Source organism: Streptomyces sp. 1-11 (genome assembly GCF_007176755.1).
Classification (GTDB): domain Bacteria; phylum Actinomycetota; class Actinomycetes; order Streptomycetales; family Streptomycetaceae; genus Streptomyces.
Genome location: NZ_BJTV01000013.1, coordinates 55,969 through 170,855, shown reverse-complemented (window position 1 = coordinate 170,855; position 114,887 = coordinate 55,969). Strand labels below are relative to the sequence as shown.

The following is a 114,887-nucleotide window of genomic DNA, read 5'->3' as shown; positions in this document are numbered from 1 at the left end:
CCGCTGGTACGGGCCATGGCCTCCCGTACCAAGGCGAAGGTGGTCCTTTTCGGAGAGTCGGCCGAAGCGGACGTACGCGCCGAGAACGTGCGACTCACGGACAGCGGACAGCCCTCCTTCAGGCTTCACACACCCTCCGGTGCAAGCGATGTGACCATGCGCCTGTACGGTGAGCACCACGTGTCGAACGCGCTCGCCGCGGCCGCCGTCGCCCATGAGCTGGGCATGTCCGCAGCTGAGATCGCCACCGCGCTCTCCGAGGCGGGCTCCCTCTCCCGCTGGCGCATGGAGGTCACCGAGCGCCCGGACGGCGTGACCATCGTCAACGATGCCTACAACGCCAACCCCGAGTCCATGCGGGCCGCCCTCAGGGCGCTCGCGGCCATGGGCAAGGGGCGCCGTACGTGGGCGGTGCTCGGCAAGATGGCCGAGCTGGGGGACGAGGCGCTCGCCGAGCACGACGCCGTCGGACGGCTCGCCGTCCGGCTCAACGTCAGCAAGCTCGTCGCGGTCGGGGGGATCGAAGCCTCCTGGCTGCAACTGGGCGCATATAACGAGGGTTCGTGGGGTGAGGAGTCGGTGCACGTGTCCGACGCACAGGCGGCGGTCGACCTGTTGCGCAGCGAGTTGCGCCCGGGGGATGTCGTGCTCGTGAAGGCGTCCCGTTCGGTGGGGCTCGAGGGTGTCGCCCAGGCGCTGCTCGAGACCGGCGCCGAGGGTGAGGTTGCCGCCCGATGATGAAGCAGATCCTGTTCTCAGGAGTCATTGGCCTCTTCCTGACGCTGGTCGGCACCCCGCTGCTGATCAAGCTCCTCGCCCGCAAGGGCTACGGCCAGTACATCCGTGACGACGGCCCGCGCGAGCACGCCAGCAAGCGCGGTACGCCGACCATGGGCGGCATCGCCTTCATCCTGGCGACCATCGCCGCGTACTTCCTGAGCAAGCTCATCACCGGCTACCCCCCCACCTACTCCGGGCTGCTGGTCCTCGGCCTGATGTTCGGCATGGGCCTGGTCGGCTTCCTGGACGACTACATCAAGATCGTCAAGCGGCGGTCGCTCGGCCTGCGGGCCAAGGCCAAGATGGCCGGCCAGCTCATCGTCGGCATCTCCTTCGCGGTGCTGTCGCTGATGTTCGCGGACGCCCGCGGCAACACCCCGGCGTCCACGAAGCTGTCGTTCATCACCGACTTCGGCTGGAGCATCGGCCCGGTGCTGTTCGTCGTCTGGGCGCTGTTCATGATCCTGGCGATGTCCAACGGCGTGAACCTCACCGACGGCCTCGACGGCCTGGCCACCGGCGCCTCCGTGCTCGTCTTCGGCGCCTATACGTTCATCGGCGTCTGGCAGTTCCAGGAGTCCTGCGCCAACGCGGTCACCCTCACCAACCCGGGCGCCTGCTACGAGGTGCGCGACCCGCTGGACCTCGCCGTGGTCGCCTCCGCGCTGATGGGCGCCTGCCTGGGCTTCCTGTGGTGGAACACCTCGCCGGCCAAGATCTTCATGGGCGACACCGGTTCGCTCGCCCTCGGCGGCGTCCTCACCGGCCTGGCCATCCTCTCCCGCACGGAGCTGCTGGTGGCCATCATGGGCGGCCTGTTCGTCCTCATCACCATGTCGGTCGTCATCCAGGTCGGGTCCTTCCGGCTGACCGGTAAGCGCGTCTTCCGGATGGCGCCGCTCCAGCACCACTTCGAACTCAAGGGCTGGTCCGAGGTCCTGGTGGTGGTCCGCTTCTGGATCATCCAAGGCATCTGTGTGATCGTCGGACTGGGCCTCTTCTATGCGGGATGGGCAGCGGACAAGTGACCTCCTCGGCGCCTTCTGAATTCCAGGGCAAGCACGTCACCGTCGCCGGGCTCGGCGTCTCCGGCGTCCCGGCGGCCAGGGCGCTGCACGCGCGCGGTGCGGTCGTCACGGTCGTCAACGACGGCGACGACGCACGGGCGCGCGAGCAGGCCGCGGAGCTGGAGGCGCTCGGCGTCACCGTGCGCCTCGGCGACGGCGCCACCCTGCCGGAGGGCACCGAGCTGATCGTCACCGCGCCCGGCTGGAAGCCGGACAAGCCGCTGTTCCTCGCCGCCCGGGAGGCCGGGGTGCCGGTCTGGGGCGACGTGGAGCTGGCCTGGCGCCTCAGGGGGCCCGACGCGGCGCCCTGGCTGGCCGTGACCGGCACCAACGGCAAGACCACGACCGTGCAGATGCTCGCCTCGATCCTGACGGCCGCGGGCCTGCGCACCGCGGCCGTGGGCAACATCGGCGTCTCCCTGCTGGACGCGGTCCTCGGCGAGGAGCGGTACGACGTCCTCGCCGTGGAGCTGTCCAGCTACCAGCTCCACTGGGCGCCCTCCCTGCGCGCCCACTCCGCGGCCGTCCTCAACCTCGCCCCCGACCACCTCGACTGGCACGGCTCCATGGAGGCCTACGCGGCCGACAAGGGCCGTATCTACGAGGGCAATCGGGTCGCCTGCGTCTACAACGTGGCCGACAAGCTCACCGAGGACCTGGTGCGCGAGGCCGACGTCGAGGAGGGCTGCCGGGCCGTCGGCTTCACCCTCGGCACTCCCGGCCCCTCCCAACTCGGCGTCGTGGAAGGCATCCTGGTCGACCGCGCCTTCGTGGAGAACCGGCAGACGAGCGCGCAGGAGCTGGCCGAGGTCTCGGACGTCAACCCGCCGGCCCCGCACAACATCGCCAACGCCCTTGCCGCCGCCGCCCTGGCGCGCGCGTTCGGCGTGCCCGCCACCGCCGTCCGCGACGGGCTGCGGGCCTTCCGGCCGGACGCCCACCGCATCGCGCACGTCGCGGACATCGACGGCGTGGCGTACGTGGACGACTCCAAGGCCACCAACACCCACGCCACGGAAGCCTCGTTGGCGTCATATGAGTCGATCGTATGGATTGCGGGCGGTCTGGCGAAGGGAGCCACGTTCGACGAACTGGTCGCCAAGTCCGCGAAGCGGCTGCGCGGGGCCGTCCTGATCGGCGCCGATCGCGCCCTGATCCGCGAGGCGCTGGCGCGACACGCCCCGGAAGTACCCGTCGTCGACCTCGAACGGACCGACACTGGGGCGATGCTCCAGGCGGTGACGGAGGCGAAGCGGCTGGCCCGGCCCGGCGACACGGTGCTGCTGGCCCCGGCCTGCGCTTCCATGGACATGTTCATCAACTACAACCAGCGCGGTGACGCGTTCGCGGCTGCGGTCCGCGAACTCGGCGCCTGACCCGGCCGCCCGCCGGGCGGATCTTGGGAGGGACGCGTGGGACGGTCGACGTTCAGTGGAGGCGCCCATGCCCGTTAGCCGTACCGGCCGCCCGCCCGTGCAGCGGGCGCCCCGGCGTCCCGCGCCCGCCCGGCCGCCGCACGAGAACCCCGTGCAGCGGCTCTACTCGCGCGCGCGCAAAGCCTGGGACCGGCCGCTGACCGCGTACTACCTGATCCTCGGCGGCAGCCTGCTGATCACCGTGCTGGGTCTGGTGATGGTCTACTCCGCCTCCCAGATCACCGCGCTGCAGCTCTCGCTGCCGGGCTCGTACTTCTTCCGCAAGCAGTTCCTGGCCGCGCTCATCGGCGGCGTGCTGATGTTCGTCGCGTCCCGCATGCCGGTGAAGCTGCACCGGGCCCTGGCCTACCCGATCCTGGCCGGCGCCGTCTTCCTGATGGTCCTGGTGCAGGTGCCCGGGATAGGGATGGCGGTCAACGGCAACCAGAACTGGATCTCCCTCGGCGGCTCCTTCCAGATCCAGCCCAGCGAGTTCGGCAAGCTCGCCCTGGTGCTGTGGGGGGCGGACCTGATCGCGCGCAAACAGGAGCGCAAGCTGCTGACCCAGTGGAAGCACATGCTGGTTCCGCTGGTGCCGGCCGCCTTCATGCTGCTGGGCCTGATCATGCTCGGCGGCGACATGGGCACCGCGATCATTCTCACGGCGATCCTGTTCGGCCTGCTGTGGCTCGCCGGGGCGCCGACCCGGCTGTTCGCCGGGGTGCTCTCGGTCGCCGGCCTGATCGGTGTCGTGCTCATCAAGACCAGCCCCAACCGGATGGCCCGGCTCGCCTGCATCGGCGCCACCGAGCCCAAGTCCGGGGTGGCCGACTGCTGGCAGGCCGTGCACGGGATCTACGCCCTCGCCTCCGGCGGACTGTTCGGTTCCGGTCTCGGTGCGAGCGTGGAGAAATGGGGCCAACTGCCCGAAGCCCACACCGACTTCATCTTCGCCGTCACCGGTGAGGAACTGGGTCTTGCGGGGACACTGTCGGTGCTCGCCCTGTTCGCGGCTCTAGGCTATGCGGGTATCCGCGTGGCCGGACGCACGGAGGACCCCTTCGTGAGGTACGCCGCGGGAGGCGTGACCACCTGGATCATCGCCCAGGCGGTGATCAACATCGGTGCGGTGCTCGGCCTGCTGCCGATCGCCGGCGTCCCGCTCCCGCTGTTCTCCTACGGAGGGTCCGCCCTGCTGCCGACCATGTTCGCCATCGGGTTGCTGATCGCCTTCGCGCGCGACGACCCCGCTGCGCGGGCGGCGCTTGCGATGCGGCAACCTCGCTTTGGTAGAAAGCGGGCAGGAGGCCCCGGTGCCGAGCGGGGGCCTCGGAGATGGAACACGATGCGACGGCGTGCCTCGGCGGCGCGCACGTCCGGAGAGCGGTGAATTTCGGTGCATGTCGTACTCGCCGGCGGAGGTACCGCGGGCCACATCGAGCCCGCGCTCGCCCTCGCGGACGCCCTGCGCAGGCAGGACCCGACCGTGGGGATCACGGCCCTGGGCACGGAACGGGGCCTCGAGACCAGGCTCGTCCCGGAGCGCGGCTACGAGCTGGCGTTGATCCCCGCGGTGCCGCTGCCCCGCAAGCCCACACCCGAGCTGATCACCGTCCCGGGCCGGCTGCGCGGCACGATCAAGGCCGCCGAGCAGATCCTGGAGCGCACCAAGGCGGACGCCGTGGTCGGCTTCGGCGGCTACGTCGCTCTGCCCGGCTACCTGGCCGCCAAGCGCCTCGGCGTGCCCATCGTGATCCACGAGGCCAACGCCCGTCCCGGCCTGGCCAACAAGATCGGCTCCCGGTACGCCGCCCGGGTCGCGGTCTCCACCCCGGACAGCAAGCTGCGCGACGCCCGCTACATCGGCATCCCGCTGCGCCGCTCCATCGCCACCCTGGACCGGGCCGCCGTCCGCCCGGAGGCGCGCGCCCGCTTCGGTCTGGACCCGAACCTGCCCACCCTGCTCGTCTCCGGCGGCTCCCAGGGCGCCCGGCGCCTCAACGAGGTCGTGCAGCAGGTCGCCCCGTGGCTGCAGCAGGCCGGCATCCAGATCCTGCACGCGGTCGGCCCGAAGAACGAACTGCCGCAGGTGCAGCAGATGCCGGGAATGCCGCCGTACATCCCGGTAAGTTACCTGGACCGGATGGACCTCGCGTACGCCGCGGCCGACATGATGCTCTGCCGCGCGGGCGCGATGACCGTCGCCGAACTCTCCGCCGTCGGGCTCCCGGCCGCCTACGTCCCGCTGCCCATCGGCAACGGCGAACAGCGGCTGAACGCCCAGCCGGTGGTGAAGGCGGGCGGTGGACTCCTCGTCGACGACGCGGAACTCACCCCCGAGTGGGTGCAGCAGAGCGTCCTGCCGGTGCTCGCGGACCCGCACCGGCTGTACGAGATGTCCCGCGCGGCAAGCGAGTTCGGCCGCCGGGACGCCGACGAACTGCTCGTCGGCATGGTGTACGAGGCGATCGCCTCACGCCGATAGGACCATATGACGAAAGGGCAGTGAGGGTGGCCGGATCGACTACCGCGGAGCGCGGAGAACGCCAGCAGGAGTCGTCCGGCCCGCCGCCCGCGCGACGGTCGCGGCGACGCCGCCTCAGGGTGACCGTCGCCCTCACCGTCGCCCTGGCGCTCCTCGGGGCGGGCTCCACCTGGCTGTTGTACGGCTCCTCGTGGCTGCGGGTACGGCACGTCTCGGTCTCCGGCGCGCGGATGCTGACCCCCGCCGACGTGCGGGAGGTCGCCTCCGTGCCGGTCGGAGCGCCGCTGGTCTCGGTCGACACGGGTGCGGTCGAAGCCAGACTTCGTCAGAAATTGCCCCGAATTGACACTGTTTCAGTCACCCGTTCCTGGCCGCACGGAATCGACCTGGAAGTGACCGAGCGGACTCCGGTGCTTATTGTCCGAAAAGCCGGTAATTTTGTCGAAGTCGACCGCGAGGGTGTCCGTTTCGCCACCGTTTCGCAGGCGCCGAAAGGCGTTCCGGTACTGGAATTGACCGCGTCCGGCTCGGGCCGCGCCGCCGCGAGCTTCCGGCGCTTCGGCGCCGGCCGCCTGGTGCGCGAGGCGGTCGGCGTGGCCGGCGCCCTCCCGGCCCCCGTCGCCGGGGCGACCCGGACCGTCCAAGTCCGTTCCTACGACGACATCTCGGTCGTGTTGGGCGACGGCCGCACGGTCCGCTGGGGCAGCGGCGAGAACGGGCGCGCCAAGGCACGGGCCCTCACAGCACTCATGAAAGCAGCTCCCGGCGCCCGGCACTTCGACGTCAGTGTTCCCACCGCGCCTGCCTCATCGGGCAGTTGACGGGTATCCGTGCAGGCCAGCACCCTGGTTGGGCGCCGCTATGCCTGATCACATAGGGTGAAAAGAAAAACGGGAGGTTCGGCGTGTTCGTTGAACGCGCGCCACTTGTCGACTTAGTGTCCTGTTCAGAAGACTTCAGGGAACAGACACACTGGTAACCCTAAACTTCAGGGTTAGGGTTCGGGTCGGCGCTACGGACCGTCCCATTCGGCATCCGTCGTCCCGGTACGGGCAACCGTCCGGCGGCGACAACGTAATTCGAGGCGAGAGGCCTTCGACGTGGCAGCACCGCAGAACTACCTCGCAGTCATCAAGGTCATCGGTGTCGGCGGCGGTGGTGTCAATGCCATCAACCGGATGATCGAGGTCGGTCTCAAGGGCGTCGAGTTCATCGCCATCAACACCGACGCACAGGCGCTGTTGATGAGCGACGCCGACGTCAAGCTCGACGTGGGCCGCGAACTCACCCGCGGACTCGGCGCCGGAGCCAACCCGGCCGTCGGCCGCAAGGCCGCCGAGGACCACCGCGAGGAGATCGAGGAGGTCCTCAAGGGGGCCGACATGGTCTTCGTGACGGCCGGTGAGGGGGGCGGCACCGGTACCGGCGGCGCGCCCGTCGTGGCCAACATCGCGCGCTCGCTCGGCGCGCTCACCATCGGCGTGGTCACGCGCCCGTTCACCTTCGAGGGACGGCGCCGCGCGAACCAGGCCGAGGACGGCATCGCCGAACTGCGCGAAGAGGTCGACACCCTCATCGTGATCCCCAACGACCGGCTGCTGTCCATCTCGGACCGCCAGGTCTCGGTCCTGGACGCCTTCAAGTCGGCCGACCAGGTCCTGCTCTCCGGTGTCCAGGGCATCACCGACCTGATCACCACGCCCGGCCTGATCAACCTGGACTTCGCCGACGTCAAGTCGGTCATGTCCGAGGCCGGTTCGGCCCTGATGGGCATCGGCTCGGCCCGCGGCGACGACCGTGCGGTGGCCGCCGCCGAGATGGCGATCTCCTCGCCGCTGCTGGAGGCGTCCATCGACGGCGCCCGCGGTGTGCTGCTCTCCATCTCCGGCGGCTCCGACCTCGGCCTGTTCGAGATCAACGAGGCCGCCCAGCTGGTCAGCGAGGCCGCCCACCCCGAGGCCAACATCATCTTCGGCGCGGTCATCGACGACGCCCTCGGCGACGAGGTGCGGGTCACCGTGATCGCGGCCGGCTTCGACGGCGGCCAGCCGCCGGCCCGCCGGGACAACGTCCTCGGCTCCAGCTCCGCCTCCGCCTCCTCCGCGCCCCGCCGCGAGGAGCCGGCTCCGGCGCGCCAGCCGGAGAGCCGCCCGTCCTTCGGGTCGCTCGGCAGCGTGACGCCGAAGGAGGAGCCGGAGCCGGCGCCCGAGCCGGTCGCCGAGATCCCGGTCACCCCGGCGGTGCCGCCCGCGCCGCGCACCTACGCGGACAGCGCGGCCGAGGAGCTGGACGTTCCGGACTTCCTGAAGTGATAGGACGGCGCGAGAGCGTGAGCGGCGCGCACTTCGCCTTCACCGACCGGTGGGGCGGGGTGAGCGCCGCTCCGTATGAGGAGCTCAACCTCGGCGGCGCCGTCGGCGACGACGCCGGAGCGGTGCGGGCCAACCGCGAGCTGGCGGCGAAGTCGCTCGGGTTCGCGCCCGGGGCGGTCGTCTGGATGAACCAGGTGCACGGGGCCGACGTGGCCGTCGTCGACGCGCCCTGGGCCGCCGGGGATCCGGTGCCGGAGGTCGACGCCCTCGTCACCGCGCGCCGGGGGCTCGTGCTCGCGGTGCTCACCGCCGACTGCGTGCCGGTGCTGCTGGCGGACCCGGTCGCCGGGATCGTGGCCGCCGCCCACGCGGGCCGGCCGGGGATGGTCAAGGGGGTCGTGCCCGCCGCCGTGCGCGCCATGGTCGAACTCGGCGCCGAGGCGGAGCGGATCACCGCCCGCACCGGTCCGGCCGTCTGCGGCCGGTGCTACGAAGTGCCGGACGCGATGCGCGCCGAGGTGGCCGCGGCCGAGCCGGCGGCGTACGCCGAAACGAGCTGGGGCACTCCGGCGGTCGACGTGAGCGCCGGAGTGCACGCCCAGCTCGATCGGCTCGGGGTGCGCGACCGGGAGCAGTCCCCGGTGTGCACGCTGGAGTCGGGCGATCACTACTCGTACCGCCGTGACCGCGCCACCGGGCGGCTCGCGGGCTATGTCTGGCTGGACTGATGGGGCATGACGGACCGTAAGACCGAACTCGCCGCGAACCTGGCGAACGTGGAACAGCGCATCACCGCCGCGTGCGCCGCCGCCGGGCGCGAGCGGGAAGAGGTGACCCTGATCGTGGTCACCAAGACCTACCCGGCGAGCGATGTGCGGATCCTGTCGGAACTCGGCGTGCGGCACGTGGCAGAGAACCGCGACCAGGACGCGGCCCCGAAGGCGGCCGCCTGCGCGGATCTGCCGCTGAAGTGGCATTTCGTCGGCCAGTTGCAGACCAACAAGGTCCGTTCCGTGGTCGGTTATGCCGATTTCGTGCAGTCCATCGACCGGGCCCGGCTCGTCACCGCGCTGTCGAAGGAGGCCGGGCGGGCCGGGCGCGAGGTGGGATGCCTCATCCAGGTCGCACTGGACGCGGGCGAGAGCGGCCGGGGCGAGCGCGGTGGCGTGGCGCCGGGCGGCGTCGAGGAGTTGGCCGGCCTCGTGGCCGGGTCGCCGGGACTCCGGCTCGACGGTCTGATGACCGTCGCCCCGCTCACCGGCGAGTACGCGGGACGCGAACAGGCGGCGTTCGGGCGGCTCATGGATTTGTCGACCGACCTGCGCCGGGCCCATCCGGCTGCAACCATGGTGTCGGCAGGGATGAGTGCGGACCTCGAACAGGCCGTGGCGGCCGGAGCGACACATGTGCGCGTCGGCACTGCGGTACTCGGAGTCCGCCCCAGGCTCGGGTAACGTCGCCAAGAAGTCGGACCACAGCAGAAAATATGGTCAATGTCTGCGAAAGCGGGCACAAAGACCACGTGGATCGCGGGCACTTGGCAGTCGTCAGCCGATCCACCACAGAGCGGAGGACTCAGAGAATGGCCGGCGCGATGCGCAAGATGGCGGTCTACCTCGGCCTCGTGGAGGACGATGGGTACGACGGCCGCGGATTCGACCCCGACGACGACTTCGAGCCCGAGCTGGACCCGGAACTCGACCGGGACCACCGACGGCACGAGGTGTCACACCAGTCACACGGTGCGCATCAGTCCCAAAGGGACGAAGAGGTGCGAATCGCGCAACCGCCCGCGCCACGCGAGCCGGTGGCCCGTTCGGCTTCGCTCGCCGCGGAATCCGGGCGCCCGGCGCGTATCGCGCCCGTGGCATCCATCACACAAGAACGCCAGTCCCTGGAGAAGAACGCACCGGTGATCATGCCCAAGGTCGTGTCCGAGCGTGAGCCTTACCGGATCACCACGCTGCACCCGCGGACCTACAACGAAGCCCGTACCATCGGGGAACACTTCCGTGAGGGCACTCCGGTGATCATGAATCTGACTGAGATGGATGACACAGACGCGAAGCGACTTGTCGACTTTGCGGCCGGTTTGGTGTTTGGTCTTCACGGCAGCATCGAGCGGGTGACGCAGAAGGTGTTCCTGTTGTCTCCTGCTAACGTCGATGTCACGGCGGAGGACAAGGCCCGCATCGCAGAGGGCGGGTTCTTCAACCAGAGCTGAGACGTACCACCGGGAAAAGCACGGAACAGGGGAGAGGGAAAGCCAGGCCATGAGCGTGTTCGCGCAGGTGATCTACATCGCGCTGATGGTGTTTCTCGTCGTGCTGATCTTCCGGCTGGTCATGGACTACGTCTTCCAGTTCGCCCGCTCATGGCAACCCGGCAAGGCGATGGTGGTCGTCCTGGAGGCCACCTACACTGTCACCGATCCACCGCTGAAGCTTCTGCGGCGGTTCATCCCGCCGCTGCGTCTCGGGGGCGTGGCGCTCGACCTGTCCTTCTTCGTGCTGATGATCATTGTCTGGATCCTCATCTCCGTCGCACAGAGATTTGTGTGATGAGGATGGACGATACGGTCTTGCCGACTGCCGATGACTACGTTGAGGTGAAGAGATGCCGTTGACCCCCGAGGACGTGCGGAACAAGCAGTTCACGACCGTCCGCCTCCGAGAAGGCTATGACGAGGACGAGGTCGATGCCTTCCTCGATGAGGTCGAAGCCGAACTGACGCGTCTACTCCGCGAGAACGAGGACCTGCGCGCCAAACTGGCCGCGGCCACGCGCGCCGCGGCCCAGAACCAGCAGAACATGCGCAAGCCCCCGGAGCAGGACCAGCAGCAGGGCGGCATGCCTCAGCAGGGCGGTATGCCCCAGCAGGGTGGAATGCCCCAGCAAGGCGGCATGCCCCAGCAGGGGATGCGAGGTCCCGGCGCACCGGTGCCCGCCGGCATATCGGGCCCGCCGCAGCAGCAGATGGGTGGCCCCATGGGTGGTCCGCCCCAGCTGCCGAGCGGTGCCCCGCAGCTGCCTGCCGGCCCCAGCGGCCAGGGTGGCCCGCAGGGTCCCGGCCCGATGGGCCAGGGTCCGATGGGCCAGGGTCCGATGGGCCAGGGTCCGATGGGGCAGGGCCCGATGGGCGGTCAGCCGCCCATGCAGCAGCAGATGGGCGGTCCGATGGGCGGCCCCATGGGCGGTCCGATGGGCGGCCCCGGTCAGGGCCCCGGTGGCGACAGCGCCGCCCGAGTCCTCTCGCTGGCCCAGCAGACCGCCGACCAGGCGATCGCCGAGGCCCGTTCCGAGGCCAACAAGATCGTCGGCGAGGCCCGCAGCCGCGCCGAGGGTCTGGAGCGTGACGCCCGTGCCAAGGCCGACGCCCTGGAGCGGGACGCGCAGGAGAAGCACCGCGTCGCGATGGGCTCCCTGGAGTCCGCCCGCGCCACGCTGGAGCGCAAGGTCGAGGACCTGCGCGGCTTCGAGCGCGAGTACCGCACGCGTCTGAAGTCGTACCTCGAGTCCCAGCTGCGTCAGCTGGAGACCCAGGCCGACGACTCCCTGGCGCCGCCGCGTACTCCGGCCACCGCGTCCCTCCCGCCGTCCCCGGCGCCCTCCATGGCTCCGGCCGGCGCGAGCGCCCCGTCCTACGGCGGCAACCAGGGCATGGGCGGTCCGTCCGGACCGTCCGCCCCGTCCTACGGCGGCCAGCAGCAGATGACGCCCGCGATGACCCAGCCCATGGCTCCGGTCCGCCCGCAGGGTCCGTCCCCGATGGGCCAGGCGCCCTCGCCGATGCGCGGGTTCCTGATCGACGAGGACGACAACTGACGGGCCGCGGCCAGTAGTACGACAACGGCGTCGGCAGCGTTCAGGGGCGGGCCCCCGGACTTCGGTCCGGGGGCCCGCCCTTTTTACGCGTGTTGACGCCCCCTGAGCGCCTGCGTCCCGAACGCCCGTACTTCGTCGGAACGCCTGCCCGTCGTCCTGCCCGCCGCTCCGTCCCGTACGCCCGTGACGCCGAAGGCCCGGCCCCCGCAGCGGGGACCGGGCCTTCGGGTTCGTTCGGCGCTTACGCCTTGCGGAGCCGGAACGTGAGGGACAGGCCCTCGTCCGTGAACGGCTCGCCGTACCCGGCGTCGGCCTCGCCCTGGGCGAAGTCGGTCGCCAGGACCTCCTCGGCGATCAGGCCGGCGTGCTCCGAGAGAGCCGCTACGACCGCCGGGTCCGTGGAGGTCCAGCGCAGCGCGATGCGGTCGGCGACGTCCAGGCCGCTGTTCTTGCGGGCCTCCTGGATCAGCCGGATCGCGTCACGGGCCAGGCCCGCCTGGCGCAGCTCCTCCGTGATCTCCAGGTCCAGCGCCACCGTGGCGCCGGAGTCGGAGGCCACCGACCAGCCCTCGCGCGGGGTCTCCGTGATGATCACCTCGTCGGGGGCGAGGGTGACCGTCTCCCCGTCGACCTCCACCGAGGCCGTGCCCGCGCGCAGGGCGAGGGACAGCGCGGCCGCGTCCGCGTTCGCGATCGCCTTGGCGACGTCCTGCACCCGCTTGCCGAACCGCTTGCCCAGGGCGCGGAAGTTGGCCTTGGCCGTGGTGTCGACCAGCGAGCCGCCGACCTCGGAGAGGGAGGCCAGCGCGGAGACGTTCAGCTCCTCCGTGATCTGGGCGTGCAGCTCCCGGTCCAGGGACTCGAAGCCGGAGGCGGCGATCAGGGCCCGGGACAGCGGCTGACGGGTCTTGACGCCGGACTCCGCGCGCGTGGCGCGGCCCAGCTCCACCAGGCGGCGGACCAGGACCATCTGCCTGGACAGCTCCGGGTCGATCGCCGACAGGTCCGCCTCGGGCCAGGTCGCCAGGTGGACCGACTCGGGGGCGTTCGGGCTCACCGGCACGACCAGGTCCTGCCACACCCGCTCGGTGATGAACGGGGTGATCGGCGCCATCAGCCTGGTGACCGTCTCCAGCACCTCGTGCAGCGTGCGCAGCGCGGCCTTGTCGCCCTGCCAGAAGCGGCGGCGCGAACGGCGGACGTACCAGTTCGACAGGTCGTCGACGAACGCGGACAGCAGCTTGCCGGCCCGCTGGGTGTCGTAACCCTCGAGGGACTGCGTCACCTGGTCGGTGAGCGCGTGCAGTTCGGACAGCAGCCAGCGGTCCAGCAGCGGCCGCTCGGCCGGAGCCGGGTCGGCGGCGGACGGCGCCCAGTCGGACGTGCGGGCGTACAGGGCCTGGAAGGCGACCGTGTTCCAGTACGTCAGCAGCGTCTTGCGCACGACCTCCTGGATGGTGTTGTGGCCGACTCGGCGGGCCGCCCACGGGGAGCCGCCGGCCGCCATGAACCAGCGCACCGCGTCGGCGCCGTGCTGGTCCATCAGCGGGATCGGCTGCAGGATGTTGCCCAGGTGCTTGGACATCTTGCGGCCGTCCTCGGCGAGGATGTGGCCGAGGCAGACCACGTTCTCGTACGACGACTTGTCGAACACCAGCGTGCCGACGGCCATCAGCGTGTAGAACCAGCCGCGGGTCTGGTCGATGGCCTCGCAGATGAACTGCGCCGGGTAGCGGGCCTCGAACAGCTCCTTGTTCTTGTACGGGTAGCCCCACTGCGCGAACGGCATGGAACCCGAGTCGTACCAGGCGTCGATGACCTCGGGCACGCGCGTGGCCGTCCGGCCGCAGTCCTCGTGGCGGCAGGCGAAGGTGACCTCGTCGATGTACGGCCGGTGCGGGTCCAGGTTCGACTGGTCGGCGCCGGTCAGCTCGGACAGCTCCGCGCGCGAGCCGACGCAGGTGAGGTGGCCCTCCTCGCAGCGCCAGATGGGCAGCGGGGTGCCCCAGTAGCGGTTGCGGGACAGCGCCCAGTCGATGTTGTTGTTCAGCCAGTCGCCGTACCGGCCGTGCTTGACCGTGTCCGGGAACCAGTTCGTCTTCTCGTTCTCCTGGAGCAGACGGTCCTTGATCGCGGTGGTGCGGATGTACCAGGACGGCTGCGCGTAGTACAGCAGCGCGGTGTGGCAGCGCCAGCAGTGCGGGTAGCTGTGCTCGTAGGGCAGATGCCGGAAGAGCAGGCCGCGCTGCTGGAGGTCCTCGGTGAGCTTCTCGTCGGCCTTCTTGAAGAAGACGCCTCCGACGAGCGGGACGTCCTCCTCGAAGGTGCCGTCCGGGCGGACCGGGTTGACCACGGGCAGGCCGTAGGAGCGGCAGACCTTGAGGTCGTCCTCACCGAACGCGGGGGACTGGTGGACCAGGCCCGTACCGTCCTCGGTGGTCACGTACTCGGCGTTCACCACGTAGTGCGCCGGCTCCGGGAACTCGACGAGCTCGAAGGGGCGCCGGTACGTCCAGCGCTCCATCTCGGCGCCGGTGAAGGTCCGGCCGGTGGTCTCCCAGCCCTCGCCGAGCGCCTTGGCGACGAGCGGCTCGGCGACGACGATCTTCTCCTGGCCGTCGGTGGCGACGACGTAGGTGACCTCGGGGTGCGCGGCGACCGCGGTGTTGGACACCAGGGTCCAGGGGGTCGTCGTCCACACCAGGAGCGCGGCCTCGCCGGCCAGCGGGCCGGAGGTGAGCGGGAAGCGGACGTACACGGACGGGTCCACGACCGTCTCGTAGCCCTGCGCCAGCTCGTGGTCGGACAGGCCGGTGCCGCAGCGCGGGCACCAGGGGGCGACCCGGTGGTCCTGGACCAGCAGGCCCTTGCCGAAGATCTCCTTCAGCGACCACCAGACGGACTCGATGTACTCGGGGTCCATCGTCCGGTACGGGTCCTGGAGGTCGGCCCAGTAGCCCATGCGGGTGGTGAGCTCTTCGAAGGCGTCCGTGTGGCGGGTCACCGACTCGCGGCACTTGGCGTTGAACTCGGCGATGCCGTACGCCTCGATGTCCTGCTTGCCGGAGAAGCCGAGCTCCTTCTCGACCGCCAGCTCCACCGGGAGCCCGTGGCAGTCCCAGCCGGCCTTGCGGGCCACGTGGTAGCCGCGCATCGTGCGGAAGCGCGGGAAGACGTCCTTGAAGACGCGCGCTTCGATGTGGTGGGCGCCGGGCATGCCGTTCGCGGTGGGCGGGCCCTCGTAGAACACCCACTCGGGGCGTCCCTCGGACTGTTCCAGGCTCTTGGCGAAGATCTTCTGCTCACGCCAGAAGTCGAGCACGGCGTGCTCAAGCGCGGGCAGGTCGACCTGGGCGGGCACCTGGCGGTACGTCGGCGCTGTCATCTGCGAGCATCCTCCAACGGACTTGCTGCCTTCCGTCGGAGGGACGAGAGCTCTTTCCTGTCCACGCCGTGCGGCGCGCTCCCGCGGTACCACCCTCCTTGGCCCCCGCCGCGCCGTACGCGCCGGTGAGCCCCCTCATTGGGGTCGCGAAGCCGGTTCTACTCGCGGTGGCGGCTGCCACTGCTTTCTTCCGGCGGCTCCGGGGTGATCTTCACGTCGCGCTCGCCCCCGGGCTCACACCGTCCCCGGGTCGCTCTGCGCTGCGTACGCCGCTACTCGTCCCCATCCACGCTTCTCGCTGCGCCCAGTGTACGGCGCGGAGCCGACAGCGGCCGACCGCATTTCCCGCGCGCGTGGGCGGGCGGGGCGGGCGGGGGCCGCAGGCCGGGCGGATGACCCGAATGGCGAGGGGGCGGGCGTTCGCGCCGCGGGCGCGCTTCCCCACGCGGATTACCCGGCGGGGAGCTGGGCACAACGGTTGCAGGTCCGCTGCTCGGGGGATGCGGGCGGGCGAATCGGGCGGTGTGCCCCGTTGCCGCGGGACTCAAGTCGATTTATCGTCCCAGCACGATTCGCGTGCAAGATCACAATATGTGAAGGGGCCGCGGCCATGGTGGCGAAGAAGACCGCCGTACAGCAGCCGGCGTCCGGCCGCTCCAGCGGCGCGGCCGAGGGAGCCGCCGGCCGGAACCACACGCGCGCGGACGCCGCCCCGGCCGGCCGGGCGAAGCCGGTGAGATCCGCCCGGGCGCCGGCAGCCGGAGCGAAGGAGCACGCCGCGGCGGCGACGGCCGGCACCGGCAAGCGCGCTTCTGCGGCGACGCCCCGGACGCCCGCCGCCACGGAGCCGGCACGAGGCCCGGCGGCGGCCGGCGGCGGCCCGAAGCGGGGCGCGTCCGGTGCGAAGCGTGCGCCGGCCGGGAAGACGGTGTCCGGCAAAGCGTCGGCCGGGAAGGCCGGGGAGCGGGCGCCGGCCGGGAAAGCGGCCGAGCGGACGTCGGGCGGGACGGCGGCCGCGGCGAACGCGGTCGCCCAGGGCACGCGCGCCGCGGGCGGCGTCCCGACAGCGGCGGCGAAGGAAACGACGGCGAAGCCGGAGGCAGCCTCCGCCGAAGGCGCCGGCACGAAGCCCGCTGGTGCTGCCGCGGCCGGCCGGAAGGCCGCCGCGCACACCACGGACGCGCGGGACACAGGCCTGGACGAGACTCATGTGCGGAGCGCCGGCGCGGACAGGGCCGGTGCGAAGAGGACCGCTGGCGCTGACAGGGCCGGTGCGAAGAAGACCGCCGGCCGCAAGCCGGTCGCGGAGCGGCAGCCCGCCGGGCCGGCGGCGGCCAGGGCGGCCGCCGGGGAGCCACCCGCCAAGCGGAAGGGCCGGAGGCCGACGGCGGTCGGTGAGGCGGCCGCCGAGCAGGTGGCCGGTGGGGGCACGGCCGGGCGGGACACGACCGGTACGCAGACGCCCTCGAAGGACGAGGAGGCCGGGGCGACGGCGCCGAAGGGCACGGCTCACCAGGACGTGGCCGGCGAGCGGACCGTCCGCAAGCGCGCGGCCGGTGAGCGGCCGGCGCGGGACACGGCTCCGAACGACGCGGTCGGCGGGGAGGCGCGCGCGAAGGGCAGTGCCTCCGGGAAGACGGTTGCCAGGAAGGTGGTCGGGAAAGGATCTGCCGTCGAGAGCACGGCCGAGGAGGAAGCGGCCGGGAAGAAGGGCACGGCAGAGAGGAAGGGCACGGCCGAGGAGAAGGGCCCGGCCGGGAAGGGCACGGCCGGGAGGAAGGGAACGGCCGGGAAGGCCACGGCAGGGAAGGGAGCGGTGGCCGGTAAGGCGGGAGCCGGGAAAGCGGCCGCTAACGCGGTGGCCGCCGGAGAGGCGGGCGGGGAAGAGGCCGTCACCGAGCGGGCGGCCACCGAGGCCGACGCCCCTGAGGCGGTCGGCAAGAGCACGTCCAAGAAGGCGGGCGCGGCGCGGGCCGCGAAGCAGACGGGAGCCACGACAGTGGTTGCGAAGAAGACTCCTGGCACGGCCACGGCGAAGCAGACCGCCGTTCCCAAGGCGCGGCTCGCCGCGGCGGACCCCGGCGACCTCGCGGTACGCCCCGGCGAGGACCCCTGGACCCCGGAGGAGGTCGCCGAGGCCCGAGCCGAGCTGACGTCGGAGGTGGACCGGCTGCGCACCGAGATCAGCACGTCGGAGAACGCCCTCGTAGGCCTGATGCGCGACTCCGGCGACGGCGCCGGCGACGACCAGGCCGACACCGGCACCAAGAACATCACGCGCGAGCACGAGATGGCGCTGGCCGCCAACGCGCGCGAGATGCTGACCCAGAACGAGCACGCCCTGGAACGGCTCGACGCCGGCACCTACGGCCTGTGCGAGAACTGCGGCGATCCCATCGGCAAGGCCCGCATGCAGGCGTTCCCGAGGGCCACCCTGTGCGTGGAGTGCAAGCAGAAGCAGGAACGCCGCTCCTGAGCACCGGGACCGGCCGGGGCGTGCCGTACTCTCGTCCTCAGTCAGGCACCTAGGTTGAGGGACTCACGTGGCAGAGGCGGAGCGCATCATCGGTACGCCGGACACCCCGGACGACAGCGGCGAGCGGCCGGCGGCGGCCGAGGCACCCGCCGGATCCGGCGCGTCCGGCACGCCCGGGACCGGCGAGCGGACGGCGCCGGCGGAGCAGCGGGGCGGCCGCGGCCGCCGGATCGCCGTGCTGTTCGCGGTGGCCGTGTTCGCGTACGCCCTCGACCTGGTCAGCAAGATGCTGGTGGTGGCGAAGCTGGAGCACCACGCGCCGATCCAGGTGATCGGGGACCTGCTGGAGCTGCACGCCATCCGCAACCCCGGTGCCGCCTTCGGCTTCGGGGCCGCCTTCACGATCATCTTCACGCTGATCGCGGCCGCCGTGATCGTGGTGATCGTCCGCCTCGCCCGCAAGCTCTACAGCCTGCCCTGGGCGATCGCGCTTGGCCTGCTGCTCGGCGGTGCGCTCGGCAACCTCACCGACCGCGTCTTCCGGGCGCCCGGCGTCTTCCAGGGCGAGGTGGTGGACTTCATCGCCCCGAAGGGCTTCGCGGTGTTCAACCTGGCCGACTCCGCGATCGTGTGCGGCGGCATCCTGATCGTGCTGCTGTCGTTCCGCGGCCTGGACCCGGACGGCACCGTCCACAAGGACTGAGGCCGGCCCCGAGGCCAGGACCGAGACCCGCCCCGAGGCCCGGGACCGGCCCCGGGCGGGGCCGTCGTCCACAGGCTCGTTCGGGGTCGCGCGAGCCGTCCGGCATACTCGACGGGTGAGCACGATTCCCGAGATCCGTACCCTGCCCGTGCCCGACGGCCTGGAGGGCGAGCGCGTCGACGCCGCCATCTCCCGCATGTTCGGCTTCTCCCGTACGAAGGCGGCGGAACTCGCCGCGGCAGGCAAGGTGCAGGTCGACGGCGCGGTGGTCGGCAAGTCCGAGCGGGTGCGCGGCGGCGCCTGGCTCGAGGTCGAGATGCCGCAGGCGCCCGCTCCGGTCCAGGTGGTCGCCGAGCCGGTCGAGAGCATGGAGATCGTGCACGACGACGACGACGTGGTCGTGATCGTCAAGCCGGTCGGCGTCGCCGCGCACCCCTCGCCGGGCTGGAGCGGCCCGACCGTCATCGGCGGTCTCGCCGCCGCCGGCTACCGGATCTCCACCTCCGGCGCCGCCGAGCGCCAGGGCATCGTGCACCGGCTGGACGTGGGCACGTCCGGCCTGATGGTGGTCGCGAAGTCCGAGTACGCGTACACGTCGCTCAAGCGCCAGTTCAAGGAGCGCACGGTCGACAAGCGCTACCACACCCTCGTCCAGGGCCACCCGGACCCGACCAGCGGCACGATCGACGCCCCGGTCGGCCGCCACCCCAACCACGACTACAAGTGGGCGGTGACGGCGGACGGCAAGCCCTCCGTCACCCACTACGACCTCATCGAGGCCTTCCGCGCCGCCTCCCTGCTCGACGTGAAGCTGGAGACCGGCCGCACCCACCAGATCCGCGTCCACATGTCCGCCCACCGCCACCCCTGCGTCGGCGACCTGACCTACGGCGCCGACCCGACCCTCGCCAAGCGGCTCCGCCTGACCCGCCAGTGGCTGCACGCCGTGCGGCTCGGCTTCGAGCACCCCGGCGACGGCCAGTGGGTGGAGTTCGGCTGCGACTACCCCGAGGACCTCCAGCACGCCCTCGACCAGGTCCGCGAGGAGACGTACGCGTGAGCGCGCCGTACACCGTCCGCGTCGCCGAGGACCCCGCCGACCGCGAGGCCTGCTTCGCGGTGCGCAAGGAGGTGTTCGTCGTCGAGCAGGGCGTTGCGCAGGACATCGAGTACGACGCCTACGACGCCGTCGCCGTCCATGTCCTCGCGGTCCGCGAGGACGGCGTGCCGCTCGGCACCGGACGCCTGCTGTACGGCGACGCCGCCGCCGCGAAGACCGGCGGGGACGCCTCGGTGGGCTCCCTCGGCCGGCTCGCCGTCGCCTGTCAGGCGCGCGGGCTCGGCGTCGGCGCGGCCCTGGTGCGGGCCGTCGAGGAGGCGGCGCGCGCGCGTGGCCTGGCCGCCGTGGACCTGCACGCCCAGACCCACGCCCTGGGTTTCTACGAGCGCCTCGGGTACGAGGCGTACGGCCCGGAGTTCCCGGACGCGGGGATCGCGCACCGGGCCATGCGGCGCGTCCTGTAGACCGCCGGAACGGCCCGCGCGCACGACGCCGTGGCAGGCTGGAGGCCTGTCGTGTGATCGTCGAGTCCCGGAGCGCTGGCCGTGGATCAGTTGGCCCTGTTGTTCGTGGTGCTGCTCGGGGCTCTGGTGAGCGTTCCCGTGGGAGAGCGGTTCGGGGTGCCCGCGCCGGTGCTGATGACCTTGCTCGGCGGCGCCCTGGCGGTGGCCGACTTCGTGCCCAACGTGGAGTTCCCGCCCGAGCTGATCCTGCCCGCGCTGCTGCCGCCGCTGCTCTACGCCGCCGTACGCCGCACCTCCTGGCGGCAGTTCGCCGCGAACAAACGGCCGATCTTCCTGCTGGCCGTCGCCCTGGTGTTCGTGACGACGCTGTGCGTGGCCGCCGTCGCCCACGCCATCGTGCCCGGACTGCCCGTCGCCGCCGCCGTGGTGCTGGGCGCGCTGATCGCCCCGCCGGACCCGGTCGCTGCCACCGCCGTCGCCGGACAGCTCGGACTGCCCCGCCGGCTGGTGTCGATCCTGGAGGGCGAGGGGCTCTTCAACGACGTGACGGCCATCGTGCTCTACCACGTGGCCGTCGCGGCCGCCGTGAGCGGGGAGTTCTCCGCGGTGGACGCCGGGCTCGACCTGGTGCTGTCCGCCGTGGTCGCGGTCGCCGTCGGGCTGGCGCTGGGCTGGGGCGCGAACAAGCTGATGGGCCTGCTCGGCGACGCCACACTGCAGATCGGGCTGACCCTGCTGGTGCCCTACGCCTCCTACGTGCTCGCCGAGGAGCTGCACGGTTCCGGCGTGCTCGCGGTGCTCACCACCGCGCTCTTCCTCTCCGAGTACGCCACCGACGCCGACGACGTGATGACCCGGCTGGCCGGGCACACCTTCTGGGACATCGTCGACACGCTGGTCACCGGCGTCGCCTTCGGCCTGATCGGGCTAGAGCTGCACAACGCCATCCGTACGGCCTCCGGGCGCTGGGGCGAACTGCTCGGCTGGGCGGCGGCGATCGCGGGCGTGGTGGTAGTCGTGCGGCTGCTGTGGCTGCTGCCCGCCACCTGGCTCACCAAGCGGCTGCACGCCCGGCGGGACATCGAGGAGGAGATCCCGGTGAGCTGGCGGGAGACCGTCGTGATGTGGTGGTCCGGGATGCGCGGGGTGGCCTCGGTGGCGCTGGTGCTGGCCATCCCGCTGGAGACCGACGCGGGCACGCCGTTCCCCGACCGGGACGAGATCGTGTTCATCGCCTTCGGGGTGATCATCGTCACCCTGGTGCTGCAGGGCCTGACGCTGCCCTGGCTGGTGCGGCGGCTGCGGGTGAAGGCGGACGCTGAGCGGGAGAAGGAGTTCGAGAAGGAGCTCGCGGTGCGGGCCGCCAAGGCGGCCAAACGCAGGCTCCGGGAGATCGAGCAGGTCGAGGAGCTGCCCGAGGAACTGTCGGAGCAGATGCTGCGGCGGGCCTTCGACATCGGGATCCGGATCAGCCCGGACATGGGGGAGGAGGAACGCCGGGAGGCGCAGCACCAGCGGGCCCGGCGGCTGAAGCGGGTGCGGCGGATCCAGGGCGAGATGCTGAGCGCGGCGCGGCACGAGGTGCTGGCGGCGCGCAGCGAGCCGGGCGCGGATCCGGAGATCGTGGACCGGGTGCTGAGGCACCTCGACGTGCGCAGCCTGCGCTGACACCGGCCGCAGCGGCCCGGACCGGTGTGAGGTCGGCCCGGACCGGCGCGGGGCCGGCCTGGACCGGTATGAGGCCGGCCCGGGCCGGTGTGAGATCGGTCCGGACCGGCGCGGGGCCGGCCCGGGCCGGTGTGAGGTCAGCCCCGGCCGGTGCGCGGGAACTCGTAGGCCTTGCGCAGCGTCGCCCGGTCCGGCGACGGCACGCGGTTCGGCGCGAGGACCGCGTCCGAGGTGTTGACCCGGGGGAGCGCGTAGGGGTGCTCCGCGGAGAGCCAGGTGATCATCTGCTCGCGCACGGCGACCCGCACCGTCCAGATGTCGTCCGCGTCCTTGGCGGTCACCAGCGCGCGCACCTGGATGGTGTTCGGCGTGGTGTCGGTCACCACCAGGTTGTAGGCGCGGCCGTCCCAGGCCGGGCACTGGCGCAGGATGTCGCGGAGCTTCTCGCGCATCGCCTCGATGGGCGCGCTGTGGTCGAGGTGCCAGTAGACGATGCCCGTCATCTGCGGGGTGCCCCGCGACCAGTTCTCGAACGGGTTGGAGGTGAAGTACGACACCGGCATCGTGATCCGCCGCTCGTCCCAGGTCCGAACCGTGAGGAAGGTCAGGGTGATCTCCTCGACCGTGCCCCACTCGTCGTTGACGACCACCGTGTCGCCGATCCGCACCATGTCACCGAAGGCGATCTGCAGCCCCGCGAACATGTTGGACAGGGTCGACTGGGCGGCGACACCGGCGACGATGCCGAGGATGCCGGCGGAGGCCAGCAGCGAGGCGCCGGCCGCGCGCATCGCCGGGAAGGTCAGCAGCATCGAGGCGGCGGCCACGACGATGACGATCGCCGAGACCACCCGCATGATCAGCTCCACCTGGGTGCGCACCCGGCGCACCCGGGCCGCGTCCCGGTGAACGCGTGCGTAGCGGCTGTACGAGGTCTCGACGATCGCCGCCGCTATCCGGATCACCAGCCAGGCCGCGGAGCCGATGAGGACCAGCGTCAGCGTGCGGCCGATGCCGGCATGGTGCTGGTCCAGCAGCTTCGCCTGGTCGTAGGAGCCTCTGAGCATGGCGGCGCAGAGGACCAGCTGGTAGGGGATGCGGCCGCGCCGCAGCAGCCCCCACAGCGGGGTGTCGGAGTTGCGGGCGTCGGCCTTGCCCAGCAGCCGGTCGGTGGCCCAGCCGATGGCCAGGGTCAGCACGACGGCGCTGCCGATCACGATCAGGGGGCGGAGTACGTTCTCCATGCATGCGCTCCTAACCGGAGGTCGGCAGGCATGAACATGTGAGTTCGGCGCGGATCCGGGTAGGGCGGTCCCGGCCCCCTCCGGCGCTGCTGGCACCATGGCCTCATGAACATCATGCTCTTTCACTCCACCTACGGGCTCAGGCCGGCGGTGCGCGAGGCCGCGGACCGGCTGCGCGCGGCGGGCCACGAGGTGTGGACGCCGGACCTCTTCGAGGGACGCACGTTCGGGACGGTCGAGGAGGGCATGGAGTTCAAGGAGCGGATCGGCAAGGACGAACTGCTGAAGCGGGCCGTGCTGGCGGCCGCGCCGTACTCCGAGCGCGGTCTCGTGTACGCGGGCTTCTCGTTCGGCGCGTCCGTCGCGCAGACCCTGGCCCTCGGCGACGAGCGGGCCCGTGGCCTGCTGCTCCTGCACGGCACGTCGGACATCGCGCCGAACGCGCAGGTGGACGAGTTGCCGGTGCAGCTCCACGTGGCCGAGCCGGACCCGTTCGAGACGGACGACTGGCTGACCGCCTGGTACCTGCAGATGGGGCGGGCGGGCGCGGACGTGGAGGTCTACCGGTACGCCGGGGCCGGTCACGTCTACACCGACCCCGGTCTGCCGGACTACGACGAGGAGGCCGCCGAGGCCACCTGGCGGGTGGCGCTCGGCTTCCTCGACAGTCTGTAGCCGGGCCCGCCCGGGCGGCTACACGGGGTCGTAGGTGCGCTCGACCCTCTGCGTGCCGCTGCGGGTGCGGTACGAGCGCACCCACGCCGAGGTCGCGTTCGCGTCGGTGCGGTCGGACAGCACGTAGTAGTCCATCTGCGCACGGTCGGCGGTGATGTCCAGCACGCCGTAGCCGTGCCGGTCGGTGTCCACCCAGTGGACGTGCCGGTTGGCCGCCTTGATGACCGGCGAGGCGACCGCCGAGACGGTGCCCTCGGGCACCTTCACGATGTCGTCGAGGTTGTCGGAGGTGACCGACGTGACCACGAACTCGGTGGCCGCGGACGCCGACAGCGGGTAGGTGCCCGCGTCCACCGGCACGTCGTTGGCCCACGCCATGTGGATGTCACCGGTCAGGAAGACGGTGTTGCCGATGGCGTTCGAGCGTAGGTGGGCGAGGAGTTCGCGCCGGTCGTCGGTGTAGCCGTCCCACTGGTCGGTGTTGACGGCGATGCCCTCCTGCGGCAGGCCCAGCAGCTTGGCGAGCGGCTTGAGCAGGTCGGCGGAGAGCGAGCCGACGGCGAACGGCGAGATCATCACGGAGTTGCCGACCAGCCGCCACCTGGTGTCGGAGGCCTTCAGGCCGGCCTTGAGCCAGTCGAGCTGCGCGCGGCCGGTGAGCGTACGGTCCGGGTCGTCCACCGAACCGCTGGCCGTGGAGGCCTGCTGGGAGCGGAAGGAGCGCAGGTCCAGCAGGGAGAGGTCGGCGAGCTTGCCGAAGCGCAGCCGCCGGTAGGTGGTGCCGGCGATGGCGGGGCGTACCGGCATCCACTCGAAGTAGGCCTGCTTGGCGGCGGCCTGACGGGCCGACCAGGTGCCCTCGGCGCCCTCGGTGTGGTTCACCGCGCCGCCGGACCAGGCGTTGTCGGCGAACTCGTGGTCGTCCCAGATCGCGACGACCGGCGCCTTCAGGTGCAGGGCCTGCAGGTCGGGGTCGGTCTTGTACTTGGCGTGCCGGGTGCGGTAGTCGGCGAGGGTGAGGATCTCGTTGGCCGGCGCGTGCGGCCGCACGACGGTGCCCCGGGCCGCGTACTCGCCGGACTTGTACTCGTAGATGTAGTCGCCGAGGTGCAGCCAGGCGTCCAGGTCGTTCCGGGCCGCGAGGTGGCGGTAGGCGGCGAAGTAGCCCGCCTCCCAGTTGGCGCAGGACACCACGCCGAAGCGCAGGGAGGACACCGCCGCGTCCGCCGCCGGCGCGGTGCGGGTGCGCGCCACCGGGGAGTCCGTGCCGCCGGCCGTGAAGCGGAACCAGTAGTCGGTGGCCGGGGCCAGGCCGCGGATGTCGGCCTTGACGGTGTGGTCGCTCCCGGCCCGGGCGGTGGTCGAGCCCTTGGCGACGACGTCGGTGAACGCCTTGTCGCGGGCGACGACCCAGCCGACCTCGGTGTCCGGGCCCACTCCGGAGCCGGGTATCGCCTCGGGCACCGGCGTCACCCGGGTCCACAGCAGGACGCCGTCGGGCAGCGGGTCACCGGAGGCGACGCCGTGCAGGAAGGCGGGCGCCTGGTCGGCCGCGCGCGCGGGAAGGGCGGCGGCGAGCGGGCCGGCCAGCACAGCCGTCGCCGCCGCGGCCTTGACGACCGTACGGCGGCGGGGCGAGAAGGAGGCGAGGCCTTGGTGTGCCTCGGATGATCTGTATCGACTGGTCACGACCGATCAGGTTACTGATCGGTATGCGCGGGAGCGGGCGAACTCCGAAAGTTCGCCCGCTCTTCACGCGGTACTCGTCACCTGACGGCGCCTCAGCCCTTGAGGGCCGCGTCCAGCACCCGGTTGTAGTCGGCCACCGTCATGGGCGGGTTGCCCTGGTTGTCGGCGGTGAGCTTCTTGCCGTCCATCACGAAGCTCGGCGTGCCGGACACGCCGTCCTTGTTGTCGTCGAAGGCCTTGGACATCGCCATCGCCCAGGCGTCGTACGTGCCCTTCTTGACCGCGTCCTGGAACTTGGCGTTGTTCTTGAGCGCGGGCACGGTGTCGGCGACCTTGATGAGGTAGTCGTCGCTCTTGAACTTGTCCGTCTGCTCGTCCGGGTGGAACTTGGCCGAGTAGAGCGCGCCCTTGTACTCGAGGAACGCCTCCGGGCTGACGTTGAGCGCGGCGCCGAGCGCGCTCAGCGCGTTCTTGGAGCCCACGCCGTTGTCGTGGTCGTCGATGAACGTCGCGCCCACGAACTGGATCTTGTACTTGCCGCCGTCGATGTCCTTCTTCACCGTCGAGCCGACCGTCTGCTCGAACTGGGCGCACACCGGGCAGCGCGGGTCCTCGTAGACCTTCAGGGTCTTCTTGGCGGTGTCCTTGCCGAGGATGACCGTGGTGCCCTTGGCGCCCGTGGTGTTGGCTGGGGCGGTGACGCTGGAGGCGTCCTTCAGCCCGTCCCAGTAGCCGGGCTTGTTGGCCTGGACGACGGCGTAGCCGATGCCGCCCGCCGCGGCCAGCACGGCCACGACCGAGCCGGCCACGATGACCTGCCGCCTGGCCTTGTCGCGCTTGGCCTGGCGCTCGCGCTCCTGGCGCAGCCGCTCCCGGGCCGCCGTCTTCGCCGCCTGGCTGTTCCGCTTGCTCATAGTGATGATCTCCATATGGGACGCGCACATGTCGTACGCGGGATACGTGTGGGGGACTGGTCGTGCCCAGCGGTCGCCGCTCAGACGAGGGCGAGGGCGCGGGAGCGCGGCGGTCCACGCCGTCCCAGGGAGTGCACGAAGAGCCGGTCGCGGGCCACGGCCGGCCACGGAGCCGGGCGGTGCGGCCGGCGGACCGGCAGCGGCCGCACGGTGCCCGCCGCCGCCGCCGCGAGCAGCAGCGGGCGGAAGGTGGTGGCGGTGACCGCGCCCAGCAACTGGGCCAGGGCCCGCTCGCCCCGGCGCAGCCAGGCGGCGGCCAGCAGCCCCACGCCGAGGTGCGCGGCGAGCAGCAGCCAGGCGGCGGCCGGCCCGGCGTCCGCGAGCGGGACCCCGGGGCCGCGGCCGGGCGCGCCGGTCACCTGCGCCAGCGGCGTGCCCACGCTGCCGCCCCGGCACAGCACGTCGAGGCCGAACGCATGCAGGGGACCCGTGACCGGGCCGCCCGCCCTGCCGTAGCAGGACTGCTGGCCGGTGGTGAACACCGTGTCGGCGGTCAGCTCCAGCGGGATCAGCAGGGCCGCGATCCGGCCGAAGCCGCGCTCGCGGCCCGCCAGCGCGTACGCGGTGCCGAACACCGCGGCGGCGACCGCGGCCACGGTCGCCGCCGGCAGCGGGGCCCTGGACAGCAGAACGTGCGACGCGGTGCTGAGCGTCACGACCACTGCCGTGAACAGCGCCGCGCGTACGGCTCTGAGCTGGGTCCCGGAGATGTCCATGGTGAATGCAGAGTCTGTCACGTGCGCCGGTAAGGGACTCCTAAAGGATGCCTGTGAGTCCCGGGGTCACAGCCCCGGGATGCGGCCGTTGCGGAACAGGTCGAGGAAGATCTGGTGGTCGGCACGCGCGCGTGCGCCGTAGTCGTGCGCGAAGTCCACCAGCAGCGGCGCGAAGCCCTCCTCGTCCGCCGCGATGGCCGCGTCGATGGCCCGCTCGGTGGAGAAGGGCACCAGCGACTCGCCGGAGGTGTCGTCCGCCGCCGCGTGCATGGTGGCCGTGGCCCGGCCGAGGTCGGCGACGACCGCCGCGATCTCCTCCGGGTCGTCGATGTCGTCCCAGTCCAGGTCGACCGCGTACGGCGAGACCTCGGCGACGAGCTGCCCCGCGCCGTCCAGTTCGGTCCAGCCCAGCCACGGGTCCGCGTGCGCCTGCAGGGCGCGCTGGGAGATCACCGTGCGGTGGCCCTCGTGCTGGAAGTACTCCGCGATGGCGGCGTCCGTGATGTGCCGGGAGACGGCCGGGGTCTGGGCCTGCTTGATGTAGATCACGACATCGTTCTCCAGGGCGTCGCTGTGCCCCTCCAGCAGGATGTTGTACGACGGCAGCCCCGCCGAGCCGATGCCGATGCCCCGGCGGCCCACGACGTCCTTCACCCGGTAGGAGTCCGGGCGGGCCAGCGAGGTCTCCGGAAGCGTCTCCAGGTAGCCGTCGAAGGCGGCCAGCACCTTGTAGCGGGTGGCGGCGTCCAGCTCGACGGAGCCGCCGCCCGGTGCGAACCGGCGCTCGAAGTCCCGGATCTCCGTCATCGACTCCAGCAGCCCGAAGCGGGTGAGCGAGCGGGCGTCACGCAGCGCGTCCAGCAGCGGACCCTGCGCGGTGTCCAGCGTGAACGGCGGCACCTCGTCGCTCTTGGCGCCCGTGGCCAGGGCGTGGATGCGCTCCCGGTAGGCCTCGGCGTAGATCGTCACCAGCTCGGTGATCTGCTCGTCGCTGAGCGCCTTCGCGTACCCGACGAGCGCGACGGAGGCGGAGAAGCGCTTCACGTCCCAGGTGAACGGGCCGACGTAGGCCTCGTCGAAGTCGTTGACGTTGAAGACCAGGCGCCCGTTGGAGTCCATGTAGGTGCCGAAGTTCTCCGCGTGCAGATCGCCGTGGATCCACACCCGCGAGGTGCGGTCGTCCAGGTAGGGGCCGCCCCGCTTCTCGGCGTCGAGGTCGTGGTAGAAGAGGCACGCCGTGCCCCGGTAGAACGCGAAGGCCGAGGCCGCCATCTTCCGGAACTTCACGCGGAACGCGGCCGGGTCGGCGGCCAGGAGCCGGCCGAAGGCGGTGTCGAAGACGGCGAGGATCTCCTCGCCGCGCTGCTCGTCGTTGAGCTCGGGGACCGGCATCGCGGAGTGCCTCCTGGTGCGGGACGGGTGGTGCGTGAACGTACGTACGGGGGAACGACAGCGTCTCCGCCGTCTCCAACGGGCGACGCCGCGCGGGAGTGCCCGGTTCCCGGACGAAGGTACGTGGGGATGCCCCGCGTGTGTCAGTGCCCGGGCATAGACTTCGACGCTGACCCCCAGACTGTCCGCCAGCCCGTCGCCGAAGTTTCCGTTGGAGGCCATACCGTGTCAAAGCCGCCCTTCACGCACCTGCACGTCCACACCCAGTACTCGCTGCTGGACGGTGCCGCGCGGCTCAAGGACATGTTCAACGCCTGCAACGAGATGGGCATGACGCACATCGCCATGTCCGACCACGGCAACCTGCACGGGGCGTACGACTTCTTCCACTCCGCGAAGAAGGCCGGAATCACCCCGATCATCGGTATCGAGGCGTATGTCGCGCCCGAGTCCCGGCGCAACAAGCGCAAGATCCAGTGGGGCCAGCCGCACCAGAAGCGGGACGACGTCTCCGGTTCCGGCGGTTACACCCACAAGACGATGTGGGCCGTGAACAGCAAGGGTCTGCACAACATCTTCCGGCTCTCCTCCGACGCCTACGCCGAGGGCTGGCTGCAGAAGTGGCCCCGGATGGACAAGGAGACCATCGCCAAGTGGTCCGAGGGCATCGTCGCCTCCACCGGCTGCCCCTCCGGCGAGGTGCAGACCCGGCTGCGCCTCGGCCACTTCGACGAGGCCCTCAAGGCCGCCGCCGACTACCAGGACATCTTCGGCAAGGACCGGTACTTCCTGGAGCTGATGGACCACGGCATCGAGATCGAGCGCCGGGTCCGCGACGGCCTGCTGGAGATCGGCAAGAAGCTCGGCATCCCCCCGCTGGTCACCAACGACTCGCACTACACCTACGCCCACGAGGCGGGCGCGCACGACGCGCTGCTGTGCATCCAGACCGGCAAGAACCTCTCCGACCCGGACCGCTTCAAGTTCGACGGCACCGGCTACTACCTGAAGTCCACTGACGAGATGTACGCCATCGACTCCTCGGACGCCTGGCAGGAGGGCTGCGCCAACACGCTCCTCGTCGCCGAGATGGTCGACACCACCGGCATGTTCGAGAAGCGCGACCTCATGCCGAAGTTCGACATCCCCGAGGGCTACACCGAGGTCACCTGGTTCAAGGAGGAGGTGCGCCGCGGCATGGAGCGCCGCTTCCCCGGCGGCATCCCCGAGGACCGCCAGAAGCAGGCCGACTACGAGATGGACGTCATCATCTCGATGGGCTTCCCCGGCTACTTCCTCGTCGTCGCCGACTTCATCATGTGGGCCAAGAACAACGGCATCGCCGTCGGCCCCGGCCGCGGCTCCGCGGCCGGCTCGATCGTCGCCTACGCGATGGGCATCACCGACCTCGACCCGATCCCGCACGGCCTGATCTTCGAGCGGTTCCTCAACCCCGAGCGCATCTCCATGCCCGACGTCGACATCGACTTCGACGAGCGCAGGCGCGTCGAGGTGATCAGGTACGTGACCGAGAAGTACGGCGCCGACAAGGTCGCCATGATCGGCACCTACGGCACCATCAAGGCCAAGAACGCGATCAAGGACTCCGCGCGCGTGCTGGGCTACCCGTACGCGATGGGCGACCGCATCACCAAGGCCATGCCCGCCGACGTCCTCGGCAAGGGCATCCCGCTCTCCGGCATCACCGACCCGCAGCACCCGCGCTACTCGGAGGCCGGCGAGGTCCGCGGGATGTACGAGAACGAGCCGGACGTGAAGAAGGTCATCGACACCGCGCGCGGTGTGGAGGGCCTGGTCCGGCAGATGGGCGTGCACGCCGCCGGCGTGATCATGTCCAGCGAGACCATCACCGAGCACGTCCCGGTCTGGGTCAGGCACACCGACGGCGTGACCATCACGCAGTGGGACTACCCGAGCTGTGAGTCGCTCGGCCTGCTGAAGATGGACTTCCTGGGCCTGCGCAACCTGACGATCATGGACGACGCGGTCAAGATGGTGAAGGCCAACAAGGGCCTCGACATCGACCTGCTCTCCCTGCCGCTCGACGACCCCACGACCTTCGACCTGCTCCAGCGCGGCGACACCCTCGGTGTCTTCCAGTTCGACGGCGGCCCGATGCGCTCGCTGCTCCGGCTGATGAAGCCCGACAACTTCGAGGACATCTCCGCCGTGTCGGCCCTGTACCGGCCGGGCCCGATGGGCATGAACTCGCACACGAACTACGCCCTGCGCAAGAACAAGCAGCAGGAGATCACCCCGATCCACAAGGAGCTGGAGGAGCCCCTCGAGGAGGTCCTGGCCGTCACCTACGGCCTGATCGTCTACCAGGAGCAGGTGCAGAAGGCCGCCCAGATCATCGCGGGCTACTCGCTCGGCGAGGCCGACATCCTGCGCCGCGTCATGGGCAAGAAGAAGCCCGACGAACTGGCCAAGAACTTCACGATCTTCCAGGCCGGCGCCCGCAAGAACGGCTACAGCGACGAGGCCATCCAGGCCCTGTGGGACGTGCTGGTCCCGTTCGCCGGCTACGCCTTCAACAAGGCCCACTCGGCCGCGTACGGACTGGTCTCGTACTGGACCGCCTACCTCAAGGCGAACTACCCGGCCGAGTACATGGCCGCGCTGCTGACCTCCGTCAAGGACGACAAGGACAAGTCGGCGATCTACCTCAACGAGTGCCGCCGCATGGGCATCAAGGTGCTCCCGCCGAACGTCAACGAGTCCGAGTCGAACTTCGCCGCCCAGGGCGACGACGTGATCCTCTTCGGCCTCTCCGCCGTCCGCAACGTCGGCACCAACGTCGTCGAGTCGATCATCAAGTGCCGCAAGGCCAAGGGGAAGTACGCCTCCTTCCCCGACTACCTCGACAAGGTCGACGCCGTGGTCTGCAACAAGCGCACCACGGAGTCGCTGATCAAGGCGGGCGCCTTCGACGAGATGGGGCACACCCGCAAGGGACTCACCGCGCAGTACGAGCCGATGATCGACAACGTGGTCGCGGTCAAGCGCAAGGAGGCCGAGGGCCAGTTCGACCTCTTCGGCGGCATGGGCGACGAGACCAGCAGCGAGCCCGGCTTCGGACTCGACGTGCAGTTCGCCGAGGACGAGTGGGACAAGACCTATCTGCTCGCCCAGGAGCGGGAGATGCTCGGTCTGTACGTCTCCGACCACCCGCTCTTCGGCCTGGAGCACGTGCTCTCCGACAAGGCCGACGCGGGCATCTCCCAGCTCACCGGCGGTGAGCACGCCGACGGCGCGGTCGTCACCATCGGCGGCATCATCTCGGGCCTGCAGCGCAAGATGACCAAGCAGGGCAACGCCTGGGCGATCGCCACGGTGGAGGACCTGGCGGGCTCCATCGAGTGCATGTTCTTCCCGGCCACCTACCAGCTGGTCTCGACGCAACTGGTCGAGGACGCCGTGGTGTTCGTCAAGGGCCGCCTCGACAAGCGCGAGGACGTGCCCCGGCTCGTCGCCATGGAGCTGATGATCCCGGACCTGTCCAACGCGGGCGCCAACGCGCCGGTGGTCCTCACCATCCCGGCCACCAGGGTCACCCCGCCGATGGTCAGCCGGCTCGGCGAGATCCTCAGCCACCACAAGGGCGACAGCGAGGTGAGGATCAAGCTCCAGGGTCCGCGCAAGACCACCGTGCTGCGCCTGGACCGGCACCGGGTCAAGCCCGACCCGGCGCTCTTCGGCGATCTGAAGGTGCTGCTCGGACCGTCCTGCCTGGCCGGCTGAGCCACCGCGGCGGGCAGCCGGGCCGCGACGCCGTGAAGCCGACGAAGGGGCGCACCCACACGGGGTGCGCCCCTCCTGCGTGCCTGGGCTTCACATGCCCTTTAGTTATCGCCGAAGCGCTCCTAGTTGTGGCCGAAGCTCTTCTGCTTCTTGCGCGAGGCATCCGAAGGGCTGCCCGCGGCGCCCGCCATGGAGGACTCCGGTTCCTCCGCCGCCGGACGCTGAGCGCGTTCCGCCGGGTGCTCGGCCTGCGAAGCGCGGTTCTGCGGGCCACCCTGCTTGCGGTTCTTGTTCTTGGCCATGGTGATCTGCCTCCTGTGGGGGATCTAGGGGCCAGGGCCGGGATCAGATTCACATACGCTGACATCAACCGCATGTCGGATAATTACCGTGTGTGACAAGGGAGGTGGGCGAGCGGGCCCCGTAAACGCCACGCCGAAGATCGAGTTCGGGCCGTTAAGCCCCGCCCGTTCGGGCAGACTCGAAGGAAGTCCGAAGCAAAGCCTCCCGGGAAGAGGGTGAGTCGCGTGGACCGTTGCATCGTCCTGGTGGACGCCGGGTACCTGCTGGGCGCCGCCGCCAGCCTCCTCGCCGGTGAGCCCTCGCGGTCCCGGATCACCGTCGACCACGCGGCGCTGATCCAGGCCCTGCGGGAGAGGGCCGAGGCGGAGACCGAACGCCCGCTGCTGCGCATCTACTGGTTCGACGGCGCCCCGGACCGGGTCCCCCAGCCGGAGCACCGCAGGCTGCGCGTGATGCCCCGGGTCACCGTCCGGCTCGGCGCCCTGACCCGCAGCGACGGGCGCTGGGCGCAGAAGGGCGTGGACGCCGCCATGCACGCCGAGCTGACCGAGCTGGCCCGCAACCGCGCCTGCTCCGACATCGTCCTGGTCACCGGCGACGGCGATCTGCTGCCCGGGATGATGGCCGCCAAGGAGCACGGCGTCGCCGTCCACCTGTGGGCCGTCCAGGCCGCCGACGGCGACTACAACCAGTCCGAGGACCTGGTCGCCGAGGCCGACGAGCGGCGCGTGCTGGACCGAGCCTGGATCACCCAGGCGGTCCGCGCGAAGGAACTGACCGGCGTCTGCGCCCCGCCGCCCGCGCCGCGCCCCGAGATCGCCGCCATCCTCTCCGCGCCGCTGCCGGACTCCGCGCTCACCGCGGCCGCCGAGCGCACCGACGAGGAGGCCGCCCGCTCGCCGGCCGCCGCCGAGCACGGCGCGCAGGAGCGGTCGGCCGCCCCCAAGGGCGTGCCCACCCCCAAGGACCTGGCCGCCCTGCGCGCGCCCGGCGCGCAGGCCGTGCAGCACCCGGCGACCGCGACCCTGAGATGGTCCTCCGACAAGGGCTGGGTGGACCGGCCGGGAGCGGCCGCCGAGCCGCCCGAGATCGCCTCCATGCCGACCCTCGCCCAGCTCACCACCGCCGAGCAGCGGTGGGCGGACCGGGAGGAGGACATCACCACCGTGGGCGGCGACCCGTACGAGGTGGGGCAGGTCTTCGCCCGCCGCTGGATCTCCCGCCTCGGCGACCAGAACCATGTGCAGCGGCTGTCCACCATGTATCCGCGCATCCCGCACCGCATCGACGGCGAGCTGCTGCGCTACGCCGCCCGCTTCGGCCTGCTGGCCCACAAGGACGACCAGATCGACGAGCACGACCGTTACGCCATCCGGGCGGGCTTCTGGCGCGAGGTCGACGTCCCGGCGGCCGCCGAACAGCACGCGCCCGCCGCCGACTGAACCCCGCCGACGGCCCCAAGGGCGAGTAAAGCCGCCCGACCCCGTAGTCTCGTCCCTTGTGAGTACGCGCGCGGGACAGGCACTTCGGTACGACGAGGTCGTACGCGTGCGCGGGCTCACCAAGACCTATCCGCCCGTCAAGGGCCGGCGCGGCACGCCGGGCACCCCCGAGGTGCGGGCCACCGACGGGGTGGAACTCGAGGTGCGGCGCGGCGAGATCTTCGGGCTGCTCGGCCCCAACGGCGCCGGCAAGTCCACCCTCGTGCGCCAGCTCACCGGGCTGCTGCGGCCGGACGCCGGCAGCGTCGAGATCCTCGGCCACGACATCGTCCGGCACCCCCGGCTGGCCGCGCGGATCCTCGCCTACCTGGGACAGGAGTCGTCCGCGCTGGACGAGCTGACCGTGGCGCTCGCCGCCGAGACCACCGGGCGCCTGCGCGGCCTTGACGTACGGCAGGCGCGGGCCGAGCGGGACGCCGTGCTGGACGAGCTCGGCCTCACGCCGATCGCCGGCCGGGCGCTGAAGAAGCTCTCCGGCGGCCAGCGGCGGCTCGCCTGTTTCGCCGCCGCCCTCGTCGGCCATCGGCCGCTGCTCGTCCTCGACGAGCCGACCACCGGCATGGACCCGGTCGCCCGGCGCGCGGTGTGGGCGGCCGTGGACCGGCGGCGGGCCGAGCACGGCACGACCGTGCTGCTGGTCACCCACAACGTCATCGAGGCGGAGACCGTGCTCGACCGGGTCGCCGTCCTGGACCAGGGCCGGGTCATCGCCTGCGACACCCCGACGGGGCTGAAGGAGCAGGTCTCCGGCGAGGTGCGGGTGGAACTGGTGTGGCGTGAGCGGGCACCCCTGGAGGTGCCCGAGGTCGCCGTGCTGCGCGAGCGGGCCGCGGAGTCCGGCCGGCGCTGGACGCTCCGGCTCGCGCCCGAGGAGGCCCGCGCCGTCGTCGCCACGGTGACCGGCGGGGCCGCCTTCGCCGCCCTGGACGACTTCACGCTCGCCACGCCCAGCCTGGAGGACGTGTACCTGTCGCTGGGCGGGGCGGCCCGGCAGGGACTGGTGAAGGCGTGAGCGCGCGGGCCGCGGAATGCGTACGGGTGTGCGCGAGGGCCGTAGGGAAGAGGAGCAGCGCGTCGTGAGTGTCGTACCCGCGGAGGTTGTGCCGGGCGGCGCCCGGACCGTTCCGGAGGCGGCGCGGGGCGCGGCCGAGCTGGGTCCGCCCGCGCGGCTGTGGCCGTCGCTGGTGGCCGTCTACCGGGCGCAGCTCTCCCGGGCCCGGGTGGCCCGGATCCCGCTGCTGTTCGTGGCGACCTTCCAGTCCGTCGGCATCACCGTGATGATGCGGGGCGTCGTGGACAGCGGCGGCGAGGCGCAGTCCGTGGTGGCCGGGTCCTCGGTGCTGGTCGTCGCCTACGTCGCGCTGAACCTGCTGTCGCAGTACTTCGGGCAGCTGCGGGCCAGCGGCGGCCTCGACCACTACGCCACGCTGCCGGTGCCGCCGGCCGCGGTGGTGCTGGGCGCGGCGGGCGCGTACGCCTCCTTCACCGTGCCGGGGACGCTGGTGACCGCCGTCTTCGGCTGCGTGCTGTTCGGGCTGCCCCTGTCCAACCTGTGGATCCTGGTGGCCGTGATCCCGCTCGCCGGGGCCGCGCTCGCCGGACTCGGCGCCGCGTGCGGCCTGCTCGCGCCGCGGCCCGAACTGGCCACGCTGCTCGGCCAGCTCGGCATGTCGGCGGCCCTGCTGCTGGGCGTGCTGCCCGCCGACCGGATGCCGGAGATCATCCGTCTCGCCCGGGACCTGCTGCCCTCCACCTACGGCGTGGAGGCATACGCGCGCACCTTCGGGGCACACCCCGACTGGGCCGTGGTCCTGGCTGACCTGGGGGTGTGCGCGGGTGTCGGAGTGGTCTCGCTGGCGGTGGCGGCCTGGGCGTACCGCAGGGCCGCCGTCCGATGACGCGGCCCAGGGCGCGACCTGGCACGATGGCAGGGTGACCGCACCGCTGACGCCGCCTCCGCCGCCGCACGACGACTCCGCGCACCAGGTCCGGCAGGCCCCGCCTGCCGGGGCGCCGCTCGCGGGCATGTACGAACAGGACGGCCCTGGGATGAAGACGGAAGTGCGGGAGGCCGCGGTGGTCACCGTGGCGGTGGCGCTGGGCGGGGTGCTGCTCGGGCTGCTGTGGTGGTGGCTGGCGCCGCACGTGCCGCTGATCGCCGACCACGTCGGCAAGAGCTGGGTCGTCTACATCAAGGACACCGAGGGCGAGCAGGCGATCGGCGTGGACGGCACGTTCACGCTGCTGGGACTCGCCTTCGGGCTGTTCAGCGCGGTCGTGGTGTTCCTGTGGCGCCGGCGGGGCGGGGTGCCGCTCGTGGTGGCGCTGGGCGTCGGCGGGCTGCTGGCGTCGCTGCTGGCGTGGCGGCTCGGCGTCTGGCTGGGGCCCGAGTCCGACGTCATAGCCCACGCCAAGGCGGTGGGGAAGGGCGTGACCTTCCCGGCGCCGCTGGACCTCGGCGCGAAGGGCGCGCTGCTCGCCTGGCCGCTGGCCGCCCTGCTGGTCCACCTCGGCCTCACGGCGCTGTTCGGCCCCCGGGACCCCGAGGAGGAGCCCTACCCGGCCTGATCCGGGCCGGCCCCCGGGACCCCGAGGAGGAGCCCTACTGGCCTGATCCGGCCCGGCCGGCCCCCTCAGCCCCGCCCGATCGGCGCCAGCACCGCTTCCGTGAGGGCGGCCAGGTCCGCCGGCGCGAGTTCGACCTCCAGACCCCTGCGGCCCGCCGAGACGCAGATGGTGCCGTGGGCCGCGGCCGAGTCGTCCAGGACCGTGCGGAGCCTCTTGCGCTGCCCCAGCGGGGAGATGCCGCCCCGGACGTAGCCGGTGGTGCGCTCGGCGAGGGCCGGGTCGGCCATGGCGGCCCGCTTGCCGCCCACCGCCGCGGCCAGCGCCTTCAGGTTCAACGTGCCGGAGACCGGGACCACCGCCACCGTGAGGGCGCCGTCGACGTCGGCCACCAGGGTCTTGAAGACCCGGTCCGGGGAGACGCCCATCGCCTCCGCCGCCTCCTCGCCGTAGGAGGGGTGGGCGGGGTCGTGGTCGTAGGCGTGGACGGTGTGCGCCACGCCCGCCGCGGTCAGCGCCACGGTCGCGGGCGTGCCGCCGGTCTGCTGCTTCTTGGACTTCTTCGCCATCGGGGTGCCGCGCCTCGGTTCGGTTCGCTCAGTTCATGCTGGTCGGCGTCCGCGTCAGCTCGAACGCGGGCAGGGACGGCAGACTACGGATGATCGCCGCCTCCGAGCGAAGGAGTTTCAGCTCGTCCCGCAGGCGGGAGGCGGTGTCCGGCGCCTGCAGCAGCCGCTGCTTCGTCGGCGTGTCCAGCACCATGGCCGCGGCCACCAGGTAGGAGACCACCGAGGGGTCGTCGGGCAGCTCGGTGCCCGCCAGCGAGCGCTCACGGGCGCCCGCCAGGCGCTTCTGGTACTGGCGGAAGGAGCGCAGCACGCCCTCGGCCAGCGCCCCGGCCTCGTCGCCGGGCTCCTCGGGCAGCTCCTCCAGCTCGGCCGTCAGGAACGGGCCCGACGCCTCCACCGAGAGCAGCCGCACCCGGGTCGTCCCGGTCGCCAGCACCTCGAACGTGCCGTTGTCGCGTTCCCGGATGGTGGCGGCGTCCGCCACGCAGCCCACCCCGTGGAAGGACCTGAGGGGGTCGGGGCCGAAGCCGGCGGCCGGGCCGCGATCGGGCTGTGCCGTCGGATCCGGCATGCCGGGGGCGCTCGGTGCCACCTCGTGGCCGTCGCGGATCGCCACCGCGGCGAACCGGCGCGGTTCGTCCTCGGGGGTCTTCAGCAGTTCGCGCATCATGGCGCGATACCGCTCCTCGAAGATGTTCAGGGGCAGCACGAGCCCCGGGAACAAAACCGAGTTCAGCGGGAACAGGGGCAGACGGACGGTGGTCACGGCGACCCAGCCTAATGGTCGGCGGCGGCCGCCCGGCCACGGTGCCCGTTCCGCGCTCGTGGCGCGGCCTTCACCAGCCCGGAGAGGGCGGCCGGGGGAGCGGCCCCGAGGAGCCCCTCGCGCAGCCGCAGGAACCGGCCGAGCGGGTCGTCGGAGAACCGCTCCCAGGGGAACGACGTGGCGTACGGGCCGATCAGGTCCAGCTCGGCGCGCGCGTCCTCCCACCGGCCCAGCCGGACCAGGAGGTACAGCAGCTTGTTGCGCATCTCGGCGGGCCACGGGGCGGCGGCCGGGAAGCGGGCGGAGAGCGCCACCGCCCGGTCGGCGGCCGCGTCCAGCCGCTCGCGCGGCACCTCGGGACCGCAGTCGTCGGTCAGGTAGCCGAAGGCCGCACGGGCCGGCAGGGCCTGCACCAGCGAGCCGGCCGGGGCGTCCTGCGCGGCCAGGTCGGCGAAGTCGAAGCACTCGCGGTGCGAGCCGTGCCAGAAGGTCCCCAGGTACCGCAGGGCGGCCACGTGGCAGCCGTAGTGGTGCGGGGCCCGGCGGACCGCGGCCTCCCACAGCTCCTCGAAGTAGCGGTGGCCGGCCCGGGAACCGCGGGCGTGGTCGAGCGCGATCCGCCACGGCACCGGGTCGAGGTCGTCGGCCCGGGCGGCGGCCGTGATCAGCGGACTCACCTCGCGCAGCAGCTCGGCGCGGGCCGGCGAGGGCCAGGCGCGGTCCACCGCGAGCTGAGCCGCCACCAGAGCCGTGCCGGGGTCGCCGGGGGCGGCCGCGCGCCAGGCCTCGAACCACTCGGGGCGGGAGCGGGCGAAGGCCGCGAGCCGCCTCGCGTAGCGGTCGCGGTCCTCCCACTGGCCGGCCGCGCGCGTGGCGGCGAGCAGGGCGGAGGCGGCGCCGTACTCGCCCCGCGCGGCGGCGACCAGCGCGGGCGAGAGGCGGTCGTCGGGCGCGTCGAGGACGGCCTCGAAGCCGCCCTGGGGCAAGGCGGCGAGGTGCGAGGCCCGTCGTGTCGTCCGGGTGGGGCGGAGGAACGCCGGCAGCAGAGCCATGGTGTCGACCATTGAAAGACCCAGGTCGGGAGAGCGCCAGAGGGCCCCGCCAAGTCGGGAAAGGTTGTAGGACGCAGAGTCAAGGACGGGCAAAGGGTGACCCTTCGGCCGATGTGGTGCACCAGCCCGCGAGCCCCCCCCGGCGCGCCCTCCCCGTGCGCCTCAGCTCCGCCGCAGCAGCCGGGTCGCTCCCGCGGCCACGGTGGTCGCGAGTATCCAGCCCATGATGATCATCGCCGCGGCCAGCCACTGCCAGCCGCCGCGCAGCTGCCACTGGCCGACCTGGCCCAGGTCGATCACCGGCAGCAGCAGGTCCAGCGTGAACAGGGCGGGACTCCAGTACGGGTGCTCGCCGGAGTCCACCGGCGGATGCCCGGCGTGCGCGAAGGCGAGCGTGCCCGCCGCCCACAGCACCGCCATCCACACCGCCGCCCGGCCCGGCCGGTAGCCGTAGGCCACGGCCCAGTCCTGCACGATGCCCCAGACCTTGCCGGCCGGCGGCAGCGTCTCGCGGCGCCGGCGCTGCTTGGCGAGCAGCACCTCGCGGGCGTCCTCGTCCTCCCCGGCGGCGCGCAGCACCGCGGCCAGCCGCTCGTACGGCTCCGGGTTGTACTCGGCGGTGGCCGCCGCCACCCAGTCGAGCCGCCGGGTCAGCGGGAACGGGCCGCGCGGGACCAGGCTCTCGTAGGTGAAGCCGCCCATGTGCAGGCTGCCCGGGCCCGGCCAGCTCCCCGCGCGGTCCACCAGGTTGACGACCCGCGCGCCGGACAGCTTCACTTGCCCTCGCTGCGGCCGGTCGCCCAGGAACCGCAGCTCCGGCGTCTGCACCCGGCGCAGCGACAGGTCCTGGTCGTCGGTGAGGACGAACCGGGCCCGCTCCAGGTCCACGGCGTCCCCGAACCGGCCGTCGTCCAGCCGCACCCCGCCCTGGCACTCGAAGCGCTGGATACGCGTCCCGCGCGCCGGGGTGGTCCCGCTCAGCAGCGGACTGCCCACGCCCGCCGGGGTCAGGTACAGGGTGCGCTCCACCGTGAGCTGGGGGGCGTTCAGGGCGAGCCGCGCGTACGGATTGGCCAGTTTCGCCCCCCGCAGGCTCAGCGAACCCCCGACCTGGGCCCCGCGCAGGCTCATCTCGCCGTACGACTCCAGCAGCTCCGCCTGCAGGTCCTGGCCGACGCTCATGCCGTCGGCGGCGATCGACCGCCCGCTGCGGTCCTGGTACACCACCGCCTGGTTCAGCAGCAGGTCCGTGCCGATGTGCGCGTCGGTCAGCCGCACCCCGGTGCGGAAGCGGCAGCGCGGCAGGTGCAGGTCGCCCTCGGTGGTGACCCGGGCCGCCTCCAGCCGGGGCATCGCGCAGTCCACCAGGCGCACGGTGGTGAAGCGCGCCTCGGGCAGCAGGACCTGGTCGTCGAAGCGGCAGCCGCGCATCTCCACGTACGGCGTGACCGTGCCGCCCGCCAGTTCCAGCGTGCCGGTGATCCGTATCCCGGCCAGCTTCAGCGCGGACACCCGCCCGGCGAGCGCGGGCGGCCCGTCCAGCAGCAGCCAGCACACGATGCGCGCCCGGACGCTCCGCTCGGGACCCCAGGGGTGCCCGCCGTGCGGATCGTCCACCGCCGCGTCACCGCTGCTCAGGTCGTACACGCTGCCGTTGCGGAAGGCCTGCCACATGCCGGCCTCGGCCGCGCTCAGGCCCTCCGGCAGATCTCCGGCGTCACCGCCGGCCCCCTCGGTCACCGCTCTTTCCTTCTTCCTCGCCCAACCACAAGTCGCCTGCTCGTACACCCGTTCATGCCCGCTGAGTGACGCCCGGCACACTAATGGTGAAGGTGATCTTCCACGTTCCGGCCACGTTCTGTATCAGCCATTGATACGCGCGGACGGGTCCCGGTGCGGGTCTGAGAGAATTGAGTACGTGATCTCCCGAATCGATCTGCGCGGCGACGCCCTCCCCGAGGGCCCCGCCCTGCGCGACCTGCTGCCCCGAGCCGACTTCGACGTTCAGGCCGCCCTGGAGAAGGTGCGTCCGATCTGCGAGGCCGTGCATCATCGGGGCGACGCGGCGCTGATCGACTTCGCCGAGAAGTTCGACGGAGTACGGCTGGAATCCGTCCGTGTCCCGGCCGAGGCGCTCACCGAGGCGCTCCAGACCCTCGACCCGGCCGTGCGCGCCGCCCTGGAGGAGTCCGTCCGCCGGGCCCGCCTGGTCCACCGCGCGCAGCGCCGCTCTACGCACACCACCCAGGTCGTGCCCGGCGGCTCCGTGACCGAGAAGTGGGTGCCGGTCGATCGCGTCGGGCTGTACGCGCCCGGCGGCCGGTCCGTCTACCCCTCGTCCGTGATCATGAACGTGGTTCCGGCGCAGGAGGCCGGAGTCGAGTCGATCGCGCTCGCCTCCCCGGCGCAGGCCGAGTTCGGCGGACTGCCGCACCCGACGATCCTCGCCGCGTGCGCGCTGCTCGGCGTGGACGAGGTCTACGCGGCCGGCGGCGCCACGGCCGTCGCGATGTTCGCGTACGGCACCGAGTCCTGCCCGCCCGCCAACATGGTCACCGGCCCCGGCAACATCTGGGTGGCGGCGGCCAAGCGCTACTTCACCGGGAAGATCGGCATCGACGCCGAGGCCGGCCCGACCGAGATCGCGATCCTCGCGGACGACACCGCCGACCCGGTGCACGTCGCCTCGGACCTGATCAGCCAGGCCGAGCACGACCCGCTCGCGGCGGCCGTGCTGGTCACCGACTCCACCGAGCTGGCCCACGCGGTGGAGAAGGAACTGGAGCCGCAGGTCGCGGCCACCCGGCACGTCGAGGACCGGATCCGCCCGGCCCTGGCCGGCAAGCAGTCCGCGATCGTCCTCGTGGACGGCGTCGAGGAGGGCCTGCGGGTGGTCGACGCCTACGGCGCCGAGCACCTGGAGATCCAGACCGCCGACGCCGCCGCGGTCGCCGGCCGGGTGCGGAACGCGGGCGCGATCTTCATCGGCCCCTGGGCGCCCGTCTCGCTCGGCGACTACGCGGCCGGGTCCAACCACGTCCTGCCCACCGGCGGCTGCGCCTGCCACTCCTCGGGCCTGTCGGTCCAGTCCTTCCTGCGCGGCATCCACATCGTCGACTACACGAAGGACGCGCTGGCCGAGGTCGCGCACCACGTGGTCACGCTGGCGGAGGCGGAGGACCTGCCCGCGCACGGCGCGGCGATCAAGGCACGGTTCGGCTGGAAGGTACCGACGAGCAAGTGACCGGCATTGACGATCTGCCCGTACGGGACGAGCTGCGCGGCGAGTCCCCCTACGGCGCGCCCCAGCTGGACGTCCCCGTACGGCTGAACACCAACGAGAACCCCTACCCGCTGCCCGAGCCGCTGGTCGAGCGGATCGCGGAGCGGGTGCGCGAGGCCGCCCGGAACCTGAACCGCTACCCCGACCGGGACGCGGTCCAGCTCCGCACCGAGCTGGCCAAGTACCTGACGGACACCGGGAACCACCCGCTCGGCGTCGAGAACGTCTGGGCGGCCAACGGCTCCAACGAGGTCATCCAGCAACTGCTGCAGACCTTCGGCGGGCCGGGCCGCACGGCCATGGGCTTCGAGCCGTCGTACTCGATGCACGCGCTCATCGCGCGCGGCACCGGCACCGGCTGGATCTCCGGGCCCCGGACCGAGGACTTCTCCATCGACCTCGCCGCCGCCCGGCGCGCCATCGCCGAGCACCGGCCCGACGTCGTCTTCGTCACCACCCCCAACAACCCCACCGGCAACGCCGTGCCGCCCGAGACGGTCCTCGCGCTGTACGAGGCGGCCCAGGCGGCCAAGCCGTCCATGGTGATCGTGGACGAGGCCTACGTCGAGTTCAGCCACGGCCAATCGCTGCTGCCGCTGCTGGCGGGCCGGCCCCACCTGGTGATCTCGCGCACCATGTCCAAGGCGTTCGGCGCGGCGGGACTGCGCCTCGGCTACCTGGCCGCCGACCCGGCGGTCGTGGACGCCGTACAGCTCGTCCGGCTGCCGTACCACCTCTCGGCGATCACGCAGGCGACCGCCCTGGCCGCCCTGGAGCACACCGACACGCTGCTGGGCTATGTCGAGCAGCTCAAGTCCGAGCGGGACCGGCTGGTCGCCGAACTGCGCGCGACCGGCTACGAGGTGGTCGAGTCCGACGCGAACTTCGTGCAGTTCGGCCGGTTCGACAGCGCCCACGACGCCTGGCGGAAGATCCTCGACCGGGGCGTGCTGGTCCGGGACAACGGTGTGCCGGGGTGGCTGCGGGTGTCCGCCGGAACCCCGCAGGAGAACGACGCGTTCCTCGACGCGGTCCGTGAGTTGCAGAAGGAGCCCCAGTCATGAGCCGCGTTGGACGCGTGGAGCGCACCACCAAGGAGACCTCGGTGCTGGTCGAGATCGACCTCGACGGCACCGGCCGGACCGACATCGCCACCGGCGTCGGCTTCTACGACCACATGCTCGACCAGCTCGGCCGGCACGGTCTGTTCGACCTGACCGTGAAGACCGACGGCGACCTGCACATCGACTCACACCACACCATCGAGGACACCGCCCTCGCGCTCGGCGCCGCCTTCCGGCAGGCCCTAGGCGACAAGGTGGGCATCTACCGCTTCGGCAACTGCACGGTCCCGCTGGACGAGTCCCTCGCCCAGGTCACCGTCGACCTCTCCGGCCGCCCGTACCTCGTGCACACCGAGCCGGAGAACATGGCGCCGATGATCGGCGAGTACGACACCACGATGACCCGGCACATCCTGGAGTCCTTCGTCGCCCAGGCACAGGTCGCCCTGCATGTGCACGTGCCCTACGGGCGCAACGCGCACCACATCGTGGAGTGCCAGTTCAAGGCGCTCGCCCGGGCGCTGCGTTACGCCTCCGAGCGCGACCCGCGCGCGGCCGGCATCCTCCCCTCGACGAAGGGCGCGCTGTAACCCCATGAACGGTCTGTCCACCGTCCTGATCGTCGTCGGCCTCTTCCTGGTCGGCGGCATCGTCTCCTTCGTCAAGCAGAAGATGCCCACCAGCCTCATCGTGCTGCTCTCGATCGGCGCCGCGATGTGCCTGGTCGCCGGCGTCATGCGGCTGGAGGTGTGGAATTGAGCGCCAAGAAGGTCGTCGTCTTCGACTACGGCTTCGGCAACGTACGCTCCGCCGAGCGGGCCCTCGCGCGCGTGGGGGCCGACGTCGAGATCACCCGTGACTTCGACCGGGCCATGAACGCCGACGGCCTGCTGGTACCGGGCGTCGGCGCGTTCGCCGCGTGCATGCAGGGCCTGCGCGCGGCCCGGGGCGACTGGGTCGTCGACCGCCGGCTGTCCGGCGGGCGGCCGGTGATGGGCATCTGCGTCGGCATGCAGATCCTCTTCGCGCGCGGCATCGAGCACGGCGTGGAGGCCGAGGGCCTCGACGAGTGGCCCGGCACGGTCGCGCCGCTGGAGGCCGACGTCGTGCCCCACATGGGCTGGAACACCGTCGACGCCCCGGAGGGCTCCGAGCTGTTCGCCGGCCTCGACGCCGACGCCCGCTTCTACTTCGTGCACTCCTACGCCGTCCACGACTGGGCCCTGGAGACGAACAACCCGCTGATCGCGGCCCCCAAGGTCACCTGGTCCACCCACGGCAGGCCCTTCGTGGCGGCCGTGGAGAACGGCGCCCTGTGGGCCACCCAGTTCCACCCCGAGAAGTCCGGCGACGCCGGAGCCCAGCTCCTCACCAACTGGATCGGAACCCTGTAGACCATGGCCAAGCTCGAACTCCTCCCCGCCGTCGACGTCCGCGACGGCCAGGCCGTGCGCCTCGTGCACGGCGAGTCCGGGACCGAGACCTCCTACGGCTCCCCGCTGGAGGCCGCACTCGCCTGGCAGCGCTCCGGCGCCGAGTGGCTGCACCTGGTCGACCTGGACGCCGCCTTCGGCACCGGCGACAACCGCGAGCTGATCGCCGAGGTCGCGAAGGCCATGGACATCAAGGTGGAGCTGTCCGGCGGCATCCGCGACGACGACACCCTCGCCGCGGCCCTCGCCACCGGCTGCACCCGCGTGAACCTCGGCACCGCCGCGCTGGAGACCCCGGAGTGGGTCGCCAAGGTCATCGCCGAGCACGGCGACAAGATCGCCGTCGGCCTTGACGTGCGCGGCACGACCCTGCGCGGCCGCGGCTGGACCCGTGACGGCGGCGACCTCTACGAGACGCTGGCGCGCCTCGACAAGGAGGGCTGCGCCCGCTACGTGGTCACCGACATCGCCAAGGACGGCACCCTGCAGGGCCCGAACCTGGAGCTGCTGAAGAACGTGTGCGCGGCGACGGACCGCCCGGTCGTGGCGTCCGGCGGCGTGTCGTCCCTGGACGACCTGCGTGCCATCGCCGGTCTTGTACCCCTCGGTGTCGAGGGCTCCATCGTCGGGAAGGCCCTGTACGCGAAGGCGTTCACCCTGGAAGAGGCCTTGGAGGCTGTGTCGTCATGACGTCCGAAGCCGTGCGGCGCGTGCAGAGCGGAAGCCCCTGGGAAGACAGTTTCGGATTCGCGCGCGCCGTCGCGGCCGGCGACCGGGTGCTGGTGGCCGGCACGTCGTCCTTCCGCGGCGACGTGCTGTACGGGGAGGGCGACCCCTACGAGCAGGCCAAGGTGGCCTTCACCAGCGCCCTGGAGGCGATCGGCGAGTTCGGCCTCGGCATCGCGTCCGTGCTGCGCACGCGGATGTACCTGACCCATGTGCGGGACGTGGACGCCGTGGGCCGCGCCCACAAGGAGATCTTCGACTCCGTGCGTCCGGCCGCGACCCTGCTGGTCGTGGAGGGCTTCGTCGACCCGCGCATCCTGGTCGAAGTGGAACTAGAAGCATTCAGAGGAGCCGTGACCTGATGACCCTGGCGGTCCGAGTCATCCCCTGCCTGGACGTGGACAACGGCCGGGTCGTCAAGGGCGTCAACTTCCAGAACCTGCGCGACGCGGGCGACCCCGTCGAGATGGCCAAGGTGTACGACGCCGAGGGCGCCGACGAGCTGACGTTCCTGGACATCACCGCGTCCTCGGGCGACCGCGAGACCACGTACGACGTGGTGCGGCGCACCGCCGAGCAGGTGTTCATCCCGCTGACGGTCGGCGGCGGCGTGCGCACCGCCGAGGACGTGGACCGGCTGCTGCGGGCCGGCGCCGACAAGGTGGGCGTGAACACCGCGGCCATCGCCCGCCCCGACCTGATCCGGGAGATCGCGGAGCGGTTCGGCCGGCAGGTGCTGGTGCTGTCGGTGGACGCGCGCCGCACCGGCGGCGGCGGCTTCGAGGTGACGACCCACGGCGGCCGCAGGGGCACCGGCATCGACGCCGTCGAGTGGGCCCACCGCGCCGCCGAGCTGGGCGCCGGGGAGATCCTGCTCAACTCCATGGACGCCGACGGCACCAAGGACGGCTACGACCTGGAGATGATCGCGGCCGTCCGCAAGCACGTCACCGTCCCGGTGATCGCCTCCGGCGGCGCGGGCCGGCTGGCGGACTTCCCGCCGGCCGTCGGCGCGGGCGCGGACGCGGTCCTGGCCGCCTCCGTCTTCCACTTCGGCGACCTGCGCATCGGCGAGGTCAAGCAGACCCTGCGGGAAGCGGGCCACCCCGTGCGGTGACGTCCGCGCAAGGCCACGAGAGAGCCCCGGTCGCCCGTCGAGGCGGCCGGGGCTCTCCCATGCCCTGCCCCTCCGCGCGGCTGATGCGAAAGAGAAATTGCGCAACATCCATTGTGCAAGTTTCCTTTCACATCTAGGGTCATGCACATGAAAGCCAAGGGGAGCCGTCCCATCACGGACGTGGGCACGCTCAAGGCGCTGGCCCACCCGCTGCGGATGAAGCTGTACCGAGCCCTGTGCGTGGCCGACAAGGCGACCGCCTCGCACCTCGCCGACCAGGTCGACGAGGCCGTCTCGCTGGTCAGCTACCACCTGCGCAAGCTCGCCGAGCACGGGCTGATCGAACAGGCCGCGCCGCAGAGCGCGGACGGCCGCGAACGCTGGTGGCAGCCCTCCTCCGAGGGCGTGAGCATCCGCGACCGGGACTTCCGCGACGCACCCGAGAAGGCGGCCGCGCACCTGGCGGCCACCCGCCTCTTCCACGACCAGCGCACCGACCTCTACCGCCGCTACCTCGACGAGCGCCCGACATGGAGCGCCGAGTGGAACGCGGCCGCCGCCGACAGCGAGTCCCTGCTCCGCCTCACCGCGCCCGAGCTGCGCGCACTCCAGGACGAGCTGCTGGCGCTGATCCGCCGGTACGACCAGCAGGGCCGGTCCGCCGAAGCCGCCGGCGACACCGAAGGGCGCGAGCACGTCGCGCTGCACGTGTACGGATTCCCGTTCCGCGTCTGAGAAGGGCCCCGCCGTGACCGACACCCTGACACCCCCGGCCCCCGTCGCCGAGGACCGCACCGCCCACCGCGATCCCAACGTGCTGCGCTGGCTCGGCGCCTACACCGCCTCCATGCTCGGCGACAGCGTCTACTACATCGCCCTGTCCTGGGCCGCGGTCCAGGCGGGCACCCCCGCGCAGGCCGGTGTCGTCATGTCCGTCAGCGCGCTGCCGAGAGCCGTGCTGATGCTCGGCGGGGGAGTGCTCGCCGACCGGCTCGGGCCGCGCCGCGTCGTCATCGGCAGCGACGCCGTGCGCTGCGCCGCCGTCCTGGCGGTGGCCGCCCTGCTGTTCCTCACCGGCCCCGGACTGTGGCCGCTCGCCCTGCTGGCCCTGCTCTTCGGCACCGTCGACGCCGTCTTCATGCCCGCGGTGGGCGCGCTCCCGGCCAGGATCACCGGCAAGGGGCAGCTCGCCCGGGTGCAGGGCATGCGGGGCCTGGCCATCCGCTGCGCCGGCGTGGCCGGCGCCCCACTCGGCGGACTGGGCGTGGCCCTGGGCGGCGCGCCGGCCGCCTTCGCCCTCGCCGGACTGCTGATCGCCGTCTCCGTACCGCTGCTGATCTCCGTACGCCTGCGGCCGCTGCCCGGCGACGACGCGGCCGGCACGGCCGCCGCGCCCCGCACCACCGCGTGGGCCGACCTGGTCGGCGGTCTGCGCTACATCCGCCGGCACCGCGTGCTCGCCCCGCTCATGCTCGCCATCGCCCTCGGCGACTTCGGCTTCGTCGGCCCGCTCAACGTCGGCCTGACCCTGCTCGCCGACCGGCGCGGCTGGGGCGCCGCCGGCATGGGCTGGGTGCTCGCCGGGTTCGGCGCCGGAGCGGGCGCCGCCTCCCTGCTGCTCGCCGTGCGGGGCCGGGTGCCGCGCGCCGGGCTGGTCGCCGCCTGGGCGATCCTCGCCGGCTCGGTGGCCATCGGCGCCCTGGCCTACGTCCCCCAGCTCGTCGGGGCCGTCGGCGTCGCCCTGCTCATCGGGCTGCTCGCCGGGCTCAGCGGGGTGCTGTGCGGAGCCATGCTCCAGACCCTCGCCGACCCCGCCTACCTCGGCCGGGTCACCGCCGTCGCCAGCGTGGTCAGCCTGGGCCTCGCCCCGCTGAGCATGCCGTTCGCGGCCGCCGCCATCGGGGCCTTCGGGCTCGGCCCGGTGTTCGTGACCAGCGCGGCCGTCTGCGGACTCGGCGGGGTCGTCGCCCTGTGCGTCCCCGGGCTGCGCGGCGCGGAGCTCCCCCGCTGAACGCTCACACCCTCGGCTGGGTGAGCTGCACCAGGTTGCCGACCGAGTCGTCGAACACCGCCGCGAGCACCGGGCCCTGCTCCCGCGGGGGGTGCGGGAACCGCACGCCCAGCCCGCGCATCCGCTCGTACTCCGCCGGCAGGTCGTCCACCGAGAAGACGATGCACGGGATCCCCGCCTCGTACAGCGCCGTGCGGTACGGCTCCGCGATCGGGCCCTGCCCGGGCTCCAGCAGCAACTGGAGGTCCGGCTGGGCCCCGCCCGGCGCGCCGACCGTGACGAACGGCGTGCCGTCGCCCAGGTCCATGTGCAGCCGGGTCTCGAACCCCAGGACCTCCGTGTAGAAGGCGTGCGCCCGTGCCACGTCGTCCACGAACACGCTGGTCATCGCGACCTTGATCATGAGACGTCTCCCGGAGGCCCGGGCCCGCGGGGTCCGCGGGACCCGTTCTCGAAGCGCCCGGCTCAGAACCCGAGCTGCTTCGACTCGTGCAGCGTGGCGATCGCGTTCTCCTCGCCGTCCAGCTCCACCTTCGCCGCACTCTGCCGTCCGAAGGCGAACATCAGCAGCTCCGACGGCTCACCGGTCACCGTCACCACCGGGGTGCCCCGGTGCGCCACCGCCGTCTGGCCGTCCGGGCGGCGCAGCACCAGACCGGTCGGCACGCCCCGGCCCAGCAGCCGGGCGGTGCGCTCCAGACGCGACCACAGCGCGTCCTGGAACACCCCGTCCAGCTCACGCGGACCCCAGTCCGGCTGGGCCCGGCGGACGTCCTCGGTGTGCACGTAGAACTCGACCGTGTTGGCGGCCTCGTCCACCTGCTTGAGCTGGAACGGCGAGAAGCGCGGCGGCCCGGTCCGGATGAGCTGGATCAGCTCCTCGTACGGCTTGCCCGCGTACTCGGCCTGCACCTTCTCCAGACGCGAGGCCAGCGGCTTGATCAGCGCGCCCCCCGCCGCGTCCGGCCGGCGCTCGCGCACCACCACGTGCGCCGCCAGGTCACGGGCCCGCCAGCCCTCGCAGAGGGTCGGGGCGTCCGGCCCGACGGTTTCCAAGAGGTCGGCGAGCAGGAGCCGTTCACGCTTGGCGAAGGTCGACATGGAGTCAGCCTACGACTCCGTAACCGGTCCGCCCACCCGTCGCCCGGTCGCCCGGCCCCGCCCGGATCCCGCGCGCCCCGTGCCCAGCCCCTGGACAGGAACCCGGGACAGCCCGGCCCACGCGGCACAATGGCACCCATGACCAGCACTCTCGACCCCGAGATCGCCGCGCGCCTGAAGCGCAGCGCCGACGGACTCCTGCCCGCCATCGCCCAGCAGTACGACACCGGCGAGGTGCTCATGCTCGGCTGGATGGACGACGAGGCGCTGCACCGCACGCTGACCACGGGCCGCTGCACCTACTGGTCGCGCAGCCGCCAGGAGTACTGGGTCAAGGGCGACACCTCCGGCCACGTCCAGCGGGTGAAGTCGGTCGCCCTGGACTGCGACGCCGACACCGTGCTGGTCAAGGTCGACCAGACCGGCGCCGCCTGCCACACCGGCGCCCGCACCTGCTTCGACGAGGACGTCCTGCTCAAGGACGACTCCGCGGGACCCGTGCCGCAGGCCCGCCCGGCCGGTCCGGATCAGTAGGGTCTGCCGCCATGGACCTCGAGACCTTCCGCAAGCTCGCCACCGACCGCCGCGTCATCCCGGTCACCCGCAAGCTCCTCGCCGACGGCGACACCCCGGTCGCGCTCTACCGCAAGCTCGCCGCCGAACGCTCCGGCACCTTCCTGCTGGAGTCCGCGGAGAACGGGCGCTCCTGGTCCCGCTACTCCTTCGTCGGCGTGCGCTCCGCGGCCACCCTGACCGCACGGGACGGCCAGGCGCACTGGCTCGGCACCCCGCCCGTCGGCGTCCCCGTCGACGGCGACCCGCTCGCCGCCCTGCGCGCCACCATCCAGACCCTGCACACCCCGCACCAGGAGGGCCTGCCGCCCTTCACCGGCGGAATGGTCGGCTACCTCGGCTACGACATCGTCCGCCGCCTGGAGAAGATCGGCCCCGGCGAGCGCGACGACCTCGCCCTGCCCGAGCTGACCATGCTCCTGACCAGCGACCTCGCCGTCATGGACCACTGGGAGGGCTCGGTCCTGCTGATCGCCAACGCGATCAACCACAACGACCTCGAGACCGGGGTGGACGAGGCCTACGCGGACGCGGTGGCCCGCCTCGACGACATGGAGGCCGACCTCGGCCGCGCGGTCGCCCAGCCCCCTGCCGTGCTGCCGCCCTCCGAGCTGCCCGAGTACACCGCCCGCTGGGGCGGCCCCGACTTCCGGGCGGCCGTGGAGGACGTCAAGGAGCGCATCCGCGCGGGCGAGGCCTTCCAGGTCGTGCCCTCCCAGCGCTTCGAGACCCCGTGCACGGCCACCGCGCTGGACGTCTACCGGGTGCTGCGGGCCACCAACCCCTCGCCGTACATGTACCTGTTCCGCTTCGACGGGTTCGACGTCGTCGGCTCGTCCCCCGAGGCGCTGGTGAAGGTGGAGGACGGGCGCGCGATGGTCCACCCCATCGCCGGCACCCGGCACCGCGGCGCCACCCCGCAGGAGGACCAGGCCCTCGCCGACGAGCTGCTCGCCGACCCCAAGGAGCGCGCCGAGCACCTGATGCTGGTCGACCTCGGCCGCAACGACCTCGGCCGGGTGTGCGAGCCCGGCTCGGTGGAGGTCGTCGACTTCATGTCCATCGAGCGCTACTCGCACGTCATGCACATCGTCTCCACGGTCACCGGCAAGGTCGCCGAGGGCCGCACCGCCTTCGACGTGCTGACCGCCTGCTTCCCCGCAGGCACCCTCTCCGGCGCCCCCAAGCCCCGCGCCATGCAGATCATCGACGAGCTGGAGCCGTCCCGCCGCGGCCTGTACGGCGGCTGCGTCGGCTACCTCGACTTCGCCGGCGACTCCGACACCGCGATCGCCATCCGCACCGCCCTGCTCCGGGACGGCACCGCCCACGTCCAGGCCGGGGCCGGCATCGTCGCCGACTCCGACCCGGCCGCCGAGGACCAGGAGTGCCGCAACAAGGCCGCCGCGGTCCTGCGGGCGGTGCACACGGCGAACCGGCTGCACGGCTGAAGCGCCTTTCGCCGAACCCCGGGTGACGGTTCACCCGGGGTTCAGGCGATAGTGGAGTACGTGACTGCCGTACCTCACTCCCGTTCCGAAGCCGCCGCGCCCAGCCGGTCCGGCCGGCGGAGCCTCGCCGTGGCGCTGCTGTGCGGCGCGCTCGGCGCCGCCGTGACCCTGCTGGCCACCCGGCAGCGCTGGTCGGAGGGCACCGCCACGGTGGCCGGCGGCGCGTTCCCGCTGACGGCCACGGGCAGCGACGTCACGGGCGTGCCCGCGGCTCTCGCCATAGTGGGCCTGGCCGCGCTCGTCGCCGTCTTCGCCGTCCGCCGGGCCGGCCGCGTCGCCGTCGCCGCGCTGCTCGCGCTCAGCGGCGCCGGCATCGTCGCCGCCGCGCTCACCGGGGCCTCCGACGGCTCCACGCTGGACGAGAAGGCCGCCCGGACCACCGGCGACACCTCGGCCACCGTCGCCGCCCTCTCGCACACCGGCTGGCCCTACGTCGCCGCCGCCGGCGGCGTCCTGATCCTCCTCGCCGGGCTGCTGGCGCTGCGCTACGGCTCCCTGTGGCCCGCCATGTCCGGCCGCTACGAGCGCGGCACGGACCGCCCGCGCCGCCAGGCCCGTCCGGCCGACCCAGAGCGCCCCGAGGAGATCTGGAAGGCCCTGGACCGCGGCGAGGACCCCACCGGCGCCTGAGCCCGGGACCCGCGCACCGCCGGATGTGGCGAACCAGACGCCACCCCCGCGTCCGGCGCGCGCGTGCGTACGGGACAATGGACGAAGAGCGCCCGGCTCGGACGGTGACGCGCTCGGAACCGTACGGACACGTACTTCGACACGTACAAGCAACGAGGAGCAAGTCATGGCGGGCAGCAGCCACGGTCACACCCCGGCCGCCTGGACCGGCGTCATCATCGCCTTCATCGGTTTCTGCGTCGCGGGTGCCTTCATGGTGATGGCCCAGCCGGTCGGCTTCTGGGCCGGCATGGTGATCGTGCTCCTCGGCGGCGTCGTGGGCTCCGCCATGCGCGCCATGGGCCTCGGCCAGCAGAAGCGCCCCGGCGCCGCCCCGCACAGCGGCCACACCCCCGCCCGCGAGCCCGCCGGCGTCAAGGGCTGAGCCCCACAGGCACCCGCGAGGGGCGGCCCCCACCACACCCGGTGGGGGCCGCCCCTCGCGCGCGTGCGGCCGGCGTGCGGGGCACAATGCCGACGTGAACGCCGACAGCGGTACCGCCCCGCGCACCACGCCCGCCACCCTCTGGAACCGGCTCGCCGTCCCGGCCGGTGTGCTCGCGGCCGTCGCCGCGGCCTTCGCGTACGTCGGCGCGGTCGACCCCAACGAGCCCGGCCACTACCCGGTGTGCCCGCTGTACCGGCTCACCGGCCTGTACTGCCCCGGCTGCGGCGGGCTGCGCAGCGCCCACGCCTTCGTCCACGGCGACCTCCTCGGCGCCCTGCGGGACAACGCCGCGGGGGTCGCCGCCTACCTGGGCTTCGCGGTGCTGTGGACCGTATGGGTGGTGAACGCGGTGCGCGACCGGCCGGCGCGGTTCGAGCCCGGAACGGCCCCCACCTGGGCCGTCGGCGCGCTGCTCGTGGTGTTCACCGTTGTCCGGAACCTGCCGTTCGGCGGCTGGCTGCACCCTTGATCGAACGGGGAACGTCCAGGTAATGGGACCGGCGTCCACCGGATGCGAAGCCTCGCCCGTCCTCCGGATACCATCGCAGTGACCACAGGTTCGCGAACCTGAAGGAACGACCGTCTGAAAGGGGGCCGCTCGCGTGAGTGTGCTCGACGAGATCATCGACGGAGTCCGTGCCGACCTCGCGGAGCGGCAGGCGCGCGTCAGCCTCGACGAGCTCAAGGAGCGCGCGGCGAAGGCCCGCCCCGCCAAGGACGGGGTGGCCGCGCTCAAGGGCGACGGCGTCAAGGTCATCTGTGAGGTCAAGCGATCCAGCCCCTCCAAGGGCGCGCTGGCCGCGATCGCCGACCCGGCCGGGCTCGCGGCGGACTACGAGGCGGGCGGCGCCGCCGTCATCTCGGTCCTCACCGAACAGCGCCGTTTCGGCGGCTCGCTGGCCGACCTGGAGGCGGTCCGCGCACGCGTGGACATCCCCGTCCTGCGCAAGGACTTCATCGTCACGTCGTACCAGCTCTGGGAGGCCCGCGCGTACGGCGCCGACCTGGCGCTGCTGATCGTCGCCGCCCTGGACCAGCCGGCCCTCGAGTCGCTGATCGAGCGCGCCGTCTCCATCGGCCTCACCCCGCTGGTCGAGGTGCACGACGAGGACGAGGTCGAGCGGGCGGTGGACGCGGGCGCCCGGATCATCGGCGTCAACGCGCGCAACCTGAAGACCCTGCGGGTCGACCGCGGCACGTTCGAACGGGTCGCCCCCGAGATCCCCGACCACCTCGTCAAGGTCGCCGAGTCCGGGGTGCGCGGGCCGCACGACCTGATCGCCTACGCCAACGCCGGCGCCGACGCGGTGCTGGTCGGCGAGTCCCTGGTCACCGGGCGCGACCCGAAGGCCGCCGTGTCCGACCTGGTCGCCGCGGGCGAGCACCCCGCGCTCCGGCACGGGCGGGGCTGACCTCCGGCTAAGCTGGTTCGCGATGATGCTTCCGATCACCCCGGCGACGCGGGACCCCTATGCCCGCCTCGCCCGCGGCTGCCGGCCCCGAGGCTGCCGTGCCCCCGCGCGACGGGTGCACGGGCGGCGGGTCCGCTATGTGATCGGCGACGAGCCCGGCCAGGTGAACGGCATGCGATGGCGTCACGCCGCGTGCGCCGCACCCGCGGTGAGCTGAGCCGCGTCTCCTCGTGAACGCCGGTTCACCCGCGGCCCGGTCTCTCCCGGCCGCCCACGGGGCCCCGCCCCTCGGACCCCCCCCGGCTTTCGCCCGCCCGCCACCCGGCTCGGGCGCCGTCGGAGACACCGCAGAGGGCAGCGCACGCGTACTCGTACCCCAAGTCCGGCAACCCGGGGCCCGAGCCCCTGCGAGGTATCCGTATGCCCAGCGAGTTCTTCATTCCCGATCCCACCGGCCAGGTGCCCACCGCCGAGGGCTACTTCGGGGCGTTCGGCGGCAAGTTCATCCCGGAGGCGCTCGTCGCCGCCGTGGACGAGGTCGCCGTCGAGTACGACAAGGCCAAGGCCGACCCCGAGTTCGCCCGTGAACTCGACGACCTGCTGGTGAACTACACCGGCCGGCCCAGCGCGCTGACCGAGGTGCCGCGGTTCGGCGAGCACGCCGGCGGCGCCCGGGTCTTCCTCAAGCGGGAGGACCTCAACCACACCGGCTCCCACAAGATCAACAACGTGCTCGGCCAGGCCCTGCTCACCAAGCGCATGGGCAAGACCCGCGTCATCGCCGAGACCGGCGCCGGCCAGCACGGCGTCGCCACCGCCACCGCCTGCGCGCTGTTCGGCCTCGAGTGCACCGTCTACATGGGCGAGATCGACACCGAGCGGCAGGCCCTCAACGTGGCCCGGATGCGCATGCTCGGCGCCGAGGTGGTGGCCGTGAAGTCCGGCAGCCGCACCCTGAAGGACGCCATCAACGAGGCGTTCCGGGACTGGGTCGCCAACGTCGACCGCACCCACTACCTGTTCGGCACCGTCGCCGGCCCGCACCCCTTCCCGGCCATGGTCCGGGACTTCCACCGGGTCATCGGCGTGGAGGCCCGGCGGCAGCTCCTGGAGCGCGCCGGACGGCTGCCCGACGCCGCGATCGCCTGCGTCGGCGGCGGCTCCAACGCCATCGGCCTCTTCCACGCCTTCATCCCCGACGAGGGCGTCCGGCTCATCGGCTGCGAGCCCGCCGGGCACGGCATCGAGACCGGCGAGCACGCGGCCACCCTCACCGCCGGCGAGCCCGGCGTCCTGCACGGCTCCCGGTCCTACGTCCTGCAGGACGACGAGGGCCAGATCACCGAGCCCTACTCCATCTCGGCCGGCCTGGACTACCCGGGCATCGGCCCCGAGCACTCCTACCTCAAGGACTCCGGCCGCGGCGAGTACCGCGCGGTCACCGACGACGCGGCCATGCAGGCACTGCGCCTGCTGTCGCGCACCGAGGGCATCATCCCGGCCATCGAGAGCGCCCACGCCCTCGCCGGCGCCCTGGAGGTCGGCAGGGAGCTGGGCCCGGACGGACTGATCGTCGTCAACCTGTCCGGCCGCGGCGACAAGGACATGGACACCGCGGCGCGCTACTTCGGCCTCTACGACACCGACGCCGAGGTGGCCGCCGACCAAGCCGACACCGCCGAGATCGAGGGGGACGCCAAGTGAGCGGCAACATCGGGCTGCTGACGGACACCCTCGCCGCCGCGAAGGCGGAGGGCCGGTCCGCGCTCATCGCCTACCTCCCGGCCGGGTTCCCGACCGTGGACGGCGGCATCGAGGCGATCAAGGCCGTGTTCGACGGCGGCGCGGACGTCGTGGAGGTGGGCCTGCCGCACAGCGACCCCGTCCTCGACGGCCCGGTCATCCAGACCGCCGACGACATCGCCCTGCGCGGCGGGGTCAGGATCGCCGACGTCATGCGCACGGTCAGGGAGGCCCACGCGGCCACCGGCAAGCCCGTGCTCGTGATGACGTACTGGAACCCCATCGACCGCTACGGCGTCGAGCGCTTCACCGCCGAGCTGGCCGAGGCGGGCGGCGCTGGCTGCATCCTGCCCGACCTGCCGGTCCAGGAGTCCGACCTGTGGCGGGAGCACGCCGACAAGCACGGCCTCGCCACCGTCTTCGTCGTCGCCCCCAGCAGCAGGGACGAGCGGCTGGCGCGGATCACCGCGGCGGGCAGCGGCTTCGTCTACGCGGCCTCGCTGATGGGCGTCACCGGCACCCGGGAGTCCGTCGGCGCGCAGGCGCAGGACCTGGTGGAGCGCACCCGCGCCACCGGCACCGGGCTGCCGGTGTGCGTGGGGCTCGGCGTCTCCAGCGCGGCCCAGGCCGCCGAGGTCGCCGGGTTCGCCGACGGAGTCATCGTGGGCTCGGCGTTCGTCAAGCGGATGCTGGACGCCCCCGACCACGCCGCCGGCCTGGAGGCCGTGCGCCTGCTCGCCGGCGACCTGGCCAAGGGCGTGCGCGGGCGGGCCTGAGCGGTCCCGGGCGGCGCGAGCCGTTCACGACGGAACACCCGGTCCCCCGAACGAGTGGACCTCGGGCCGGGGAGGCGCGCTGCGCCTCCCCGGTTCGTTCTGGGGGTGTGAGCGAGAACAACCATGACGGAAAGCGCACCGCCCGTGAGCGGATTGCGGTCGAGCGTAAGAAGGAGCGGGCCGCGGACCGGCGGCGGCGCGCGCTGATCGTGGGCGCGAGCGTCGTCTGCGTCCTGGGACTCGCGGCGGTCATCGGCGTGATCGCCGCCAACTCGGGCAAGAACAAGAGCAGTGCGGGCCCGGTCGTGGTGCCCTCGGGCGCGCAGGGCCGGGACAGCCTCGCGATCCCGGTCGGCAAGGACGGCGCCAGGTCGACGCTCACGGTCTGGGAGGACTTCCGCTGCCCGGCCTGCATGGCCTTCGAGCAGAGATACCGGCCGACGCTGCACGAGCTGGCCGACTCCGGCAAGCTCAGGGTCGAGTACCACCTGGTCCGGCTGATCGACGGCAACCTCGGCGGCACCGGCTCCCTGCGCGCGGCGAACGCCGCGGCCTGCGCCCAGGACGCCGGGAAGTTCCGCGACTACCACGACGTGCTGTACGCGAACCAGCCCCGGGAGACCGACGACGCCTTCGGGAACAACGGCAAGCTGATCGAGCTGGCCGGCAAGGTGAAGGGCCTCGACACCCCGGCGTTCCGCAAGTGCGTCAACAACGGCACCCACGACGGATGGGTGAACAAGTCCCACCAGGCGTTCGGGGCCGGCGGCTACAGCAGCACGCCGACCATCCTGCTGGGCGGCAAGAACATCTACGCCGACCGCACGATGACCCCGGAGAAGCTGAGGCAGATGGTGGAACAGGAGAACAAGGGGTAGGCGTTTCCCGCGTCCCCGTTATGGACCCGTAGCCGGGCTGCCCGACGTGCGCACCGCCCGGCACGGTAGCGTCGACCTTGCCATGGAACTTGCCTACATTCCCAGCCCGTCGCGCGGGGTGCTGTATCTCGGCCCCATCCCGCTGCGCGGTTACGCCTTCTGCATCATCATCGGCGTCTTCATCGCCGTCTGGCTCGGCAACAAGCGCTGGGTCGCCCGGGGCGGGCGGTCCGGCACGGTCGCCGACATCGCCGTCTGGGCCGTGCCCTTCGGCCTGGTCGGCGGCCGGCTCTACCACGTGATCACGGACTACGAGCTGTACTTCAGCGAGGGCCGTGACTGGGTGGACGCCTTCAAGGTGTGGGAGGGCGGCCTGGGCATCTGGGGCGCGATCGCCCTGGGCGCGCTCGGCGCCTGGATCGGCGCCCGGCGCCGGGGCATCCCGATGCCCGCCTACGCCGACGCCGTCGCACCCGGCATCGCCCTCGCGCAGGCCATGGGCCGCTGGGGCAACTGGTTCAACCAGGAGCTGTACGGGCGCGAGACGCATGTTCCCTGGGCGCTGCACATCACCTCCTCCGAGGGCGGCCGGGTGCCGGGCTACTACCACCCGACCTTCCTCTACGAGTCGCTGTGGTGCATCGGCGTCGCCCTCCTGGTCATCTGGGCGGACCGCCGCTTCAAGATGGGCCACGGCCGGGCCTTCGCCCTCTACGTCGCCGCGTACTGCGTGGGCCGCGCCTGGATCGAGTACATGCGCGTCGACGACGCCCACCACATCCTTGGCCTGCGCCTCAACGACTGGACCGCGCTGATCGTGTTCCTGCTGGCGGTCGCCTACATCGTGGTGTCGGCCAGGAAGCGGCCGGGACGGGAAGCGGTGGTCGAGCCGGGCGCCCCCGGCGCCGGGACCGCCGCCACCGAGGCCGAGGCCGAGGCCGAGGCCGGGGACGAGCACGGGAACGCGGCCGTGGGCAGGACCGCGGACGAGGCGGGCGGCGAGCCCGGGGACGGCGACGGGACCGGCGCCAAGGCCGAGGACCGGGCCGGCGACCGGGCCGAGGACTCCGCCGGGGAGCCCGCCGGGCCCGATGAGGCGGCGGCGAAGGACGAGGCCGAGTCGGCCAGGAAGAGCTGACGGCCGCGCACACGGCAGGCGAAGGGCGCTCCGGGAAACCGGAGCGCCCTTCGCCGTACGCGGCCGCGGGCGTCCCGGACCGGCCGGCGGCGTCACCTCCTGCGCGCCAGCGACAGCGTCCGCTGCGCTGCGGCCACCACCGCCGCGTCGACGAACCGGCCGTCGGGCAGCGCCTGCGCGCCCTGCTCCGTCGCCGCCGCCTTGAGGATCGTCTCCGCGTGCTCCAGCTCCGCCGGGGTCGGCAGGTAGGCCCGCTCGATCACCGGGAGCTGCCGCGGGTGGATCGCCGCGCGGCCCAGGAAACCGAGGGCCCGTCCCCGGGCGCAGGAGGCGGCGAGGCCGTCCAGGTCGCGGATGTCGGGATGGACCGACTGCGGCGGCGGGGGGAGCCCGGCGGCCCGGGCGGCGACGACCACCCGCGAACGCGGCCAGTCCAGGCCCGCGTCGGCCCGTACGCCCAGGTCGGCCCGGAGATCGGCCTCGCCGAGGGAGATGCCCCGCAGGGACGGGTGGGCGGCGGCGATGGCGTAGGCGTGCTCGATGGCGAGGGCCGACTCCAGCAGCGCGTACAGGGGGCGGGCGGTGCCCACGGCGACCTGCCTGACCTGCCCGGCGGAGGTCACCTTCGGCAGCCGCAGTCCGCTCACCCCCGGCAGGGCGGCCAGGGCCGTGAGGTCCGCGGCGGCCCAGGGAGCGTCCAGGGCGTTGACCCGGACGTGGACCGGGACCCGCTGCGGCTCGCTCAGCCGCTCGGCCGTGGCGTCCCTGGCGTACTCCTTGCGGTCGGGGGCGACCGCGTCCTCCAGGTCGATCACCACCACGTCGGCGCCCGCCGCCAGCGCCTTGGCCACCACGTGCGGCCGGTCGCCGGGGACGTACAGCCAGGTCAGCGGGAACGACGTCACAGCGCGCCCTCCTCGCGCAGCGCGCGCAGCTCGTCCGGGCCGAGGCCCAGCTCGGTGAGGACCGCGTCGGTGTCGGCGCCGTGCGGGCGGCCGGCCCAGCGGATCGCCCCGGGCGTGCCGGACAGCCGGAAGAGGACGTTCTGCATGCGCAGCGGGCCGAGCTCCGGGTCGTCGACGGTGGTGACGGTGTCCAGCGCCTGGTACTGCGGGTCGGCCAGGACGTCCCGCACGTCCTGGACCGGAGCCACCGCCGCCTCCGCCTTCTCGAAGGCCGCGAGCACCTCGGCCCGGTCGCGGGCCGCGATCCAGCCGCCGACCGCCTCGTCCAGCACGTCGGCGTGCGCGGCCCGCTGCGCGCCCGTGGCGAACCACGGCTCCTCGGCCAGCTCCGGGCGGCCGACCAGCCGCATCACCCGCTCCGCCACCGACTGTGCTGAGGTGGAGACGGCGACCCAGGCGCCGTCGGCGGTGCGGTAGGTGTTGCGCGGGGCGTTGTTCGCCGACCGGTTGCCGGTGCGCTCCTGGACGTAGCCGAGCTGGTCGTACCAGGTGGGCTGGGGACCGAGCACGGCGAGGATCGGCTCGATGATCGCCATGTCCACGACCTGACCCTCGCCGGTGCGGTCCCGGGCGGCCAGGGCCGTCAGCACCGCATACGCCGTCGCCAGCCCCGCGACCGAGTCGGCTAGGCCGAACGGCGGGAGCGTCGGCGGCGCGTCCGGTTCACCCGTGAGGGCGGCGAAGCCGCTCATCGCCTCGGCGAGCGTGCCGAAACCGGGGCGGTGCGCGTACGGACCGAACTGGCCGAAGGCCGTCACCCGGGCGAGGACCAGCCGCGGGTTGGCGGCGGACAGCTCCGGCCAGCCCAGGTCCCACTTCTCCAGGGTGCCGGGGCGGAAGTTCTCGATCACCACGTCGGCGGTGGCCGCCAGCCGCAGCAGGGTCGCCCGGCCGCCCGGCCGGGACAGGTCGAGGGTGATCGCGCGCTTGTTGCGCCCGAGCACCTTCCACCACAGCCCGACCCCGTCCTTCGCCGGGCCGTGGCCGCGGGACGGGTCGGGCCTCACCGGATGCTCCACCTTGATCACCTCGGCGCCGAAGTCGCCGAGCAGGGTGGCGGCCATGGGACCGGCGAAGAGTGTGGCGAGGTCCAGGACCCGCAGTCCGCCGAGCGACCCCGGGCTCCCGGGGCGCGGGTCGTCGGGGCGCGTGCTGTCGGGGCGCGGGCTCATGCGGTGCACTGCGCGTCGATCTCCGGGCGGTACGGCATCGACGCCGACGCGCCTTCCCGCTGCACCGAGAGGGCCGCGGCGGCCGCCGCCCAGGACAGCGCCTCGCGCACCGGTTTCTCCTCGGCGAGGGCCACCGCGAGCGTCCCGACGAAGGTGTCGCCCGCACCCGTCGTGTCCACGGCCTCGACCCGCGGCGCCGGCACCACCAGCGGCTCGGTGCCCCGCGCCAGGTACAGGCAGCCGGTCGCGCCCAGGGTCACGACGACCTCCTGGACCAGTTGCAGCAGCGCGGCGGCCGCGTCGCGCGGATCGGTGCGCCCGGTGAGGGTGACGGCCTCGTACTCGTTGGCGACCAGCAGGTCGGTGGCCTCCAGCAGGTCGGGCGGCAGCGGCTGGGCGGGGGAGGGGGTGAGGACCGTGCGCACCCCGTGCCGGCGCGCCGCCTCCGCCCCGGCGACGACCGCGGCCAGCGGGATCTCCAGTTGCAGCAGCAGGGCGTCGGCGGAGGCGATGACGCCCTCGTCGCCGGCGGCGAGGTGGTCGACGGTGCCGTTCGCGCCGGGGATGACGACGATGGAGTTGCCGCCCTCGTCGTCCACCACGATGTGCGCGGTGCCCGACGGGCCCTCCACCGTGCGCAGGAAGTCGGTGTCCGCGCCGGAGTGTTCGAGGGTCTCGCGCAGGCGTACCCCGAAGGCGTCGTTGCCGACCGCGCCGATCATCGAGACCGTGGCGCCGGCCCGGGCCGCGGCGATGGCCTGGTTGGCGCCCTTGCCGCCGGGGATGGTGCGGAACTCCCGGCCCGTCACGGTCTCGCCGCGCTGCGGGGCCTTCGGGACGTAGGTGACGAGGTCCATGTTCGTGCTGCCGAGGACGGCGATGTGGGTCATGGGCGGGTCGCCTCCAGGTGGGTGAGCCGGGCGAGGGTGTCGAAGCCGGTGCCGTCGAAGTCGGCGACGGTGCTGGCGAGCCGGTTCTTCAGCGGGGCCCGCCAGCGGTCGGGCAGCGCCTCCGGGTCGCCCGCGAGCAGACCGGCGACGCTGCCCGCGGTCGCCCCGTTGGAGTCCGTGTCCCAGCCGCCGGACACCGCGCGGCAGACCGAGCCGGCGAAGTCGCCGCCGGCGTGACTCAGCGCGGCGACGGTCAGCGCGGTGTTGGGGACGGCGTGCACCCAGTGGTGGGTGGTGCCGTAGGCGGCGTGCAGTTCGTCCACGACGTCGTCGAAGTCCTCGTGCCGCGCGGCCAGCCGGAGCGCGTGGTCGACGGCCGCCGCCAGCCGCGAGCGCTCCGGGACCACCGAGCGGCCGGCGCGCAGGCAGGCGTGGACGTCCCCGCCGCCGCCGGCCGCGGCGGCGATCGTGGCGGCCGCGAACATCGCCGCGTACACGCCGTTGGCGGTGTGGGTCAGGAGCGCGTCACGGTGCGCCTGCTCGGCGGCGGCCGCCGGGGCGCCGGGGTTGGTCCAGCCGTGCACGTCGGCGCGGATCAGGGCGCCGATCCACTCGCGGAACGGGTTGCGGTGGCGGGCGGTGTGCGGCGGCTCGATGCCGCAGAGCAGGTTGCGGAAGGCGACGCGCTCGGCGGTGAACGCGCGGCCCGGCGGGAGTTCGTCCAGCCAGAGCGCCGCCACGTCCGCGGTGCTGAAGCCCCGGCCGTGGCGCCGGAGCAGCAGCAGGCCCAGCAACGGGTAGTCGAGGTCGTCGTCCTCGGGCATGCCGTCGATGTTCTCGGCGAGGGAGACCGGGGCCGAGCGGCGGTTCCAGGGGTACTGGGCGAGCAGGTCGCCGGGGACGCCGCGGGCGGTGAACCACGTGCTCAGCGGCCAGTTGCCGGTGACCTTCGCGAGCGCCCGGATGCCGTCGAGGGGGAGTTTCTCGACGGGCTTGCCGAGCAGGCAGCCGGCGGCCCTGCCGAGCCAGGCCGCCTCCAGCGCCTGCGGCGTGGTCCGGCCGCGGGGAGCCTCGGCGGGCCAGTCGGGACAGGCGGCCATGATGCCGGCCAGGTCCGTCGGCTCGTCCTCCGCCAGCCTGCTCGGCAGATCGGCCAGCTCGTCCAGCAGGTCCTCCGCCAGGAGCCGCAGGTAGCGCGAGGCCCGCTGCGGCGAGGCCCCCGCCCGCTGCGGGGCCGCCGGACCGCCGGCCGCCCGCCACCGCGCCTCGATCCGCGCCGGTTCCCGGCCGTCCAGACGGGCCTGGACCAGTTCGTGACCGAGCAGGTCCTCGGGCTGCACCCAGGTCAGTCGGAGCATGCCGTGCCTCCCAGCGCCGCGAACGCCCGCTCGTGCGCCCGCCGGCGCTCCACGTCCCGCCGGAAGATCTCGCGGGCGACCCCGGTGAGCGTGCGGGCCGGCTCCCACAGGTCCAGCCGGCTGGCCTCCGCCACCGTCTTCGCCCAGTCCTCGGGGACCGGCGAGCCCAGCGCGCCCGCGAGCGCGCCGGCCATCGTGGCGATCGAGTCGCAGTCGCGGCCGTAGTTGACCGAGCCCAGCACCGCGTGCCGGAAGTCCCCGCCGGCGACCAGCAGCATGCCGAGGGCCACCGGGAGTTCCTCGATCGAGTGCAGCCGGGAGGGGCGCCGGGCGCCGAGCGAGGGGGAGCGGTAGTCGGGGCCGACCGTGTCGTACGGGGCCACCGCCGCCCGCAGCGGGGCCAGCGCCGACTCGTAGTCCCGGTGGCCGCGGGCCGCTTCGCAGACCTTCTCGATCGCCGCCCGCGTGCCGTCCTTGGCCAGGTCCAGGCACGCGCCCACCACGGAGTCGGGGGTGGCGTCCGGTGCGGTGGCGGCGGCGACCGCGGCGGCGAAGACCCCGGCGGCCTCGCGGCCGTACGACGACTGGTGCGCGCCCGCGACGTCCAGCGCCTCGGCGTACGCGGCAGCCGGGTCGGCCGCGTTGACCAGGCCGACGGGGGCCATGTACATCGCCGCACCGCAGTTGACGATGTTGCCGACGCCCGCCTCCCGCGGGTCCGCGTGGCCGTACGCCAGCCGGGCCACGAGCCACTTCTCCGCGAGGAAGAGGCGGTGCAGCGGCAGCGCCTCGGTCTCCAGCTCCGGGATCCAGCGCGGGTTCGTCATCAGGTCCGGGACCAGGTGGTCGGCCACGGCGTACGCGTCGAGGTGGTCCCGGACGCGGGCGTAGACCCGGACCAGCGCGTGGGTCATGAGGGTGTCGTCGGTGACGTGGCCGTCGCCCTTGTGGTACGGGGCGAGGGGGCGGGCGGTGCGCCAGTCGTCGCCGTGCCAGGGGCCGACGATGCCGTGCACCCGGCCCCCGTGGCGGTCGGTGATCTGTTCCGGGGAGTACCCCTCGACGGGGCCGCCGAGCGCGTCTCCGACGGCCGCCCCGACCAGGGCACCGGCGATCCGTTCGTCCAGACCGCTCAGCCGCGCCGGACCCGGCGCGCTGCTTTGTTCTCCTCTGGGCGTCATGCCCGAATCATCCTCCTGGTCGGGTCCGGTGCGCGGCTTCCAGCAGCCCGGCGAGTTCCACCAGGTCGGTGCCGGTGAGGCGGGGCAGCGCGCAGCCGGACAGGGTGCGGCAGGCGTCCCGCCAGGCGGCCGGGACGGCCGCGCCGCCGCCCAGGGCCCCGGTGAGCGCGCCCACCAGGGCCGGGGCGGAGTCGGCGACCCGGGACAGACAGGCGGCGGTGGGGACGGCCTCGGCGATCCGGCCGCGGGCGGCGACGGCGAGGGCGAGCGCGACCGGGACGGTCTCGGCGGCGGCGATGCCGTAGCTGTAGACGTGGTCGACGATCTGGTGCTCCAGCAGCGGGACGAGCGCGAAGGCGCCGTCGCTGTCCCGGGCCAGCGTGAGGGCGTGCCGGGCGTTGCGGCCGATCTCCGTCCCCTCGGGAAGCTGGGCGAGCGCGGCCGCGACACAGGTGTCGGTGTCCGTTCCGGTGAGGGCGAGCGAAAGGGCCGCCGCCATCGCGCGGGCGCCGTGCACGCCGTCCCCGTCCTGGGTGTAGCGGGCGTCGAACTCCGCCAGGTCGGCCGCGCGTGCGGGGTCGCCCGGGTGGGCCACGGCCAGCACACAGGCGCGCACGCAGGCCGCGTCGTCGAAGTAGTGCGGGTTGTCGTGGCCGGTGGCGGGCGGGCGCAGACCCGTGGCGAGGTTGCCCAGGCCGGCGCGCACGGAGATACGGGCGCGCAGCGGGAGCACGGCCGACTCGATCTCGGGGGCGCGGTCCGCCGCCGCGGCGACTTCGGCGGCGACGGCGGTCCAGGTGAGGTCGATGGCGGCGCGCATCCGGCGGTCCCGGTCGAGGTCGCCGAGCACGTCGTCGTCACCGGCCCGCAGCACGGCCTCCGCGGCGAACGCCGCCCACTCGGCGTCGTCGGAGGGACCGAGACGCAGGGGTTCGGGGGGCTGGTTGAGGGCGATCGGCACGGGCAGGGTCGTGGTGGCGTTCTGCTCGGCGAACGTGTCCAGCTCACGGGTGAGGCGGCGGGTCCACTCGGGCATGCGGGCCGCCCGGTGCCGCGCCGCGGGCCAGCCGGCGGCGTCCCCGGCGGCGAGCCCCAGCAGCAGCCCTTCGACACGCCGCCCCGTCACGCCGGGCCCTCCCCGTCCTGCTGCCCGGCGTCCCCCGCCCCCACCAGCGGACTCCGCCCCCGTCCCGCCGACCCGGCCGCGATCACGCCGGCCGCCGCCCCGGACCGGCAGGCGGGCGCGCCACTCCGGACGGCCCCGCCCGGCGCCTCGGGCGCGGTTGTGTCCGGGTGGGTGGTCGGCGTGGGTTTTTCGGCTGCTGGGAGGGCTGGGGCCGCTTGCCCGGCCGTTGCGGTCCTGGTCCCGTGTGCTGGGTCCGTTCGGTCGGTCGCGGTCGCCGTGGTGGTGGCCGGTGTCTTCGGTGCGGCGGTCCCCGGGTGGGTGGTCGGGGTGGTGTTCTCGGCAGCAGGGAGGGCTGTGATGACCTCGCCGGCTGCCGGGGCGGTCCCGGTTCCGTGTGCTGTGTCGTTCCGGACGGTCGCCGTGGTGGTGGCTCTTGTCTCCGGGGCCGTGCCTCCCGAGTGGGCGGCCGGGGTGGCCCCCTCGGCCGGGTGGGCTGTGCTCACGGGTCCGGTTACCGGGGCGGTCCCGGTTCCGTGTGCTGTGTCGTTCCGGGTGGTCGCCGTGGTGGTGGCTCCTGTCTCCGGGGCCGTGCTTCCTGAGTGGGCGGCCGGGTGGGCTGTGCTCACCGGTCCGGCTGCCTGGGCGGTCCCGGTTCCATGTGCCGTGCTGGTGCCGGTGGGTGCCGTGGTGCGGGGCGCCGCCTGCCGGGCCGGGGCTGCCGGCAGGGCCGCCGTGGGTTTTCCGGCCGCTTGCGGCGGGGCGTCTCGCAGGGCGGCCGCCGCCGTGTCCCCGGTGCCCTGGGCCGGGGACACCCGGATCACTTCCCGGATCCCGGCCGGCAGGGAGCCGGGCAGGAGCAGGCCCGCGCCCCACTTGCCGCCCTCCTCCGGCACCAGCAGTTCCGCGACGTCCAGTACGTGGTGGCCCGCCATGGAGGGCAGGCAGCGGCCGCGCGCCGGGCCGATGGCGGCCGCCCAGTCGGCCGGGATCGCGCAGATGCCCTGGGTGGCGCCGGACAGGGCGCCGGCGACCGCCGCCGTGGTGTCCGCGTCGCGGCCCATGTTGACCGCCGTGAGGACCGCCGCGCGGAAGTCGCCGTCGGCCGCCGCGTACGCCCCGAAGGCGAGGGCGACCGCCTCCGGGGCCAGGTCGGTCCAGGGATAGCCGCCGATGACCACCGCCGAGCGCACCGCCCGTTCGCCCCGGTGGGCCACGGTCACCGCGCGGCGCAGCGAGCGGGCGGTCCAGGAGTCCTCGGGGACGACGGCGAGCGCGGACGCGATCACCACCGCGGGCGTGGCCCCGGCCATCGCGGCCGCCACGCCCGCCGCGACCGCCTGGCCGCCGTAGATGCCCTCGCCGTCATGGCTGACCGAGCCGTCGATCGCCACCAGCCGGGCCGCCTCGCCGGGGCGCCCGGCGGCGAAGACGCCGAAGGGCGCCGCGCGCATCGCCAGCCCGTCGCTCCAGGCGTGCCGGTGCTGGGCGGAGATCGGCGCGGCCAGGCCGCGGCGGAGGTTCTCCAGCGTGCCGCGCTCACTGAAGCCCGCGCCGCGGAACGGGCCCTCGGCCCGGTCGGCGATCCACTCGTGCCAGGCGCTCTCGACATGGGCCGGGGTGAGCGCCGAGCCGTGCCGGGCCAGCAGCAGCCCCGAGAAGATGGCGTACTCCGTGTCGTCCGTGCCGCACGGCCGCTCGCTCACGTACCCGGTGATACGGCCCCAGCGGGCGCGGATCTCGGAGGGCTTCAGGTTCTCCGCCGGCGCCCCGAGCGCGTCGCCGACGGCCAGGCCGAGCAGCGCGCCGCGGGCCCGTTCGCGCGGCCCCGGGGCGTCACCGGGCGCCGGGGACGGGGGAGTGCAGGCGATCGATGCCATGGTGCGGCCTCTCCTTCCGCAGGGCCACGGGCCGTCCCCGGGGACACGGCCCCCTTCGCGGGCGGGCCGCGCGGACGCCCTTTGCGGATGTCTCCCACGGCGACGCCGCCGACGACCCCGGGACGCCCGCCTGTCACCCGCACGGCATCTGAGCGACCTTGATCACGGATGAGCGTTCAAGGGAGAAGTCGCAGGTAAGCCCAGCCTTTCCTTGCTGGCGCCTTGGAATTCACCGGCGTAGGTTCGGTGTTGTCGAAAAGTAGAACTCATCCAAAGTTAGCTTTGGCTAAGCTTCCTGGGGGACCCCCGCATGGCGATCATCGAGACCGAGGCCGCGCTGCACGAGGCGCACCGCGACAACCACACCCACCGCGACGTCAACGGCGGCTGGCTGCGCCCCGCCGTCTTCGGCGCCATGGACGGCCTGGTCTCCAACCTCGCCCTGCTGACCGGTGTCGCGGGCGGGTCCGTCGGCCACCAGACCATCGTCATCACCGGCCTCGCGGGCCTCGCCGCCGGCGCCTTCTCCATGGCGGCCGGCGAGTACACCTCCGTCGCCTCCCAGCGCGAGCTGGTCGAGGCCGAGCTCGACGTAGAGCGGCGCGAGCTGCGCAAGCACCCGCAGGACGAGGAGGAGGAGCTGGCCGCCCTCTACGCGGCCCGCGGCGTCGAGCCCGAGCTGGCCCGCGAGGTCGCCCGGCAGCTGTCCAAGGACCCCGAGCAGGCCCTGGAGATCCACGCCCGCGAGGAACTCGGCATCGACCCCGGGGACCTGCCGTCGCCGCTGGTCGCCGCGGTGTCGTCCTTCGGGTCGTTCGCGCTGGGCGCCCTGCTCCCCGTACTGCCCTACCTGCTCGGCGCCACCGCCCTGTGGCCCGCCGTGCTCCTCGCGCTCGCCGGGCTGTTCGCCTGCGGCGCGGTCGTGGCCCGGGTGACGGCACGCAGCTGGTGGTACAGCGGCCTGCGGCAGCTCGCGCTGGGCGGCGCGGCGGCCGGTGTGACGTACGCCCTGGGCAGCCTGTTCGGAACGGCCGTAGGATGAGCGAGCCGGAACTTATGCGATGGGCCGTATAAGTAGCCGTTACTCGCTGGTTTCGAACGCTTAACCATCGGGCATGAGCCGTAAGCGCTGTGGGCAACGACGCTCGCGGCGCACTCGCGGGACGAGTGAAGACGCTCGCCCCGCCCCCCAGGGCCGATGGACGCCGATCTGATCGATCTTGTCCGGATGGGTCCCCACACACTTCCGCCGCCCGTGCGCGGCACCCGCCGCGACCCCGCGGCACCCCCTGTCGCGACCTGCGGCGTCCGCATGCTGGAACGGAGTATCCGCTTCCCGGGAACCGCCCCATCATGTAACCTGCACGAAATTTCGCACTCCGCAGAGGGCCAACGTCGTCCCTCGGCACCTGAACATGCCACATGACGACGACGGGAGAGCCGATGCGTACGCCGCGCCAGCCGTCCCAGCATTCCGCGAATGGCCAGAACTGGTCGTTCATGGATGCTCGCCCTGCTGCGCAGGGTATGTACGACCCCCGCAACGAGCGCGACGCCTGTGGCGTCGGTTTCGTGGCCACCCTCACCGGAGAGGCGAGCCACGCGCTGGTCGAGCAGGCGCTGACTGTTCTGCGCAACCTCGAACACCGTGGCGCCACCGGCTCCGAGCCCGACTCCGGCGACGGCGCGGGCATCCTCTCCCAGGTCCCCGACGCCTTCTTCCGCGAGGTGGCCGGTTTCGACCTTCCCGCGGCCGGCTCCTACGCGGTAGGCATCGCCTTCCTGCCGGAGCACGGCACCGAGGACGTCGTCTCACGGATCGAGACGATCGCGGCCGACGAGGACCTCACCGTCCTCGGCTGGCGCGAGGTCCCCGTCGCCCCCGAACTGCTCGGCGCCACCGCCCGGTCCACCATGCCGGTCTTCCGCCAGCTCTTCGTCGCCGCCGGCGACGCCGAGGGCATCGCGCTCGACCGCAAGGCCTTCGTGCTGCGCAAGCGTGCCGAGCGGGAGGCCGGTGTCTACTTCCCGTCCCTCTCCGCCCGCACCATCGTCTACAAGGGCATGCTGACCACCGGCCAGCTCGAGCCCTTCTTCCCGGACCTGTCCGACCGCCGCTTCGCCTCCGCGATCGCGCTCGTGCACTCCCGGTTCTCCACGAACACCTTCCCGTCGTGGCCGCTCGCGCACCCGTACCGCTTCGTCGCGCACAACGGTGAGATCAACACCGTCAAGGGCAACCGCAACTGGATGCGCGCCCGCGAGTCCCAGCTCTTCTCCGAGCTGTTCGGCGGCGACGACAAGGCCATCGAGCGCATCTTCCCGGTGTGCACCCCCGACGCCTCCGACTCGGCGTCCTTCGACGAGGTGCTGGAACTGCTGCACCTGGGCGGCCGCCCGCTGCCCCACTCCGTGCTGATGATGATCCCGGAGGCGTGGGAGAACCACGCCTCCATGGACCCGGCCCGGCGCGCCTTCTACCAGTTCCACTCCACGATGATGGAGCCCTGGGACGGCCCGGCCTGCGTCACCTTCACCGACGGCACCCAGGTCGGCGCCGTGCTCGACCGCAACGGCCTGCGTCCCGGCCGCTACTGGGTCACCGACGACGGCCTCGTCGTCCTCGGCTCCGAGGTCGGCGTCCTCGACATCGACCCGGCCAACGTCGTCCGCAAGGGCCGCCTGCAGCCCGGCCGCATGTTCCTCGTGGACACCGCCGAGCACCGCATCATCGAGGACGACGAGATCAAGGCGTCCCTCGCCGCCGCGCAGCCCTACGCCGACTGGCTCGAGGCCGGCGAGATCGAGCTGGGCGACCTGCCCGAGCGCGAGCACATCGTGCACACCCACGCCTCGGTCACCCGCCGCCAGCAGACCTTCGGCTACACCGAGGAGGAACTGCGCGTCATCCTCGCCCCGATGGCCCGCAGCGCCGCCGAGCCGATCGGCTCCATGGGAACCGACAGCCCCATCGCGGCCCTGTCCGAGCGCCCGCGGCTGCTCTTCGACTACTTCACCCAGCTCTTCGCGCAGGTCACCAACCCGCCGCTGGACGCGATCCGCGAGGAACTGGTCACCTCCCTGCGCAGCTCGCTCGGCCCGCAGGGCAACCTGCTCGACCCGACCGCCGCCTCCTGCCGGTCCGTCGTGCTGCCCTTCCCGGTCATCGACAACGACGAGCTGGCCAAGCTCATCCACATCAACGCCGACGGCGACATGCCCGGCTTCAAGGCCGCGACCCTCTCCGGCCTGTACCGGGTCTCCGGCGGCGGCGACTCCCTCGCCGCCCGCATCGAGGAGATCTGCGCCGAGGCCGACGCCGCCATCGGCAACGGCGCCCGCCTGATCGTCCTGTCCGACCGGCACTCCGACGCCGAGCACGCGCCGATCCCGTCGCTGCTGCTCACCGCGGCCGTCCACCACCACCTCATCCGCACCAAGCAGCGCACCCACGTGGGCCTGCTGGTCGAGGCCGGCGACGTCCGCGAGGTCCACCACGTCGCCCTGCTCATCGGCTACGGCGCCGCCGCCGTCAACCCGTACCTGGCGATGGAGTCGGTCGAGGACCTGGTCCGCGCGGGCACCTTCCTGTCGGACATCGAGGCCGAGCAGGCCATCCGCAACCTGATCTACGCCCTCGGCAAGGGCGTCCTGAAGGTCATGTCCAAGATGGGCATCTCCACCGTCGCCTCCTACCGCGGCGCCCAGGTCTTCGAGGCCGTCGGCCTCGACGACGCCTTCGTGGAGAAGTACTTCAACGGCACCGCCACCAAGATCGGCGGCGTCGGCATCGACGTCATCGCCAAGGAGGTCGCCGCCCGCCACGCCAAGGCCTACCCGGCCTCCGGCATCGCTCCCGCGCACCGCGCGCTGGAGATCGGCGGCGAGTACCAGTGGCGCCGCGAGGGCGAGCCGCACCTGTTCGACCCGGAGACGGTCTTCCGCCTGCAGCACTCCACGCGCTCCGGCCGCTACGACATCTTCAAGAAGTACACCGACCGGGTGAACGAGCAGTCCGAGCGCCTGATGACGCTGCGCGGCCTGTTCGGCTTCACCTCGGACCGGCAGCCGATCTCCGTCGACGAGGTCGAGCCGGTCTCCGAGATCGTCAAGCGCTTCTCCACCGGCGCCATGTCGTACGGCTCCATCTCCAAGGAGGCGCACGAGACCCTCGCCATCGCCATGAACCAGCTCGGCGCCAAGTCCAACACCGGTGAGGGCGGCGAGGACCCGGAGCGCCTGTACGACCCGGCGCGCCGCTCGGCGATCAAGCAGGTCGCCTCCGGCCGGTTCGGCGTGACCTCCGAGTACCTGGTCAACGCCGACGACATCCAGATCAAGATGGCCCAGGGCGCCAAGCCCGGCGAGGGCGGCCAGCTGCCCGGCCACAAGGTCTACCCGTGGGTCGCGAAGACGCGTCACTCGACGCCGGGCGTGGGCCTCATCTCCCCGCCGCCGCACCACGACATCTACTCCATCGAGGACCTCGCCCAGCTCATCCACGACCTGAAGAACGCGAACCCGCAGGCGCGGATCCACGTCAAGCTGGTCTCCGAGGTCGGCGTCGGCACCGTCGCGGCGGGCGTGTCCAAGGCGCACGCGGACGTGGTGCTGATCTCCGGCCACGACGGCGGCACCGGCGCCTCCCCGCTGACCTCGCTCAAGCACGCCGGCGGCCCCTGGGAGCTGGGCCTCGCCGAGACCCAGCAGACCCTGCTGCTCAACGGCTTGCGCGACCGCATCGTCGTGCAGACCGACGGCCAGCTCAAGACCGGCCGCGACGTCGTCATCGCCGCGCTGCTCGGCGCCGAGGAGTTCGGTTTCGCGACCGCGCCGCTCGTCGTCTCCGGCTGCGTCATGATGCGCGTCTGCCACCTGGACACCTGCCCGGTCGGCATCGCCACCCAGAACCCGGTGCTGCGCGAGCGCTTCGCCGGCAAGGCCGAGTACGTGGTGAACTTCTTCCGGTTCATCGCCGAGGAGGTCCGCGAGATCCTCGCCGAGCTGGGCTTCCGCTCCATCGAGGAGGCCGTCGGCCACGCCGAGGCGCTCGACGTCACCCGGGCCGTCGACCACTGGAAGGCGCAGGGCCTGGACCTTGAGCCGCTGTTCCACGTGCCGGAGCTGCCCGAGGGCGCCGTCCGCCACCGGATCGTCGGCCAGGACCACGGCCTGGAGAAGGCCCTGGACAACGAGCTGATCAAGCTCGCCGCCGACGCGCTCGCCGCCTCGGACGCCACCGAGGCACAGCCGGTGCGCGCCCAGGTCGCCATCCGCAACATCAACCGCACGGTCGGCACCATGCTCGGCCACGAGGTGACGAAGAAGTTCGGCGGCGCGGGCCTGCCCGAGGACACCGTCGACATCACCTTCACCGGCTCCGCGGGCCAGTCCTTCGGCGCGTTCCTGCCGCGCGGTGTCACCCTCCGCCTGGAGGGCGACGCCAACGACTACGTCGGCAAGGGCCTGTCCGGCGGCCGGATCATCGTCCGCCCGGACCGCGCGGCCGACCACCTCGCCGAGTACTCGACCATCGCGGGCAACACCATCGGCTACGGCGCCACCGGCGGCGAGCTGTTCCTGCGCGGCCGCACCGGTGAGCGGTTCTGCGTCCGCAACTCCGGCGCCCTGGTCGTCTCCGAGGGCGTGGGCGACCACGGCTGCGAGTACATGACCGGCGGTCACGCGGTCGTCCTCGGCCCGACCGGCCGCAACTTCGCGGCGGGCATGTCCGGCGGCACCGCCTACGTCATCGACCTCGACCGCGACAACGTCAACGCCGGCAACGCCGCGGCGGTCGAGGCGCTGGACGACACGGACAGGCAGTGGCTGCACGACGTCGTGCGCCGCCACGCCGAGGAGACCGGCTCCACGGTCGCCGGGAAGCTGCTCGCCGACTGGGACACGGCCGTGCAGCGATTCAGCAAGATCATCCCCAGCACCTACAAGGCAGTGCTCGCCGCCAAGGACGCCGCCGAGCGAGCCGGTCTCTCCGAGACCGAGATCACCGAGAAGATGATGGAGGCGGCGATCAATGGCTGACCCGAAGGGCTTCCTGAACCACGGCCGCGAGGTCGCCAAGACCCGTCCCGTCGGTGAGCGCGTCAAGGACTGGAACGAGGTCTACGTCCCCGGCTCCCTGCTGCCGATCATCAGCAAGCAGGCCAGCCGGTGCATGGACTGCGGCATCCCGTTCTGCCACAACGGCTGTCCGCTGGGGAACCTGATCCCCGAGTGGAACGACTACGCCTACCGCGAGGACTGGGCGGCCGCCTCCGACCGCCTGCACGCGACCAACAACTTCCCGGAGTTCACCGGCCGCCTCTGCCCCGCCCCCTGCGAGTCGGCGTGCGTGCTCGGCATCAACCAGCCGCCGGTCACCATCAAGAACGTCGAGGTCTCGATCATCGACAAGGCGTGGGAGACCGGGGACGTCGCCCCGCGGATCCCCGAGCGCCTGTCCGGCAAGACCGTCGCCGTCATCGGCTCGGGCCCGGCGGGTCTCGCCGCCGCCCAGCAGCTCACCCGGGCCGGCCACACGGTCGCCGTGTACGAGCGCGCCGACCGCGTCGGCGGACTGCTCCGCTACGGCATCCCCGAGTTCAAGATGGAGAAGCGGCACATCAACCGCCGCATCGAGCAGATGCGCGCGGAGGGCACCCGCTTCCGCACCGGCGTCGAGATCGGCCGCGACCTGAACGCCCGCGACCTCAAGAAGCGCTACGACGCGATCGTCATCGCCGCCGGCTCCACCACCGCCCGCGACCTCCCCGTCCCCGGCCGCGAGCTCAAGGGCATCCACCAGGCGATGGAGTACCTCCCCCTGGCCAACAAGGTCCAGGAGGGCGACTACGTCACCACGCCGATCTCGGCCGAGGGCAAGCACGTCGTCGTCATCGGCGGCGGCGACACCGGCGCGGACTGCGTGGGCACCGCCCACCGCCAGGGCGCGGCCTCCGTCACCCAGCTCGAGATCATGCCCCGCCCGAACGACGAGCGGCACGCGACGAACCAGCCCTGGCCGACCTTCCCGATCCTGTACAAGGTCACCTCGGCGCACGAGGAGGGCGGTGAGCGGATCTACTCCGCCTCCACCACCCACTTCGAGGGCGACGAGGACGGCAACGTCCAGTGGCTGCACCTCGCCGAGGTCGAGTTCGTCGACGGCAGGCTGACCTCGAAGCCGGGCACCGAGCGGAAGATCCCCGCCCAGCTCGTGACCCTCGCGATGGGCTTCACGGGCACCGACCGGGACAACGGCCTGGTCGAGCAGTTCGGCCTGGAGCTGGACGAGCGCGGCAACATCGCCCGCGACGCCGCCTTCCAGACCAACGTGCCGGGCGTGTTCGTCGCCGGCGACGCGGGCCGCGGCCAGTCCCTGATCGTCTGGGCGATCGCCGAGGGCCGCTCGGCCGCCCGCGGCGTGGACCGCTTCCTGACGGGCGCCAGCGACCTGCCGGCCCCGATCCGCCCGACGGACCGCGCGCTGGCGGTCTGACGGGCCCACCGAGAACGCCCCGTACAACGGCGTACGGGCGGGACCTCCGGGGGACACCCCCCGGACCCCCGCGACCGCGCCCGCCCACCTGTCCCCGACCGGACTCCTGGGCGGGCGCCGTCGCATGCGAGGCGGGCCCGCCGGCTACGGCACCCGGTACGTCTCCCCGTACACCTGCCAGGTCAGCGGCGTACGCAGCTCCAGGTTGCCCTCGCGCAGGAACCGCCGCTGGGCGGTGTCGACGCGGGTGGTGTCGATGGCGGAGCTCCTGGACCTCATGGCCTCGCGGCGGACGTCCAGGAACACGCCGAGGTATGCGCGCTCGCTGCCGCCGAGGGACGGGGAGCCGGCCTTCCGCAGAGCACGTTCGCGCAGGCCGTAGAAGCCGTCGCGCCCGGTGCCGGGACCGTGGAAGACCATCGCGTCGTAGTAGACGAACTGCCCCAGCGTGCCCAGCCCGTCGAGCTTGGCGAGGCGGACGGCCGGGTCGAAGTAGACGCGGTCGCGCTCCTCCTCCTGCGCCGCCCGGAACGCGGGGAGCTTCGCCTCCGCCTTCCAGGCCGCGGTGAAACCGGGGTCGAGCCCCTGGTGGGAGCCGGTGCCGTCGACCTTCCGCAGGGCCGGCAGATACGGCGCGAGGCCGTTGCCCGGGTGGGCCCTCGTGTACCGCTCGACCAGGGTGAGCAGGTCGTGCGTGCCGGTGCAGAAACCGATGATGCCGGCGGTGTAGCCCCGCCCGTCGCCGATGTCCTCGATGTAGCCGTAGGAACCGCGCCAGTCGAGCGTGGAGTTCTCCGCGCTCGCCACGATCCGCTGCGCCAGCTCCTTCTCGGCCGGCGCCGCCAGGCCCGGCGGCGCGTCCGCGATGACCTCCTCGTCCCGGGCCCGTTCCGACTCGGCCCGTGACTTGGCGTCCTGACGCTCCCGCACGGCGGAGACCTGCGTGTCCTGCGCGTCCGAGGAGCCGGAGGAGCCGGCGCCCAGGCCGTAGACCACCGCCGCGACGGCGATCGGCGCGGCCGCCAGCAGCAGGATGCCGGTTCGTCTCATGACAGGTTCCGTCTCTTCATGGCAGTCACCGTACGGCCCGGATCAGGCCGCCCCTCCCATGAGCCCCGGCTCCACCGCGAGCGAGGACACCCTGACCGCGATCAGCACCACCAGCAGCACCAGCAGCGCCACGCACGCGCCCGCCTGCACCAGCGCACGCCGCTCCCGGGGCGCGTACGCGTACGCCAGCGTCACCGCCCCGCCGGCCAGCAGCCCGCCGAGGTGCCCCTGCCAGGAGGTCATCCAGGCGGAGACCACCAGCCACACCAGCAGACCCGCCATGTACTGGTTGACCGCCCGCCGGTCGTAGCCGAGGCGGCGGCCCATGACGTAGTACGCGGCGCCCAGACCGAAGATGGCGCCGGACGCGCCGACCGTGCGGGTCTCCGGGGCGACCAGCAGCACCAGCACCGAGCCGCCCAGAGCCGACAGCAGGTACAGGGCGAGGTAGCGGACCCGGCCGAGCTGCGCCTCCACCACCCGGCCGACGTTCCACAGCGCCAGCATGTTGAACAGGATGTGCGTGATGCCGAACGCGCCCTCGGCGGGCGTCAGATGCAGGAACGCTCCGGTCAGCAGCCGGTACCACTCGCCGTGCGCGACCCCCTCGGGCAGATAGCCCGGCGGCGTCGCGCCCAGCATGTCGAACCGGTACTCGACCGAGGGCCGGGCCAGCTCGGCGAGGTAGGCGAGCACGTTCAGCCCGATCAGCACATAGGTGACCACCGGCACCGCGCTGATCCGGCCGCCGAACGCAGTCCGCGCCTGCCGCACCGAGCGCGCCCCCTCCTTCACGCACTCCACGCACTGGTGGCCGACGGCGGCCTCCCGCATGCAGGACGGGCAGATGAAGCGGTCGCAGCGGGTGCAGCGCACGTGCGACTCCACCTTGGGGTGACGGAAGCACGTGGTCACGGCGGACTCGGCGGTCACGGCCGGCTCCTTGGAAGGTCACGGGGACGGGATGAGCCGGTGGGGACGGCGGCGAACAAAATAGCGAACCGCTGTGACGTGGGCGACACCAGGGGGTGATGACCGCCGTCCGGCCGCCCCGCCGGGCCGGCGCCCTACGTGTCGCACTCCAGCACCGTTCTGCACAGTCCGCACCGGGCCCGTACCCGGCCCTTGACCGGCAGCCGGATCCGCTGCAGGCACGTGGGGCAGGGGAACGACACCCGCAGGTGGCCGTCGGGTCCGGGATCGGCGGTGAAGGCGTACCCCGCGGCCGGCCGGCCGCCCGACGCGTGGCGGCGGTCGTGGGCGTAACGGCGCCGCCCCGCCCAGCCGGCCCCGGTCAGCGGCGGCTGCTGTCCGTCCCGCACGGCCAGCTCCCTGCCCCTGACGTACGCCGAGTACGCCTGCGGGCTGGTGAACCACACCGACGGGTCCTCCTGGAACAGCAGCGCCCGCTTGGCGAGGACGTAACCGAACTCCTCCGGGGTGAGATAGCCCAGCTTCTGCGAGGACACCCCGTCCTCGCGGAAGGCGTCCAGCAGCAGCCAGCCCGCGCCCAGGTAGGCCGCCACCGTGTCCGTCAGGATCTCGTTCTCCGCGGTCGTCGGGAACGACAGGTCCAGACGGTGCAGATAGACATGGGTCACCTCGTGGGCGAGCGCCGCGCCGATGTCCCCGCGATGCGTGCGGAAGCGGTCGTTCAGCTCCACGAAGTACTCCGGGCCCGCCGCCAGTTCCACGGTCGCCGCGTGCGTCATCTCCCGGAAACCGACGACCAGCCGCGCGTCCGGCAGCCTGAAGTGCCGCACGATCTCCCGGGCCACCCGCTGCGCGCCCAGATGCAGGTCGTCCGTGTCGCAGAACGCCACGTCCGCCGGGACCACACTGGCCGAGAACGTCCGGACCGTCTCGTACGACAGCCGTCTGTACAGCGCGGTGACGGCCGCCCGCACCGTCTCCAGATGCGGGTAACCGTGCTCGACCGGTCCGCCGTTCGCCACGCGCGACCCCCAAAGACGCCCGGAACCCCCCTCCACTGTAGGCGGGCGCCCGCCCGGCCGCCCCCGCCGGCGCGGCGCGCGGTGCTCGCATGCTGGTCACCGCGTGATCGCGGGGCCGCGCCGCCCTTAGGGTTGACCGCCATGACCATCAGCAACACCGGAACCGGTGACGTCGACCCCGCGGTCCGCCAGGAGCTGGAGCGGCTGCGCGACAGCATCGACAACATCGACGCGGCCGTCGTCCACATGCTCGCCGAGCGCTTCAAGTGCACCCAGCAGGTCGGCCGGCTCAAGGCCGGCCACCAGCTCCCGCCCGCCGACCCGGCCCGCGAGGCCCGGCAGATCGAGCGGCTGCGCCGCCTCGCCGAGAGCGCCAAGCTCGACCCGGCCTTCGCCGAGAAGTTCCTCAACTTCATCATCGCCGAGGTGATCCGGCACCACGAGTCCATCGCCGGGGACACGACCGGCGGACAGACCGCCACGTCCGGCTGACGCCCGCTCCGGCACCCGCGGGCGCGGGCGGCGCGGGCACGGTGGCACGGGGCGCGACACCGGACATATGCCGTGTACCGATCCGCCCCTGTGCGCCGCGGAAGCCATCAGGCAGCATGGCCTGCATGTCCGTCATCACGCGCGACGAAGCGCAGCTCCGAGCACAGCTCCTCGACGTCCACCGCTACACGGTCGAACTCGACCTCACGACCGGGGACGAGACCTTCGACTCCCGCACCGTGATCAGGTTCACCGCGCGGTCCGCCGGGGACACGTTCGTCGAGCTGAAGCCCGCCCGCCTGCGCACCGTCACCCTCGACGGACAGCCCCTCGACCCGCGGACCCTCGACGGCAACCGGCTGCCGCTGCCCGGCCTCACCGCGGGCGAACACGAACTGCGCGTCGACGCCGCCATGCGCTACTCGCGCACCGGCGAGGGCATGCACCGCTTCACCGACCCCAGCGACGGCGAGACCTACGTCTACACGCAGATGTTCCTCGACGACGTCCAGCGCGTCCTCGCCGCCTTCGACCAGCCCGACCTGAAGGCCGTCTTCGAACTCACCGTCACCGCGCCCGAGAACTGGACCGTCCTCGCCAACGGCGTCACCGAGCACCTCGGCCAGGGCCGCTGGCGGGCCGCCCCCACCCCGCCGATCTCCACCTACCTCGTCGCCGTCGCCGCCGGCCCCTGGCACACGCGCCGCACCGAGCACCGCGGCCTGCCCTTCGGCATCCACTGCCGCCGCTCCCTCGCCCCCTACCTCGACGCCGACGCCGACGAGATCCTCGACATCACCCGCGCCTGCTTCGACCGCTACCACGAGAAGTTCGAGGAGCCCTACCCCTTCGACTCCTACGACCAGGCGTTCGTGCCCGAGTTCAACGCCGGCGCCATGGAGAACCCCGGCCTGGTCACCTTCCGCGACGACTTCGTCTTCCGCTCCGCCGTCACCGACACCGAACGCCAGACCCGCGCCATGGTCATCGCCCACGAGATGGCCCACATGTGGTTCGGCGACCTCGTCACCCTCAAGTGGTGGGACGACATCTGGCTCAACGAGTCCTTCGCCGAGTACATGGGCTACCAGACCACCCTGGAGGCCACCCGCTTCACCCAGCCGTGGGTCGAGTTCGGCGTCACCCGCAAGGCCTGGGGCTACGACGCCGACCAGCGCCCCTCCACCCACCCGGTCGCCCCCGAAGCCGTCGACGACACCGCCGCCGCCCTGCTCAACTTCGACGGCATCTCCTACGCCAAGGGCGCCTCCGCCCTGCGCCAGCTCGTCGCCTGGCTCGGCGAGAAGAACTTCCTCGCCGGCATCAACATCCACTTCGAACGGCACCGGTTCGCCAACGCCACCCTCGCCGACTTCATCGACTCCCTCGCCGCTGCCACCGACCGCGACGTGCCCGCCTGGGCCGACGCCTGGCTGCGCACCACCGGGGTCGACACCCTCACCCCGCGCGTCACCGCCGCCGACGGCACCTGCGCCCTCACCGTCGACCGCGCCGGCAGCCGCCCGCACCGGGTCACCGTCGGCCTCTACGACCGCGACCTCACCGACGAGGGCCGCCTCACCCCGCGCGAACAGCTCGGCGTCGACGTCCCGCAGAGCACGCCGCAGCCCATCGGCAAGCGGCCCGCGCTGGTCCTCGTCAACGACGGCGACCTGACCTACGCCAAGATCCGCTTCGACGCCGAGTCCTTCGAAGCGGTCCGCGCCGGCCTGTCCGGACTGCCCGACCCCCTCACCCGCGCCGTGGTCTGGAACGCCCTCAGGGACGCCGTGCGCGACGGCGAACTCCAGCCCGGCGCATACCTCGAGGCGGCCCGCACCCACCTGCCGCTCGAAACCGACCTCGCCCTCGCACAGGGCGTCCTCGCCTTCGCCGCCCACGAGGTCACCGACCGCTACCTGCGCCCCGAGGACCGCCCGGCCGCCCTCGCCACCCTCGGCTCCCTCTGCCGCGACCTGCTGCGCCGCACCGAGGACGGCGACAACCCCGGCCTGCGCCTGGTCGCCGTACGCCACTTCATCGACGTCGCCGCCCACCCCGACACCATCGCCGCCTGGCTCGCCGACGACACGGTCCCCGGCGGACCCGAACTCGACCCCGAGCTGCGCTGGCGCATCCTCGGCCGGCTCGCCGTCCTCGGCGCCACCGACGAGGCCGCGATCGCCGCCGAACTCGAACGCGACCCCTCCGCCAGCGGCCGGGAGGGCGCCGCCACCTGCCGCGCCGCACTGCCCGACCCGGAGGCCAAACGCGCCGCCTGGGACGCCATGTTCGCCACCGACGACCTCTCCAACTACCTCTTCACGGCCACCGCGCGCGGCTTCTGGCAGCCCGAACAGGCAGACCTGGTGAGGGAATACGTGCCCCGCTACTACCAGGACGCCGTCGCGCTCGCCGCCCGCCGCGGCCCCGCCATCGCCTCCGCCGCGGGCCGCTGGGCCTTCCCGTACCACGCGGTCGACGCCGAGAACCTCGCCCTCGGCGAGGCCTGCCTGCGCGACGCGGAACCCGTCGCCGCCCTGCACCGCCGACTCGTCGACGAACTCGACGACCTGGCCCGCGCCCTGCGCGTCCGCGGCGAGTAACACCCGGCCCACGGCACGGCGGACGGCACGCTGACCCCGCTCACCCAGGCAGCGGGCGCGGCGTGCCGTCCGCGGTGGATCCCGCGGCACCGGCGGACCGGTCACCGTCCGCCCGCCGTTGAACCGCCGAGCGCCCGCGACTTGGCCCGCTGTTGAACCGTCGAGTACCCGCGACTTGGCCCGCCGTTGAACCGTCGAGTACGCGCGACTGCGCCCGCCCGCCGTTGAACCGTCGAGTACCCGCGACTTGGCCCGCCGTTCAACCGTCGAGTACGCGCGACTGCGCCCGCCCGCCGTTGAACCGTCGAGTACCCGCGACCGCGCCCGCCGCTCACCCCCCGAGCACCCGCAACTCCGCCCGCCGTACCCCCGCTTCACGCGGCCCGGCGCGTCGGTTGCCCACCGTGCCGCCTGCCTCGACCACGGCGCCCAGGGAGAAACCGAGCCGCTCCAGGAAGCCCTCACCGCAGCGCCAGCCGGCCGGCACCGTCGCCGTGACCAGGGACACCGCGCCGGCACGCGCCAGCAAGGACTCCGCCAGCGCACGGCCCAGCCCCCGCCCCCGCGCCCAGGGCGCCAGCAGGAACAGGCCCACCGCCACCGCGCCCGGCTCCGGATGGTCCCGCACCGCGTCCACCAGACCCGCGACCACCCCGTCCCGCTCCAGCACCAGCAGCACCTTGTCCTCGGGGCTCGCACCCTCCGGCAGCGCGTAGAACAGGCCCTGCACATCACCCGGCCCCGACGGCAGCCCCGTCGCCGCGACGAACCAGTCCTCGCACTCCTCGAACAGCGTCAGCAACGGCACCTCGTCCCGCGGACCGGGCTCACGCACCACCACCCGCTCACCGGGCACCTCGATCATCCACGCGTCGACCATCCGACCGACGTTAGCCGCGGCGCCCCCGGCGCTCCACCGCTCCAACGTGTTTTCCCCGTACGGCAGTACCCACCTCCCGGTCCCGATCGTTGAGCCTGCGGGAGCGGTGGACCGCCTCCCGGACGAGCCGGACGTCACCGGACGCGAACCACCCCGGTGACCCCCGCCGCCGGCCGCCACCGACCCGGCGCCCGCACCACCGCGAACCCAGGACCGCCCGCCCGTCCCGTGCCCCCGGAGGAGAGCCCATGAGCCTGCCGCCCCTCGCCTCGGGGCCCCACGGCCCCGACGCCCTGCGTCCCCTCCTCGACACCGTCCTCGAAGCCCTCGCCACCGGCGGCCGTACCCGCGGCGGACCACTGCCGGCCGGCGGCCCCGGCACCGTCACCGCACGGATGACCGCGGCCCTCGGCGACGACGTCCTGCCCGAGGACGGCGACCCCGACGCCCTGCGCACCCTCGTACACGCCCTCGCCGAAGGCGCCGCCGACCCCGCCCACCCGCTCTGCGCCGCCCACCTGCACTGCCCGCCGCTCGCCGTCGCCACCGCCGCCGACCTCGCCGCCAGCGCCCTCAACCCCTCACTGGACTCCTGGGACCAGGCCCCCGCGGCCTCCGCCCTGGAAGCCCGGGTCACCCACGCCCTCGCCCGGCTCGTCGGCCACGCCGACGCCCTCGTCACCACCGGCGGCACCGAATCCAACCAGCTCGCCCTGCTCCTCGCCCGCGAAACCCACGGCGGCCGCCTCCGGCTGGTCTGCGGCGCCAACGCCCACCACTCCCTGCCCCGCGCCGCCTGGCTGCTCGGCCTGCCCGACCCGGTCGTCGTCCCCACCCCGCGCGGCACCCTGGACCCGGCCGCCCTGCACCACGCCCTCACCACCCACCCGGGCCCGCTGCTCGTCGCCGCCACCGCCGGCACCACCGACGCCGGACTCATCGACCCACTGCCCGACATCGCCCGCCTGTGCGCCGCCCACGGCGCCCGCCTGCACATCGACGCCGCCTACGGCGCCTGCCTCGCCTTCAGCGACCGGCACCGCCACAAGCTCGCCGGCCTGGAAGCCGCCCACACCGTCACCCTCGACCTGCACAAACTCGGCTGGCAACCGTCCGCCGCCGGACTTCTCGCCGTGGCCCGTCCCCACGAACTCACCGCACTCCACCACCACGCCGACTACCTCAACGCCGGCGACGACACCGAAGCGGGCCTGCCCGACCTGCTCGGCCGCTCCCTGCGCACCACTCGCCGGCCCGACATCCTCAAGATCGCCGTCACCCTCAGGACCCTGGGCCGCACCGGCCTCGGCACCCTCGTCGACCAGGTCTGCGCGCACGCCCACGAGTTCGCCGCCCTCGTCCAGCGGCACCCCGGCCACGAACTGCACGGTCCGCCCGTCATCAGCACCGTCCTCTTCCGGCCCGCCGGCGCCCCCGACGACACCGTCGCCGCCGTACGCCGCCGCCTGCTCCACCAGGGCCGGGCCGTCCTCGGACGGGCCCGCGCCGACGGACGGCTCTGGCTCAAGGCCACCTTCCTCAACCCCCACACCCGGCCCCACGAACTGGCCGCACTCCTCGAACTCGCCGAAGGAGCCACCCCCGGATGACCCACCCCCCACACCCCGAGCCCGGCGCCCCCCGCGACCTCGTCGGCATCGGCATCGGCCCCAGCAACCTCTCCCTGGCCGCCCTCGCCCACCCGCTCGCCGAACTCGACGCCGTCTTCTACGAACAACGCCCCCGCTTCGACTGGCACCCCGGCCTGCTCATCGACGGCGCCACCCTCCAAGTGCCCTTCCTCGCCGACCTGGTCACCCTCGCCGAGCCCACCAGCCCCTGGAGCTTCCCCAACTACCTCAAGACCCACGAACGGCTCTTCCCGTTCTACTTCGCCGAACGCTTCCACATCCAGCGCGCCGAATACGACGCCTACTGCCGCTGGGTCTCACAGAACCTGCCCGGACTGCGCTTCCACCACCGGGTCGACGCCGTCCGCTGGAACCCCCGGCACGACGTCTTCGAAGTCGACCACACCCGCCTCGACACCCCGGCCGGCACCCCCGCCCACGGCCGCACCCGCACCCGCAACATCGTCCTCGGCATCGGCACCGCCCCCCACGTACCCGAAGCCCTGCGGCCACTGGCCGAAGCACCCGGCGTCCCCGTCATCCACGCCGCCGACTACCTCCGGCACCGCGCCACCCTCCTCACCGCCGGCCACATCACCGTCGTCGGCTCCGGACAGTCCGGCGCCGAGGTCTTCCTCGACCTGCTGCGCCACCGCCCCGCCGGCCAGGAGAGACTGCACTGGATCGGCCGCACCGAAGCGTTCGCCCCCATGGAGTACTCCAAGCTGGGCCTCGAACACTTCACCCCCGACTACACCCGCTACTTCCACGCCCTCGCCGAACCCGTCCGCGACCGCCTCGTCCCCGCCCAATGGCAACTGCACAAAGGCATCGACGCCGACACCCTCGCCGCCATCCACGACGAGCTGTACCGGCGCACCCTGAACGGCGGCTGGCCCGACACCGTCCTCACCCCCGGCGTCCGCGTCCGCACCGCCGGCCGCATCGCCGCCGGCCAGGTCGAACTCCACCTCGAACACCTCCAGCAGGGCACCCGCACCCGGCTCGCCACCGACGCCGTCGTCCTCGCCACCGGCTACCGCGAACGCCCCCTCGACACCATCCTCACCGCACTCGACCCCTACCTGCGCCGCGACGACAGCGGACGCCCGCGCATCGACCAGGAGTACCGCCTCCTCCTCGCCCCGTGCGTCACCGGCTCCGCCTACGTCCAGAACGCCGAACTGCACACCCACGGCGTCGGCGCCCCCGACCTCGGCCTCACCGCCTGGCGCAGCGCCACCATCCTCAACTCCCTCACCGGCAAGGAGCAGTACCCCCTGCCCGCCCGCACCGCCTTCACCACCTTCGGACTCCAGCCCCCCGCCCCCCGCGCCGCTCCCGCCGACCGCACCGGACAACCGGCCCCGGCCACCGGCTGAACCCCCGCACACACGCCGGCGGCGCCGGTGCCGACAACAGGCACCGACGCCGCCGAAAGGGCCCACCCGGCAATCAGAAGACCGGAGTACCGTCCCGCGTCAGCTTCCAGTCCACGGAGGCGAAGTCCTTCGGGTCCAGCACACCCTTCGCCGTCACCCACTCCGCGATCCGCGTACGGATCTCCGTCGACTCCGACCACAGCTCCTTCGCCGACGCCACGTACGGGAACGCGCCACCGCCATTGGCACGGTAGTTGTTCACCGCCAGCACGAACTGCTGCGCGTCGTCCAGCGCCACGCCACCGAACGTCAGATTCCTGATCCGCGAACCCGCCGGCTGCGCCACGTCGATGTCGTATGACAGCCCCGACACGTAGTCGTAGTTGTAGTCCGGACGGCCGCCCGCGTTCGTCAGCTTCTCCACGTCGACCGCCGCACCCGGCGCCGTCTGCACGTAGTACCCCGCCGAGTACTCCAGGTACGCCCGCACCTGCGCGCCCGTCATCAGCTTCGCGACCAGCGTGTTGTCGTACACGTACAGACTCGACAGGTCCCGGATCGTCACATCGCCGGCCGGGATCTCCGACGTCCGGGAGAACGGCGACGCCTGCGCGATCACCGGCAGCGAGGCGTACTCGGTGCCCGCCAGCGCCGCCTTCACCACGTCCTCCTGGACCTTGGTGATCAGATCGATGATCGGGGCGTCCTTGTAACGGGCCTCCACGGTCGTCAGCGTCTCGGTCGCCCGGCCCACCACCTGGTTGACGTACGCCACGACCTTGTCGTGCTCGTCCTTCAGCAGCCTGGTGATCCGCGGGTCGTCCGCCACCGTCTTCGAGTCGCGCAGCGAAGCGGAGACCGACTCCACCTCCCACCTGCCCTTGCCGAACACCAGCTCGATGTCGAAGACGCTCAGCCGCTCCGCGTAGCACAGCGGCTCCGACAGCACCACCGTCCGGCCCGACTTCTCGTTGACGACCTTCAGCTCCGGAATCTCCAGATGCGCGTGCCCCACCAGGATCGCGTCGATCCCCGGCACCTGCCGCGCCACGTTCGCCGCCGCGTCCTCCACGTACGGCAGCTGGTCGCCGTACGACGAGTTCCCCGACGTGCCCGAGTGCGCCGACACCACGACCACGTCCGCGCCCAGCGCCCGCAGCTTCGGCACCCACTTCGCGGCCTGCTCCTCCAGACCCGGGAACGCCAGCTTGCCCTGCACGTACGCCTTGTCCCAGATCGCGATGCCCGGGTTGGTCAGACCCAGCACCGCGACCTTCACCGGCGGAGCGCCCGGCACGTGGAACTTCTTGATGAAGTAGGGCGGGAAGGCCGGCTTCAGCGTCTTCGCGTCGACCGCGTTGGCGCCCAGCAGCGGGAAGTCGAGCTGGTCCTCGAACTTCCGCAGCGTCTCGATGCCGTAGTTGAACTCGTGGTTGCCGAGCGCCGCCGCGTCGTACCCGATCGCGTTCATCGCCTGCGCCATCGGATGCACCGGACCGCCCTTGGCGGTGATCGGGTCCACCTTCGCGTAGTAGTACGTCAGCGGGGTGCCCTGGATCGTGTCACCGGCGTCCAGCAGCAGCGTGTTGGAGCGGCCCTTCTCCTTGCGGATCCCCTCGACCAGCGTCGAGATACGCGCCAGGCCCTGCGCGTTGCCCGCCTTGTCGGAGTACTCCGCGTTCTTGAAGTAGTCCCAGTTGAAGACGTGGCCGTGCAGGTCCGTGGTGCCCATGACGGTCAGGGAGTACCGCTTCACGTGCTCGCCCGGGACCGTCGCCTCGGCGGCCTCGGCCGCCGGAGCCGCCGCCGCACCGGCGATCGCCACCCCCGCCCCGGTCGCGGCGGACTTCTTCAGGAACTTCCGGCGGTTCAACGGCATCTCTCGGTCTCCTCGGGGAAACAGTCAACAACGCGCGTAGATTCTGACCCGGACCTGACCGGAAACAACAGGTCCAAGAGGTTTCGATCTGGTGACCTCAAGCCCCAACTCCGGTCAAGGAAGCGGAAAGCGCGTGACACAGTGGGACGTATGACCCAACCCGCGGCCCCGCCCCACGGCACCCCCGACGCCCCCCTCCTCATCGTCCACGGCGAAGCCGAGATCGACGCCGAACCGGAGATCGCCCGCATCGCCGTCACCGTCAACGCCCGCGGCCGCGACCGCCGCGCCACCCTCGACGACCTCACCCGCCGCAACGCCGCCGCCCTCGACCTCATCAAGTCCTACGCCGACGCCGTCGCACACGTGTCCACCGGCGCCGTCACCATCACCCCCGAACTCGACCCCCACGGCCACGGCGAACGCATACACAGCCACCACGGCCGGGTCCACCTCACCGCCGAACTCACCGACTTCACCGCCCTGGCGGAACTCACCACCCGACTGGCCGACTTGGAACTCACCCGGATCGACGGCCCCTGGTGGTCCCTGCGCCCCGACTCACCCGTGCCCGCCCAGGCCCGCCGCGACGCCGTCGGCGACGCCCTCCGGCGGGCCCGCGAATACGCCGACGCCCTCGGCACCACCCTCGCCGCGCTCGTCGAACTCGCCGACACCGGCGCCGACCGCACCCGCCCCGCCCGCACCCCGTTCGAGCGCGGCGCACGCCGGGCCGCACTCGCCCATCCGGACGAACCCGCCGCACCCCTCGACCTCGAACCCCCGCGACTGCGCGTCACCGCCCAGGTCAGCGCCCGGTTCGCCATGCGGCCCCCGCGACTGTGAAAGCCGAAAACGCACGACGTAGAGATTTCGCTCAAAGGAGCGGGCCGTCGCACAATTCAACACTTGTCAATATCCCTTAACCCAACGGTTGTTGAGTAGTCATGAGCCCCGGATTCACTACCAGCGGGTAAGGCCTAGGCTCGAATCATGCGCCGAGCAAAGATCGTCTGTACTCTGGGCCCCGCCACCGACTCGTACGACCAGATCAAAGCACTCGTCGAAGCCGGAATGGACGTCGCCCGCTTCAACCTCAGCCACGGCACCCAGACCGAGCACGAGGTGCGATACCAGCACGTACGAAAAGCCGCCGACGAAACCGGCCGCAGCGTCGGCATCCTCGCCGACCTTCAGGGCCCGAAGATCCGCCTCGGCCGATTCAGCGAAGGCCCCGTACTCCTTGAACGCGGCGACACCTTCACCATCACCGTCCAGGAAGGCGTCGAAGGCGACCGCCACACCTGCGGCACCACCTACGCCGGCCTCGCCTCCGACGTCACCCCCGGCGAACGCATCCTCGTCGACGACGGCAAGGTCTGCCTCGAAGTCACCGCGGTCGACGGCCCCGAGGTCCACACCCGAGTGGCCGAAGGCGGCATCATCTCCGACCACAAGGGCCTCAACCTCCCCGGCGTCGCCGTCTCCGTACCCGCCCTCTCCAAGAAGGACGAGGACGACCTGCGCTGGGCCCTGCGGACCGGCTTCGACGCCGTCGCCCTCTCCTTCGTCCGCAGCGGCCGGGACGCCCACGACGTCCACCGCATCATGGACGAGGAAGGCCGCCGCCTCCCCGTGATCGCCAAGGTCGAGAAACCCCAGGCCGTCGAGAACATCGACGACATCGTCGCCGCCTTCGACGGCATCATGGTCGCCCGCGGCGACCTCGGCGTCGAAATGCCCCTCGAACAGGTGCCCATCGTCCAGAAGCGCGCCATCAAACTCGCCCGGCGCAACGCCAAACCCGTCATCGTCGCCACCCAGATGCTCGACTCGATGATCGACAACTCCCGCCCCACCCGCGCCGAGGCCTCCGACGTCGCCAACGCCGTCATCGACGGCACCGACGCCGTGATGCTCTCCGGCGAGACCAGCGTCGGCAAATACCCCGTCGAGACCGTGCGCACCATGGCCAAGATCGTGGCCGCCGCCGAGGAGGACATCCTCGCCAAGGGGCTGCCGCCGCTCACCGAACGCAACAAGCCCCGCACCCAGGGCGGAGCCGTCGCCCGCGCCGCGGCCGAGATGGGCGACTTCCTCGGCGCGAAGTTCCTCGTGGCCTTCACCCAGTCCGGCGACACCGCCCGCCGGCTCTCCCGCTACCGCTCGCCGATCCCCCTGCTGGCCTTCACCCCGGAACCGGCCACCCGCTCCCAGCTCAGCCTCACCTGGGGCGCGGAGACCTTCCTCGGCCCGGAGGCCGACTCCACCGATGCCATGGTCGCCCAGGTGGACGAACTGCTGCTGCGGTACGGCCGCTGCGAGAAGGGTGACGTCGTGGTCATCACGGCCGGCTCACCGCCCGGCGTCCCCGGCGCCACCAACATGGTCCGCGTCCACCACATCGGCGAGGACGACAGCCCCAAGTAGCGGCGGCTCAGTACTTGGGGCCCACGTGGGCGTCCATGAGGGCCACGGAGGCTTTTCGGGCGACGGAGATGTTCCGGTTGTTCGCCCGTCTCCACTCCACGTGGACCCGCTCCAGGGCATCGGTGAAGAGCCGCACGATGTCCTCGGACACGTTGGTGAAGAAGTAGCGCGGATACTCGTAGCGCTTGCGCTCACCGTCGACCAGTCTGGTCGTCCAGTTGGTGACACGGCAGCCGTCGGAGTGGATGAGTCCCCGGATGAACTCCCAGGGATGGGCGTCGACCATCTCCTGTTGCCAGGCCGCGAGGGCGATCGGCCGTTCGTGCTTCTTGCCGGGGCCGTGCTGGGGGAACAGGGCGGGCCAGTGCGGGTAGTAGCTGGTCACCATCGCGCAGCCCTGTTTCCGGACCGTGTGGACGCGTACGCCGGGGCGTACGCGTGTGATGGCCTCGCGGCACATCTGCATGAGCCCGGGCCAGGCGTCGGCGCACGCGATCCTGAGGTAGTAGCCGCCGCGCGGGTGCGGGCTGACGCACCCGTCACCGAGGTAGAGGCCCAACAGGTACGCGTATGCGCCGGTGTCGGAAGGCGGCCCGGGTGGAGGGGACATGCGGGGCAGCGGTTCGAGGCGGTCCTGCCATGAGCGGATCGCGGCCCGGGAGACACCGGTCTCGCGGCTCACCGAATTGAGGCTGCGGCCCTGGGCGACCAGGGCGAGGGCTCGCTTGCGCGTGCTGATGTCGTACATCCGGCCACTCTGTGACGGTGGTCGCGGCGACATGCGGCGAAGAACGGGAATTCACGAGAACGCGGAGATCCGCTTTTGGGTGACGACCTTCAGATCGAAGGAAAAGTGCCCCGGGTCGGACTCGAACCGACACTGTATGGGTTTTGAATCCATCGCCTGCTGCCAATTGGGCTACCGGGGCCCGGTGAATCGAAGGTTGACCTCGACCCGCTGCCTGACCACCTTACCGCAGCTAGGTAGGCTCTTGTCAGCAGTACCGACCTGCCTCGCAACAAGGAGCCCGAGTGACCTCCCCCGAGTCGCCCCAGCCCGTTGACGTGCCCGACGACGACAAGTCGCACGTGCCTCCGCTGACGACCCGTGTCGTCATCGCCGAGGACGAGGCCCTGATCCGGCTCGACCTCAAAGAGATGCTGGAGGAGGAGGGCTACACCGTCGTCGGCGAGGCCGGGGACGGCGAGCAGGCGGTGGAGCTCGCCCGCGAGCACCGCCCGGACCTGGTGATCCTGGACGTGAAGATGCCCAAGCTCGACGGCATCTCCGCGGCCGAGAAGATCGCCGAGGAGTCCATCGCCCCGGTCCTGATGCTCACCGCGTTCTCGCAGCGCGACCTGGTGGAGCGGGCCCGCGACGCCGGCGCCATGGCCTACCTGGTGAAGCCGTTCAGCAAGAGCGACGTCGTCCCGGCGATCGAGATGGCGGTGTCCCGCTTCACCGAGCTGCGGGAGCTGGAGAAGGAGGTCGCGGACCTCACCCAGCGGCTGGAGACCCGCAAGCTGGTGGACCGCGCGAAGTCCGTCCTGCAGACGGAGTACGGGCTGACCGAGCCGGCCGCGTTCCGCTGGATCCAGAAGACGTCGATGGACCGGCGCCTGTCGATGCAGCAGGTCGCCGAGGCGGTCATCGCGGACAACGAGGAGAAGAAGGCCTCGAAGAAGAGCTGACCGCGGCAGTACGGGACGAGGCCCGCGCCCCGGAGAAGGGGGCGCGGGCCTCGTCGTGTCCGGCGTCCGCGGCGGTCAGTCCTCGCCGAGGTACGCCTTGCGCACGGACTCGTCGTGCAGCAGGTCGCGGCCGGTGCCGGAGAGGACGATGTTGCCGACCTCCATGACGTGACCCTGGTCGGCGAGCGAGAGCGCCGCCTGGGCGTTCTGCTCGACCAGCAGGATCGTCGTGCCCTGCGACTTCAGCTCGGCGATGGTCGCCATGATCTTCTGCATCATGATCGGCGACAGACCCATCGAGGGCTCGTCCAGCATCAGCAGCTTGGGCTGGGACATCAGCGCCCGGCCCATCGCCAGCATCTGCTGCTCGCCGCCGGAGAGGGTGCCGGCGGCCTGCTTCCTTCGCTCCCCGAGGATGGGGAAGAGGTCGTAGGCGCGCTGGATGTCCTTCTCGATGCCCGGCTTGTCGCTGCGCAGGAACGCGCCGAGGCGCAGGTTGTCCTCGATGGTCATCCGCGGGAAGATGTGCCGCCCCTCGGGGGAGTGGGCGAGCCCCAGCGACACCACCTGGTGCGCGGGGATCTTCTTCAGCGACCTGCCGTTGAACCGGATCTGCCCGCCGACCGGCTTGAGCAGACCGGAGAGCGTGCGCAGGGTGGTCGTCTTGCCGGCGCCGTTGGTGCCGATGAGGGTGACCACCTGGCCGGCCTCGACCTTGAAGGAGATGCCCTTGACGGCCTCGATCTTGCCGTAGGCGACGCGCAGGTCCTCTACTTCGAGCAGTGCGGTCATCGGTCGTTCTCCTTGCCGGGCGCGGCGTCCGTCGTGGTGTCGGCGTCCGTCGTGGTCGCGGTGTCCGCCGCGGCCCCGGCCTGCGCCTCGGCCGCCTCGACCTCGGCCGCCTCCTCGTCGCCGGGAGCCTCCTCGAACGGCTCGCCGAGGTAGGCGGCGACGACCCGCTCGTCGCCCTGGACGGTCGCGCTGTCGCCCTCGATCAGCTTCTCGCCCTGCACGAGCACGGCCACCCGGTCGCACAGGTTCATGATGAAGCGCATGTCGTGCTCGATGACGAGGACGGCGATGCCCATGTCCCGGATGGCGAAGACCAGTTCCTCGGTGGCCCGGGTCTCCTGCGGGTTCATGCCGGCCGTCGGCTCGTCGAGGAGCAGCAGACCGGGCTCGCTGGCCAGCGCGCGGGCGATCTCCAGCTTGCGCTGCTCGCCGTAGGGGAGGTTGCGGGCCAGGTGCTCGGCCTTCTTCTCCAGACCCACGAACGCCAGCAGCTCCATGGCCCGCTCGCGGGAGGCCTTCTCCGCGCGGTGGAAGCCCGGTCCGCGCAGCAGCGCGGACCACAGGCCCTCCTTGGTGCGGGTGTGCCGGCCGACGAGCACGTTCTCCAGGACCGTCATGTTGGCGAACAGGCGGATGTTCTGGAAGGTGCGGGCGATGCCGGCCGCGGTGACCTTGAAGGACTTCGGCGGCAGGACGTCGCCCTTGTAGCGGACCTCGCCCTCGGTGGGCACGTACAGGCCTGTCAGGCAGTTGAAGAAGGTGGTCTTGCCGGCGCCGTTGGGGCCGATCAGACCGACGATCTCGCCGCTGTTGACGGTGAGGTCGACGCCCCGCACGGCGGTCAGGCCGCCGAAGCGCATCGTGACGCCGCGGGCGTCGAGCACGACCTCGCCGGGGGCGGACGCGCCGGGTGCGGCGTCCTGGGTGGTGGTGTCGGTGGTCATGGTGTTCAGGCCCCTGCCTTGCTGAGGACGGCGGGCGCTTCGGTCTCTTCGTGGAATTCGAGCTGGCGGCGCCGGTTGGGGATGAGGCCCTCGGGGCGGAAGCGCATCAGCAGGACGAGCGCGACACCGAAGGCGAACAGCTGGTAGTCGCCCAGGAACTGGAGCTTGGCCGGGATCAGGTACAGCAGCGAGGCGCCGACCAGCGGGCCGGAGATGGTGCCCATGCCGCCGAGCACGACTGCGGCCAGCAGGAACGCCGAGTTGGGCGGCACCACATGGGCGAACTGGTACTGCTCCGGGGTCACCGTGTAGGTGACGTGGGCCTGGACGGAACCGGCGAGGCCGGCCATGCAGGCGCCCAGGGCGAAGGCGATGAGCTTGACCCGGAAGCCGTTGATGCCCATGGCGAGCGCCGCCGTCTCGTCCTCGCGGATGGCGATCCAGGCGCGGCCGATGCGGGAGTCGCTGCTGCGCCGGAACACCACCACGACGATGAGCGTGATGAGCAGCATCAGCAGGAAGTAGTTCGCGAACCGGCCGACGGTGGCGCCGAAGAGCTGGTGCTCCTGACCGAAGTCGAAGCCGAGGATGTTCAGGTTCGGGATCGAGGAGATGCCGTTGGAGCCGTTGGTGACGTCCGGGCCCGAGGTGCCGTCCATGTTGAGGACGGTGATGCGGAAGATCTCACCGAAGCCGAGCGTCACGATGGCGAGGTAGTCGCCGCGCAGCCGCAGGGTCGGGGCGCCGATCAGGACGCCGAACACCATGGCGACGGCGGCGCCGCACAGCGCCGAGGCCCAGAACGGCATGTTGACGTGCAGCGGCGAGGACGACGAACCGGAGACCAGGGCCGCGGTGTAGGCGCCGACACCGAGGAAGGCGACGTAACCGAGGTCGAGCAGGCCGGCGAGGCCGACGACGATGTTCAGGCCGAGCGCGACGGTGGCGAAGATCAGGATGTAGACGCCGATCGTCGCGTACTGGTCGTCGGACTGGGTGAAGGGGAAGGCGGCCGCGGCGAGGAAGGCGCCGGTCATGGTGATGTTGCGGTGCCGCGCGGTGATCGCCGAGACCCGGGCCACGAGCCCGGCCTTGGCGAGCGCGCCGAAGCCGAAACCGGCGGTGATCAGGAAGCCGATGAACAGCTCGTCGTACTCGGTGCCGATGCCGTAGGTGAAGACCAGCAGGCCGAGCGCCATGGCAGCGACGATGACGAGGATCTCGGCGTAGGCGGGCAGCTTCCGGGCCGGGGCCGGGGCCGGGGCCGGGGCCTCGGCGGCGAAGGCCGCCTTGAAGGTGCTCCAGTCCTGGCGGCGGGCGTGCCGGAACTTCTCCCAGGAGGAGTCGTCGGGGTCGATGGGGTCCGGGGCCGGCCGCTCGAACGGCAGGGCCAGGGCGCCGACCAGGGCGGCCAGCGTGGCGACGGCGACGACGTAGCCGCCGGGCTCCAGGTTGACCACACCGCCGAGCTTCGCGCTGATGGCGATGACGGTGTACCAGGCGGTGGCGAAGGTGCCGAGCGCGGCCGTCTTCACGGCGCTGTCGGCGCTGCCGGGGGTGAGCCAGCCGAGGCCCTTGACGCCGTAGGAGGCGAGGCCGAACAGGGTGGTGAGGACGCCGCCGATCAGGACGAGGACCTGCAGGCCGCCCGGGTAGCCGTAGACGGTGAGGTCGCCGGGGAAATCGGCGGTCCAGGTCCAGGCGAGGAAGGTGGAGACGATCGTCAGGGCGCCGCCGCCGGTGGCGAGGGCCCGGCCGAACGCGGTGGGCAGGCCGATGAGGCCGGTCCGCGCGGCCGCGGGAGCGCTCGCGGTCTCCGGGGTCTCCGGGGTCTCGGATGCGGTGGTCTGTGTGGTCATCGGTGTCACGCCCTGTCCGCGACGCGCTCGCCGAGCAGGCCCTGTGGCCTGAACAGCAGCACGAGGATGAGGAGTACGAACGCCCAGACGTCTGCCCAGGACTGGCTGCCGAACTTGTCCATGCCGGGGATGTCCGCGATGTAGGCAGTGGACAGGGCCTCGGCGACACCGAGGACGAGGCCGCCGAGCATGGCGCCGTAGATGTTGCCGATACCGCCGAGGACGGCCGCGGTGAACGCCTTCAGACCGAGGATGAAGCCCATGCGGAAGTCGATCTGACCGTACTTCAGGCCGTAGGCCACCGAACCGACGGCGGCGAAAGCGGCGCCCAGGGCGAACGCGATCACGATGATGCGGTCGGTGTTGACGCCCATCAGCTTCGCGGTGTCAGGGTCCTGCGCGGTGGCCTGCATGCCGCGGCCGGTGCGGGTCCGCATCACGAAGTAGGCGAGGATCCCCATGCTGATCGGTGCCGCGGCGACCAGGAAGACATCACCGGTCTGGATGGTGACATTGCCGATCTCGAAGGGGCCGCCCGGGATGCTCGGGAAGGTACGGGCGGACTTGGCGCCCGGGTACCAGGCCCACACCGCCTGCTGCAGGGCCAGCGAGAGGCCGATGGCGGTGATGAGCGGCGCGAGGCGCGGGGCGGTGCGCAGCGGGCGGTAGGCGAACCGCTCCGCCCCGACGGCGACCGTGACGGCGACGAGGACGGCCCCGACGAGCATCAGCGGCAGGGCCACCCACATGGAGGTGCCGTCGGGAAGGATGTACGCGTAGACCGTGAGCGCGCCGAACGCGCCGGTCATGAATATCTCGCCGTGGGCGAAGTTGATGAGCTGGACAATGCCATAGACCATCGTGTAGCCGATGGCGACCAGCCCGTACATGGATCCTAGTAGCAGGCCGTTGACCAGCTGCTGCGGCAGTTCGTTCACCGCATGTCCTCCGAGACGTTCGGAAAGTTCGACGGATGAAGCCGGATGCGAGTCCGCGCGGGGCGCCAGTGGAACAGCGCCCCGCGCGGCTCAGGTGATGCGGGTGTGTGTGGGTCAGCTGCCGTTGTAGGTGCCGGACTCCACGGACTTCCACGCACCGCCCGTGACGGAGTACACGGTCAGCTGCTTGTTGGTCGCGTCACCATACTCGTCGAAGGAGACCTTGCCGGTCACGCCGTCGAAGGAGACGTTCTGCATCGCGGCGGTGACCTTCGCGCGGGCGTCGGACGGCAGCTTGCCGCCGTTGTCGTCGACGACCTTCTTCACGGCCTCGATGATCGACCACGCCGAGTCGTAGGAGTAGCCGCCGTACGCCGCGTACGCCTCCTTGTAGCCCGCCGCCTTGTAGTTGTCGACGAACTCCTTGGCGGAGTCGAGCGTCTCCACCGGCGCGCCGACCGAGGTGGCCAGGTCACCGGTGCCGGAGGCGCCGGCCAGCTTGATGAAGTCGTCGGCGTAGATGCCGTCACCGCCGACCAGCGGGACCTTCGCGCCGGCGGCCTTGATCTGCTTGCTCAGCGGACCGGCCTGCGGGTACTCGCCGCCGTAGTAGACGACCTGTGCACCGGAGTTCTTCACCTTGGTGGCGACCGCGGAGAAGTCCTTGGTGTCGGGGTTGATGTGCTCGGTGCCGACGATCTTGCCGCCGAGCTTCTTGAACTCGTCGGTGAACGTCCCGGCCAGGCCGGCGCCGTAGGTCTTCTTGTCGTCGATGACGAAGGCCTTGGTCCTCTTGGCCTTGTTGAAGACGTACTGGGCGGCGAACGGGCCCTGGATGGCGTCCGTGGTCGCGGTACGGAAGTACGACTTGTACTGGCGCGTCTTCGACTTCCGCCAGTCCGGGCCCTGGGTCAGGTCCGGGCTGGTGTTCGCCGGGGAGACCTCGACCAGCTTCGCGTCGTCGAAGACCTTCTGCATCGACTGGGCCACGGAGGAGTTCAGCGGGCCGACGACACCGAGGACGTCCTTCTCGCCGACGAAGCCGGTGGCGTTCGTCTGGCCGGAGGAGGGCTGCGCCTGGTCGTCCTTCGCCTCGATCTTGAAGGTGACGCCCTTGACGTAGTTCTTCTTGTTGGCCTGCTTGGCCGCCAGGTCAACGGAGTTCCTGATACCCAGGCCGAGCGCGGACAGGTCGCCGGTCAGCGGGGCGTCGACGCCGATGACGACGGTGGTGCCACCACCGTTGCCGGAGTCCGAGCCCTTGTCGCCGCTGTCGCGCGAGCCGCAGGCGGTGAGGGTGAGTGCTCCCGCCGCCAGGGCGGCGGTGATGGCGATGAGCGAACGTTGACGCACGATCAGTCCTTTCCCCAGAACGGCCGCTTCCCCGTGGAGGCGGTCGAGCCGCTGCGCCGGGCCGAAGAGGGAATCCAGCTGCGCGGTGACTGGCCGTGACTCTAGGCGTGTGTGGGGAACGTAAGGAGGGTCTGACCGATGCTGTGACGCTCTTGTTATGACACGGGGTAATGCAGAGCGGTACGCCGTGGGGAGAACGCCGGAATTCAAGCCGATTCGCCCCGTCCGCATGGTGAGAATCCGCAGGACGGTCCGTGATCCGTTCAGGTGTCTCAGGGGTTTTGGTGATTACCTGAGGCTGTTGCTGCAGGCGACTTTCAGGCCCTTGGAGAGGTGCTGGGCGTACCGCCGGCCGAGGATGAAACTCTGATTCTGTATTGCGCGCGTATTACGCAGAGTTACTTCAAGGAAAGGCAGTCCGGCGTCCTTCGGCACCTTTCCGCATTCCGTCACGTCCATGGTTATGGTGATCTTGCGGGGAGAGCCCGCCTTTGTCCGGAACGGGGTGCGCGGCTCGGTCGTCAGCCGGAGCCCGGCGTAGGGCTGGCCCACCCGGCTGACGGTGATGGGCGGTCCCGCGTCCACGGTCAGCAGCACCTCGAAGCGGAATCCGCGGGCCGGCACCCCGGCCCCGGCGGTCCCGTCCCGCAGGTAAGAGATCGTCATCGCCTGTGCCATGTAGGGCACTTGGGACGGCGGCGGGTGCGGTGGGCGGGTCGCGTAGAGGTAGCCGCCGCCCGCGACGGCGACCACCGCCGCGGCGGCGGCGAGGGCGGCGCGGCGGTGACGGGCGTACAGGGCCGCGAGCGGTGCGCGCCGTCGTCCGGCGGCCTCCCATTCCACGGCGTCCCACGCGCGCGTGCCCTCGCCGGGCTCCAGGGGCCCCGTGCCGCTCATCGCCAGGGCCCTCCGCTCGGAACGCCGTGCCGATACCGGTCTGCGCACGCCGCACGCGCCCGACGGGCGATCAACTCGTCCGCCGCGTCCGCCCCTTGACGCCGCTCGGCCGCCCGCGCCGCGTCCACGACGGCCCGCAGGATCTCGTACTGGCCGTTGGACAGCCCCATCGACTGGTAGTCCCCGTAGGTGCCGCTGTCGAGCACCTTCCGTGACCAGCGGGCGACGCTCTCGGCGCACAGCTCGGCGTCGGACGACGGCGAGGGGGCGGCCGAGTCGTGCGCCGCGTGGCCGGAGCCGCTGGGGGCACCGGGGCCGCCCGTGGAGGGGTTCGCGCCGCCCGTACGGGCACAGCCGGCCATCAGCAGCGTCGCGGACAGTGCCAGTCCGAGCGCCAAGAGCCTCGCCCCCCGCCGGGATCCTGCGAGCCGTCGGCTTCCGAGCCGTCCCATGTGCCGAAACTAAGCGGCGGGACGGCCCGGGGCAACGGCCGGGCGGAGCCCCTTTCCCGCCACGGCCGGCCCGGGGCCCGCGAAGACGTCCGGGACGCTCAGTCGCCGGCCGGGCGGACGGGGGCCTCGTCGCCCGTACGGACGTCGCGCAGCAGGCAGGTCAGCCGGGCGGTGCAGACCCGGCGTCCCTCCTCGTCGCTGATGACGATCTCGTAGGTGGCCGTGGAGCGCCCCCGGTGCACGGGCGTGGCCACGCCGGTCACCAGGCCCGAGCGGACCCCGCGGTGGTGGGTGCAGTTGAGGTCGACGCCCACCGCGATCTTCGAGCTGCCGCCGTGCAGCATGGAGCCGACCGAACCGAGCGTCTCCGCCAGCACCGCGGACGCGCCGCCGTGCAGCAGCCCGTACGGCTGGGTGTTGCCCTCGACCGGCATGGTGCCGACGACCCGCTCCGCCGACGCCTCCAGTATCTGCACGCCCATGCGATTGCCGAGGTGGCCCGCGGAGAACAGGGCGGGCAGGTCGACGCCGAGCGCGGCGTACTCGTCGACGACCTCCTGCGGGAATCTCACCTGCTGCTGCTCACCCATGGGCGTGGCTCCGTTCTCGTACAGCTGACACGTGGCTGAGCAAACGCTCAGTCGGTCGCCGATTGTTCCAGACGGCTCTCCGGGCCGGCCTGACGGCGGCAGCCCCCGGGCCCGCCGGCCGGCTCGTGCGCCGGTGTCTGCTCCAGGCGGACCACGACGGACTTGCTGGCCGGTGTGTTGCTGGTGTCGGCCGTGGCGTCCAGCGGCACCAGCACGTTCGTCTCCGGGTAGTAGGCGGCGGCGCAGCCCCGGGCCGTCGGGTAGTGCACGACCCGGAAACCGGGCGCCCGCCGCTCCACGCCGTCGCGCCACTCGCTCACCAGGTCGACGTACGCGCCGTCGGCGACGCCCAGGGCGCGCGCGTCCTCGGGGTTCACCAGCACCACCCGGCGGCCGCCCGTGATGCCCCGGTAGCGGTCGTCGAGGCCGTAGATCGTGGTGTTGTACTGGTCGTGCGAGCGCAGCGTCTGCAACAGCAGCCGCCCCGCGGGCAGTTCGGGGTACTCCACGGGGGCCGCGGTGAAGTTCGCCCTGCCGGTCGCGGTCGGGAAGCGGCGCTCGTCGCGCGGCGCGTGCGGCAGCACGAAGCCGCCGGGGCGGGCCACCCGCGCGTTGAAGTCCTCGAAGCCGGGGACCACGCGCGCGATGCGGTCGCGGACCCTCCCGTAGTCCTTCTCGAACTCCTCCCAGGGCACCTTGCTGTCCGCGCCGAGCACCCGGCGCGCCAGCCGGCACACGATCGCCGGCTCGGACAGCAGGTGCCGGCTCGCCGGCTCCAGCCGCCCGCGCGAGGCGTGCACCATGCCCATGGAGTCCTCCACGGTCACGAACTGCTCGCCGCCGTCCTGCACATCGCGCTCGGTACGGCCCAGGGTGGGCAGGATCAGGGCACGCGCGCCCGTGACCACGTGCGAGCGGTTCAGCTTGGTCGACACGTGCACGGTCAGCCGCGCGCGCCGCACGGCCGCCTCGGTGACCGCCGTGTCGGGCGAGGCGGAGACGAAGTTGCCGCCCATGGCGAAGAACACCTTCGCCTCGCCGTCGCGCAGCGCGCGGATCGCCCGCACGACGTCGAAGCCGTGCCCGCGCGGCGGCGCGAACCCGAACTCCTTCTCCAGCGCGTCCAGGAAGGCCGGCGCCGGCCTCTCGAAGATGCCCATCGTGCGGTCGCCCTGCACGTTGGAGTGGCCGCGCACCGGGCACACGCCCGCACCGGGTCGGCCGATGTCACCGCGCAGCAGCAGGAAGTTGACGACCTCGCGGATGGTCGGCACCGAGTGCTTGTGCTGGGTGAGGCCCATGGCCCAGCAGACGACGGTCCGCCGCGAGGCGAGGACCATGCCGAGGGCCCGCTCGATCTCCGCGCGCGTGAGACCGGTGGCCGCGAGCGTGTCCTCCCAGTCGGCGGCGCGGGCGGCCTGCGCGAACTCCTCGAACCCGTGGGTGTGCTCCCGCACGAACTCCTCGTCGACCGCGCCCTCGGTCTCCAGGATCAGCTTGTTCAGGAGGCGGAACAGGGCCTGGTCGCCGCCGATGCGGATCTGCAGGAACAGATCGGTGAGCGCGGCGCCCTTCAGCATGCCCCGCGCGGTCTGCGGGTTCTTGAACCGCTCGAGACCGGCCTCGGGCAGCGGGTTGACGCTGATGATCCGCGCGCCGTTCGCCTTGGCCTTCTCCAGCGCGGTCAGCATCCGGGGATGGTTCGTCCCCGGGTTCTGCCCGGCCACGATGATCAGCTCGGCCCGGTGCAGGTCCTCCAGCAGGACGCTGCCCTTGCCGACGCCGATCGTCTCCGACAGCGCCGAGCCGGACGACTCGTGGCACATGTTGGAGCAGTCCGGCAGGTTGTTGGTGCCCAGCTCGCGCGCGAAGAGCTGGTAGAGGAACGCGGCCTCGTTGCTGGTGCGGCCGGAGGTGTAGAAGACGGCCTCGTCGGGGGAGGCGAGCGCGGCGATCTCCTCGGCGATGATGTCGAAGGCGCGGTCCCAGCCGACCGGCTCGTAGTGCGTGCCGTCCTCGGCGAGATACATGGGGTGGGTGAGCCGGCCCTGCTGCCCCAGCCAGTAGCCGCTGCGCCCGGCGAGGTCCGCGACCGGGTGCGCGGCGAAGAACTCCGGGGTGACCCGGCGCAGGGTGGCCTCCTCGGCCACCGCCTTGGCGCCGTTCTCGCAGAACTCCGCCCGGTGCCGGTGGTCCCCCTCCGGCCAGGCGCAGCCCGGGCAGTCGAAGCCGTCCTTCTGGTTCACCCGCAGCAGCGTCAGCGCGGTGCGCCGCACGCCCATCTGCCGCTGGGCGACGCGCAGGGTGCGGCCGACGGCCGGCAGCCCCGCCGCCGCGTGCCCGGGCTCCGCGACCTGCGGCGCGTCCTGGACCGGATCACCCTTGGGCGGCTTCGTCGCCATCGCACGCTCCCCTTCGACTGCGTGTGAGAAATACGCCGCCGATCCTCCCACGGGGTACCGGCAGGCCGCCGGGGCGGGCGACGCCGGTGCCCCCGCCGCCCGCCGCGAGCCGTGCGGGCCCGCCGTGGCGGTTCGCCGCGGAGCGGGCCGGTCCCGGCTGTCAGTGCGCCGTGGCAGGATCGGGGACGTGGCAGAAACAGCATCGAAGAAGACCGACAGCACCCCCGGCGGCCGTCCCCGGCTGATGCTCATGGACGGGCACTCGCTGGCCTACCGCGCGTTCTTCGCGCTGCCCGCGGAGAACTTCACCACCGCGACGGGCCAGCCGACGAACGCGATCTACGGCTTCGCGTCGATGCTGGCCAACACGCTGCGTGACGAGGAGCCCACGCACTTCGCGGTGGCCTTCGACGTCTCCCGCAAGACCTGGCGCTCCGAACGGTTCACCGAGTACAAGGCGAACCGCTCCAAGACCCCCGACGAGTTCAAGGGGCAGGTCGAGCTGATCGGCGAGCTCCTCGACGCCATGCACGCGCAGCGTTTCGCCGTCGAGGGCTTCGAGGCGGACGACATCATCGCCACCCTCGCCACCCAGGCCGAGGCCGAGGGCTTCGAGGTGCTGATCGTCACCGGCGACCGCGACTCCTTCCAGCTCGTCAGCGAGCACACCACCGTGCTGTACCCGACGAAGGGCGTCTCGGAGCTGACCCGGTTCACCCCGGAGAAGGTCGTCGAGAAGTACGGCCTGACGCCCGCCCAGTACCCGGACTTCGCCGCGCTGCGCGGCGACCCGTCCGACAACCTGCCCGGCATCCCCGGCGTCGGCGAGAAGACCGCCGCGAAGTGGATCAACCAGTTCGGCTCGTTCGCCGAACTCGTCGAGCGCGCCGAGGAGGTCAAGGGCAAGGCGGGCCAGAACCTGCGCGACCACCTGGAGTCGGTCAAGCTCAACCGGCTGCTCACCGAGCTGGAGCGCCAGGTGGAGCTGCCGAAGACGGTCGCCGACCTGGAGCGCGCCCCGTACGACCGCAAGACCGTCGCGATGGTGCTGGACACCCTGGAGATCCGCAACCCGTCGCTGCGCGAGCGGCTCTTCGCCGTCGACCCGGGCGCCGAGGAGGCCGAGACCACGCCGGTCACCGCGGACGGCGTGGAGGTGGACGGCACCGTGCTGCGCACCGGCGAGCTGGCCGGCTGGCTCGCCGAGCACGGCACCGGGACCCTCGGCGTCGCCACGGTCGACGCGTGGGCGCTGGGCACCGGCTCGGTCACCGAGATCGCGCTCGCCGCGGCCGGGGGAGCGGCCGCCTGGTTCGACCCCGCCGAGCTGGACGAGGCCGACGAGCGCGCCTTCGCCGGCTGGCTCGCCGACGCCGGCCGCCCGAAGGTGTTCCACAACGCCAAGGGAGCCATGCGGGTCCTCGCCGAGCACGGCTGGCGCGTCGAGGGCGTCGCGATGGACACCGCGCTCGCCGCTTACCTGGTCAAGCCGGGCCGCCGCTCCTTCGACCTGGACGCGCTGTCCCTGGAGTACCTGCACCGTGAGCTGGCCCCCGCCGCCGCGGCCGACGGACAGCTCGCGTTCGGCACGGACGAGGGCGCCGAGGCGGAAGCCCTGATGATCCAGGCCCGCGCCGTCCTCGACCTCGGGGAGGCGTTCGAGGGCCGGCTCGAGGAGGTCGGCGCCGCCGACCTGCTGCGGGACATGGAGCTGCCCACCTCCGCCCTGCTCGCCCGCATGGAGCGCGACGGCATCGCGGCCGACCGCGCCCACCTGGAGGCGATGGAGCTGACGTTCGCGGGCGCCGTGCAGCAGGCCGTGAAGGAGGCCCACGACGCCGCCGGCCGCGAGTTCAACCTCGGCTCGCCCAAGCAGCTCCAGGAAGTCCTCTTCGGCGAGCTGGCCCTGCCGAAGACGAAGAAGACCAAGACCGGCTACACCACGGACGCCGACGCCCTGGCCTGGCTCGCCACCCAGACCGACAACGAACTGCCAGTGATCATGCTCCGGCACCGCGAGCAGGCGAAGCTGCGCGTCACGGTCGAGGGCCTGATCAAGACCATCGCCGGCGACGGCCGTATCCACACCACCTTCAACCAGACGGTCGCCGCGACCGGCCGGCTGTCGTCCACGGACCCGAACCTGCAGAACATTCCGGTCCGCACCGACGAGGGCCGGGCGATCCGCCGCGGCTTCGTGGTCGGCGACGGATTCGAGTCGCTGATGACCGCCGACTACAGCCAGATCGAGCTGCGCGTGATGGCCCACCTCTCCGAGGACGAGGGCCTGATCGAGGCGTTCACCACGGGCGAGGACCTGCACACCACGGTCGCCTCCCAGGTCTTCTCCGTCGGCCGGGACGCGGTGGACGCGGAGATGCGCCGCAAGATCAAGGCCATGTCGTACGGCCTGGCCTACGGACTCTCCGCCTTCGGCCTCTCCCAGCAGCTCAACATTGAGGCGGCCGAGGCCCGCGGCCTGATGGACACCTACTTCGAGCGCTTCGGCGGCGTACGCGACTATCTGCGCCGGGTCGTCGACGAAGCACGGGCCACGGGCTACACGGCGACGCTCTTCGGACGCCGCCGCTACCTCCCCGACCTCAACAGCGACAACCGCCAGCGCCGCGAGGCGGCCGAACGCATGGCCCTCAACGCCCCCATCCAGGGCACGGCGGCCGACATCGTCAAGATCGCCATGCTCAACGTCGACCGGGCGCTGCGCGAGGCGGACCTGAAGTCCCGCCTGCTGCTGCAGGTGCACGACGAAATCGTGCTGGAGGTCGCCCCCGGGGAGCGCGCGGTCACGGAGGAACTCGTCCGCCGCGAGATGGCCGGCGCCGTCCGGCTGCGGGCCCCGCTCGACGTCTCGGTGGGCGTGGGCCGCGACTGGGAGTCGGCGGCCCACTGACACCCCCCCTCTGCCCGCCGCCCGGGGTGAGCCCCGGGCGCGGCAGGGGTCGGCGGTCCGGGTGCGTGTGGGGGAGTGCGGTGAGGTATGTGCCGGGCACCGTGAGGACGATCGGCGGTCCCGGTGCCTGCCTGAGGTGCGCACCGCGTCTCTCCCGAGTACCGCACCCCGCCCCCTGACCGGCGCAGCCCCGGCCGGGTGCTTCACTCACGTGGCCCCCGCCAGAACGCACCCCCGGCCCCGCAGCCGCAACACTGCGGGCATGGGTATACGCACGCTCCACCGCCGGACGCCCGAGTTCCTCGGCGGCACCCGGGCCGAGGCCGGCAGCGCCTCCGGCCCGGCCACGGCCGCCTCACCGGTCCCGGCCCTCGCGCCCGGCGCGAGCACCGCCCGCATCCCCGCCGAGCGGGCCGCGGCCGCCCGCCGTGCCGTCGCCGGCCTGCTGCGCCGGCCGGCCGCCCGCATCCGCCGCGCCGCCCACCGGCGGGCCTGGGCAGACCTCGCCCGCGCCTACCTCGCGCTCCTGCTCACCGCCGTCCCCCGCACCCGCCCCAGGCCCACCCTCACCGTCTTCGTGGCCTCCCTCAACGAACAGCCACCCGGCCCCGTCCCGCACCGGCCACCCCACCAGGACGGCCCGGAACACAGGCCTGACGACGTGCCGGGCTCCGCGCCCTGACTCGGGCCGCGTACAGCGGGAGCCCCGCTGTCCTGACGGCCGTCCCTCAGCGAACGGCGGACCGGTCCCGGCCCGCACCGGTCGTCTCTCCGGGATCGCCCGGGCCCCGGACCGGGCGCCGCCACGCCCTGACCCCGGCCGCGTACAGCAGGAACCCGAGCAGCAGCCCCGCGCCCGCGCCGAAGCACAGGGTCGGCACCAGATCCAGCGGCCGCACAGAGGCACCCCGGTACGCCCACCACCGCACCACCCGCTGCACCGCCCCGGCCAGCGCACAGCCGCCCAGCACCGCGGCGGCCCACCACCGGTCCCGCACAAACAGCGCGGGCACCCCCGCCGGGAGGCCGCCGGGCGCCCGCCGCAGGGCCCCCGCCAGGAACACGGCGATCACCACGGCGGCCACCGCCGACGAGCCGTACTGCAGCCAGGTGTACCGCGGCAGCCCCGCCGCCACCCCGCCGAGCCACGGGACCAGCCGCGACCCCCACCGGTCGTGGTGCGTGAACGCGTCCCACACGACGTGCGTCAGCGCCCCGAGCGCCGCCGACACGTACCACCACAGCACGCGCCCGGCCCGCACACGCGCGCGTGGCGCACCGCAGCGCAGCAGGGCGGCCGGGCCTGCCTGGCGGGCCCGGGGGAGCAGCGCCACCAGCGGCTCCCGCACGAACAGCCAAAGCCCCACCAGCGCCCACGCGATGAGCACGTCCACGCCCGCCACCCCCGGCAGGGAGTGGGTGACCGTCCCGAACTCCATCGCCCGCGGCCGGACGCCCGCCGCGTAGTAGGTCAGATCGGGCGCGAAGGACCCCGCGACGAGCCCCGAGGGCACCAGCCGCCCGCGTCCCCCGCCGTCGCGGCGGACGGCGGGCAGCACGGCCGCCGCATGACTGAGTGTGAACGGCAACGAGGCCCCCTCGGGCGGTCGTCGGCCACGGCTTCGCGACCGGTGATCACGTCCGGTCCAGTATGCGTCGGCGCCGCACCCGGCCCCGCGATACGACAGTCGTCGGCCAACCGGGGAAAACCGGACTCGAACGGGTGCCCCTGGCAGGCAAGTTGTCGTAGGGTCACGTGGGCTGCCGTGCCGGTCGGCACGGTCGCACACCCGTCGCACGGACGGAAAGGCGGAACAGGGGCAACCAGAGCACCGGGTCAACCGTCACACCAGAGCGAGGCAGACAGACGGAGACGGACGCGAGCACGCGTCCACGGGAGGGTTCACTCTATGGCGGCGCATTTCGGCAGGCGGCTGAGCAAGGGAGCGGCGACCACCGCCGTGGCCGCGGTGGCGGTCGCGGCACTGTCCGCGTCCCAGGCTCCGGGAGCGGCCGGCGACGAGCACGGCAGACCGGCCTCGGCCGGCTCCAGCAGCCCCGCACCCGACGCGGCCCTGGGCGGCGACGCCACCGGCAACTCGCCCTACTACACGGACCTTCCGCCGCTGAAGAGCCCCAACCCCAGCCCCTCGTCGACGGCCGGTGAGCCCGTCGTCCGGGGAGAGGCGGAGGCCGGCATCCCCGCGACCGTCCTCGACGCCTACAAGAAGGCCGAGGCGGAGCTGCGCTCCTCCAAGCCCGGCTGCAACCTGCCGTGGCAACTCCTGGCCGCCATAGGCAAGGTGGAGTCGGGTCAGGCCCGCGGCGGCCGCGTGGACGCCGACGGCACGACGATCGGCCGGATTCTCGGCCCGCAGCTCGACGGCAACGGCTTCGCGCTCATCAAGGACACCGACCACGGCGAGTACGACGGCAACAGCCAGTACGACCAGGCCATCGGCCCGATGCAGTTCATCCCCTCCACCTGGGCCTGGGCCGGCCGCGACGGCAACGACGACGGCAAGGCCGACCCCAACAACGTCTACGACGCCGCGCTCGCCGCCGGCCACTACCTGTGCCGCAACGACTGGGACATGTCCACCCAGGCCGGCCTGCACAGCGCGATCCTCAGCTACAACAACTCGCAGGACTACCTGAACCTGGTCCTGAACTGGCTGCAGTACTACCGCAAGGGCACCCACTCCGTGCCCGACGGCACCGGCCGCGTGCCCGGCCACCGCAGCGACGACGGCACCCCGCGCACCCACACCACGGCACCGTCCGACCCGCCCCGTACGAAGCCCGACACCAAGCCCGACCCGAAGCCCGACCCCAAGCCGCACCAGCCGGGCGGCGGCAGCCAGACCCCCGACCCGCAGCCGCCGAAGCCGCCGGTCCCGCCGAAGCAGCCCACGCCGTCGGAGACCGTCGACCACCTCGAGGACGCGGGCACCGCCAAGCTCACCGCCATGGCCGGCGACGCCTTCGACCAGCGCATCAGCACCCGCGCCGAGACCAAGGCCGGCATGGCCGTCGCCAAGGTCAGGGTCCGCTTCACCATCACCGGCGACACCGACGCCACCTTCGCCGGCGGCGAGAACGTCGCCACCGTCGTCACCGACGCCAAGGGCGTGGCCGTCGCCCCGGCCCTCCAGGCGGGCGAGAAGACCGGCGACTTCAGGATCACCACGGCGGTCGTCGGCCACCAGGTCACGAACGTCGGCTACACCGCCACCGTCACCGAACGCGCCGCCGACACCCTCACCCGCACCGGCGACACCGCGCTGACCTGCACCCCGGGCGCCGAGTTCGCCGAGAAGGTCCAGGTGCAGGCCACGTACAAGGGAGCGGCCGCGGGCCGGGTCGCCGCCACCGCCACCCTGATCAAGGCCGCCGACGACGCCACCGAGAACGACAAGGGCCCCTACTTCAAGGACGCCGACGGCAAGGCGGTACGCACCCTCACCGGCCTCAAGACCGACGCCAAGGGCCTGCTCACGCTGCCCGCGCTGTACGCCGACGACACCACCGGCACCTTCCTGCTCCAGCTCACCACCCCGGGCGGCGGCACCGTCACCGTCGAGCTGAAGGTCGCCGCCGCCGACGCCTCCGCGAGCCCCTCGCCGAGCCCGTCCGCGACCTCCTGACGGCACCCACGGCACGACCGGCCCCGACACGACGAGGGCGCCCCTCCGCACCGGCGGACGGGCGCCCTCGCCGCGCGAGCGGCCGGCGTCAGCGCCGCAACCGGGCGTTGGTGTGCCGGGTGGGCTCCGCGCCCGCCGGGTTCTCGGGCCACGGATGCTTCGGATAGCGCCCCCGCAGCTCGGCGCGCACACCCCGGTAGCCCTCCCGCCAGAAGGAGGCGAGATCGGCCGTGACGGCGGCGGGCCGCCCGGCCGGCGAGAGCAGGTGCACCAGCAGCGGCACTCCCGCCACGGCCGGCGTCTCGCGCAGCCCGAACATCTCCTGCAGCTTCACGGCGAGCACCGGACGCTCCGGATCCCGGTAGTCGATCCGGATCCTGGACCCACTGGGCACGGTGATCCGCTCGGGCGCCAGCTCGTCCAGCCGGGCCGCGTCCCCGCTCGCCCACGGCAGCAGCCGCGCCAGCGCCTGCCCGGCGTCGATCCGCGCCAGATCGGCCCGCCGCCGTGCCCGGCCCAGCTCCGGCTCCAGCCACTCGTCCGCGCGCGCGTACAGCGCCTCGTCCGACACGTCCGGCCAGGGTTCGCCTGCCTGCGTCCGCAGGAACGCCAGCCGCTGCCGCAGGGCCGTGGCATCCGGCGACCAGCGCAGCAGCCCCAGCCCCTCGGCCCGCAGACCCTCCAGCAGCGCCGCGCGCACGAGCCCGGGATCGGCCTGCCGCAACGGCCGCACGGCCAGCTCCACGGCCCCCAGGCTCTCCACCTGCCGGGCCACGACGTCACCGCCGGCCCAGCGCACCTCGTTCCGCTCCTCGAGCAGCGCGCCGGCGGCGGCCCGGGCCACGTCCTCCGTCACGGCCGCCCCCAGCCGCACGCGCGCGTGCCCCTTCCCCGCGGCCCGGTCGGCGACGGCGACGACGATCCAGGGCGCACCCCGCAGCGCCGACCCCTCACCCAGCTCGGCCCGGGTCCCGGAGACCATCAGATACGACCCCCCGTCCAGCCTGGCCACCCGCTCCGGAAACGCCAGCGCGACGGTCACCCCGACCAGCCGGTCCTCCCCGGCGGCCGCGGCCGCGGCTTCCCCGGACAGCGCGGCCGCGGCTTCCCCGGACACCGCGGCCGCGGCTTCCCTGAGCCCTGCAGCCGCAGCTTCCCCGGCTTCTGCCGTCGCGGTGTCCCTGGGGCCTGCTGCCTTCGCATTCCCGGGCCCGGCCGACGGGGCTTGCCTGGGCCGCGCCGTCGCGGCTTTCCCAGGTCCTGCCGTCGCGGATTCCCCGGGTCCATCCTTCGGGGCTTGCCTGAGCCGCGCCGCAGCTTCCCGGGCTCCTGCCGTCGCGGTGTCCCTGGGGCCTGCTGCCTTCGCATTCCCGGGCCCGGCCGACGGGGCTTGCCTGCGCCCCGCCGTCGCAGCTTCTCCGGCTCCTGCCGTCCTCCCGGCACCCTCGGCACCCCCGGCGTCCGCCGCCACCGCACCTCCGGGTCCCGTCCGCGGCTCCCCGCCGCCGGCGGGCGGGACGGACGCCGACGACACCGCCCGCAGCCGTCGTACCTCCGCAGCCCAGCGACCCGCGTAGGCGTCACCCCCGCGCCGGGCCCGTCGCAGAGCACCGGCGAGATCGTCCCCGTACTCCCGCGGCACCTCCTCGGACAGCAGGGCGACGGCCTCCGCGCCGTCCCCGGCGGTGTCCAGCAGGGCCCGGCCCAGCCGCGGATGCACCCCCAGCCGGCCCAGCCGCACACCCAGCCCGGTGGCCCGCCCCGCCGGGTCCACCGCGCCCACGGCCGTCAGCACCTCGCGCGCCGCCGCCATCGCGCCGCCCGGCGGCGGATCCGGCAGCGCCAGCCCCGAGGCGTCCGGGTCGCCCCAGCAGGCCACCTGAAGGGCGAACGCCGTCAGATCGGCCACCTTGATCTCCGGCGCCGGGAAAGCCGCCAGCCGGCCGTCCTCGGCCTCCGTCCAGCACCGGTACACCCAGCCCGGCGCCTCACGCCCGGCCCGCCCCGCCCGCTGCCGCCCGGCGGCGCGCGACGCCCGCACCGTCACCAGCCCGCTCAGCCCGCGCGCGTGATCCACCCGCGGCTCCCGCGCAAGTCCCGCGTCCACCACCACCCGCACCCCGGGCACCGTCAGCGACGACTCCGCCACCGACGTCGCCAGCACCACCCGGCGCCCCCGGCCGGGCGCCAGCACCGCGTCCTGCACGGCGGCCGGCGCCCGGCCGTGCACCTGGAGCACCTCCACCGCCCCCAGATCGCCCAGCTGACCCGCGACGCGCGCGATCTCACCCACGCCGGGCAGGAAACACAACACGTCACCCTCCCGCTCGGCCAGCGCCCGCCGCACCACCGAGGCCACATGAGCGAGCAGCGCCGGATCCACCCGCATCCCCTGCGGCGGCCGCACCGGACGCGCCGGAGGCGCCCACACGACCTCCACCGGATGCGCGACGCCCGCCGCCTCCACCACCCGCGCCCCGCCCAGCAGCCGCGCCCACGCCTCGGCGTCCGTGGTCGCCGACGCCGCCACCAGCCGCAGCTCAGGACGCAGCGCCTGCCGCACGTCCCACAGGAACGCGGCCACCGTGTCGGCGTCCAGATGCCGCTCGTGGCATTCGTCGAGCACCACCACGTCCACACCCGCCAGCTCCTGGTCCCGCTGCAGCCGCTGCAGCAGCACACCCGTGGTCACGACCTCCACGCGCGTGCGCCGTCCCACCACACGCTCCCCGCGCACCGTGTAGCCGACACTGTCGCCGGTCCGCTCGCCGAGCAGCCACGCCATCCGCCGGGCCGCCGCCCGCGCCGCGATCCGCCGCGGCTCGGCCACCACGACACGCCTCGCGGGCCCGCCGCCGGCCAGCCCGGCGAGCACCAGCGGCACCAGCGTCGTCTTGCCGGTGCCCGGCGGCGCCACCAGCACGGCCGTGCCGTCCGCGTCCAGGGCCTCGGTCAGGGCGGGCAGGGCGGCCCGCACGGGCAGCGCGTCGAGGGCGTCGTAACGAATCACGTCCCCAGTGTCGTACGGCGGCGGGACCACCCGGCACGCGCGTGCGCGCAGGAAAGACGGCGCATCCCGACCGGCGGGATCCGCCACCGATGGGATCCGCCGAGGGGATTCGCCGCGCCGCGCCTGTCGCACACTCCGCACGCGCACGCCCATGCGCGCACGGCCGACCGCAGCCCGAGTGCGCACCCCAGCGCGCACACACGCACGCGCGCGCATACGAGGTCAGAGGTCAATGGACACACGCACGCGCGCGCACGAGAAGTGACGTCGTGCTCAGTCCCGCTCGCACACGAAGATCGCCGTGCCCGGGATCAGGTTCCCGCGCAGCGGGGACCAGCCGCCCCACTCCGAGGTGTTCCACGCCGGCCACTCCGGCTCCACCAGGTCCACCAGCCGCAGCCCCGAGGCCACCACGTCCCGTACCCGGTCCCCGAGCGTCCTGTGGTGCTCCACGTACACCGCCCGGCCCTCCTCGTCCTGCTCCACGTAGGGCGTGCGGTCGAAGTAGGAGGCGGACACCGACAGCCCCTCGGGGCCGGGCTCGTCCGGGAAGGCCCAGCGGATCGGGTGCGTCACCGAGAAGACGAACCGGCCGCCCGGCCGCAGCACCCGGCGCACCTCCCGCAGCACCAGCCGCGGATCGGCGACGAACGGCAGCGCCCCGTACGCGGAGCACACCAGGTCGAAGGAGGCGTCCGCGAACGGCAGCGCGCCGGCGTCCGCGCACACGAGCGGGAACGACCCGCCGATGCGCAGGGCGTGCTGGAGCTGTCGGTGCGAGAGGTCCAGGGCCACCGGCCGGGCGCCCTGGGCGGCCAGCCAGCGCGAGCACTGGGCGGCGCCCGCCCCGATCTCCAGGACCTCCTTGCCCTTCAGCTCCTCCGGCGGGCCCAGCAGCTCGGCCTCCACCTCGTCCAGGCCCTCCGGGCCCCACACGAAGCGGTCGTCACCGAGGAACGTCCCGTGCTCGACCTGGTACTCGTCGGCGTTGCGGTCCCACCAGCCACGGTTGGCCCGGCTGCTCTCCGCGACCCCGGCGTCACGCCGGGTGGCTTCCGCCTCGAACCCGTCCGGGTCGAGCTGTTCCGGCTCTTGGATGATCGGCTCCCTCGTCGTACTCTTCCGTCCAACCCGCCGGGCGCGACACGGCGAGAACGAAGGCCTACGCGGCCCACAGGACCTTTCCTGTGCCGGGTATGCGGCGATCCGCCCCCGGTGTGCGCCTTCGCGCATTGACCATGCCCGGCTGCCCCCGTATGCTACAAGTTGCGCTGCGGGCCTGCGCACCTCAGACGTAGCAGGCTGCGCTCGCATCTGTTGTATGTCCCCTCGGTTGTCGAGGCGTCATCACCAGTTCACCTGGTGGGGCGCTTCCTTGGCTGTCCGGCTTCTGCAGAGCGAAACGGGCTCCCGGCGTAAGCAGTACCTACGACTTCAATGTCCGTACCGGAGCCCTTTCCCACATGACGAGCAGCACCGAGACCACCGCCACCACCCCGCAGGTAGCGGTCAACGACATCGGTAACGAGGAAGCCTTCCTCGCCGCGATCGACGAGACGATCAAGTACTTCAACGACGGCGACATCGTCGACGGCGTCATCGTGAAGGTCGACCGGGACGAGGTCCTGCTCGACATCGGTTACAAGACCGAAGGCGTTATCCCGAGCCGCGAGCTCTCCATCAAGCACGACGTCGACCCCAACGAGGTCGTCGCCGTGGGCGATGAGATCGAGGCCCTGGTCCTCCAGAAGGAGGACAAGGAAGGCCGCCTCATCCTGTCCAAGAAGCGCGCTCAGTACGAGCGTGCCTGGGGCACGATCGAGAAGATCAAGGAAGAGGACGGGATCGTCACCGGTACCGTCATCGAGGTCGTCAAGGGTGGTCTCATCCTCGACATCGGCCTCCGTGGCTTCCTCCCGGCCTCCCTGGTCGAGATGCGTCGTGTCCGCGACCTCCAGCCCTACGTGGGCAAGGAGCTCGAGGCCAAGATCATCGAGCTGGACAAGAACCGCAACAACGTGGTCCTGTCCCGCCGTGCCTGGCTCGAGCAGACCCAGTCCGAGGTCCGCCAGACGTTCCTCACGACCCTGCAGAAGGGTCAGGTCCGCTCCGGCGTGGTCTCCTCGATCGTCAACTTCGGTGCCTTCGTGGACCTGGGTGGCGTCGACGGTCTGGTCCACGTCTCCGAGCTCTCCTGGAAGCACATCGACCACCCCTCCGAGGTCGTCGAGGTCGGCCAGGAGGTCACCGTCGAGGTCCTCGACGTCGACATGGACCGCGAGCGCGTCTCCCTGTCGCTGAAGGCGACCCAGGAAGACCCGTGGCAGCAGTTCGCCCGCACCCACCAGATCGGCCAGGTCGTGCCCGGCAAGGTCACGAAGCTGGTTCCGTTCGGTGCGTTCGTCCGCGTGGACGAAGGCATCGAGGGTCTGGTCCACATCTCCGAGCTGGCCGAGCGCCACGTGGAGATCCCGGAGCAGGTCGTCCAGGTCAACGACGAGATCTTCGTCAAGGTCATCGACATCGACCTCGAGCGCCGTCGCATCAGCCTCTCGCTGAAGCAGGCCAACGAGTCCTTCGGTGCCGACCCGGCCTCGGTCGAGTTCGACCCGACCCTGTACGGCATGGCCGCGTCCTACGACGACCAGGGCAACTACATCTACCCCGAGGGCTTCGACCCCGAGACCAACGACTGGCTCGAGGGCTACGAGAAGCAGCGCGAGGAGTGGGAGCGCCAGTACGCCGAGGCGCAGTCCCGCTTCGAGCAGCACCAGCAGCAGGTCATCAAGTCCCGCGAGGCGGACGCCCAGGCCGCTGCCGAGGGTGGCGAGGCCGCCGCTCCGGCCGCCTCGGGTGGCGGTTCGTACTCCTCCGAGGGTGCGGACACCTCCGGTGCCCTCGCCTCGGACGAGGCGCTGGCCGCGCTGCGCGAGAAGCTGGCCGGAGGCCAGAGCTGAGCGCTAGCCGCCAGGCTTAGCCGATAGCCGCTGAGGGGCCGCACCTTTCGAGGTGCGGCCCCTCTGGGTTTCCCGGGAACCCCTTCCCGTCGCCCGTCCCACCCCGTCACGCGACGGCTGGGCGTCCGGCGAGGCGGCTTTGCCCTCTGCGATGCGGCCGGGCCCTCGGCGAGGCGGCCTGACAGGGCGTCAAGGCGGCCGGCGTCAGACACCTGATCAGCGCCGTCACACGGGAATGCCCACGCTCCGGGGCGCGTTCTTCATGGGGAACACGAGGAGGAGCGGTCACAGTGCTTGATCCGCAGGGTTTGTACGCATGGGAGCCGAAGGGCCTCGCCGTGGTCGACATGGCGCTCGCCCAGGAGTCGGCCGGACTTGTCATGCTCTACCACTTCGACGGATACATCGACGCGGGCGAGACCGGCGACCAGATCGTCGACCGGCTCCTCGACTCGCTGCCCCACCAGCTCGTGGCACGCTTCGACCACGACCGGCTCGTGGACTACCGCGCCCGCCGGCCGCTGCTGACCTTCACCCGGGACAGCTGGTCCGACTACGAGGTGCCGGCCATCGAGGTCCACCTCGTCCAGGACACCACCGGCGCCCCCTTCCTGCTGCTGTCCGGACCCGAACCCGATGTCGAATGGGAACGGTTCGCCGCCGCCGTACGGCAGATCGTGGAACGGCTCGGCGTCCGGCTCTCCGTGAACTTCCACGGCATCCCCATGGGCGTCCCGCACACCCGCCCCGTGGGCCTCACCCCCCACGGCAACCGCACCGACCTCGTCCCCGGACACCGCAGCCCCTTCGAGGAGGCCCAGGTGCCCGGCAGCGCCGAGGCACTGGTCGAGTACCGCCTCGCCGAAGCCGGCCACGACGTCCTCGGCGTCGCCGCGCACGTCCCGCACTACATCGCCCGCTCCCCCTACCCGGACGCGGCGCTGACCGTCCTGGAGGCCGTCACGGCCGCCACTGGCCTGGTGCTGCCGGGCGTCGCCCACGCACTGCGCACGGAGGCCCACCGCACGCAGACGGAGATCGACCGGCAGGTCCAGGAGGGCGACGAGGAGCTCACAGCACTCGTCCAAGGGCTCGAGCACCAGTACGACGCGGCCGCGGGCGCCGAGACCCGGGGCAACATGCTCGCCGAACCCGTCGACATCCCCTCCGCCGACGAGATCGGCCGCGAGTTCGAACGCTTCCTGGCGGAGCGGGAAGGCGAGAACTGAGACCGCCGCACCACGCGGCCCGGCCCGGAAGCGGCCCTGTCACCGGCAGGGCCTAAGCTTCCGCCCATGCTGAAAGTGGGCCTGACCGGCGGGATCGGCGCCGGCAA

General features: G+C 72.4%; 98 protein-coding genes and 1 tRNA gene (2 of these 99 only partly in view). 60 read left to right on the top strand and 39 right to left on the bottom strand.

What is annotated here, in order from left to right; translation table 11 throughout:
• The 12 genes from murF to TNCT1_RS26085 all read left to right on the top strand — a co-directional run.
• Window positions 1-738 carry the 3' portion of a UDP-N-acetylmuramoyl-tripeptide--D-alanyl-D-alanine ligase gene (murF, locus tag TNCT1_RS26140; RefSeq protein ID WP_143636452.1) on the top strand. It extends 669 nt beyond the left edge of the window, so 738 of the gene's 1,407 nt are visible here — the last part of the coding sequence; its start codon lies off the left edge, out of view; it ends in the stop codon at window positions 736-738.
• Window positions 738-1,808 carry a phospho-N-acetylmuramoyl-pentapeptide-transferase gene (mraY, locus tag TNCT1_RS26135; RefSeq protein WP_143636593.1) on the top strand — a complete coding sequence of 357 codons (1,071 nt, stop codon included), beginning with the start codon at window positions 738-740 and terminating at the stop codon, window positions 1,806-1,808. Before murF ends, mraY begins: the two co-directional genes overlap by 1 nt.
• On the top strand, window positions 1,790-3,223 hold the full coding sequence (gene murD, locus TNCT1_RS26130; protein ID WP_174266457.1) for a UDP-N-acetylmuramoyl-L-alanine--D-glutamate ligase: 1,434 nt from the start codon (window positions 1,790-1,792) through the stop codon (window positions 3,221-3,223). The genes mraY and murD overlap by 19 nt, the downstream gene beginning before the upstream one ends.
• A gap of 67 nt (window positions 3,224-3,290) precedes the next feature.
• Window positions 3,291-4,652, top strand: a complete 1,362-nt coding sequence (gene ftsW, locus TNCT1_RS26125; RefSeq protein WP_143636451.1) for a putative lipid II flippase FtsW — start codon at window positions 3,291-3,293, stop codon at window positions 4,650-4,652.
• Window positions 4,653-4,658: 6 nt separating this feature from the next.
• The gene (gene murG / locus TNCT1_RS26120) at window positions 4,659-5,747 is read left to right on the top strand and encodes an undecaprenyldiphospho-muramoylpentapeptide beta-N-acetylglucosaminyltransferase (protein WP_143636449.1); all 1,089 of its coding nucleotides are present in this window, start codon (window positions 4,659-4,661) and stop codon (window positions 5,745-5,747) included.
• A 26-nt stretch (window positions 5,748-5,773) separates the two neighbouring features.
• On the top strand, window positions 5,774-6,568 hold the full coding sequence (locus tag TNCT1_RS26115) for a cell division protein FtsQ/DivIB (RefSeq protein WP_143636447.1): 795 nt from the start codon (window positions 5,774-5,776) through the stop codon (window positions 6,566-6,568).
• A 279-nt stretch (window positions 6,569-6,847) separates the two neighbouring features.
• On the top strand, window positions 6,848-8,059 hold the full coding sequence (gene ftsZ / locus TNCT1_RS26110) for a cell division protein FtsZ (RefSeq protein ID WP_143636445.1): 1,212 nt from the start codon (window positions 6,848-6,850) through the stop codon (window positions 8,057-8,059).
• A complete protein-coding gene (gene pgeF / locus TNCT1_RS26105) occupies window positions 8,056-8,787 on the top strand; it encodes a peptidoglycan editing factor PgeF (RefSeq protein ID WP_143636444.1) in 732 nt (243 codons plus the stop codon). The genes ftsZ and pgeF overlap by 4 nt, the downstream gene beginning before the upstream one ends.
• Before the next feature lie 6 nt (window positions 8,788-8,793).
• A complete protein-coding gene (locus TNCT1_RS26100; RefSeq protein ID WP_143636441.1) occupies window positions 8,794-9,513 on the top strand; it encodes a YggS family pyridoxal phosphate-dependent enzyme in 720 nt (239 codons plus the stop codon).
• A gap of 128 nt (window positions 9,514-9,641) precedes the next feature.
• Window positions 9,642-10,283 carry a cell division protein SepF gene (locus TNCT1_RS26095; RefSeq protein WP_143636439.1) on the top strand — a complete coding sequence of 214 codons (642 nt, stop codon included), beginning with the start codon at window positions 9,642-9,644 and terminating at the stop codon, window positions 10,281-10,283.
• Window positions 10,284-10,332: 49 nt separating this feature from the next.
• A complete protein-coding gene (locus TNCT1_RS26090) occupies window positions 10,333-10,620 on the top strand; it encodes a YggT family protein (RefSeq protein ID WP_143636437.1) in 288 nt (95 codons plus the stop codon).
• A gap of 55 nt (window positions 10,621-10,675) precedes the next feature.
• Window positions 10,676-11,884: a DivIVA domain-containing protein gene (locus TNCT1_RS26085; protein WP_143636434.1), complete on the top strand. Its 1,209-nt coding sequence runs from the start codon at window positions 10,676-10,678 to the stop codon at window positions 11,882-11,884.
• 241 nt (window positions 11,885-12,125) lie between these two features.
• Here the strand turns inward: TNCT1_RS26085 and ileS are convergent, their stop codons facing one another.
• On the bottom strand, window positions 12,126-15,269 hold the full coding sequence (gene ileS, locus TNCT1_RS26080; RefSeq protein ID WP_143636431.1) for an isoleucine--tRNA ligase: 3,144 nt from the start codon (window positions 15,267-15,269) through the stop codon (window positions 12,126-12,128).
• A 610-nt stretch (window positions 15,270-15,879) separates the two neighbouring features.
• Here ileS and TNCT1_RS36845 point away from each other — a divergent pair.
• From TNCT1_RS36845 to TNCT1_RS26050, 5 genes are all read left to right on the top strand, one after another.
• Window positions 15,880-17,745, top strand: a complete 1,866-nt coding sequence (locus TNCT1_RS36845) for a TraR/DksA C4-type zinc finger protein (RefSeq protein ID WP_216856683.1) — start codon at window positions 15,880-15,882, stop codon at window positions 17,743-17,745.
• Window positions 17,746-17,812: 67 nt separating this feature from the next.
• On the top strand, window positions 17,813-18,448 hold the full coding sequence (gene lspA, locus TNCT1_RS26065) for a signal peptidase II (protein ID WP_143636425.1): 636 nt from the start codon (window positions 17,813-17,815) through the stop codon (window positions 18,446-18,448).
• A gap of 115 nt (window positions 18,449-18,563) precedes the next feature.
• Window positions 18,564-19,508 (top strand): RluA family pseudouridine synthase, encoded by a 945-nt coding sequence (locus tag TNCT1_RS26060; protein WP_143636423.1) that lies wholly within the window; start codon window positions 18,564-18,566, stop codon window positions 19,506-19,508.
• On the top strand, window positions 19,505-19,972 hold the full coding sequence (locus TNCT1_RS26055; protein WP_143636421.1) for a GNAT family N-acetyltransferase: 468 nt from the start codon (window positions 19,505-19,507) through the stop codon (window positions 19,970-19,972). The genes TNCT1_RS26060 and TNCT1_RS26055 overlap by 4 nt, the downstream gene beginning before the upstream one ends.
• Window positions 19,973-20,053: 81 nt before the next feature.
• The gene (locus tag TNCT1_RS26050; protein ID WP_143636419.1) at window positions 20,054-21,640 is read left to right on the top strand and encodes a Na+/H+ antiporter; all 1,587 of its coding nucleotides are present in this window, start codon (window positions 20,054-20,056) and stop codon (window positions 21,638-21,640) included.
• A gap of 137 nt (window positions 21,641-21,777) precedes the next feature.
• On the opposite strand, the gene TNCT1_RS26045 is transcribed toward TNCT1_RS26050, so the two are convergent.
• Window positions 21,778-22,884 (bottom strand): mechanosensitive ion channel family protein, encoded by a 1,107-nt coding sequence (locus TNCT1_RS26045; RefSeq protein ID WP_143636416.1) that lies wholly within the window; start codon window positions 22,882-22,884, stop codon window positions 21,778-21,780.
• Window positions 22,885-22,989: 105 nt separating this feature from the next.
• On the opposite strand from TNCT1_RS26045, the gene TNCT1_RS26040 reads away from it, so the two are divergent.
• A complete protein-coding gene (locus TNCT1_RS26040) occupies window positions 22,990-23,559 on the top strand; it encodes a dienelactone hydrolase family protein (protein WP_143636414.1) in 570 nt (189 codons plus the stop codon).
• A gap of 18 nt (window positions 23,560-23,577) precedes the next feature.
• On the opposite strand, the gene TNCT1_RS26035 is transcribed toward TNCT1_RS26040, so the two are convergent.
• The 4 genes from TNCT1_RS26035 to TNCT1_RS26020 all read right to left on the bottom strand — a co-directional run bounded on the left by TNCT1_RS26035 (window position 23,578) and on the right by TNCT1_RS26020 (window position 28,330).
• Window positions 23,578-25,248 (bottom strand): alkaline phosphatase, encoded by a 1,671-nt coding sequence (locus TNCT1_RS26035; protein WP_143636412.1) that lies wholly within the window; start codon window positions 25,246-25,248, stop codon window positions 23,578-23,580.
• 92 nt (window positions 25,249-25,340) lie between these two features.
• Complete coding sequence (locus TNCT1_RS26030) at window positions 25,341-26,162, bottom strand: thioredoxin domain-containing protein (RefSeq protein ID WP_143636410.1); 822 nt, start codon at window positions 26,160-26,162, stop codon at window positions 25,341-25,343.
• A gap of 80 nt (window positions 26,163-26,242) precedes the next feature.
• Complete coding sequence (locus tag TNCT1_RS26025; RefSeq protein ID WP_143636590.1) at window positions 26,243-26,938, bottom strand: hypothetical protein; 696 nt, start codon at window positions 26,936-26,938, stop codon at window positions 26,243-26,245.
• Window positions 26,939-27,004: 66 nt separating this feature from the next.
• A complete protein-coding gene (locus TNCT1_RS26020; protein ID WP_143636408.1) occupies window positions 27,005-28,330 on the bottom strand; it encodes a DUF2252 domain-containing protein in 1,326 nt (441 codons plus the stop codon).
• Window positions 28,331-28,555: 225 nt separating this feature from the next.
• Between TNCT1_RS26020 and dnaE the strand changes: the two genes are divergently transcribed.
• The gene (dnaE, locus tag TNCT1_RS26015; protein ID WP_143636406.1) at window positions 28,556-32,095 is read left to right on the top strand and encodes a DNA polymerase III subunit alpha; all 3,540 of its coding nucleotides are present in this window, start codon (window positions 28,556-28,558) and stop codon (window positions 32,093-32,095) included.
• Between the two features lie 122 nt (window positions 32,096-32,217).
• On the opposite strand, the gene TNCT1_RS26010 is transcribed toward dnaE, so the two are convergent.
• Window positions 32,218-32,397 carry a hypothetical protein gene (locus TNCT1_RS26010; RefSeq protein WP_143636404.1) on the bottom strand — a complete coding sequence of 60 codons (180 nt, stop codon included), beginning with the start codon at window positions 32,395-32,397 and terminating at the stop codon, window positions 32,218-32,220.
• A gap of 225 nt (window positions 32,398-32,622) precedes the next feature.
• On the opposite strand from TNCT1_RS26010, the gene TNCT1_RS26005 reads away from it, so the two are divergent.
• The 4 genes from TNCT1_RS26005 (at window position 32,623) to TNCT1_RS25990 (ending at window position 36,468) form a co-directional block, all read left to right on the top strand.
• Entirely contained in the window at window positions 32,623-33,840 is a 1,218-nt protein-coding gene (locus TNCT1_RS26005; RefSeq protein ID WP_143636402.1) for an NYN domain-containing protein, read from the top strand.
• Window positions 33,841-33,946: 106 nt separating this feature from the next.
• On the top strand, window positions 33,947-34,912 hold the full coding sequence (locus tag TNCT1_RS26000) for an ABC transporter ATP-binding protein (RefSeq protein ID WP_143636588.1): 966 nt from the start codon (window positions 33,947-33,949) through the stop codon (window positions 34,910-34,912).
• A 64-nt stretch (window positions 34,913-34,976) separates the two neighbouring features.
• A complete protein-coding gene (locus TNCT1_RS25995) occupies window positions 34,977-35,798 on the top strand; it encodes an ABC transporter permease (protein ID WP_143636400.1) in 822 nt (273 codons plus the stop codon).
• A gap of 34 nt (window positions 35,799-35,832) precedes the next feature.
• Window positions 35,833-36,468 carry an AAA family ATPase gene (locus TNCT1_RS25990; protein WP_143636398.1) on the top strand — a complete coding sequence of 212 codons (636 nt, stop codon included), beginning with the start codon at window positions 35,833-35,835 and terminating at the stop codon, window positions 36,466-36,468.
• Between the two features lie 65 nt (window positions 36,469-36,533).
• On the opposite strand, the gene ybaK is transcribed toward TNCT1_RS25990, so the two are convergent.
• The 4 genes from ybaK to TNCT1_RS25970 form a co-directional block, all read right to left on the bottom strand.
• A complete protein-coding gene (gene ybaK / locus TNCT1_RS25985; protein ID WP_143636396.1) occupies window positions 36,534-37,034 on the bottom strand; it encodes a Cys-tRNA(Pro) deacylase in 501 nt (166 codons plus the stop codon).
• Window positions 37,035-37,062: 28 nt separating this feature from the next.
• Window positions 37,063-37,800: an LON peptidase substrate-binding domain-containing protein gene (locus tag TNCT1_RS25980; protein WP_143636394.1), complete on the bottom strand. Its 738-nt coding sequence runs from the start codon at window positions 37,798-37,800 to the stop codon at window positions 37,063-37,065.
• An 11-nt stretch (window positions 37,801-37,811) separates the two neighbouring features.
• Entirely contained in the window at window positions 37,812-38,864 is a 1,053-nt protein-coding gene (locus TNCT1_RS25975; RefSeq protein ID WP_174266456.1) for a hypothetical protein, read from the bottom strand.
• Window positions 38,865-39,014: 150 nt separating this feature from the next.
• The gene (locus tag TNCT1_RS25970; RefSeq protein WP_143636389.1) at window positions 39,015-40,592 is read right to left on the bottom strand and encodes an oxidoreductase; all 1,578 of its coding nucleotides are present in this window, start codon (window positions 40,590-40,592) and stop codon (window positions 39,015-39,017) included.
• Between the two features lie 178 nt (window positions 40,593-40,770).
• Here TNCT1_RS25970 and hisD point away from each other — a divergent pair, with 178 nt between their 5' ends.
• From hisD to TNCT1_RS25925, 10 genes are all read left to right on the top strand, one after another.
• Window positions 40,771-42,096 carry a histidinol dehydrogenase gene (hisD, locus tag TNCT1_RS25965; protein WP_143636387.1) on the top strand — a complete coding sequence of 442 codons (1,326 nt, stop codon included), beginning with the start codon at window positions 40,771-40,773 and terminating at the stop codon, window positions 42,094-42,096.
• Window positions 42,093-43,199 carry a histidinol-phosphate transaminase gene (locus TNCT1_RS25960; RefSeq protein WP_143636385.1) on the top strand — a complete coding sequence of 369 codons (1,107 nt, stop codon included), beginning with the start codon at window positions 42,093-42,095 and terminating at the stop codon, window positions 43,197-43,199. The genes hisD and TNCT1_RS25960 overlap by 4 nt, the downstream gene beginning before the upstream one ends.
• Entirely contained in the window at window positions 43,196-43,789 is a 594-nt protein-coding gene (gene hisB, locus TNCT1_RS25955; RefSeq protein ID WP_143636382.1) for an imidazoleglycerol-phosphate dehydratase HisB, read from the top strand. The genes TNCT1_RS25960 and hisB overlap by 4 nt, the downstream gene beginning before the upstream one ends.
• Before the next feature lie 4 nt (window positions 43,790-43,793).
• A complete protein-coding gene (locus TNCT1_RS35905) occupies window positions 43,794-43,958 on the top strand; it encodes a hypothetical protein (RefSeq protein WP_174266455.1) in 165 nt (54 codons plus the stop codon).
• The gene (hisH, locus tag TNCT1_RS25950; RefSeq protein WP_143636379.1) at window positions 43,949-44,593 is read left to right on the top strand and encodes an imidazole glycerol phosphate synthase subunit HisH; all 645 of its coding nucleotides are present in this window, start codon (window positions 43,949-43,951) and stop codon (window positions 44,591-44,593) included. Before TNCT1_RS35905 ends, hisH begins: the two co-directional genes overlap by 10 nt.
• Window positions 44,594-44,596: 3 nt before the next feature.
• Complete coding sequence (gene priA, locus TNCT1_RS25945; RefSeq protein ID WP_143636376.1) at window positions 44,597-45,322, top strand: bifunctional 1-(5-phosphoribosyl)-5-((5-phosphoribosylamino)methylideneamino)imidazole-4-carboxamide isomerase/phosphoribosylanthranilate isomerase PriA; 726 nt, start codon at window positions 44,597-44,599, stop codon at window positions 45,320-45,322.
• The gene (locus TNCT1_RS25940) at window positions 45,319-45,720 is read left to right on the top strand and encodes a RidA family protein (RefSeq protein WP_143636373.1); all 402 of its coding nucleotides are present in this window, start codon (window positions 45,319-45,321) and stop codon (window positions 45,718-45,720) included. Before priA ends, TNCT1_RS25940 begins: the two co-directional genes overlap by 4 nt.
• Window positions 45,720-46,475, top strand: coding sequence for an imidazole glycerol phosphate synthase subunit HisF (gene hisF / locus TNCT1_RS25935; protein ID WP_143636370.1), 756 nt, complete (start codon window positions 45,720-45,722; stop codon window positions 46,473-46,475). Before TNCT1_RS25940 ends, hisF begins: the two co-directional genes overlap by 1 nt.
• A gap of 147 nt (window positions 46,476-46,622) precedes the next feature.
• The gene (locus TNCT1_RS25930) at window positions 46,623-47,210 is read left to right on the top strand and encodes a transcriptional regulator (protein WP_143636367.1); all 588 of its coding nucleotides are present in this window, start codon (window positions 46,623-46,625) and stop codon (window positions 47,208-47,210) included.
• A gap of 13 nt (window positions 47,211-47,223) precedes the next feature.
• The gene (locus TNCT1_RS25925; protein ID WP_235902898.1) at window positions 47,224-48,486 is read left to right on the top strand and encodes an MFS transporter; all 1,263 of its coding nucleotides are present in this window, start codon (window positions 47,224-47,226) and stop codon (window positions 48,484-48,486) included.
• Window positions 48,487-48,490: 4 nt separating this feature from the next.
• On the opposite strand, the gene TNCT1_RS25920 is transcribed toward TNCT1_RS25925, so the two are convergent.
• Both TNCT1_RS25920 and TNCT1_RS25915 read right to left on the bottom strand, forming a co-directional pair.
• Window positions 48,491-48,889, bottom strand: coding sequence for a VOC family protein (locus TNCT1_RS25920; RefSeq protein WP_143636365.1), 399 nt, complete (start codon window positions 48,887-48,889; stop codon window positions 48,491-48,493).
• A gap of 62 nt (window positions 48,890-48,951) precedes the next feature.
• On the bottom strand, window positions 48,952-49,587 hold the full coding sequence (locus TNCT1_RS25915; protein ID WP_143636363.1) for a TIGR03085 family metal-binding protein: 636 nt from the start codon (window positions 49,585-49,587) through the stop codon (window positions 48,952-48,954).
• Between the two features lie 138 nt (window positions 49,588-49,725).
• Between TNCT1_RS25915 and hisI the strand changes: the two genes are divergently transcribed.
• The 11 genes from hisI (at window position 49,726) to lgt (ending at window position 58,735) form a co-directional block, all read left to right on the top strand.
• Entirely contained in the window at window positions 49,726-50,121 is a 396-nt protein-coding gene (gene hisI / locus TNCT1_RS25910) for a phosphoribosyl-AMP cyclohydrolase (protein WP_174266453.1), read from the top strand.
• 11 nt (window positions 50,122-50,132) lie between these two features.
• Entirely contained in the window at window positions 50,133-51,611 is a 1,479-nt protein-coding gene (locus TNCT1_RS25905) for an anthranilate synthase component I (protein WP_143636359.1), read from the top strand.
• A gap of 51 nt (window positions 51,612-51,662) precedes the next feature.
• Complete coding sequence (locus TNCT1_RS25900; protein ID WP_143636357.1) at window positions 51,663-52,301, top strand: TIGR02234 family membrane protein; 639 nt, start codon at window positions 51,663-51,665, stop codon at window positions 52,299-52,301.
• 166 nt (window positions 52,302-52,467) lie between these two features.
• Entirely contained in the window at window positions 52,468-52,725 is a 258-nt protein-coding gene (locus tag TNCT1_RS25895) for an HGxxPAAW family protein (RefSeq protein ID WP_143636355.1), read from the top strand.
• Between the two features lie 94 nt (window positions 52,726-52,819).
• Window positions 52,820-53,257 (top strand): DUF2752 domain-containing protein, encoded by a 438-nt coding sequence (locus TNCT1_RS25890; protein WP_143636353.1) that lies wholly within the window; start codon window positions 52,820-52,822, stop codon window positions 53,255-53,257.
• A 133-nt stretch (window positions 53,258-53,390) separates the two neighbouring features.
• The gene (gene trpC / locus TNCT1_RS25885; protein WP_143636351.1) at window positions 53,391-54,200 is read left to right on the top strand and encodes an indole-3-glycerol phosphate synthase TrpC; all 810 of its coding nucleotides are present in this window, start codon (window positions 53,391-53,393) and stop codon (window positions 54,198-54,200) included.
• A gap of 22 nt (window positions 54,201-54,222) precedes the next feature.
• Complete coding sequence (gene trpM, locus TNCT1_RS36990) at window positions 54,223-54,417, top strand: tryptophan biosynthesis modulator TrpM (RefSeq protein WP_143636349.1); 195 nt, start codon at window positions 54,223-54,225, stop codon at window positions 54,415-54,417.
• A gap of 203 nt (window positions 54,418-54,620) precedes the next feature.
• Entirely contained in the window at window positions 54,621-55,904 is a 1,284-nt protein-coding gene (gene trpB / locus TNCT1_RS25875; RefSeq protein ID WP_143636347.1) for a tryptophan synthase subunit beta, read from the top strand.
• Window positions 55,901-56,719: a tryptophan synthase subunit alpha gene (gene trpA, locus TNCT1_RS25870; RefSeq protein WP_143636345.1), complete on the top strand. Its 819-nt coding sequence runs from the start codon at window positions 55,901-55,903 to the stop codon at window positions 56,717-56,719. Before trpB ends, trpA begins: the two co-directional genes overlap by 4 nt.
• A gap of 107 nt (window positions 56,720-56,826) precedes the next feature.
• Window positions 56,827-57,597 carry a thioredoxin domain-containing protein gene (locus TNCT1_RS25865; RefSeq protein WP_143636343.1) on the top strand — a complete coding sequence of 257 codons (771 nt, stop codon included), beginning with the start codon at window positions 56,827-56,829 and terminating at the stop codon, window positions 57,595-57,597.
• Between the two features lie 82 nt (window positions 57,598-57,679).
• Window positions 57,680-58,735, top strand: a complete 1,056-nt coding sequence (lgt, locus tag TNCT1_RS25860) for a prolipoprotein diacylglyceryl transferase (protein WP_143636341.1) — start codon at window positions 57,680-57,682, stop codon at window positions 58,733-58,735.
• A gap of 92 nt (window positions 58,736-58,827) precedes the next feature.
• On the opposite strand, the gene TNCT1_RS25855 is transcribed toward lgt, so the two are convergent.
• Genes TNCT1_RS25855 through TNCT1_RS25825 form a run of 7 tightly spaced genes read right to left on the bottom strand, consistent with a single transcriptional unit; the run spans window position 58,828 to window position 67,304 of the window.
• Complete coding sequence (locus TNCT1_RS25855; RefSeq protein ID WP_143636339.1) at window positions 58,828-59,640, bottom strand: CoA ester lyase; 813 nt, start codon at window positions 59,638-59,640, stop codon at window positions 58,828-58,830.
• Complete coding sequence (locus tag TNCT1_RS25850; protein ID WP_268894182.1) at window positions 59,637-60,872, bottom strand: CaiB/BaiF CoA-transferase family protein; 1,236 nt, start codon at window positions 60,870-60,872, stop codon at window positions 59,637-59,639. The genes TNCT1_RS25855 and TNCT1_RS25850 overlap by 4 nt, the downstream gene beginning before the upstream one ends.
• Window positions 60,869-61,762: a ribokinase gene (rbsK, locus tag TNCT1_RS25845; RefSeq protein ID WP_143636337.1), complete on the bottom strand. Its 894-nt coding sequence runs from the start codon at window positions 61,760-61,762 to the stop codon at window positions 60,869-60,871. Before rbsK ends, TNCT1_RS25850 begins: the two co-directional genes overlap by 4 nt.
• On the bottom strand, window positions 61,759-63,120 hold the full coding sequence (locus tag TNCT1_RS25840; protein ID WP_143636335.1) for an ADP-ribosylglycohydrolase family protein: 1,362 nt from the start codon (window positions 63,118-63,120) through the stop codon (window positions 61,759-61,761). The genes rbsK and TNCT1_RS25840 overlap by 4 nt, the downstream gene beginning before the upstream one ends.
• On the bottom strand, window positions 63,108-64,301 hold the full coding sequence (locus TNCT1_RS25835; RefSeq protein WP_143636333.1) for an ADP-ribosylglycohydrolase family protein: 1,194 nt from the start codon (window positions 64,299-64,301) through the stop codon (window positions 63,108-63,110). The genes TNCT1_RS25840 and TNCT1_RS25835 overlap by 13 nt, the downstream gene beginning before the upstream one ends.
• 7 nt (window positions 64,302-64,308) lie before the next feature.
• A complete protein-coding gene (locus TNCT1_RS25830; RefSeq protein WP_143636331.1) occupies window positions 64,309-65,427 on the bottom strand; it encodes an ADP-ribosylglycohydrolase family protein in 1,119 nt (372 codons plus the stop codon).
• Entirely contained in the window at window positions 65,424-67,304 is a 1,881-nt protein-coding gene (locus TNCT1_RS25825) for an ADP-ribosylglycohydrolase family protein (RefSeq protein ID WP_143636328.1), read from the bottom strand. Before TNCT1_RS25825 ends, TNCT1_RS25830 begins: the two co-directional genes overlap by 4 nt.
• A 310-nt stretch (window positions 67,305-67,614) precedes the next feature.
• Between TNCT1_RS25825 and TNCT1_RS25820 the strand changes: the two genes are divergently transcribed.
• The 3 genes from TNCT1_RS25820 to TNCT1_RS25810 all read left to right on the top strand — a co-directional run bounded on the left by TNCT1_RS25820 (window position 67,615) and on the right by TNCT1_RS25810 (window position 74,802).
• The gene (locus TNCT1_RS25820) at window positions 67,615-68,346 is read left to right on the top strand and encodes a VIT1/CCC1 transporter family protein (protein WP_143636326.1); all 732 of its coding nucleotides are present in this window, start codon (window positions 67,615-67,617) and stop codon (window positions 68,344-68,346) included.
• Window positions 68,347-68,831: 485 nt separating this feature from the next.
• Entirely contained in the window at window positions 68,832-73,346 is a 4,515-nt protein-coding gene (gene gltB, locus TNCT1_RS25815) for a glutamate synthase large subunit (RefSeq protein WP_143636324.1), read from the top strand.
• Entirely contained in the window at window positions 73,339-74,802 is a 1,464-nt protein-coding gene (locus TNCT1_RS25810; RefSeq protein WP_143636323.1) for a glutamate synthase subunit beta, read from the top strand. Before gltB ends, TNCT1_RS25810 begins: the two co-directional genes overlap by 8 nt.
• A 144-nt stretch (window positions 74,803-74,946) precedes the next feature.
• Here the strand turns inward: TNCT1_RS25810 and TNCT1_RS25805 are convergent, their stop codons facing one another.
• From TNCT1_RS25805 to TNCT1_RS25795, 3 genes are all read right to left on the bottom strand, one after another.
• Window positions 74,947-75,852 carry a chitosanase gene (locus TNCT1_RS25805; protein WP_143636321.1) on the bottom strand — a complete coding sequence of 302 codons (906 nt, stop codon included), beginning with the start codon at window positions 75,850-75,852 and terminating at the stop codon, window positions 74,947-74,949.
• Window positions 75,853-75,894: 42 nt separating this feature from the next.
• Window positions 75,895-76,785 carry a rhomboid family intramembrane serine protease gene (locus tag TNCT1_RS25800; protein WP_143636319.1) on the bottom strand — a complete coding sequence of 297 codons (891 nt, stop codon included), beginning with the start codon at window positions 76,783-76,785 and terminating at the stop codon, window positions 75,895-75,897.
• A 134-nt stretch (window positions 76,786-76,919) separates the two neighbouring features.
• Complete coding sequence (locus TNCT1_RS25795) at window positions 76,920-77,807, bottom strand: hypothetical protein (protein ID WP_143636316.1); 888 nt, start codon at window positions 77,805-77,807, stop codon at window positions 76,920-76,922.
• Window positions 77,808-77,948: 141 nt separating this feature from the next.
• On the opposite strand from TNCT1_RS25795, the gene TNCT1_RS25790 reads away from it, so the two are divergent.
• Together TNCT1_RS25790 and pepN are read left to right on the top strand one after the other, a co-directional pair.
• Window positions 77,949-78,299: a chorismate mutase gene (locus tag TNCT1_RS25790; protein WP_143636314.1), complete on the top strand. Its 351-nt coding sequence runs from the start codon at window positions 77,949-77,951 to the stop codon at window positions 78,297-78,299.
• 125 nt (window positions 78,300-78,424) lie between these two features.
• The gene (gene pepN / locus TNCT1_RS25785) at window positions 78,425-80,905 is read left to right on the top strand and encodes an aminopeptidase N (RefSeq protein WP_143636312.1); all 2,481 of its coding nucleotides are present in this window, start codon (window positions 78,425-78,427) and stop codon (window positions 80,903-80,905) included.
• 331 nt (window positions 80,906-81,236) lie between these two features.
• Here pepN and TNCT1_RS25780 read toward each other — a convergent pair whose 3' ends face one another.
• Complete coding sequence (locus TNCT1_RS25780) at window positions 81,237-81,785, bottom strand: GNAT family N-acetyltransferase (protein ID WP_235902896.1); 549 nt, start codon at window positions 81,783-81,785, stop codon at window positions 81,237-81,239.
• A gap of 248 nt (window positions 81,786-82,033) precedes the next feature.
• Between TNCT1_RS25780 and TNCT1_RS25775 the strand changes: the two genes are divergently transcribed.
• Window positions 82,034-83,395 (top strand): aminotransferase class V-fold PLP-dependent enzyme, encoded by a 1,362-nt coding sequence (locus TNCT1_RS25775; protein ID WP_143636310.1) that lies wholly within the window; start codon window positions 82,034-82,036, stop codon window positions 83,393-83,395.
• On the top strand, window positions 83,392-84,798 hold the full coding sequence (locus TNCT1_RS25770; RefSeq protein WP_143636308.1) for a lysine N(6)-hydroxylase/L-ornithine N(5)-oxygenase family protein: 1,407 nt from the start codon (window positions 83,392-83,394) through the stop codon (window positions 84,796-84,798). Before TNCT1_RS25775 ends, TNCT1_RS25770 begins: the two co-directional genes overlap by 4 nt.
• Before the next feature lie 73 nt (window positions 84,799-84,871).
• Here TNCT1_RS25770 and TNCT1_RS25765 read toward each other — a convergent pair whose 3' ends face one another.
• On the bottom strand, window positions 84,872-86,677 hold the full coding sequence (locus tag TNCT1_RS25765; protein WP_143636305.1) for a bifunctional UDP-sugar hydrolase/5'-nucleotidase: 1,806 nt from the start codon (window positions 86,675-86,677) through the stop codon (window positions 84,872-84,874).
• A gap of 150 nt (window positions 86,678-86,827) precedes the next feature.
• Here TNCT1_RS25765 and TNCT1_RS25760 point away from each other — a divergent pair, with 150 nt between their 5' ends.
• Window positions 86,828-87,523, top strand: a complete 696-nt coding sequence (locus tag TNCT1_RS25760) for an SIMPL domain-containing protein (protein WP_143636303.1) — start codon at window positions 86,828-86,830, stop codon at window positions 87,521-87,523.
• A 147-nt stretch (window positions 87,524-87,670) separates the two neighbouring features.
• Entirely contained in the window at window positions 87,671-89,107 is a 1,437-nt protein-coding gene (gene pyk, locus TNCT1_RS25755; RefSeq protein ID WP_143636301.1) for a pyruvate kinase, read from the top strand.
• Between the two features lie 7 nt (window positions 89,108-89,114).
• On the opposite strand, the gene TNCT1_RS25750 is transcribed toward pyk, so the two are convergent.
• Together TNCT1_RS25750 and TNCT1_RS25745 are read right to left on the bottom strand one after the other, a co-directional pair.
• A complete protein-coding gene (locus TNCT1_RS25750; RefSeq protein ID WP_143636299.1) occupies window positions 89,115-89,855 on the bottom strand; it encodes a helix-turn-helix domain-containing protein in 741 nt (246 codons plus the stop codon).
• Window positions 89,856-89,961: 106 nt separating this feature from the next.
• A tRNA-Leu gene (locus TNCT1_RS25745) sits at window positions 89,962-90,036 on the bottom strand.
• Window positions 90,037-90,139: 103 nt separating this feature from the next.
• Between TNCT1_RS25745 and TNCT1_RS25740 the strand changes: the two genes are divergently transcribed.
• The gene (locus TNCT1_RS25740) at window positions 90,140-90,799 is read left to right on the top strand and encodes an ANTAR domain-containing response regulator (RefSeq protein ID WP_143636298.1); all 660 of its coding nucleotides are present in this window, start codon (window positions 90,140-90,142) and stop codon (window positions 90,797-90,799) included.
• A gap of 75 nt (window positions 90,800-90,874) precedes the next feature.
• On the opposite strand, the gene TNCT1_RS25735 is transcribed toward TNCT1_RS25740, so the two are convergent.
• The 9 genes from TNCT1_RS25735 to TNCT1_RS25695 all read right to left on the bottom strand — a co-directional run bounded on the left by TNCT1_RS25735 (window position 90,875) and on the right by TNCT1_RS25695 (window position 101,026).
• Window positions 90,875-91,591 (bottom strand): ABC transporter ATP-binding protein, encoded by a 717-nt coding sequence (locus TNCT1_RS25735; protein ID WP_133922194.1) that lies wholly within the window; start codon window positions 91,589-91,591, stop codon window positions 90,875-90,877.
• Window positions 91,588-92,535 carry an ABC transporter ATP-binding protein gene (locus TNCT1_RS25730; RefSeq protein ID WP_143636296.1) on the bottom strand — a complete coding sequence of 316 codons (948 nt, stop codon included), beginning with the start codon at window positions 92,533-92,535 and terminating at the stop codon, window positions 91,588-91,590. The genes TNCT1_RS25735 and TNCT1_RS25730 overlap by 4 nt, the downstream gene beginning before the upstream one ends.
• 5 nt (window positions 92,536-92,540) lie before the next feature.
• On the bottom strand, window positions 92,541-94,394 hold the full coding sequence (locus TNCT1_RS25725; RefSeq protein ID WP_143636294.1) for a branched-chain amino acid ABC transporter permease: 1,854 nt from the start codon (window positions 94,392-94,394) through the stop codon (window positions 92,541-92,543).
• 5 nt (window positions 94,395-94,399) lie between these two features.
• On the bottom strand, window positions 94,400-95,332 hold the full coding sequence (locus TNCT1_RS25720) for a branched-chain amino acid ABC transporter permease (RefSeq protein ID WP_143636292.1): 933 nt from the start codon (window positions 95,330-95,332) through the stop codon (window positions 94,400-94,402).
• 114 nt (window positions 95,333-95,446) lie between these two features.
• Window positions 95,447-96,685: a branched-chain amino acid ABC transporter substrate-binding protein gene (locus TNCT1_RS25715; RefSeq protein ID WP_143636290.1), complete on the bottom strand. Its 1,239-nt coding sequence runs from the start codon at window positions 96,683-96,685 to the stop codon at window positions 95,447-95,449.
• 288 nt (window positions 96,686-96,973) lie between these two features.
• Window positions 96,974-97,582 carry a Tat pathway signal sequence domain protein gene (locus tag TNCT1_RS25710; protein ID WP_143636287.1) on the bottom strand — a complete coding sequence of 203 codons (609 nt, stop codon included), beginning with the start codon at window positions 97,580-97,582 and terminating at the stop codon, window positions 96,974-96,976.
• On the bottom strand, window positions 97,579-97,980 hold the full coding sequence (locus TNCT1_RS25705) for a hypothetical protein (RefSeq protein WP_143636284.1): 402 nt from the start codon (window positions 97,978-97,980) through the stop codon (window positions 97,579-97,581). The genes TNCT1_RS25710 and TNCT1_RS25705 overlap by 4 nt, the downstream gene beginning before the upstream one ends.
• A gap of 152 nt (window positions 97,981-98,132) precedes the next feature.
• Window positions 98,133-98,624: a hotdog fold thioesterase gene (locus TNCT1_RS25700; protein WP_143636281.1), complete on the bottom strand. Its 492-nt coding sequence runs from the start codon at window positions 98,622-98,624 to the stop codon at window positions 98,133-98,135.
• 47 nt (window positions 98,625-98,671) lie between these two features.
• Entirely contained in the window at window positions 98,672-101,026 is a 2,355-nt protein-coding gene (locus tag TNCT1_RS25695; RefSeq protein ID WP_235902894.1) for an FdhF/YdeP family oxidoreductase, read from the bottom strand.
• Between the two features lie 187 nt (window positions 101,027-101,213).
• On the opposite strand from TNCT1_RS25695, the gene polA reads away from it, so the two are divergent.
• Entirely contained in the window at window positions 101,214-103,937 is a 2,724-nt protein-coding gene (gene polA / locus TNCT1_RS25690) for a DNA polymerase I (RefSeq protein ID WP_143636279.1), read from the top strand.
• A gap of 262 nt (window positions 103,938-104,199) precedes the next feature.
• Complete coding sequence (locus tag TNCT1_RS25685) at window positions 104,200-104,619, top strand: hypothetical protein (RefSeq protein ID WP_174266451.1); 420 nt, start codon at window positions 104,200-104,202, stop codon at window positions 104,617-104,619.
• Window positions 104,620-104,665: 46 nt separating this feature from the next.
• Here TNCT1_RS25685 and TNCT1_RS25680 read toward each other — a convergent pair whose 3' ends face one another.
• Window positions 104,666-105,526 carry a DUF4184 family protein gene (locus TNCT1_RS25680; protein WP_143636276.1) on the bottom strand — a complete coding sequence of 287 codons (861 nt, stop codon included), beginning with the start codon at window positions 105,524-105,526 and terminating at the stop codon, window positions 104,666-104,668.
• Between the two features lie 321 nt (window positions 105,527-105,847).
• Between TNCT1_RS25680 and TNCT1_RS25675 the strand changes: the two genes are divergently transcribed.
• On the top strand, window positions 105,848-107,584 hold the full coding sequence (locus TNCT1_RS25675; protein WP_143636273.1) for a lytic transglycosylase domain-containing protein: 1,737 nt from the start codon (window positions 105,848-105,850) through the stop codon (window positions 107,582-107,584).
• An 88-nt stretch (window positions 107,585-107,672) separates the two neighbouring features.
• Here TNCT1_RS25675 and TNCT1_RS25670 read toward each other — a convergent pair whose 3' ends face one another.
• Window positions 107,673-110,594, bottom strand: a complete 2,922-nt coding sequence (locus tag TNCT1_RS25670) for an ATP-dependent RNA helicase (protein WP_143636270.1) — start codon at window positions 110,592-110,594, stop codon at window positions 107,673-107,675.
• Between the two features lie 273 nt (window positions 110,595-110,867).
• Window positions 110,868-111,695: a class I SAM-dependent methyltransferase gene (locus TNCT1_RS25665; RefSeq protein ID WP_143636579.1), complete on the bottom strand. Its 828-nt coding sequence runs from the start codon at window positions 111,693-111,695 to the stop codon at window positions 110,868-110,870.
• Between the two features lie 362 nt (window positions 111,696-112,057).
• Between TNCT1_RS25665 and rpsA the strand changes: the two genes are divergently transcribed.
• From rpsA to coaE, 3 genes are all read left to right on the top strand, one after another.
• Window positions 112,058-113,551: a 30S ribosomal protein S1 gene (gene rpsA / locus TNCT1_RS25660; RefSeq protein ID WP_061919525.1), complete on the top strand. Its 1,494-nt coding sequence runs from the start codon at window positions 112,058-112,060 to the stop codon at window positions 113,549-113,551.
• Between the two features lie 290 nt (window positions 113,552-113,841).
• The gene (locus tag TNCT1_RS25655) at window positions 113,842-114,780 is read left to right on the top strand and encodes a PAC2 family protein (protein WP_143636268.1); all 939 of its coding nucleotides are present in this window, start codon (window positions 113,842-113,844) and stop codon (window positions 114,778-114,780) included.
• 66 nt (window positions 114,781-114,846) lie between these two features.
• Window positions 114,847-114,887, top strand: the 5' portion of a protein-coding gene (gene coaE / locus TNCT1_RS25650) for a dephospho-CoA kinase (RefSeq protein ID WP_143636265.1). 607 nt of this gene lie beyond the right edge of the window; only the first 41 of its 648 coding nucleotides appear in the window; its start codon is at window positions 114,847-114,849; its stop codon lies beyond the right edge, outside the window.

What these genes read in the sequence shown, in the direction of transcription:
- trpB (WP_143636347.1), top strand. Translation starts at nt 54,621, where the DNA reads ATGCCCAGCGAGTTCTTCATTCCCGATCCCACCGGCCAGGTGCCCACC.
- rpsA (WP_061919525.1), top strand. Translation starts at nt 112,058, where the DNA reads ATGACGAGCAGCACCGAGACCACCGCCACCACCCCGCAGGTAGCGGTC.
- TNCT1_RS26040 (WP_143636414.1), top strand. Translation starts at nt 22,990, where the DNA reads ATGAACATCATGCTCTTTCACTCCACCTACGGGCTCAGGCCGGCGGTG.
- TNCT1_RS25775 (WP_143636310.1), top strand. Translation starts at nt 82,034, where the DNA reads ATGAGCCTGCCGCCCCTCGCCTCGGGGCCCCACGGCCCCGACGCCCTG.
- TNCT1_RS35905 (WP_174266455.1), top strand. Translation starts at nt 43,794, where the DNA reads ATGAACGGTCTGTCCACCGTCCTGATCGTCGTCGGCCTCTTCCTGGTC.
- TNCT1_RS25760 (WP_143636303.1), top strand. Translation starts at nt 86,828, where the DNA reads ATGACCCAACCCGCGGCCCCGCCCCACGGCACCCCCGACGCCCCCCTC.
- ftsW (WP_143636451.1), top strand. Translation starts at nt 3,291, where the DNA reads ATGCCCGTTAGCCGTACCGGCCGCCCGCCCGTGCAGCGGGCGCCCCGG.
- TNCT1_RS26030 (WP_143636410.1), bottom strand. Translation starts at nt 26,162, where the DNA reads ATGAGCAAGCGGAACAGCCAGGCGGCGAAGACGGCGGCCCGGGAGCGG.
- TNCT1_RS26100 (WP_143636441.1), top strand. Translation starts at nt 8,794, where the DNA reads ATGACGGACCGTAAGACCGAACTCGCCGCGAACCTGGCGAACGTGGAA.
- pepN (WP_143636312.1), top strand. Translation starts at nt 78,425, where the DNA reads ATGTCCGTCATCACGCGCGACGAAGCGCAGCTCCGAGCACAGCTCCTC.
- TNCT1_RS25850 (WP_268894182.1), bottom strand. Translation starts at nt 60,872, where the DNA reads ATGAGCCCGCGCCCCGACAGCACGCGCCCCGACGACCCGCGCCCCGGG.
- TNCT1_RS26045 (WP_143636416.1), bottom strand. Translation starts at nt 22,884, where the DNA reads ATGGAGAACGTACTCCGCCCCCTGATCGTGATCGGCAGCGCCGTCGTG.
- TNCT1_RS25810 (WP_143636323.1), top strand. Translation starts at nt 73,339, where the DNA reads ATGGCTGACCCGAAGGGCTTCCTGAACCACGGCCGCGAGGTCGCCAAG.
- TNCT1_RS26095 (WP_143636439.1), top strand. Translation starts at nt 9,642, where the DNA reads ATGGCCGGCGCGATGCGCAAGATGGCGGTCTACCTCGGCCTCGTGGAG.
- TNCT1_RS25770 (WP_143636308.1), top strand. Translation starts at nt 83,392, where the DNA reads ATGACCCACCCCCCACACCCCGAGCCCGGCGCCCCCCGCGACCTCGTC.
- TNCT1_RS26010 (WP_143636404.1), bottom strand. Translation starts at nt 32,397, where the DNA reads ATGGCCAAGAACAAGAACCGCAAGCAGGGTGGCCCGCAGAACCGCGCT.
- priA (WP_143636376.1), top strand. Translation starts at nt 44,597, where the DNA reads ATGGCCAAGCTCGAACTCCTCCCCGCCGTCGACGTCCGCGACGGCCAG.
- TNCT1_RS25895 (WP_143636355.1), top strand. Translation starts at nt 52,468, where the DNA reads ATGGCGGGCAGCAGCCACGGTCACACCCCGGCCGCCTGGACCGGCGTC.
- ybaK (WP_143636396.1), bottom strand. Translation starts at nt 37,034, where the DNA reads ATGGCGAAGAAGTCCAAGAAGCAGCAGACCGGCGGCACGCCCGCGACC.
- TNCT1_RS25780 (WP_235902896.1), bottom strand. Translation starts at nt 81,785, where the DNA reads ATGGTCGACGCGTGGATGATCGAGGTGCCCGGTGAGCGGGTGGTGGTG.
- TNCT1_RS25725 (WP_143636294.1), bottom strand. Translation starts at nt 94,394, where the DNA reads ATGACCACACAGACCACCGCATCCGAGACCCCGGAGACCCCGGAGACC.
- TNCT1_RS25940 (WP_143636373.1), top strand. Translation starts at nt 45,319, where the DNA reads ATGACGTCCGAAGCCGTGCGGCGCGTGCAGAGCGGAAGCCCCTGGGAA.
- lgt (WP_143636341.1), top strand. Translation starts at nt 57,680, where the DNA reads ATGGAACTTGCCTACATTCCCAGCCCGTCGCGCGGGGTGCTGTATCTC.
- TNCT1_RS25820 (WP_143636326.1), top strand. Translation starts at nt 67,615, where the DNA reads ATGGCGATCATCGAGACCGAGGCCGCGCTGCACGAGGCGCACCGCGAC.
- hisB (WP_143636382.1), top strand. Translation starts at nt 43,196, where the DNA reads ATGAGCCGCGTTGGACGCGTGGAGCGCACCACCAAGGAGACCTCGGTG.
- TNCT1_RS26085 (WP_143636434.1), top strand. Translation starts at nt 10,676, where the DNA reads ATGCCGTTGACCCCCGAGGACGTGCGGAACAAGCAGTTCACGACCGTC.
- TNCT1_RS25835 (WP_143636333.1), bottom strand. Translation starts at nt 64,301, where the DNA reads ATGACGCCCAGAGGAGAACAAAGCAGCGCGCCGGGTCCGGCGCGGCTG.
- rbsK (WP_143636337.1), bottom strand. Translation starts at nt 61,762, where the DNA reads ATGACCCACATCGCCGTCCTCGGCAGCACGAACATGGACCTCGTCACC.
- TNCT1_RS25790 (WP_143636314.1), top strand. Translation starts at nt 77,949, where the DNA reads ATGACCATCAGCAACACCGGAACCGGTGACGTCGACCCCGCGGTCCGC.
- TNCT1_RS25915 (WP_143636363.1), bottom strand. Translation starts at nt 49,587, where the DNA reads ATGTCGACCTTCGCCAAGCGTGAACGGCTCCTGCTCGCCGACCTCTTG.
- TNCT1_RS25685 (WP_174266451.1), top strand. Translation starts at nt 104,200, where the DNA reads ATGGGTATACGCACGCTCCACCGCCGGACGCCCGAGTTCCTCGGCGGC.
- hisF (WP_143636370.1), top strand. Translation starts at nt 45,720, where the DNA reads ATGACCCTGGCGGTCCGAGTCATCCCCTGCCTGGACGTGGACAACGGC.
- TNCT1_RS26090 (WP_143636437.1), top strand. Translation starts at nt 10,333, where the DNA reads ATGAGCGTGTTCGCGCAGGTGATCTACATCGCGCTGATGGTGTTTCTC.
- TNCT1_RS26025 (WP_143636590.1), bottom strand. Translation starts at nt 26,938, where the DNA reads ATGGACATCTCCGGGACCCAGCTCAGAGCCGTACGCGCGGCGCTGTTC.
- TNCT1_RS25805 (WP_143636321.1), bottom strand. Translation starts at nt 75,852, where the DNA reads ATGAGACGAACCGGCATCCTGCTGCTGGCGGCCGCGCCGATCGCCGTC.
- TNCT1_RS25730 (WP_143636296.1), bottom strand. Translation starts at nt 92,535, where the DNA reads ATGACCACCGACACCACCACCCAGGACGCCGCACCCGGCGCGTCCGCC.
- TNCT1_RS25765 (WP_143636305.1), bottom strand. Translation starts at nt 86,677, where the DNA reads ATGCCGTTGAACCGCCGGAAGTTCCTGAAGAAGTCCGCCGCGACCGGG.
- trpM (WP_143636349.1), top strand. Translation starts at nt 54,223, where the DNA reads ATGATGCTTCCGATCACCCCGGCGACGCGGGACCCCTATGCCCGCCTC.
- gltB (WP_143636324.1), top strand. Translation starts at nt 68,832, where the DNA reads ATGTACGACCCCCGCAACGAGCGCGACGCCTGTGGCGTCGGTTTCGTG.
- TNCT1_RS25920 (WP_143636365.1), bottom strand. Translation starts at nt 48,889, where the DNA reads ATGATCAAGGTCGCGATGACCAGCGTGTTCGTGGACGACGTGGCACGG.
- pyk (WP_143636301.1), top strand. Translation starts at nt 87,671, where the DNA reads ATGCGCCGAGCAAAGATCGTCTGTACTCTGGGCCCCGCCACCGACTCG.
- murD (WP_174266457.1), top strand. Translation starts at nt 1,790, where the DNA reads ATGGGCAGCGGACAAGTGACCTCCTCGGCGCCTTCTGAATTCCAGGGC.
- mraY (WP_143636593.1), top strand. Translation starts at nt 738, where the DNA reads ATGAAGCAGATCCTGTTCTCAGGAGTCATTGGCCTCTTCCTGACGCTG.
- TNCT1_RS36845 (WP_216856683.1), top strand. Translation starts at nt 15,880, where the DNA reads ATGGTGGCGAAGAAGACCGCCGTACAGCAGCCGGCGTCCGGCCGCTCC.
- TNCT1_RS25930 (WP_143636367.1), top strand. Translation starts at nt 46,623, where the DNA reads ATGAAAGCCAAGGGGAGCCGTCCCATCACGGACGTGGGCACGCTCAAG.
- TNCT1_RS25710 (WP_143636287.1), bottom strand. Translation starts at nt 97,582, where the DNA reads ATGAGCGGCACGGGGCCCCTGGAGCCCGGCGAGGGCACGCGCGCGTGG.
- TNCT1_RS25840 (WP_143636335.1), bottom strand. Translation starts at nt 63,120, where the DNA reads ATGCTCCGACTGACCTGGGTGCAGCCCGAGGACCTGCTCGGTCACGAA.
- hisI (WP_174266453.1), top strand. Translation starts at nt 49,726, where the DNA reads ATGACCAGCACTCTCGACCCCGAGATCGCCGCGCGCCTGAAGCGCAGC.
- TNCT1_RS25825 (WP_143636328.1), bottom strand. Translation starts at nt 67,304, where the DNA reads ATGGCATCGATCGCCTGCACTCCCCCGTCCCCGGCGCCCGGTGACGCC.
- TNCT1_RS25975 (WP_174266456.1), bottom strand. Translation starts at nt 38,864, where the DNA reads ATGGTCGACACCATGGCTCTGCTGCCGGCGTTCCTCCGCCCCACCCGG.
- TNCT1_RS25750 (WP_143636299.1), bottom strand. Translation starts at nt 89,855, where the DNA reads ATGTACGACATCAGCACGCGCAAGCGAGCCCTCGCCCTGGTCGCCCAG.
- TNCT1_RS25735 (WP_133922194.1), bottom strand. Translation starts at nt 91,591, where the DNA reads ATGACCGCACTGCTCGAAGTAGAGGACCTGCGCGTCGCCTACGGCAAG.
- TNCT1_RS26020 (WP_143636408.1), bottom strand. Translation starts at nt 28,330, where the DNA reads ATGCCGGTCCCCGAGCTCAACGACGAGCAGCGCGGCGAGGAGATCCTC.
- ileS (WP_143636431.1), bottom strand. Translation starts at nt 15,269, where the DNA reads ATGACAGCGCCGACGTACCGCCAGGTGCCCGCCCAGGTCGACCTGCCC.
- TNCT1_RS25695 (WP_235902894.1), bottom strand. Translation starts at nt 101,026, where the DNA reads ATGGCGACGAAGCCGCCCAAGGGTGATCCGGTCCAGGACGCGCCGCAG.
- TNCT1_RS25905 (WP_143636359.1), top strand. Translation starts at nt 50,133, where the DNA reads ATGGACCTCGAGACCTTCCGCAAGCTCGCCACCGACCGCCGCGTCATC.
- TNCT1_RS25675 (WP_143636273.1), top strand. Translation starts at nt 105,848, where the DNA reads ATGGCGGCGCATTTCGGCAGGCGGCTGAGCAAGGGAGCGGCGACCACC.
- TNCT1_RS25700 (WP_143636281.1), bottom strand. Translation starts at nt 98,624, where the DNA reads ATGGGTGAGCAGCAGCAGGTGAGATTCCCGCAGGAGGTCGTCGACGAG.